Here is a 112628-nt window from a genome sequence, read left to right as displayed (position 1 = left end):
CCATCCTGGTGATCGCCATGGTGATCACTCCCGGTGCTACCGCCTATCTGCTGACCGACCGTTTTGGCCGGCTAGTGATTATCGCCATCGCGATCGGTGCCTTGACCAGCGGCTTGGGTGCCTACCTCAGCTTCTTCGTCGATGGGGCCACTGGCGGCGTGATCGTCACGTTGCAAACGCTGGTGTTCCTGGCGGCCTTCCTGTTCGCACCGAAGCACGGGCTGTTAGCCTCAAAACGTCGCGTAAACCGTAGCAATTCTCCGGAGGGCAACTGATGGAACTCCTGTTGCAATGGCTCTCTGAGCCGTTCGCCTATCCCTTTATGCAACGCGCCATCATCGCGGCTATCGTCACCGGTGTCGTCTGCGCCGTGTTGTCTTGCTATCTGGTATTGAAAGGCTGGTCACTGATGGGTGATGCCATTTCTCACGCCGTGCTCCCCGGCATTGTGCTGGCCTTTGTGTTCGGTATTCCGCTGGTGATTGGCGCATTTCTTTCCGGCATTTTCTGCGCGGTCGCGACGGGCTATCTGAAAGAACACAGCCGGGTAAAAGAAGACACGGTGATGGGGATCGTATTCTCCGGCATGTTTGCCTTTGGGCTGGTGCTGTTTGCCCGCATCGATACCGATCAACACCTCAGCCATATCCTGTTCGGCAATATGCTGGGGATCACCGACGGTGAGCTACGGCAAACGTTGTGGATCGCCGGGATCACGCTGGCGATCGTGCTGCTCAAGCGCCAGGACTTCATGCTCTACTGTTTCGATCCCAATCATGCGCGCGTTATCGGCCTGCCGGTGAAGTTACTGCACTACGGCTTACTGTGCCTGCTGGCGTTAACCATTGTGGCCTCGCTACAGGCGGTGGGGGTGATCCTGGTGATTGCGATGCTGATCGCACCGGGGATTATTGCGTTCACGCTGTGCCGCAGTTTCAACCGGATGTTGATTGTTGCCACCATCGCTTCGGTTTTTTCCTGTGTGCTGGGTACACTGATCAGCTTTCATATCGACGGCGCAACCGGGCCGTGCATCGTGATCGTACAGGCGCTGCTGTTTGTCATCGCCCTGCTCTATAGCCACTTCAAACCCGTGCAACGCAACGAAATCACCGTAGTTAAAAACCATTAAGCCGCCCTCACCCTAACCCTCTCCCCCAGGAGAGGGAACAGAATGTGCCACAGACTGACTCCTGCACCTACCCACGGCTCCGCACCCGCTCCCTGATGTGGTCTAGTATTATCGAACACCGATAACGGTTTTTACGCCACCCGCTCCCTGTGGGAAAGAGAACAAAACGTGCCACAGACTGACTCCTGCCCCTACCCGCGGCTCCGCTCCAGCCCCCTCTCCCTGTGGGAGAGGGTTGGGGTGAGGGGAAAATCCCTACTATGACGTTTCCCGTGTAACAAGGAACTCGGCAAGTTAGCCTGAACCAAGCAGCATTCAGCATAAGCGTACTTAAATTAATCAATAGCGTATATACTTTGACCAGACACGCGGCGATGATATTTTCGTCAATAGATGGCGCAGCTGTGCGCCACATCGTGTTTTCGCAGCAGGAAAGACGCTAACCTAATGAAATCGCAGGCAACACAGAAGGGGATTACTATGTGGCAAGCCGTTAGCCGTCTGTTGAGTGAACATCTTGGCAGCGCAGAAATCCGCGAAAGGACTGAACTGCCCGGGGGAGAAATCCACCCGGCGTGGCGCGTGAGTTACGGTGACAGCGAGGTGTTTGTTAAATGTGATACCCGCGAAATGCTGCCGATATTTACTGCGGAGGCCGATCAACTGGCCTTGCTGGCTCGCAGTAAGACCGTGCGCGTCCCCGAGGTGTATGGGGTTGGCAGCGATCGCGATTACAGTTTCCTGCTATTGGAGTATCAACCCCTTAAGCCGCTGGATGCGCACGGGGCGCACTGCCTCGGGCAACAACTGGCCCGCCTGCACCAGTGGAGCGAACAACCGCAGTTCGGCCTCGACTTCGATAACGACCTTTCCACCACACCGCAGCCCAATGCCTGGCAACGCCGCTGGGCGGAATTTTTTGCCGAGCAACGCATCGGCTGGCAGCTACAGCTGGCGGCGGAAAAGGGCATGACCTTCGGAGATATCGATGAAATTATTGACGTGGTGTATCTGCGGTTGCAACACCATCAGCCGCAGCCTTCCCTGCTGCACGGCGATCTGTGGCCAGCCAACTGTGCTCAGGCCGCGGATGGGCCTTTGCTGTTCGATCCAGCCTGCTACTGGGGCGACAGAGAGTGTGATTTGGCGATGCTGCCGCTTTATCCTGAATTGCCCGCCCAGATTTATGACGGCTATCAGAGCGTGTGGCCGCTAGAGGCCGGGTTTATCGAACGCCAGCCGCTGTATCAGCTTTATTACCTGCTCAACCGCAGCAACCTGTTTGGCGGCCAACATCTGGTCATGGCGCAGCGGGCCATCGACAAGCTGCTCCATCCAGAGACGCTGTAATGTCATGGGCGCCGCATAGGGCGCCCGTTCTTTGCAGATCTACGCCACTCCGGCCATTTGCCCTAGCAGCTTGAGCACAAAATAAGCCACCACGGCGATCACCACCGGCAAGATATACAGCGGGAAGTATTGCAGCAAAATGGTGTGGTGTGGCAACGTCACCCGCTCTTCCAATTGCTCACGCGTGTGCCCTTCGCTGCCCTTGGCCTGTTCCAGGATCATCTGATCTTCCAATCCTTCACGGATAAACTTCACCTGACGCGACATGCGCGCACCGGAAGTCTGCAATGCCAGGCCGACAAAAATCAGGAAATAGATAATGATAAACATCAGATTAGCGCCGCTAAACAGGCTCTTATCCACGTCCGGTACCGGTGAGTTGTACCAGAAAATATTCAGGAATGGCGTATTGAAGCGCACCATGTCGACCATGACGTGGACAAAATCCAGCATCACGGCGTTGATCCCTCTGGACTTCTCACTGTGTTGATAAACAAAACCCAGCAGTGAAACCAGCGTTGACAGTAACGCCGGGATGAAAACGACCCATCCGAAAATGCGTTTCAGTATGGCAACGCGCCCAGCCTGTTGATACGTCATGTGTTCCCCTTGTAAGCGACGCAATCGTTGTTGCGCTAAGTCTACCTGTAGTTAATGAAACTCGCCCACCGTTTTCTTTATCTTCCCCCCAGTTCCAGAGAGATCCTGTACTTTGGGAAAACACCCCGGGCCCGAAGGGTGCAGGTACCTGAACAAAAATGATAGAGTGGCGAAAACATTTTCTTTTACTGGTGCTGCAGGAGTTAATTGTTAATGGCTTATTCGCAACGCATAGCAACCGCAATTTTTGATATGGACGGTCTACTGATCGACTCTGAACCCCTGTGGTTACAGGCAGAAATGGATATTTTCAGCTCATTGGGCCTGGATCTGTCCGATCGTCACAACCTGCCGGATACGCTGGGTTTACGCATCGATCTGGTGGTACGAATGTGGTTCCAGGCCATGCCGTGGCAAGGGCCTTCTCAGGAGGAAGTGGCTGGCCGCATTATCGAGCGGGCCATCGAGTTGGTACGGGAAAAGCGCCCGTTGCTGCCTGGGGTGCAACAAGCGCTGGAACTGTGCCGTAGCCTGGATTTAAATATTGGGCTGGCCTCCGCCTCTCCGCTACATATGCAGCAGCAGGTGCTGAAGATGTTCGATCTGGAGAGCTATTTCGATCAGTTGGTTTCAGCCGAATACCTGCCGTACAGCAAACCGCACCCGGAAGTCTACCTGATCGCCGCCGAACGCCTGGGCAGCGATCCACAGCACTGCATTACTCTGGAAGACTCCTTCAACGGTATGATTGCCACCAAAGCAGCGCGTATGAAATCGATCGTGATCCCTGCGCACGAATACAGCCAGGATCCGCGCTGGGCCTTGGCCGACCTTAAGTTGCAAAGCCTAGAGCAGTTAACTGCCGCCCATCTGGCCTGATCTTGACGGCATCGGCCCCGCCGGTGCCCTTTTCCCTCCCCCTGCACTCGCAAAATAAATAAAACACCATTTCATTTTTATTGAATTAAGACACCATTCAAATTATGCTAGTCGCATAAAGAAAACACCGGGCCATTAGGTGACACTGTCACTGCCACGCAGTTGCCATCGAAAGCCCGGTGCTTTCTTCCCTCACGGCAAGAGAGCAAAGCTATGATTCTGAATTCCTTCGACTTAACCGGCAAAGTGGCGCTGATCACCGGCTGTAATACCGGCCTGGGGCAAGGCATTGCGATTGGGTTGGCGCAGGCCGGTTGCGACATTATCGGCGTGAACCGCAGTCAGCCCGTTGAGACCATGAGCAAAGTTACCCAGACTGGGCGTCGATTCCTGAATCTGAACGCCGATCTCGGCAATATCGACGCCATCCCTTCTCTGCTAGCCACCGCCGTTGAGGCGTTTGGCAGAATCGATATCCTGGTGAACAACGCAGGAATTATCCGCCGTGAAGATGCCCTGAATTTCAGTGAACAAGACTGGGATGCGGTGATGGACGTCAATATCAAGACCCTGTTCTTTATGGCACAGGCGGTGGCCAAACAGTTCATCAGCCAGGGCAGCGGCGGTAAAATTATCAATATTGCTTCGATGCTTTCTTTCCAGGGCGGCATTCGCGTACCGTCTTACACCGCGTCGAAAAGCGCGGTACTCGGCATCACCCGGCTATTGGCCAATGAATGGGCACAGTACCAGATTAACGTTAACGCCATTGCACCGGGCTATATGGCCACCAACAACACCCAGCAACTACGTACCGATGAAGACCGCAACCAGCAGATCCTCGAGCGCATCCCGGCAGGGCGCTGGGGAACGCCGGATGACTTGATGGGCCCGACCGTCTTCCTTGCCTCGGCAGCGTCCGACTACGTTAATGGCTACACGCTCGCGGTAGACGGTGGCTGGCTCGCTCGCTGATCTCCACTGCGAACATATCCTTCCTCCGAATTTGAGCGGGCGCAGCATTTGCAGCGCCCCTACATTACCAGTCTTCCTGTATACCTCGTCCGTCATAAACACCGTTTCAACCCTTTGTAAAACGGCGTTAAATTAACAACTCGTTACAGGGTAACCGCTTCCGTAACTGTAAAAATTCCCATATACTGGATAAATTAACAGTTTAGTGGCCGGAATTTAGCAACATGACCGCGGAAGGACATCTCATATTCTCTGTTGCCTGCGCGATCTTTGCCAAGAAAGCGGAGGTGACACCCGTGCTCGCCGCTGGCGATTGGTGGCACATCATTCCCGCCGCGCTACTGACGTCACTGCTACCCGATATCGATCACCCTAAATCCATCCTGGGCCAGCGCCTGCGCTGGATAGCCATCCCGATATCTCGCGCCTTTGGTCACCGCGGTTTCACCCATAGCCTGTTGGCGATCGTCGGCGGCATGTGGCTATTTCAGCTAGAGGTGCCGCGCGGTTGGCCCATCCCCGCAGACGTGCTGCACGCCATGATTATCGGTTATTTCAGCCACCTGCTGGCCGATATGCTCACCCCTGCCGGCGTGCCGTTGCTTTGGCCCTGCCGCTGGCGTTTCTGCCTGCCAATATTGAACTCACAAAAAGGCAACCAGCTGGAGCGGGTACTGTGTATAGTTTTGGTGGCTTTCGCCATCTTCTGGCAAGGGGATTACACCTTTCCCGTGCAGTCGTATTTTGAGCAAATAAAAAATATCCGGCTGTGATCACAAAAAACCGTCTATTTTCCCGCCTTTCCGCTCATTACATCGACGATTTCAAGCCAAAAGTTATATTAAATTCTTTTTAGATATAAGTGCGCTTCATCGCAAACTGTTACGATATTTACATCGCATTACATCGGTGCTTGGCACCTTTAATTATAAAAAAACAAGATTGGAGACATTGGGGATGAATCTACCGCTCGTATTAAACGTGCTGGTTTTTGCCGCCCTCCTTTTGCTGTTGGCGCAAACCCGCCATAAGCAATGGAGCCTGGCTAAAAAAGTGCTGGTCGGCCTGGTACTTGGTGTGGTGTTCGGTTTGGCACTGCAACTGGTTTACGGCGCGGACAACCCGGTACTGAAAGCGTCTATCGGCTGGTTTAACATCGTCGGTAACGGCTATGTACAGCTGCTGCAAATGATCGTGATGCCACTGGTTTTCGCCTCTATCCTGAGCGCGGTAGCCAAGTTGCACAACGCTTCCTCGCTGGGAAAAATCAGCTTCCTGACCATTGGTACCCTGCTGTTTACCACGCTGATTGCCGCACTGGTGGGCGTATTGGTCACCAACCTGTTCGGGCTGACTGCAGAAGGTCTGGTCCAGGGCACACAAGAAACGGCTCGTTTGTCGGCGATCGAAACCAACTACGCGGGTAAAGTGGCCGATCTGAGCGTACCGCAACTGATCCTGTCATTCGTGCCGAAAAACCCGTTTGCCGATCTGACCGGGGCTAACCCAACGTCAATCATCAGCGTGGTGATTTTCGCTGCCTTCCTGGGTGTGGCTTCGCTGCAACTGCTTAAAGATGACCAACCGAAGGGCCAGCGCGTGCTGGTAGCTATCGATACCCTGCAAGCCTGGGTGATGAAACTGGTCCGTCTGGTGATGAAGCTGACGCCTTACGGCGTACTGGCGTTGATGACCAAGGTAGTTGCAGGCTCCAATATTCACGACATTATCAAGCTGGGCAGCTTTGTGGTTGCCTCTTACCTTGGTCTGGCGATCATGTTCGTGGTTCACGGCCTGCTGCTGAGCTTCACCGGCGTTAATCCGCTGAAATTCTTCCGCAAAGCGTGGCCGGTGCTGACCTTTGCCTTCACCAGCCGTTCCAGCGCTGCCAGCATCCCGCTGAACGTCGAAGCACAGACTCGCCGTCTGGGTGTGCCGGAGTCGATTGCCAGCTTCTCGGCTTCATTTGGTGCCACTATTGGTCAGAACGGTTGTGCGGGTCTCTACCCGGCAATGCTGGCGGTGATGGTTGCGCCAACCGTAGGCATCAACCCTCTGGACCCACTGTGGATCGCAACGCTGGTCGGCATTGTTACCGTCAGTTCAGCCGGTGTTGCCGGTGTGGGCGGCGGCGCGACCTTTGCTGCGCTGATTGTACTGCCAGCGATGGGCCTGCCGGTGACCCTGGTCGCCCTGCTGATTTCGGTTGAGCCGTTGATCGACATGGGCCGTACCGCGCTGAACGTTAGTGGTTCGATGACCGCAGGTACCGTCACCAGCCAACTGATGAAGCAGACCGACAAAGCCATTATGGACAGCGAAGACGAAGCGGAACTGGCTCACCGGTAACCCTAGACTGATTTGCAACTGAACCGGCGCCCACCCAGGCGCCGGTTCAGTTTATTTAGCCTTGCGAAACGGAGGGTTGATGACATACGTTAATGCAGATTTGAGCCTTTTGCCCTCCCCCTCACACATTTAGCATAACGAACCAAACTCCATACTCTCCGGCTCAATGATTTCCAGAAAGGCATCACATACAGCTTGTCCCTGCCAGGATGCACAAATTGACTTTGCTCTTAGTTGACTATCGGCGAATACAAGATCGACAAATACCCCATTGCCCAGGCTGACCAGATGCTGGCTTTTCCACCCAGTTTGAAACGCAAGATAATTTCCTACCATTTGGTTATAAACTTTATGCATTTCACTCTCGTGAATACCCGGCTTCAGACGAAATCTCCCGATTTCGATGCCACACCCTACTTTCAGTGATGATGGCAGATTCTCTTGAGCGGTATAGTGCCCCATCTGGTGCAAACAACTGACAGAGGCTCGAAAAGATGAGAATTCAGGCTGGCTCTCGACAGCCTTTGCTGCGGCCAGTGCTTCTTCAGCACCACTCCAAACAACGAAATCGACACGTTCGCTAGAGCTATCAATTCCTGTAAATGCAATCCAGTCGATAAAGCCAGGAAAACCCTTTAAAAGCTGCTGTGCCGATGTTCTTGCTGAATCGGCTTGTGTCAAGTTTTCAACCCGATAGGTGACTATTTCGTAATAGGGTGCAGTCATTAGTAACTCCGTTATCATGTGATATGAATCGCCACGGGTTTAACAGACACCTCAGAGTCATTTAAAATGGCCTAAAGAGAGGTGCACATGAGCAGTAAGCGTTATCCTGAAGAGTTTAAAATTGAAGCGGTCAAACAGGTTGTTGATCGTGGCCATTCTGTTTCCAGCGTTGCAACACGTCTCGACATCACCACCCACAGCCTTTACGCCTGGATAAAGAAGTACGGGCCTGACTCTTCCACCAACAAAGAACAGTCAGATGCTCAGGCCGAGATCCGCCGACTCCAAAAAGAGCTGAAACGAGTTACTGACGAACGGGACATATTAAAAAAAGCCGCGGCGTACTTCGCAAAGCTGTCCGACTGAGGTACGCCTTTATCCGTGATAACACCTGTTGTTGGCCTGTTCGTCTGCTCTGTCGGGTGCTGGATGTTCATCCAAGTGGGTTTTACACCTGGCTTCAGCAGCCACATTCACCACGGCATCAGACAGATATGAGGCTGACAGGACAAATCAAACAGTTCTGGTTGGAGTCCGGTTGCGTTTATGGCTATCGTAAGATCCATCTCGACCTGCGAGATAGCGGGCAACAGTGCGGGATTAACCGGGTCTGGCGGCTGATGAAGCGTGCCGGGATAAAGGCTCAGGTCGGATACCGAAGCCCAAGAGCTCGTAAAGGGGAGGCCAGTATCGTGACACCCAACAGGCTCCAGCGGCAGTTCAACTCGGAAGCACCGGATGAACGTTGGGTAACGGACATAACTTACATCCGAACCCACGAGGGCTGGCTGTATCTGGCCGTGGTTGTTGACCTGTTTTCGCGCAAAGTTATCGGCTGGTCAATGCAACCCCGGATGACAAAAGATATTGTCCTGAATGCGCTTCTGATGGCCGTGTGGCGGCGTAATCCTCAAAAACAGGTGCTGGTTCATTCTGATCAAGGTAGTCAGTATACAAGCCATGAATGGCAGTCATTCCTGAAATCACATGGACTGGAGGGCAGTATGAGCCGTCGTGGTAACTGTCACGATAACGCAGTTGCAGAAAGTTTTTTCCAGCTACTGAAGCGTGAACGGATAAAGAAAAAGATCTACGGAACGCGGGAAGAAGCCCGCAGTGATATTTTTGATTACATCGAAATGTTTTATAACAGTAAGCGTCGGCATGGTTCGAGTGATCAGATGTCACCGACGGAATATGAAAATCAATATTATCAACGGCTCAGAAGTGTCTAGATTATCCGTGGCGATTCAATATGAAGTCTGAATCGTATTACACGCCCCTGACAGTTTCTGTCAGGGGCGTGTAATATCGACTAATGAAAACTATCCGACTGTTCGCTTTACTTGACCATCTTCGCGGTCGTGTACATCCAGTATCCGCTGAGGTGTTAGCACAATCTTTGAATGTTTCTGTGAGAACAATCTACAGGGATATGGCAACTCTGCAGGCCATAGGCGCCCCTATTCGCGGTGAATCAGGACTAGGTTACGTGCTTGAAAAAGATTATTTCCTTCCGCCGCTTAACTTTGACCCTGATGAGCTGGACGCTATTATGCTGGGAATACGGCTGATAGGGGCTCGGGGAGATGACATGCTTTCAGCAGCGGCAAAAAGAGTTTCAGCGAAGATCAGCGCTGTGATCGATGTCAAAAAGATAGACACCTACAAGCAACTCCCTTTTAGAGCGGCTTCTCGGCGCACAGAAGTAAGCGAGAAGGCAGCCAAACACTTAGCTTTTCTCCGTCTTGCTATTCGTAAAAGACTTCAACTGAATATTCATTATATTGACTTACAAGGAAGAGAGAGCAACCGAATCGCACGCCCGCTCGGCCTGACAATATTCGATGCTGTGTGGCTACTGACTATCTGGTGCGAAAATCGCTCAGGTTTTCGTAATCTGAGGGTCGACAACATAACTTCGGCGGTGAGCACTGGTCAGCAGTTTAGGGCAGAGAGCGGTAAATTATTTGAGGACTATCTCAAAACACTTTAGCAGTGTCGCTACGGCCAAGGGCCGTGATGCCATTCGTCCAGCCATTGCCGGTGTTCCACGTCACTTGTTCAAAGAGTGCAAGATAGGCGGATAGCAGAGTAGTTGGATTTTATAAACCGAGGAGAGATTTCGAAGGCTGGGCGAGAAAGCGTAGGGGCGAAGCTATGCTCAGCCCCCTACAACTACGGCAAGCTTAAAACGGATAGTCGTGATAACCCATTTGCGCTGAAATCAGACGAGCGGCGGTATGTAACTGCGCCACGTAGCCCTCTTTGCCTTCTTCAGAGAAGCGGATAGTCGGGAAGGAGATGCTCAAGCCCGCGATCACCACGCCAAAACGGTCAAACACGGGCACCGCGATGCAGCGCAAGCCTTCTTCCTGTTCTTCGATATCTTCGCCAAACCCCTGCTCACGTACCTTATCCAATAGCGGCAGTAACTCAGCAGCGCTGGCGATGGTGTGCGGAGTGCTGCGGGTAAACTCGACATGGGACAGGATTTCTTCCACTTCGCCGCGATCGCGCCAGGCTAGCAAGACTTTACCAATCGCGGTGCTGTGCAGCGGGTTACGGCGACCGATGCGTGAATACATACGCAGGTTATACATGGAGTCGATTTTGTGGATATAGACGATGCTGTCTTCATCCAGCGCCCCCAGGTGGATGGTCTCACGCGTCTGGTTAGACAGTTCACGCATCTGGATGTCTGCACTGCGGATCAAATCGACGTTTTGCAGCGATTTGGCACCCAGTTCAAACAGCTTGAGGGTCAGCGAATATTTCTCCGACTCCCCTTCCTGTGAGACATAGCCCAGCGACTTCATGGTTTGCAGGAAACGGTAAACGGTACTTTTGGACATCATTACCCGCTGTGAAAGCTCGGTAATGCCGATCTCACGCTCATCACCCAGTGCCTGCAGGATGCCAAACACTTTCAGCACTGATGAAACGGAATCCGGTTGTTTGTCTAGATCTGCGTTAGCCATGGTTAATACCTTAACTTAACTATTTTTGTTTTAGGAAATTTGAACAAGAGTTTCAGTATAATCGGAACATTTCACCCCATGCAATGGAAGTTGCGCAATATTCGCCATTATTGATGGGATTAGCGGCAGACATCCCACTACTTTTACATTTAGCACAGAAACGGCGGGTGCATTCGGCGGGAAATATGATTAGCATTGTAATATTCCCCCTGTTTAATAACTACCTCCATGACAACGCTTGCAAATTCCGACGGCTTACCGGTCCCGCAACGCTACGGAGCAATCCTGGCCATTGCGCTAGGCATTACCGTGTCAGTGCTTGACGGAGCGATCGCCAACGTGGCCTTGCCGACCATCGCCCGCGATCTTAACGCCAGCCCGGCCAGCTCGATCTGGGTGGTCAATGCCTATCAGTTGGCGATCACCATCTCGCTGCTATCGCTGGCTTCCTTGGGCGATCTGATTGGCTATCGCCGCATCTATCAGGCTGGTCTGCTGGTATTCAGCATTACTTCGTTATTCTGCGCCCTGTCCGATTCGCTATTCACCTTGACGATTGCCCGCGTGCTGCAGGGGTTTGGTGCCGCAGCGATTATGAGCGTCAATACCGCCCTGATCCGCATTATCTATCCGCAGCGCTTTCTTGGCCGTGGCATCGGCATAAACTCGTTGATCGTAGCCTTCTCTTCCGCCGCCGGGCCTACGGTCGCCGCCGCCATTTTATCGGTGGCCTCCTGGCAGTGGCTCTTTGCCATCAACCTGCCGATCGGCATCGTCGCACTGATGCTAGGGATGAAATTTTTGCCGGCCAACAGTCAGAAAAGCAGCAATCAGCGCTTTGACCCTACCAGCGCGGTGATGAATGCGCTGACGTTTGGCCTGCTGATCACCGCCATCAGCGGTTTTGCCCAAGGCCAAAGCCTGCTGCTGATTGCCGCTGAAATCGCGGCGTTGCTGGTGATTGGTTACTTCTTTGTGCGCCGTCAGTTGCGGCAGACATCCCCTTTACTGCCGGTGGATCTGCTGCGCATCCCTATTTTTGCGCTGTCGATGGGCACCTCGATTTGCTCTTTTGCCGCCCAGATGCTGGCCATGGTGTCGTTACCCTTCTTCCTGCAGGCCTCTCTGGGCCGTGACGAGGTGGCGACGGGTTTGCTGTTAACTCCCTGGCCGCTGGCCATTATCGTGATGGCGCCGATTGCAGGCCGCCTGGTGGAACGTGTTCATGCAGGGTTACTGGGAGGGATTGGTTTGGCGACCTTCGCGCTCGGCTTGTTCCTGCTGGCGCTGTTGCCACATAACCCGACGGATCTGGATATCATCTGGCGCATGGTGCTGTGCGGTGCGGGCTTTGGGTTATTCCAGTCGCCCAACAACCACACCATTATTTCTGCCGCCCCACGCCACCGCAGCGGCGGAGCCAGTGGCATGTTGGGCACTGCGCGATTATTGGGGCAAACCTCTGGCGCGGCGCTGGTGGCTCTGATGTTCAACCTGTTCCCCACCAGCGGCACACACGCTTCGTTGGTGTTGGCGGGGATCTTCGCCAGCGTCGCTGCCGTAGTGAGTTGCCTGCGTATCACTCAACCCCGTGCGAATCTCGCTGAACCTGGCAAATAGCTTATCGGACGCAGCATGCGTGTTATCTGCGGCGCCCGCTTGAATAGCAAAAACCCCGGCGAGCCGGGGTTTTCGTTTGATACAACGTTATTTCAGATACTGGCCGGAACGCAGCGCTTCGATACGCTTGTCCAACGGCGGGTGTGACATAAACAGCTCGCTGAACGACTTGGATTTGCCGTTGATGCAGAAAGCCATCAGGGTGCCCGCTTCCTGCGGTTCATAGCTGGTTTTCAAACGTTGCAGCGCAGCGATCATCTTCTCGCGGCCGACCAGTTTGGCTGAACCCGCATCGGCGTGAAATTCACGATGACGTGAGAACCACATGGTGATAATGCTGGCCAGAATACCAAATACCAGCTCCAACACCATCGAAACACCGAAGTAAATCATCGGGTTGCCGTTACCTTCGCCTTCCCCATCACGGTTGCCTAGGAAACCGGCGGCCACCTGGGCAATCAGGCGCGACACGAAGATCACGAAGGTGTTCACCACCCCTTGGATCAGCGTCATGGTCACCATGTCGCCATTGGCAACGTGGCTGATTTCGTGGGCGATCACCGCTTCCGCCTCATCACGGCTCATGCTTTGCAACAGGCCGGTACTGACCGCCACCAGCGATGCATCGCGGCGAGCGCCGGTCGCAAAGGCGTTGATGTCCGGTGCCTGGTAGATGGCCACCTGCGGCATGGCGATACCCGCCTGCTGCGATTGGCGGCGCACCGTGTCCAACAGCCAGCGTTCGGTTTCGTTACGCGGCTGCTCAATCACTTCCCCACCGACGGAGCGTAGCGCCATCCATTTGGACATCAGCAGTGAAACAAACGCACCGCCAAAACCGAACAGACCGGCCATGATCATCAGGCCCTGAACGCTACTGGATTGGATCCCTGTCAGGCTAAGCACCAGCCCGAAAACCAACATCACCGCCAGGTTGGTGAGCAGGAACAAAGCTATACGCATCATAAAATGTTTACTTCCTCGTTATTTGTTAACAAAACGCGACCTCAGATACCCAGATCTTATGGGCATTGGTCACAATTTCAAGATTGGCAGGCCATTAAGCCACTAAAAATACGTAACTTTACAAAGTCACGAAGAAACAAGGGTTTTACAAAGTGTAAACGATTTCTGAGCCCAGAGTGGAGACCTCAACAGAAATTTTAGTGCGGGTATGGCAAAAAAAAAAGCGCACCCGAAGGTGCGCTCGATAGCGTTAAACCCGCAAATAACTTACTTGGCGGCGGCCGTCTGTTGCGATGGCTGCTGCTTTTCGTTATTGGCCAGATCCAGTGCGATCTTGACCGTTTCATCCAGATACGGATCCGGTTCCTTGTAGTCCTTTGGCAGGTCTTCCAGGGACTTCAGCGGTTTCTTACCCTCACGCTCCAGACGCTCATTAATACGCTTCAGGCGCGTAGCATCATCGTCATGGTTCTCTTTCTCACGGGTAGCCAGATTGAGAGAAACGATGTTGCGCTTGTCTTTCAACGCCTTGTAATGGGCAATATCCTGCGCGATGTATTGGAACTCGGGATCCTTGGCGATACGCTGCGCATGGTCTTTCAGCAGTTGCGGTTCAAACGGCTTCAAATCACCGGTTTTGGTGTAGGCAGCTGCATTAATGCTATCCCACGGCATGGCGTTATCTTCGAAGCTCTCGCCGGTTTCTGCCGGATCGATCCCCGTTGGCATCAGAATATCTGGCGTAACGCCTTTACGCTGGGTACTGCCACCATCAACGCGATAGAACTTCTGGATGGTGTACTGGACAGAACCCAGTGCAGGCCATTCAGGACGCAGCATCTGATCGTAAATCCGGTTCAGTGAACGGTACTGCTGCACCGTGCCTTTACCAAAGGTAGGCTCGCCCACGATCAGCGCACGACCATAGTCTTGCATTGCCGCAGCAAAAATCTCGGAAGCGGAGGCGCTGAAGCGGTCAACCAGCACCACCAGCGGGCCTTTGTAGTAGACTACGCCGTCGTTATCCGCATCTTCGCGGATCTTGCCGTTGTTATCACGCACCTGAACAACCGGGCCACTTGGGATAAACAGACCAGAAAGCGATACCGCCTCGGTCAATGCCCCACCGCCGTTGCCACGCAGATCGATAATCAGACTGTCGACGTTCTGCTTGGCCATCTTTTGCAGCTGGACTTTGACGTCATCGGTCAGGCCGACGTAGAAGCCAGGGATGTCCATCACTGCGACCTTCTGCTTGCCGACGGTCTTGATAGTCATTTTAACTGCGCGATCTTCCAGGCGTATACGCTCACGAGTCAGCGTAACTATCCGGGTTTTGGTGCCTTTACCTGCCGGCAGGATCTCCAGGCGAACCTTGCTGCCCTTCGGCCCTTTGATCTGCGAGACGACGTCGTCAAGACGCCAGCCGATCACGTCCACCATCGGTTTGCCTGCCTGGCCAACGCCGACAATACGGTCGCCCACGGCGATCGCCTTGCTCTTGGCTGCCGGGCCGCCTGCCACCATGGAGTTGATCACGGTGTAATCATCATCCATCTGCAACACGGCACCAATCCCTTCAAGCGAGAGACTCATCTCGGTATTGAACTGTTCGGTATTGCGTGGAGACAGGTAGTTGGTGTGCGGATCGATTTCGTGGGCAAACGCGGTCATGATCAGCGAGAACACGTCTTCGCTGTTGCTTTGCGTCAGACGTTTGATCGCAAACTGATAACGCTTGGTCAGTGTGTCACGGATCTCTTTATCCGTTTTGCCGGTCAGCTTCAGGTTCAACTGATCGTATTTGACCTTGGCATCCCACAGGCGGTCCAATTCTGCCTTGTCTTTCGGCCACGGCGCTTTGCTGCGATCGACGTCAATGGTGTCGTTGCCGGTGAAGTTCATCGGCTTGTCGAGCAACGATAGCGCATACTGATAGCGCTCAAAGCGGCGTTTTTGCGCCAGATTGAACAGCGCATAAGGCGTAACCAGTTTGCCGGATTTCAGCTCTTCACCCAGCGTGCTGCGTTTGTGGGCAAATTGCGCGACGTCAGAGGCCAGCAGCACATTGTGGCTGTAGTCCAGCATATTCAGGTAGCGATCGAAGATCTTGCCTGAAAAATCCGCATCCAGAGCAAACTGGCGATAATGAGAGCGAGTGAAGCGCGAGGTTACGCGCTCACTCACGGTTGCATGTTCAGCTTCCTGCTCAAGCTTGGGCAGTTGATCGATGCGGATGTTGGCTGTATCCGCTCCGTAACTGACACCCGCCCACAGCAAAGCCACAACTGCGGTTAATCTGACAAATTTGTTCATGCCTTGGTTGGCCTCCGTATCAGAACTGCAAGTGTTCTGCGCGCACAATCATCGCCAGACCGGAGGAGAGCTGTACACGAACGCCATCTTTGGCGATTTCGAGTACGGTTGCGTCCATCGCGCTCTGACCTGCTCTGACTTTGATTTCCTGGCCAATTTGCAGTTTTGAGATGTCTGTGACTGGCACATGACGCGGCTGGCTGGCCTCTTTGGCTACACGAGGTTCACGAGCTTGCTGTGGGCGTGCTTGTTGTGGGCGCGGCTTGCGGTTCTCTGCTGCGGCTCCGCCTTCACGACGTACGGCTGGCTTTTTGCCGGCAGGACGCGGACGACGAGGCTCGGCAGTGGCAGACTCACCAGCAGCTTCACGTTTTTTGGCATTCTGTTCGGCACGCTGTGCCTGAACGCGCGCTTTGGCTTCTTCAAGCTGCTGGCGAGCATGATCAACATGCTGCTGTTCCAGCTCTCCGCACGGGTTACCGTCCAGGTCTACACGCTGGGCGCCAACTTTGACACCGTACAGGTAACGCCAGCTTGAGGTATACAGGCGCAAAGCTGAACGCAGCTGCGTTTTGCTGAGGTTCTCTTCCCCTTGTACACGTTCTACCAGATCCTGAAAAATACCGATTTTCAGCGGGCGTGCTTCGCCTTCGGCGCTAAAGCAGAGCGGGAAACGCTCGGCAAGAAAAGCAATGACTTCTTTAACTGTGTTCAACTTGTGTTGATTTTCCATGAAATTTCCTGATTACAACGGGTTGCCAACAAGCCGCAGGCATGAACAGGCGTCATTATAATGACGCCATCGCTAAATGCCACGTTAACCGTAGATCAACTTGCCGCTACAGTGACATATTTCGCAAAATTGCTCTGTGCCAGCCGTGCGCAAAGCCCCGCCACCACTGCTTTCAGGCCGATTTCGTCCTGTTCATCGAAGCGTTGATAAACTGTGCTGTCGATATCCAGAACACCGATGACCTGACCACTGACGTCTAACGGCAACACAATTTCCGCGTTGCTGGCGGCATCGCAGGCGATATGTCCAGGAAATGCATGAACATCGCCAACGCGCTGCACCTGATTCTGCGCCGCTGCCGTACCGCACACGCCCTTACCCAACGGGATCCGCACGCAGGCAATCTTGCCTTGGAACGGACCTAGCACCAGTTGATGGCCTTCCATCAGGTAAAAACCGACCCAGTTTACGTCATCAAGACGCTCATTGAGTAGCGCACTGGCGTTAGACAATGCGGCGATAAAATTATCTTCCCCATCCAGCAATGCGCTCAAATCGCGTTTTAATTCCGCGTAGAATGATTCTTTAGTCATGATTAACCGTTCAAATACTCAAATAGCCCCGACTTAACCCGTATAAAATAAGCATTAAATGCGTATAGCCACAAGGTTAATCATCTGTTGCTTCACAAAACACGGTACAACAGGGTATGTTTGCCGTCTAAAAATCATTTGTAACCTGCGATGCTAATCCCTTTTTACCGGTTGATAGCATTGACGGGTTGGTTTTCAAGCTACGCTAAGTAGACCTCAGGTCGCCAAACAGCATTCATGATGAAGATACTCGCCATTACCGGCCCGCTCTCCAAGGCTCGCCACCAACGCTGTTGTGAATGCGATTTGCTGTTCACGTTGCCGCCGTTAACCCGCATTCAGGCCGCCTACTGCCCACGTTGCAACGCCAAAGTGGTGAATGGCCGCGACTGGTCAATGACCCGCCTGACCGCGGTAGCCGTCACCATGCTGTTACTGATGCCCTTTGCCTTTAGCGAGCCGTTGATCAGCATCCGCCTGCTCGGCACGAAGATTAACGCTAGCCTGTTGGAAGGCATCTGGCAAATGAGCAGCCAGGGGGATCCGTTTACCGCCAGCATGGTCGCCTTCTGCACCATCGGCGCGCCGCTGACACTATCACTGTCATTGCTGTACCTGTGGTTTGGCCATGCGCTCGGCATGAACCTGCGGCCAGTGCTGCTGATGCTGGAACGCCTGAAAGAGTGGATCATGCTCGATATTTACCTGATCGGCATGGTGGTCGCGGCGATCAAGGTCAAGGAATATGCAGATATTGAACCTGGCAGCGCCCTGATTGCCTATCTGGCATTGACCCTGCTCAGCCTGCTGACGCTGATCCACATGAACCTGGAGCAGATGTGGGAACGCTACTATCCGCAGGAACAGCCAGAGGGCAAACCAGAGGCGTTACACGTCTGCCTGGCCTGCCATTTTACCGGTTTTCAGGATGAGCGTGGCCGCTGCCCCCGCTGTCATGTGCCGATGCGCCATCGCCAGCCTTACAGCCTGCAAAAAACCTGGGCCGCGCTGATTGCCGCCATCGTGCTGCTGATCCCCGCCAACCTGCTGCCGATCTCGGTGGTTTACGCCAATGGCGCGCGTATGGAAGATACCATTTTCAGCGGCGTCGTTTCGCTGGCCAACTCGGGCAACATGCCAATCGCCGCCATCGTATTTATCGCCAGCGTCCTGGTGCCCTTTACCAAGGTGATCGTACTGCTGGTGCTGCTGTTCAGCATTCATTTCAAAACGTCGCACAGCCTCAAAACCCGCATCCGGTTGCTCCGGCTGGTCACCTGGGTTGGCCGCTGGTCGATGCTCGATCTGTTCGTGATCTCGTTGATGATGTCGCTGATCAATCGCGACCAACTGTTTTCTTTTACTATGGGGCCAGCAGCTTTTTACTTTGGGTCTGCGGTTATTTTAACTATCCTTGCCGTACAGTGGCTGGACAGCCGATTGATTTGGGATGCACATGCAACAGGAAACGCCGAATACGCCGACTGAGGCGCGGGTCAAAAACAAGCGCCGAATCTCGCCATTCTGGTTACTGCCGTTTATCGCCCTGCTGATTGCCGGGTGGCTGGTCTATACCAATTACCAGGAGAGCGGCAATAGTGTCACCATAGACTTCCAGTCTGCGGCGGGTATTGTCGCTGGCCGTACGCCGGTACGTTACCAGGGTGTGGACGTGGGCACCGTGCAAAGCATTTCGCTGAGCAAGGATCTGCGGAGTATCGTGGTTGAAGCCAGCATCAAGAGCGATCTGGAAGACTCACTGCGGGAAGGCACACAATTCTGGCTGGTCACGCCCAAAGCCTCGTTGGCTGGGGTGTCCGGCCTGGATGCACTGGTCGGTGGTAACTACATCGGCATGATGCCGGGCCGTGGCAAACCGCAAACCCACTTCACCGCGCTGGATACGCAGCCGAAATACCGCCTGAATACCGGCGAGTTGATGATCCACCTGCAAGCAGACGACCTCGGTTCCCTGAACACTGGCTCGCTGGTCTATTATCGCAAGATCCCGGTCGGTAAAGTGTATGACTACACTATTTCGCCGGGTAACAAGGGCGTGATCATCGACGTGCTGATCGACCGCCGCTTTGCCAATCTGGTGAAGGACAACACCCGTTTCTGGAACGTTTCCGGTTTTAAAGGCGATTTCAGCCTGTCCGGCGCCAGCGTGCAGATGGAGAGCCTGGCCGCGCTGGTAAACGGTGCGATAGCCTTTGACTCCCCGCTAGACGGCAAGCAGGCCAAGGCCGATCAAAACTATACGCTGTATCCGGATCTGGCCCGTAGCCAGCGTGGGGTTAACATCTCACTGGACCTGCCCGACGGCAATAGCCTGAGCGAGGGCCGCACGCCGCTGATGTATCAAGGATTGCAGGTTGGCACGCTGACTCGCCTGGCCCTGCAACAGGATAGCAAGGTCACCGGCGAACTCACCATCGATCCTTCGGTGGTCGATCTGATGCGCAGCGGCACGCGCATTGAGATGAGTAGCCCAAAAGTCAGCCTTAACGACGCCAAGCTGAGTCAGCTGTTAACCGGTAACACCCTGGAATTGGTGCCGGGTGAAGGCGAACCCCAGCAGCATTTTACCGTGTTGGACAGTAGTAAAACGCTGCTGCAACAGCCTGGCGTGGTGACGGTCACCTTGAATGCCCCGCAAAGCTACGGCATCGACGTTGGGCAACCGTTAATCGTGCACGGTATCAAGGTCGGGCAAATCCTGACCCGTACCCTGACCGACGGCGGTGTGACCTTTACGGCTGCGATCGAAGCTCAGCACCGCAGCTTGCTGCATAAAGACAGTAAATTCGTGGTCAACAGCCGGGTGGATGTCAAATTCGGGTTGGACGGCGTGCAAGTGTTAGGTGCCAGCGCTCAGGAGTGGCTAGACGGTGGCGTACGCCTGATCCCTGGGGGTAAAGGCGAACCGGACGCGCAGTATCCGCTGTACAGCAACGTGGAAAAAGCCGCCGAGGGCATCGTCGGCAACAGCCCACTGCCCACCTTGACGCTTACCGCCACCAGCCTGCCAGATGTGCAAGCTGGCTCGGTGGTGTTATACCGCAAGTTCCAGGTGGGGGAGATTGTCAACGTACGGCCCAAGGCCAACGAGTTTGACGTTGAGGTTTATATCAGCCCGGAATACCGCAAGCTGTTAACCAGCGAAAGCATTTTCTGGGCGGAAGGCGGTGCCAAGGTGCAATTGAACGGCAGCGGCCTGACAGTGCAGGCTTCCCCGCTCAACCGCGCGCTGAAAGGCGCTATCAGCTTTGATAACCTGCAGGGCGTAACGCTGGATAAAGGGGCCAAACGCGTGCTGTACGCCTCAGAAACCGCCGCTCGCGCCGTGGGTAGCCAGATCACGTTACGCACCTATGATGCCAGCAAACTATCCCCTGGCATGCCAATACGCTATCTGGGCATTGATATCGGCCAGCTTGAATCACTGAAACTGGCACCGGAGCGTAACGAGGTGTTGGCCAAAGCAGTATTGTACCCAGAGTATGTGAAAACCTTTGCCCGTCTCGGCAGCCGTTTCGCCATCGTTTCACCGGAGATTTCTGCCGCTGGGGTCAATAATCTTGACTCCCTGTTGCAGCCCTATATCAACGTGGAACCCGGCCACGGCGGATCAATGCGTACTTTTGAGCTGCAGGAAGCCAGCATTACCGACTCCCGCTACCTGGATGGCCTGAGCGTGATCCTGGACGCCGCCGAGACCGGTTCGCTGCAAATCGGCACGCCGATCCTGTTCCGTGGCATTGAAGTGGGTACCGTGACCGGTTTCTATCTGGGGGCGATGTCAGATCGCGTGCACGTCTCGCTGCGAGTCAGCAAGAAATACCAGCATCTGGTACGTAACAACAGCGTCTTCTGGCTGGCCTCTGGCTATAACCTGCAGTTTGGCCTGACGGGCGGCGTGATCAAGAGCGGTACTTTCCAGCAGTTTATTCGCGGCGGTATTGCCTTTGCCACCCCACCTAGCATTCCGCTGGCCCCTAAAGCCACGCCGAACAAACACTTCCTGCTGAATGCAGAAGAGCCGAAAGATTGGCGCGAATGGGGCACCGCTATCCCTAGGGACAACTGATAGTTCTCGGCAGGGTTCAATGTTCTGAGCCCTGCCGCTCCCCCCAAGATAATCCATACCATTACTGCTTTGCCATCCATCCCATTGATCGAAACTTGCCGGTATTCTCAGGCAGGCAGTTTATGGTAAACTAGCCCCTTCGATTTTTTTCCGCCCTGAGAGCTCCCTGTGGCTAAACCTGCCCCTGCTTTTTTGCCTCCTGCTTTTCTCGACGCAACTCGCGCCATCATGCCTGACCATTTATCCATGGATGACTTCATCGCTATTTGCCAGCAACCCTTGCGGCGTAGCCTGCGGGTCAACACGCTGAAAATCAGCGTTGCGGACTTTCTGGTGCTGGTCAAAGACTACGACTGGCGGCTGGAACCCATCCCCTGGTGCCCCGAAGGCTTTTGGATCGAGCGCGATGACGATGCATTACGGCTGGGCAGCGCGGCGGAGCATCTAAGCGGCCTGTTCTACATTCAGGAAGCCAGTTCCATGCTGCCGGTGAGCGCCCTGTTTGCCGAGCGTGAAACCCCGCGCCGAGTGCTGGATGTCGCCGCAGCGCCGGGTTCCAAAACCACCCAGATCGCCGCGTTGATGGGCAATCAGGGCGGCATTGTCGCCAATGAATATTCGGCCAGCCGAGTCAAGGTGTTGCATGCCAACATCAGCCGCTGCGGCGTCAAAAATACGGCGCTGACCCATTTTGACGGCCGGGTGTTTGGCGCAGCCTTACCGGAAAGCTTTGATGCCATCCTGCTGGATGCGCCCTGCTCTGGTGAGGGCGTGGTGCGTAAAGATCCGGATGCCATGAGCAACTGGTCGCCAGAAAGCGTAGCCAGCATCGCGCAAACCCAGTGGGAACTGATCGACAGCGCCTTCCACGCCCTGGCCCCCGGCGGCGTGATGGTTTACTCCACCTGCACGCTGAATGCCCAGGAAAATCAACAGGTGATACATCAACTGTTGGCAACCTATGGCGACGCCGTCAGCATTGAGCCGCTGGGTGACCTGTTCCCACAAGCGCAACTGGCCCTCACTCCAGAAGGCTTCCTGCACGTATTCCCACAGATTTATGACAGTGAAGGCTTCTTCGTCGCCCGGCTACGCAAAAATCACAGCGTTCCGGCATTGGCCAAACCGAGCTATAAGCTGGGCAAGTTCCCTTTCGCCCCACTTTCGGCCCAGGAGTCCGCACTGGTGGCGCAGGCTGCCGCAGCCTCGGGTTTGGTCTGGGATGAAACCAGTAAATTATGGGCGCGGGATAAAGAAATCTGGCTGTTTCCAGCCGCGCTGGAGCCTTTGGTCAGCAAAGTGCGTTTTTCCCGCATTGGCGTAAAGTTGGCGGAACGCTTCCCAAAAGGGTTCCGCTGGCAGCATGAGGCGGTGATCGCCTTGGCGGCCAGTGACAACCCACAGACTTTTGAGCTCGATGCAGCACTGGCCCAGGAATGGTTCCATGGCCGCGATCTCTATCCCGCGCAACCCCCACAGAGCAATGAGTGTATCGTTACTTATCAGCATCAGCCGCTAGGGCTGGCCAAACTGATCGGCAGCCGGATTAAAAACAGCCTGCCCCGCGAACTGGTGCGCGACGGAGTACTGGATTTCCATCAATAACGTCTAATAGGCGACGGTAACCGTGACGGTGTCACTATAGCTCCCCGCTGGCTGGTTGTTTTGCGACAGGTTAACCGAGGCGGTATAGGGAAAGGATTGCGAGGTACCCGTGCCCGTCGCGTTGCTATTGGTGGCGGCGGTCCAAACGGTGCTATCCCCCTTGAACAGCTGATACTGAATATAGCTGGTGGTGCCGTTTACCGTAGACGCCATTTGCCGATATTGCCCCGAACTGGCGACGCTGCTGGTCAGGTTGACCGAGTAGCTGGCGTTGAGGGTGCAACGTACGCTGAGGGTATTGGACACAACCGTAGTGAGGCCAGACGGCAACGCCGCGCTACCGAACCCGACATTTGGCGCGCTGTCGATATAGCAAAAATTGGTGACAACCAGCGACAGGGTGATATTGGCGCCGGACGTTATACTCCCGGTGTCCGCGACACAAATGGGGCCAAGCGCAATCGAGCAGATGCTCCAGTCCCAAGCGATCGGAATGGTATCCGTATAAGTGCCAGCAGCCAGATTAGAGTTCATTTGTGGCCGGATAAAAATCGGCAGCGTGCTGTTTGGCCCGGTAAACAGGCCTAGTAAATCCAGTGCGGTAGTACTGGTCCAGGTAATGACGCTGCCCTGATTATACAGGGTGCTACAGCCACCATCCTTGCACAGACTGTATGGTAGATACTGGCCGGTTGCCGCACTGTATAAACGCGGCTGGTTGCCAACTGGATGTAAAGTCGCACCGATGGTGGCCTTAATGGTGTTAGTACCGCCAATATTAAGCAGCGAGCCGGTACATTTCAGCCCGCTACTGACAGAGGTGGTTAACGGAGTCGTGCTGACGTCAAAGGAATTTTGTGTGCCCAGGCTGCCCGCGGTTGCAGGGGCGGTGCAGCCCGCCCAACCGAATGGCATAACCCCCACGAACAGCAGCAATGCCAATCCTGCTCGCATCCATCGTAATAACATAATCATGATTTTTTCTCTTCGGCACTGCCTTGGCAGACCAGCGGCCCGACCTGTTCAATGCTGTGATAATTGGGGTTCAGGTCGAAATCCACACGGCACATTGAGCGGTCGTCCTGCTGAATACTTAACTGGCCGTGGGATTGTAAATGTGAGAAGTACACCAGCCCGTCATAGCCGACAACGGTGGTTTGTTGCGTGGTTTGTTCCGTGACCAACGTGCCCAATTTCAGCGGTTGCCCGGCGGTGTCATGCAACGTGATATTGGCCGAGAGGACTTTTTGTACCGGGAATTTCACCACCATCCCGCTGCCTTGCTTAACGGCAATGCGATTGTTGACCTGGTTAGCCACCACGTCCGCCGGTAACGGCAGTGTGTCGATCTCGACCTTGGCCGGATAGTACGAACTGATCGACGGGATCAACAGGTGCCCATTGCTGTCGGTGGTGCCCATCTTCTGATTCTCATACAGCACCGAAACCCCGGCATAATTATCGGTATCCACCACGATAAACGCGTCGTTGATCTTGTCCGACAGGAACCAGGAGTTAGCCATGAACACCACTGAGCCGCTCAGGTCTGCCCAGTTGGTATATTCTCCTTGTGGGCCGAAGATGCCGCCTTGCAGCGTGGCATAGCGGGTTTTCCAGGTGGCATCGGCCTGTTGATAGGCATCGCCACCACCGCTGTAAGCCAGGTTCCAGCCCATGCCGCCATCCGTGGGAGCCGCCTTGCTGGCCCCCACCTGATGCTGATAATGCCCATTATTGTTACGTGCTAACCCTGCATGGAGGCTGACATCACTACCCAGTGGAATAATGAATTGCAGCTGCGCACTGTAACCGTTATCCCCCAACGTTTTATTGAGTGAGACAAACATGCTGCTCTGGCCCCACAGGGCACGGCTGTAAGAGAAGTTCACCAGGCGGGTATGCGAGTTGTCATAGGCCTGCACGTCGTAATAGCCCAAGCCCAAGGTGCCATTACTCGAGCCAAACGGCGAAGCGCTGAAGGTGGCCTGATCGGATTGGCGGCTCAGGCGGGTATTGCTGGTGTAAGACGTGAGATCCTGATAACCCACGGTGCGCGAAGCACGTTGTGCCGAAAAGCTAAATAGCGTCGAATTATAGGAGTAGCCCAGTGTGTACTGGCTACCGTCTTTTTTGTCCGTCACGTTAGTGCCCAGCGGATTGTCTATATTCTGATTGGGGTGGGGCATACCTGGCGTATTCGGCCGGACAATCTGGTCGTTCACCACGTCGCTGGTCGCCACCGGCGGATGATTAGCCTTGCTCTGGCTGGCAGACAGGCTGAGCGTACCCCATGTTCCCACCGCGATATCGGCCCCCAACCCGCCGAGTGCCAGCCCTTGCGTGGCCTCGCTGTGCCCGGAAAGCGTCAGATAATTACTCAGCCCGTAGCGGTAAATCCCGCTGAAAGCCGCGTCGGAATAATCGCCGTTGGAGATGCCATAATCCTGGCGCACCGCGCCGAGTGACACATCAAAGTCGCTCAGGTTTTTACGCAACAGGGTGTTGGAAACATAAAACGGCACCGTGGTCGATACCTGGCGCCCGACCGCATCGGTGGTGACGATCGTCGCTTCACCAGCCCCGTTGATGTAAGGCACATTGGTAAGGGTAAACGGCCCGGAGTTCAGATTATTGCTGCTGGCCTTAAAGCCGTTGAGAAATAAATCCACGGTGCTGGGGACCGCTGCGGTACCGCTATATTGCAGCAGCGGATAGGTCACCAGATCCGGGCGCAGGGCAAAATTGCGGCTGATGCGTAATCCCCCCATGCGGGCCGAATTACTCCAGGTTAGCGAGTTGCTGACAAAATCCCCAAGCTGGTAGCTGATCAAATCTTGTTCATCGCTATAACGCCAGAACGTATCGTAGCGCAGATAGCGGTCTTGTACGGCACTGCCGCCCTCGCCCGATGCGGTGTCGATATTGTAGCGATAGGTCCCAGTGTTACTGATAAACCCCAGGTTGCTAAACAAACGCTGCTCCATCCAGGTGGCAACCGATCTGGAGCCTTCGTGGGGGTCGGTATAATAGGAGTCGTAGTTTAGCAACAGACCGGTGCTGCTTTGGGCCATCGTGTAATTCATCAGCTCGCCGCCGCCGACGTCCTGTTTTGGCAGCCAGGCATCCGGTACCTGAAAAATCAGCTGCTGGGCGGCAGAATCATATTTCACCTTCACCCTAGGCAACTCCTCGACCTTAATCAACCCTTGCTGACCCTTGGTCTGCACATGGTTCTTTGCCAGCACGCCGGCCTCCACGTAATACGCATTGTCCCGATAGGTCACAGGAACCACCTGCCCGTCGCTCTGACCATTGACGACCAGGGTCAGGTAGAACATCGCATTGGTGATCACCGGTGCCGCACGCGGGGCATCGGGCAATGATGAGTATTCCTGCGCCTGAACGCAGAAGGTACTCAGGCAAAGCAGGCACAGACCGCCCCGGCAATTCAGCGGATACTGATGACCGGAACGAGTAATGGCTCGGATCGGCATTAGTCGCGCTTCCTGCCGCTATTCGCCGCGTGGAATGACGATGGGTTTGGTGTTATCGGCAATTTGCGCATTGAGTTGCGCACCAGGGCTAACCCCGGCAGGAACCGGCCAGCGCATCGACTGCCCAGGCAAGACGTAGCCCATAAAACCCGCGATCATGGTTTTCACGCCCTGCTGTTGGTTGCCTTTCTCTGACCAGAACACATTACTCAGCCGCGCATGCACAATGCCGCTATTACGCACCTGCAAATAGGTTTTTCCGCCGTCATTGACCGTATGCCATTGCAACACTGGGCGCGTCGCCGTGGCGGCATCACGTTTGATATCGCTACGTTCGTTGGTCCATAAGCCGCCACCATCCATAAACAGCGGCAGCAGATAGCGCATCTGTAACTGCAGCCCGACCACCGCCTTACTTTGCCCCCCGGCAGCGCCGTTGATCGGCGACGGGATTTCATCAACGATGATGCGGTAGGCCTGCTCGGTATTGGCCGGTACCGGCGTATTGCGGATCAGCCTGATCAGTTGGCGTTGCCCCGGTGGTACGGTGGCAAAAGGTGGGCTGGCGACCACGTTATTCTGATCGGCATAGCGCTCGTTAAAATTTTCCTGTTTCCACGCCAGCACCCGCACCTGTAGAGAAACGGGTTCTGCCCCGCGATTTTCCAGCCATAAGGCGGAACCGTTCTGATCGGACTCAATGATTTGATACACCGGCCAGACCAGCACCGAGCTGGCGGCTTGTGCCGTGATTGAAGCACACAGGGTGTAACTCAGTACTACAGCGCTGATCATACGGGTAAACAAGGTAGACATGGCTCATATCCTGATGATTCAATAAGTTAATGTTACGGTGACCGTATCGGTATAAGTGCCTGCCGAAGGCAGTGTGGTCACGGCGTATAACCGGGCATAAACCGGGTAAGTTTGTGTGGTGCTGGGAAAACTGGGGATAGACATCACCAATGCGCCATTGCCCCAGACCTGACTACGGTTGGCATCGCGAAACAGCTGATAACCCAGCGTGTCGCTATTGGCGCTGTTTTGCATAAAACGCCGGGTAGCGCTGCCCCCGTGGATGCCGTAATCCATGGCTATGCTGACAGTCGCTCCCGGCGTACAGGTCACCACCACCGAACCGGCACCGGCGGTGCTCACGGTATCGACATTACTGGCAAGGGTCGTCATGGTGCCAAAATTGATGGTGCCGAGGTTGGATGTGGGGCTGGAAAACGAGCTGCCAAAAGCACAGCCGTTGGTCAGGGTTGCCGTCACGGTAAAGGTGGTGGTAGTTGGCGTGGCAGCACGTAGCGCACCGCACATCATCAACGGCAGCATGAGCAAGGAGACATGGCGCATCAATGCCCCCGCTACCAGGACACGGTGACATTCACCGTATCCAGATAAATACCGGCTGCCGGTGTGGTTTGCGCCGGAACACGGCCATAGACGGTGTGCCATTGATCGGCTCCGTTGCCAGTGTCACTCAACCCGGTGGTGTTATCCCAAATCGTTCCCCCAGGTTGGTTGGTGTAAAGGTTGTACAACACGCTAGCCGAGCTATTGGTGGTATTTACCATTTTGCGATTCGTAACCACGCCGCTGCTGCCCCCATCCAGCAAGATTTTATAACTCAGACCACTGACGCATTTGACACGGATTGAGCCGGCCAACTGGGCGCTGGTCGCGTTGATCACTGTGTTCACAGCGGCAAAATTGCCGAAATTCATCGTGCCAAAACTGGTATTGCCAGACGTCGTTGTTCCCGCTTCACAGGCGGGCAGCAACGTAGCCGCAATACCGATCGTCGCCGCCTGGCCTAAGGAAATGTTGAGCAGCAAAGACTGCGACAAGATCGCTGGCAACAGCAGCAATACCCTGATCCCCATGCTCATTCCTTCCCGTATAGAAAACCAGCCAGGGGCTGATTCGCCCCCGGCGGAATAACAGCCTTACCAGGAAAGCGTGGCGACTACGGTATCGTTGTAAGTCCCTGCGGTTGGTGTGGTGCTGAGTTGGTCGCCAGGTAATACGCGGCCATAAATCGGGATGTTTTGCGCCGTGGTGCCCGTCGTTAAAGCAATCGGCGTATTAATGGCGATTTCCGTGGTACGTGCACTATCAGAATAGAGGCGATAAGGAATGGTGTCGCCGCCGGAACTCATGGCGCGCAGCCCGCCCGTTGCCGCCAGACCGCCATTGAGCGACAGCGTCGGGCTAAGGCCGTTGCTGCAGGTGATGGTGACCGCGCTGGAGCCATTGGCACCAAACACCGTACCGTTGATTACGCTGGTCAGATCGGAGTAACTGCCAAAGTTCAAGGTCCCCCATTGGTTGGTGCCGCCAGTCGCGCCGCCATTACCCACGGTACAGCCGCTACCGATCGTCAACTGAATACCGACTTGCCCTGTCAAGGTCCCCGCCGCCTGCACACCAGAAGCCAACGTCAAGGTTGCAGCAGCCAACAAGGCCAGTAATAAACGTTTTTTTTCGCCCATGATAACTCCCAATAACAACTTACACCGATGTGTATTCATGCAACCAGGTTGCGTATGGAAATTCTCTGGTGGACTCACGCACTGCCAAAAACTGCCAAAGGACGACGCTCAAGCCGGGTTCTGTTTTTTTTGCAAGGGAACCCTGACGGTAACAACCTGATGAAATAGGCTATCGTGGTTAAATATAGATTAATAAATTTAGCTTAAGCGGAATTTATCTGCCTTGAATGAAATAAGAATAAAAAACCATTTTCCATGTTATTAACAAACTTTACTCCAGAAAAGCGCGCTATAGCTCGACTTTAAAATGGTTAAGGAGTGCGATAGTGAGGAACGTTAATATTTATCGTGACTATTAAGTAAGCATTGATGGTTGGGTCTAGTGCCACGGCAGCGTCCCGCGGACCAATGGCTACTTTTTTTGTGACTTCTTCGCCTGTTTGTCTATGCTTATTGGGTGGTCACAACTGGTCACACCTCATACCACTACTTTCAGCAAGGAGTTCCAATGGGCAAAACCGTCGTGAAAATAGGCAGCTTCGAGGTTGATGACGCGCATTTAACGCCAGCATCTGAACACGCCGAAGGGAAAAGCACCCTGGCGATCCCCTGCAAATCGGACCCCGACCTGTGCATGCAGCTAGACGGTTGGGACGAGCACACCAGTATTCCGGCTATGCTGGATGGCCAACAGTCGCTGCTGTACAAACAGCATTACGATCGACATGCGGATGCCTGGGTGATGCGGCTGGAGTAGAGAGGTTCAGGAGAAAAGACGCGCCGTGTTCCCATTGGGCACGGCACGTTGTTTTATGCGATGGCGATACCGCGCCCGGCAAAGAAACGGCCAAAATCTGCCAGTGACATTGTCACCTTCTGGCGACTGACAAGGCTATCACCGGAAGGATTATGAAAGGTAACGCTATGCCGATCTGCAGCGAACACCAACACTAGATGCCCACCCCGCGCTGGCGGCTGTGCCGCTGGCTGCCGGATACTCGGATGCACCGAGGCGATAAAATAGCGGTGTTGCTCCAGCAACTGCGGCAACTGACTTTCATCGAGATTGACTCGCACCTCTGCCGTTAGCGCAAACTGTTCACGCACAAACACCACAAAGGGCGCATAAATCAGCCCCTTGATCCGTTCGCCGTCGCGCACATAGGCCCCGTAAGGCATGCTGCGGCGTGCCAGCTCCAGCAAGGGCGGCGCCGTGCCATCCCGGTGCGTCAGCACCATTTTCAGACAGGCCATGCCGCACACGTGGTTGGCCCACTCAACATATTCCGCCTGGCTGGCCGCCCCGCTCTGCACCCAATTGGCATCATCCGCCAACGTGGCACGCCCGGCAATCAGATCGGCAGCCAGCTCTGGCGTCGCCCATTGGCACACGTAGGGCACTTCAGGCTGAGACATCACTCAGAACTTTTCGATAACCTTGAAATGCATCAACACCAGCGTCATATCCGGTGAGAACAGTTCATACTCTTCGAAGAAGCGTTTGTGCTCTTTGCGCCAGTAATCCAGCGAGCGATCGCCTTCCCCCTCAGCCAGAGCATGAGCAGCATCCACTTGCTCATAGGTGCTCATATCCACCTTCGTCAGCTCAATGGCGCACACCGGCTCATTCTTGCCGTCCACCACCACAAAGACATCGCCAGGCTGCGGAATACCTTCGCCATCCAGATTGGAGCAGGTGGCGGTCTTGACGCCATCCAGCACCAGTTTCACCAACTCATCCGCCTGCTGTTCGGTATCACCAAACGCCCAACGTTCTACATTTTCATACTTTTCAGGAATGGCCATTGCTTTACCTTTATTGATTGAGTCACAGGTGCTCAGGCAATATTACACCGTATTCCCTCACGTCTGCATCCATCACGTTGCCGCACCGGCTCGCAGCCCCTGCTTTTTACCTGACTTTACGGTAAAGTTCTGTGCGTATCGCAGTGCAGCATTCATACTGTGCATCAACACGTCCTCAATGGCAGCCAACCTGCCAGGGCAATAAAATGAACCAGGCAGAGCAAGATCCCGATGACACCTTCAGTGATTTACTGAAAGTCATCACAGTTATAGCCATCATCCTCATCGCTCTGGGTAGTTGGTATCTCTGCGTCTAAAGAAAAATAAGGAACCCCGAATTGCCAACCAAGCGTATGCGTACCAAACACTGGAAAATGTTTGTGATCCTGGTGCTGATCTGTCTGGCCCTGCTGCTATTGCGCTGGGCAGCTATCGTCTTCGGCTAATCCTGCATTTTGTTAACCGCCTCTCCCGTTCGGGTAGGAGACGCTTTGGCCACTGGCTCCAACAGCTCACGCAAATAGGCGATGCGGGCCTCCCCCTGTGGTAGCCACCAACGACACCAGCGGTTTTTCACTTCGGCATCTCGGCTAAGTTGATAATAAGCCGCTAATTGTTCGACCAGTTTCATGGTTGCGCCCCTCTCGTTGATTTGACCAATCCAGTATTGAATATAAAAACCAGAAGAAACACTGATGGGATGATTTTTATACTTCCGGTTTTATTTTCTCTATGGCCTGACGGCTGGCGTAGCCGGTTGGCAACTGCTACATTGAGCAAAAATCACCCAGCCGAGGTTGGCGATGAAGTTCTCGGAACAGGAGATCAAACCAGTATGGGATGAGGTTGCCCGATTGATTGGCGACAGCGTGATGCAGTTGCGTCATCGAGGCGAGGAATTGTCGGTGGAGAGCCTGTCCAGGCAGTTGGCGCAGCATCTGGCGGAAAGCCACGATATCGAGCAGCGCATCCTGATCGGTGCAGCGATCAACATGCTGAAAAAGGGAAAGTGAATCGCCAACCGAAATGGTTGGCGATCCTGTAAGAGCCCAAGGTATGCAAGCCCGGCCTCTCTTGGTGTTATATTCTCACGTCAGCCCTGGCAGAGTAATCGGAATAGTCCAGATTGGTGACAAAGAATGCGCAGGCTCGGCCTACAGCCCCCTATAACAGCGTGGCAGGCACGATATCGGCCCATAAGGCCCGCGCATCATTGCCCTGAGCCACCAGCCTTAGCGGGCCATCCCCTGGTAGCCACCAGCAACCCTGTCGTGCGGCCAGCAACTTGCCGTCTGGCAACTGCCATTGCCCTCGCAGCACATACAACACACCGGCATGCTGTAGCGATAGCCCGATGGTTTCAGCAATGCGTTGCACCTGCGCCTGGTAGTGACCACGCCGCGTCATGATGTTGAAGTCCTGGCTGCTGCCGCCTAATAATCTGGCCTCTAGCGCCACATCCCCAGAGAAAGCAAACGGCTCACCGATGCGCTGCAACCGGTGATCGATCAGGCCTTCGCTGAACAAATGTACGCCATCGCCTTCCAGCAAAGTGATGGACCGGTCAATGCCGTTAAAGGCCGAGAAAGGCCCATTCTGCGCGATGGTAGCAATGCTGGCACGCCAGCCGAATTCGGTGTTGCCCGGCGGTTGGCAGGTAATTTCGCGAGTTTCTCCGCCGCCATTACGCCAAGGGCTCACCGGCAGCTCGGCAAAATCGAAACGGTTCAGTTTCATCACGCCTCCTGTTGGAACGTTTTCAGCACCTGTAGGAACTCAGCGCTGCTTTGCTGTTGCAACGCGTGACGTCCCTGCTCAATCACCTGCCGGCCAGCAACAAATACGTCGCGGATCTGCTCTTTGCCCCCGGCAAACAGCCAGCGGTTGAGGATAGAGGCATCAGGCGCAGATGCCAGATACGGGTCGTCACCATCCAGCACCAACCAGTCCGCACGATAGCCTACCGCCAGCTTGCCAATTGCCGTACCACAGGCCTGAGCACCGCCCCGTAATGCCTGTTGATAAAGCACGTCTGCCACAGCGGGTTGCTCTGGCGTGGTCAGGCGGTTACGGCGCTGATCGCGCAGCCGCTGCCCATACTCAAACCAGCGTAACTCTTCCACCACGTTTAGGGAAACGTGGCTGTCCGAACCGATCCCCCAGCGCCCCTGGTGGTGCAAATAACTGTCACCTGGGAAAATGCCGTCACCCAGATTCGCCTCAGTAGTCGGGCATAATCCGGCCACTGCTTTGCTGCGAGCCAGTTGCTCAAGCTCCTCACGATCCAGATGAGTGGCATGCACCAGACACCAGCGGCTATCCACCGGCAAATGTTCATACAGCCAGGCCACCGGGCGTTGACCGCTCCAGGCCAGGCAGTCGTTGACCTCTTTTTGCTGCTCGGCGATATGAATATGTACCGGCAAGGCCTGGTCAGAGGCCGCCAGGATCTGCTGCATCTGCCCCAGTTCAACCGCCCTCAGCGAATGGAAACATAACCCCTGATTCTGCAATGGCTGGCCTGCCAGTTGGCGGGCTATCACCTGTTGCTGTTCGAGGTAGCTCTCCGCACTCTGAATAAAGCGCCGTTGCCCCGCTTGCGCAGGCTGAGCACCAAACCCGGCGTAGCTGTAAAGCACCGGCAACAGGGTCATGCCAATGCCTGCCTGAAGCGCTGCCTCACTGAGGCGACCTGTCATCTCGCCCCGGTCGGCGTAAGCTTTTCCTTCCGGTGTGTGATGCAGATAATGGAACTCGGCAACCTGGGTGTAGCCGCCCTTGAGCATTTCGATATACAGTTGACGGGCGATAACCCCAACCTGCTCCGGGGTTAAGCGCTGAACCAGGCGATACATCAGATCGCGCCAGGTCCAGAAGCTGTCTTGTGGGTTGCCCGCGACTTCCGCCAGCCCCGCCATCGCGCGCTGGAAGGCATGAGAGTGCAGGTTCGGCATGCCCGGCACCACGTCGCCGTGCAGACGCAGGCAGCCGTCTGAGTCAGTATTGGGGGTCACTTGGGCCAATTGGCCGTGAGCATCGACTTCAAGCCGTACGTTATGGGCCCAACCGGTCGGAAGCAGTGCGCGAGAGGCAAAATAAGCAGGCATAGCAGTATTCCAAAGTAGGTGTAACGGCTAAGAACGCACGACTGTCACGCCGCGCAGGTAAAAAATTTGTAAACCAGTTTCATTCATCTGGTGAACGGACGCTTACTTGTATATACATATACATATCTTCAACATCAACAGTAAACTGGTGTTATTATTTTTTTATTTGACGAGGTTAACGTCGTGGTAGATCAACAGACCGTGTTGCAGCTGGCTGCAGCAATGAGCGAAACCCCCGCCCCGATCTATCAACGGGTCAAACAGGCCATCGTAAGCCAAATCCGTGCGGGCCACTGGCAGCCGCACCAACGCGTTCCCTCGGAAAGTGAACTGGTCAGCGAGCTGGGCGTCAGCCGCATGACCATCAACCGGGCCTTGCGTGAATTGACCAGCGAGGGCTTTTTGATCCGCATGCAGGGCGTTGGCACCTTCGTGGCCGAGGCCAAGGCACACACCGCGTTGCTGGAAGTACATAATATTGCCGATGAGATCGCCGCCCGAGGGCACCGCCACAGCAGTAAAATTTTGCAGCTGACCGCCCGCCCGGCCAGCGCAGAGGAGGCGACGGCATTGGGGATCCCGCCGGGCCAGCAGCTGTTTTACTCGCAGATTGTGCATTATGAAAATGACGTGCCGGTGCAGGTGGAAGATCGCTGCGTCAACCCGCTGGCGGCCCCAGATTATATGAAGCAGGATTTCGATCGGGTTACGCCCTATATTTACCTGACCCAGTCCGCTCCGCTGACTGCAGGTGAACATATTGTCGAAGCCGTGGTGCCAACCAAGCAGGAGCGCGAACTGCTGCAATTGGAAGACCACGAGCCGGGCCTGCTGATCCATCGTCGCACCTGGTCTGGCAAAATGGTGGTGACTTCTGCGCGCCTGCTCTATCCAGGCAGCCGCTATCAGCTGTTTGGCCGTTTTATCAATCAGGTTTAAGTTGGACAGAGCGTGCTACCCAGGGGGCGCAGTTCATGTGCAGCGCCCCTAGTGCCGTTTCCGGTACCGCTAAACCCTGCCTTTTTCGCGTTTCATCACATCTCGGTAACAAATATTTATCCCCTCTCTTGTCGCAGCCCGGCGAATGCGCTAGGTTGTTTTTAATTGTATATACAACCATGTGGGAGCGGGAACACCATGACGTCTGAGATCCACTGCGACAGCCTGTGGCACGGGGCCGATATCGTCACCATGCGTGACGGCAAGTATCACATCATCAGCAAAGGGGCGATCGCCGTACGCGCAGGCAAGATTGTCTGGATGGGTGAACAGGCCGCCATGCCAGCCTTGGCCGCGACCAAAACGGTGAAGCTTGACGGTGGCATCATCACCCCTGGCCTGGTGGATTGCCACACGCACCTGGTGTTTGGCGGTAACCGCAGTGGTGAGTTTGAACAACGACTAAACGGGGTAAGCTACGCAGAGATTGCCGCTCAGGGCGGAGGGATTATCTCCACGGTCAAGGCCACGCGCGATGCACAAGAAGAGTTGTTGCTGGAACAAGCCTTGTTCCGCCTGCGGCCATTGCTGGCAGAGGGTGTCACCTGCGTAGAAATCAAATCCGGCTACGGCTTAACGCTGGCAAGCGAATTGAAAATGCTACGTGTCGCACGTCGTCTGGCAGAAATATTACCTGTCGAAGTGAAAACCACCTGCCTGGCCGCTCATGCCCTGCCACCGGAATATGCCGGACGCAGCGACGACTATATCGATCTGGTGTGCAATACCATCATCCCTGAAGCCGCAGCAGCAGGTCTGGCAGATGCAGTAGACGCGTTTTGCGAACATCTGGCCTTCTCCCCTGAGCAGGTTGAGAGGGTTTTCGCAGCCGCAGAACAAGCTGGCCTGCCGGTGAAACTGCACGCGGAGCAGCTTTCGGCTCTGGGTGGCAGCACATTGGCGGCACGGCATCATGCCCTTTCCGCCGATCACCTGGAATATGCCACCGAACAAGATGCAATGGCGATGGCAGCGGCCGGAACCGTGGCGGTACTGTTACCGGGGGCCTACTACTTGTTACGAGAAACGCAGTGCCCACCGGTTGAGCTGTTCCGCAAACACGGCGTCAAGATGGCCATTGCCAGTGATGCCAACCCTGGCACCTCACCCGCACTATCGCTGCGTCTGATGATTAATATGGCCTGCACCCTGTTCCGCCTAACGCCGGAAGAAGCGCTGGCAGGCGTCACGCTGCATGCCGCCAAGGCTTTGGGCCTGCAGGAAACCCACGGCTCGCTGGAAGTGGGCAAAGTGGCCGATTTTGTTCACTGGCCGCTGGCACGCCCGGCAGAGCTGGCTTACTGGTTGGGCGGCCAACTGCCCTGCACGGTGATTTTCCGAGGAGAAGTCCGTTAATGATTTGCGATCCTTTCGAGTTCCAGAGCGGCCAACTGCCGCTGTTGATCAGTATTCCCCATGCTGGCACCCGCTTGACGCCAGCGGTTGAGAAAGGGCTCACCGATGAGGCCCGCCCCCTGCAAGACACCGACTGGCATATTCCACGGCTTTACGATTTTGCCCGTGCCATGGGTGCCAGCATCCTGGTGGGTAACTATTCGCGCCTGGTGATTGACCTCAACCGGCCGGCAGATGACAAACCGCTCTACACTACCGCCACCACCGGTCTGTTTCCGGATGTGTTGTTCGATGGCCGCCCCAGTTTTCTGCCAGACGCCGCCCCTTCGGACGAAGAACGGGCCGGATACCTGCAGAACATCTGGCAGCCCTACCATCAGCAACTACAGAATGAGCTGACACGGCTAAAAGCCCAACACGGTTACGCCTTACTGTTTGACGCCCACTCGATCGCCTCCGTGATACCGCGCCTGTTCGACGGCAAGCTACCCGATCTCAACCTGGGCACCAACGGGGGAGAAAGCTGCCCTTCCTCACTGAGTGACAGGCTGGTCACCTGTTGTCAGCAACAACAGCAGTTCAGCCACGTGCTCAACGGGCGCTTTAAAGGGGGCTACATTACCCGTGCCTATGGTCAACCGCAGGAAAACCAGCACGCGGTGCAACTGGAGCTGGCGCAGGTGAACTATATGTCCGAGCAGACATTTGAGTTTGATGCCGCCCGTGCCGCACCTTTACAACGCCTGTTGCAGCAGATGATAGAAAGCATGCTGGCCTGGGGCGAGCAACAACGCTAATCCGCCACAACTCCGGTGCCGCTATCGCGCCGGAGTCAACCTTGCCCTCACCGATATCCCCTCCTGTCTTTCATACCCTTCCATGACGATTTGAGCACTGCATCCCAATTTTGATGGAAAGGTTGCCCACTGGTCTGAACAGCGCACAAAACAGCGGCCCGTGACTTTTGCCTTGCGCCACAATTGGGCCTCTTTCATCCCATGCCCACCCGTTGCTGGCCAGAGATCAGGGATTGAAAGACCACCCTTGCCTTACCCGCCATCCACGTCTCTATCGTGGCTGTGGTAGACACTCGTGTGTAGTCGGCCACGGTGATGTGTGGCGTTCGTTATCTCAGGAGGAAACTATGTCTGACACCCCGCTAAACTGGCGCGCCGCACAGGCAACCGCCGCTCAACTGTTGGCAGGCTGGCAAACCGCAGGCCAACCCGGTGGGGCTATCACCCTGTTTGACACTGATAACACCCAGGCAGTGGTGTGTGCTGGGCTGGCCGATCTGGCACGCCGCGATCCTTTCACTGCTGATACCGTGGTGCGCTATGCCTCCATCACCAAACATATTTTTGCCGCGCTGGCGCTTAATGCCACCGATAACGCTCTGCAGCTTGACGATCGCCTTGGCAGTCTACTGCCCGAATTGCAGGGACAATTGGCGGAGGTGACGGTTGGCCAGGCTTTGGACATGACCAGCGGGCTACCCGATATTCGGCAAACGCTGGGGCTGCTTGGCGTCTCGGTCAACACCGTCAGTGAGGCCCAGCCAGTAATGGAGTTTATCCATGGTTTAACCCGGCTCAACTACCCGGTAGGCAGTGAGATCACCTACACCAATACCGGCTACCGCCTGGTAGAAGCGGCGCTGAAGACTAAAGGGTACGCTTTTGATGATCTGGTTCAGCAGCATCTGGCCCGCCCTCTGGACGTACAGCTACAAGCCCCCGAAAGCTGGTTTGATGTGGTGTCTGGGCTAGCTCCCGGCTATTGGCATACGGCCAATGGTTGGCAACAGACCAGCGCCGGCTTGCATCTCTCCGCCTCTGGCAGCCTGACAGGGAGCGCCAACGCCCTCACCCGCTGGTTGCAATGCCTGCTGGCCAATAACGGCCCTGGCAAAGGGGTCCTGACGCAGCTAAGTGCCCCGCGTCGGCTCAGCCAGGGCCAAGTCAGCCGTTACGGACTAGGGCTGGCGCAAACGCCGCTTGGCAGCCAGATATTGCTCGGCCATGGCGGTTCTCATGCCGGTTATAAGACCTATTTTCTGCTAGCGCCTGACCGGCAAGCAGGTGCCCTGCTGGTCGCCAACCGTGAAGATTGTGACAGCTTTGCCATCATTTTACAGGTGATGGCGGCGCTGTTGAACGAACCGCTGCCCCAACGTAGCACGGCGATCCCAGATGGCATCTACGCCACCCGGGCGGAACCCTATTGGTTGGAAGTTAAAGGGGGCAACGTGGCCTATCTGGGCTCCAACGAACCGCTGTATCAAAGTGAAGACGGTTATGCAGTATCGCTCTCGGCCCATCAGCCAATGCGCCTTAAGTGGACAGGTGAAGCCATAGAAGGTGAAGTTGGCCACGTTGCACGCCGCTTTCTGCCGGTCGCTAGCGAAACGGTTTGTCTCAAGCAGGTTCAAGGGCACTGGTATCATCCACAATACCGCACCGCGTTTGAAATTTGCGGCAACCAGATCCACATTGGGGTCGGCCCGGCGGTGCAAACCGGCACCCTAAGTTCGCTGGGGGATGGGAGGATATTGGTTGAAAGCAACGATGGGCCCAACCTGAATCGGTTTTGTCTGTATTTCCGCGGTTACCAGGTCGATCTGATCGCCAGCCGCAGCCGTGTACTCACGTTCAAAAAGAACATCTGCGCCCGAGCGTAAAGGCTCGCCGTGCCATGACGGGGCGCTGCATGCTGCGCCCGCCTATCAGCCCGACATATCATTCACACCAATTATTAAAAAACAGGTCGTGGCTATCAGGCAAAAAATTGTTCACGCGCAAAACTACTCATGATATCCGAGTAAATGCCGTAGATTTTTCTTGCGGCAAAATAAGCCATCCAGTAATTTTAGTCGGCCACAGAAATGAGTAAACCTGCTCTTTTTCGTTGCACCTCAAAACCCATCTTATGTCATCGATAAATGATACTACTCAATTTCCCGCCGTCCCGTGCGGGATTTCTTTTACTACTTTTCACTACTATAACGCCACTTTTTAGTCTTTTTTGTTGCTGTTTTGTTGCGAATAATTTACCTTTAGGCCTTGAAAAGCTCAACCACTCAGCGTGGCGAAACCGCTATTTCTGGGCGTTTAGGAGTTATAACCATGCACATGACGTTGATGGAGTACATCCAGCTGCACTTCAATGGTGATATTTATCGCTATGCGCAATTTGAAGGTGTCAGCCGTGAGCAAATCCTCAAGTGGATCGACAATGAGTGCTACGTTATCAAGGGTAAATTGGTTATGCCGGTTAAACATTTACCCGCGGAAAGTTAGCCATAATGATGAAAAAAAACCCCGCCAACGCGGGGTTTCCTGTTTCTGATACCACGAAAAATCAGAAGTTATAACCGGCAACCAGGTAGTAACCCCAGCCGGTAGACTTGATTGGCCCCTGCGGCGTACCGATGTCCACCCCATCATTCCATTGACCACCGTTATGGAAGTAACGTGCCACGAAGGAGTAATGCCAGTGATCGTAGTTCAGCGCCAAAATGTGGCTGGAGGCGATAGAGTTGCTGGTACGTGCCTGACGGCCATCCACCACGAAGTTGTCGCTGCCCAGATCGGAATCAAAGTCAAAGTTGGTGAAACCGATATAGCTCAGGTTGCCGCCCCACATTTCGGTCAACGGCACAAAATATTTCACCTTGAAGCGATAGCCGTCCCAGCTGTTCTCGTTGGATGCACCATAGTTCTGCCATTGGTATTTGGCATAAATGTTCATCGACAGGCTCATCGGCAGACCGGTTTCGATATCGGTGCCTAGGCCCATATACCAGGTGCTTTGACGGGAGGCGTTGTTACGCCCCATGTCGTAAATGTAGTTGTTGGCAAAATACCACTCTTTGAACGGCCCAAAGCCCAGGTTGGTGCCGGTCAGTTTGTCGATGGAGAAGCGCGGTTCGATCTCCATAAACAGCGGTGAACCTTTATCCCAGATACCACGGTTTGGCGTGTTACCAGTGCCGAAGAACTTTGGCACATCCACGTAGCCATAGAAATCCAGCCAGTCTTTCTTGGCAAAGGCTTCATACTCCAGATACACGTCATTGTTCAGCTGCGGCCCGAAGCGGGTATGGTAGCTGCCTACTACGTTGACACTCTGATGCCACCAGTCTGAAAGATACTGGCTGTCTTTGCTTTCTGCCGCCATGGAAGCGGGGCTGAAAGACGCGGAAAGAAGCACACCTGCTGCGAGAGCTATTTTCTTCATTTTATTACCACATGCTGAGTGGGCCAATTCCCTGCCCGTTGGAATGATATGTGTCTGGCGACGCCTGCTGTAAACGAACGGTTACCTATTGCCGTTAGCCGTGCGCATTATAGAAAGCTCTCACTGTAATAATCTGTGATCCAGTCAGGCATTTTACCATCGCGTAATCGATTGCGTTCTCATTTTTTAAAATAAATTGCAGTACAAAACATTTTTGATGTGATTTTCATCATGTCGATAAGTTTCAAATGACGATTTTTGGTGTCTTGGTGTACAACACCAAATTTTAACCTGGGGTTAAAAAGCGCGTAAAAAAGCCGACGCTTATGTCGGCTTAGTGGCAGGCGGGCGCAGGATACGGCCCCCCTTTATAGGGCGAACAGGTTGGTTTTTTCAGCGGGCTCCGGGTACGGCCTTGGCAATGTTCTCTTGCCGGAATACCACCTCATCCCCCGTGGCAATTTCCCATTGGCTGACCGGGATATCGACTTTCGGCGAGGCCACGACTACCGAGCCGTAGATCAGCTTATCGTCACGGCGCAGGATCATCACATCCAACTGGTATTCATGCGGCAGGTTAGCGGTGGTTAGACGAACGATATCGCCGGTGCTGAAACTATGGCCATTTAGCGCTGGCTGCTGAATAAATTGAATATCTTTTCTCATTTTCCCGTTCCTTCTGGCAGAACACTTACCTTGAGATTAGCTCGAAATTCATTATTCTGCCGCCTGCGCAGGTAAAAAATAGGCCTCAGTCGGCGCGGGTGGCCCGCCAGCAAATCAGCGATCCTAGCGTGACCATCATCACCCCTTGCCAGAAGTTGAGGGTCAGCGCGGTGCTAAGTACCACGGCGGCAAACACCGATGACAATACCGGGGTAAAGTAAGATACGGTCGCCAGCAGCGTCATATTGCCATGCAGGATCCCGACGTTCCAAGCGGCATAGCCAGCCCCCATCGCCGTCCCCACGCACAGCAACGCCACCACAACCGGCAGGCTAAAGTGCATGCCGCTTTCATTACTGAAAGGATAAATCAGCCACAGCGCCAGCGCGGTCAGCGAGATAAACAGCACTACCGCGTTTTTGCCCTGGGCGATCCTCTTGGTCACGTTGCAATAGATGGCCCAAATCACCGCACCGCTGAATGCCAGCCCGTAACTCAACGGATTACTGCGCACGTTGGCCAGCATTTGTGCCGGTGACCAACCGCCGCTGCCACTCATGATCCAGCCAATCCCGAACAGGGAAAGTAACAAACCAGGCACCACCCACCATTTGGCCTTTTGCCCATTGAACAGAATGGCCATCAACACGGTAAAACAGGGCCAAAGGTAGTTGATCATCCCCAGCTCAATGGCCTGCATACGGTTGTTGGCATAGCCCAGCGACAGCGAGAGGCAAATCTCATACAGCACAAACAGCAGACTGCCGAGGATCAGATAGGAACGGCGGAACTCGCGCAGCTTGGGAATGCCCATCACCCCCAGCAGAAACAGCGTGCCCACGCTATAGATCATCGCCGCCCCGCCGACCGCCCCCAACCCTTCGCTGACGCTGCGGATCAGGCCAACCACGCTGCTCCATAACACAATGGCCAGCAGGCCGAGCAAGGTAGCTTTATGGGAAGCAGACAACGGAGGCATTAGCGTAGGATCCAATTGGTTATTTTTATACGATTTTTTACTCTACTGCCCTACCAGGGAAAAAGAAAGGGCGCAACGCTGCGCCCATGCCTTTACTGCTGAGGTTGGCGCTCCAACTGCGGCGGCGGCTGGCGGAAACGACGGGTAAGATAGGCTAGATAGCCAAACCCGAGCGCCGCCCACAGCAGCCCCATGGTCAGGGAGCTTTTTTCCAGGTTCAGCCACAAGATCCCTACCGTCAACGCACCCACCAGCGGCAGGATCAGGTAATGGAAGCGGTCTTTCCAGCTCTTGTTGCGCCCTTGTCGAATATAGAAGTGGCTGATCACCGAAAGGTTGACGAAGGTAAAGGCCACCAGCGCGCCAAAGTTGATCAGGGCGGTCGCCGTCACCAAGTCGAAGGATAATGCCGATAACGCCACCAGACCAACCAGCAGCACGTTAAGCGCTGGCGTGCGCCATTTAGGATGCACGTAACCAAAGAATTTTTCCGGGAACACATTGTCGCGCCCCATCACATACAGCAGCCTGGACACGCTGGCATGGGAAGCCAGGCCAGAAGCCAGGGTGTTGATAAAGGTGATGCACAGGAAGATCGACTGGAACAGCTTGCCGCCCACATACAGCGCGATTTCCGGCAGTGCCGCATCAGGCTGTTTGAAACGCTCCAGCGTCGGGAAGAACAGCTGAATAAAGAACGACACGGTGATAAAGATCACCCCACCATAGAGTGCAGTAAGGAAGATAGCGCGCGGGATCACACGGGCGGCATCGGGCGTTTCTTCACACAGCGTAGTGACGGCGTCAAAACCCAGAAACGAAAAGCACAGGATGGTGGCGCCGGTAATAATCGGCAATAAATGGGCGTTTTCACTGATAAAGGGTTGCAGACTCCACACCTGGCCAACCCCTTCGCCATTGTGCAACCCCCGTACCACCAGGAAGAGAAACACCACGATAATCGCCACCTGCGCCACCACAAACAGGGTGTTGAAGTTTGCCACCAGACTGACGCTTTTCAGATTGATCGCGGTGATCAGGATCACAAAGCCTACCACCCAGACCCACGGCGGAACCTCTGGGAACAGGGCCGTAAGATAAATTTTGGCCAATAGCGTATTGATCATCGGCAAAAACAGGTAATCCAGCAGCGATGACCAGCCAACGAGGAACCCCACGTGCGGGTTGATAGCCTTTTGCGCGTAGGTGTAAGCCGAGCCCGAAGTCGGGAACTGGCGCACCAGCTTGCCATAGCTGATGGCGGTAAACAGCACCCCGGCCAATGCCAACAGGTAGGACGCCGGAACGTGCCCGTCTGTCACGCCAGAAACGATACCGAAGGTGTCAAACACCGTCATTGGCGTCAGATAGGCCAGGCCCATCATCACCACTTGCCACAGTTTCAATGTCTTGCGCAGTTGCGGTTTGCCCGCGCCATTATCGTCGATGGCACTTATCGTCATTGGGTTATTCCTCACCGGCGTCCTGTACGCCAAGTTGGAAGAAGTCATCACCGTCGCGCACGGCTTCGCCAGGCCACAGGTAGCCCGCGGGAATGCGCCGGCGCGCGGTAGGATCGGGCTGAGGACGTCAGGCGTTTTTCAGCATCCACTCGATTTCGGTTTCGGTGATCAGCCGCTCAAACTGCTGCAGCTCATCGGTCTTACAGGCCAGATAGACGTGGCTGAAACGTTCGCCCAGCAGCGCATTGAGCACCGGCTGGTGTTCGAACTCATACAGCGCATCGCTCTGGCGGATCGGGAAAGGTAACCCCTCTTGCTCCAGCCCGTTGCCGGTGACTGGCTCAAGCAGCGGTAACTGAGTGTCGAGGCCGTAGACAATCCCGGCCAGAATGGTTGCCATCACCAGATAAGGGTTGGCATCGGCACCCGCCACGCGATACTCCACGCGGTGGCTGTCGCGATCGCCACAGGGAATACGTAACGCTACGGTGCGGTTGTTATGGCCCCAGGATGCCTGGGTAGGAACGTACATCCCCGCCTGGAAGCGGCGGTAAGCATTAACGTTAGGAGCCAGCAGCGCCATAGAGGCAGGCATCAAGGCGATCATGCCAGCCAGCGCCTGCTTCAACAACGCGGAGTCTTCGCCATCCGCATCGGCAAAGACGTTGTTACCCTGCTTGTCCAGCATGCTGATATGCACATGCATACCGCTGCCCGCATGTTCCTCGTAAGGCTTAGCCATGAAGGTTGCATGCATATGGTGTTTCTCTGCCACCATGCGTACCAGCCGCTTTAACGCCAGGGCATGGTCACAGGCCTGCAATACATCATTGGTGTGATGTAGATTAACCTCAAACTGGCCCGGTGACGCTTCCGCTACCGCACCGTCGGCCGGGAGCCCTTGCAGGCGAGCCAGTTCGTCGATTTCGCTCAGCACGTCGGCAAAGTGGTTGAGGTTATCTACCGAATAGACCTGGCTCTGGGTGTTACGCTCCTGGGTGCCGGGGGCGCAAGGGGGTTGCAAATAACCTTCCGGATCGCGTTGGCGATCGATGAGATAGAACTCCAACTCTACCGCTACTACGGGGAATAACCCGCGCTGACGCAAACGCTGCCACACTCGGTTCAGCACATTGCGCGGTTCAACGTCAAAGGGAGTACCATCTTCATCCAGCATGGTGAGCAGTACCTGGCCCAGATATTGCGGATCGGCCGCCGATGGCGTCAGGGTTCCGGCTACCGGCACACAAATATGGTCCGGCTCACCCATGTCCTGCCCCAAACCCGCCTCTTCCACCACGTTGCCAAGAATATCCATCGCGAACACCGAGGCTGGGAAGTAACAGCCCTTCTCCAGTTTACCCAACCCGCTCACCGGAATGCGCTTGCCGCGGAAGCTGCCGTTGAGATCGGTCAGCAGCACGTCGATATGCTGGGTTAACGGATAACGTTCCAGATACTTCTTCACTTCGCGCTGGAACGTGCTACTTCGCCTTTCTTCATTATGTTGCACAAAGTTTTCGACTTCTACGATGTTGGTTTGCATGTTTCACCCGCCGTTATGTTTGGTCTGTGGTTCTCACACTTACTGGCTTCGATGTTTTGACCATCTTGCTCAATATAATGTCCACCAATGAAACATAGATGCAACAAAAATGTTTTGCAAGTGTTAATTTTGGTTTGAATATTGGCCATTCGACTGCTAGATTTAGTGAATATTGAACAAAAAAGGCGATTAAACGGCTTATCGGTCATAATTTCGAACAACCTGTAGGGGATAGCATGGGCAATATATTTAACAGACCAATCGTCGGCGTCGTGATGTGCAGGTATAGGTTAAACCAGCACCTCACCCAGACCTTGCAAGAAAAGTACCTAAATGCAGTGTTAGCTGCCGGAGGATTACCGATCGCCCTGCCGCACGCGCTGGCAGAGCCGGAAATGCTGGCAGAGTTGCTGCCCCACCTCGACGGCATCCTGCTGCCGGGTAGCCCCAGTAATGTGCAGCCGCACCTTTATGGTGAAAACGGCGATGAGCCTGACGCCGATCCTGGGCGCGATGAATTGAGCCTGGCGCTGATCGGCCAGGCACTGAGCAGGCGCATCCCCCTTTTCGCCATTTGCCGCGGTATGCAAGAGCTGGTGGTCGCGACGCAAGGTACGCTACACCGTCGTTTATATGAACAACCCGAGCTACTCGAGCACCGTGAAGATCACGATCTGCCGCTGGAGCAGCAATATGCCCCGGCTCATGAAGTTACCGTGCAAGACGGAGGATTGCTGGCGCAGTTGCTGCCGGATTGCCACCGATTCTGGGTGAATTCCCTGCACGGCCAAGGAGCCAAAACCCTCGGCCCAAGCGTGCGTGTTGAAGCCTATGCCGCCGACGGCCTGGTGGAAGCCCTCAGCATTCGCGATCAGCCCTTTGCCTTAGGGGTGCAGTGGCATCCTGAATGGAACAGCGATGAATACGCCCTGTCCCGTCTGCTGTTCGAAGGATTTATTAACGCCTGTCAGCACTATCAGAAGGAAAAACGCCTATGAGCGACGTCAGCTTGGCTCCGGGGAAACGCTTGTCGCAGATCCGCCAGCAGTTAGGGCTATCACAGCGCCGGGTAGCCGAACTGTCTGGCTTGACGCACAGCGCCATCAGCACCATTGAACAGGACAAGGTCAGCCCGGCCATCAGTACGCTGCAAAAGCTGCTGACTGTATATGGGCTGTCGCTATCGGCTTTCTTTACCGAACCGGAACAGCCGAATGAGCCGCAGATCGTGATCGACCATGACCATCTGATCGAAATCGGCAGCCAGGGGGTTTCGATGAAGCTGATCCACAACGGCGATCCCAACCGCACCCTGGCAATGATGATCGAAACCTACGATCCGGGCACCACCACCGGTGAACGGCTCAAACATCAGGGGGAAGAGATTGGCACCCTGCTGGAAGGCGAAGTGATGCTGCAGGTCAACGGGCAAAGCTTTCACCTACAGGCAGGCCAGAGCTACGCCATCAACACCGCGATCCCCCATAGTTTCAGCAACACCTCGGCGCGCATTTGCCGAATTATCAGCGCACATACGCCGACGACATTCTGATTAACGGAGCAAGGTATGGACTTCCACCACCTGGAATATTGGCAACAACGGGCACAGGCCCTGAAGATTGAAAACCGGCTGTTTATCAATGGCCGCTACCTCCCGGCGGCAGAAGGGGAAACCTTTAGCATTCAGGATCCTGCCGGGGCTCGTGAACTGGTACAGATGGCCCGTGGCAGCCACATTGATATCGATTTGGCCGTCAAGGCGGCTCGCGAGGTGTTTGAACGCGGCGACTGGTCACAAGCCTCCCCCGCCAAACGCAAAGCGACGTTGTTCAAACTCGCCAGCTTGATGGAACAACACAGTGAAGAGCTGGCGCTGCTGGAAACGCTGGATACCGGCAAGCCTATCCGCCACAGCCTGCGCGACGATATTCCAGGGGCGATCCGCTGTATCCGCTGGTACGCCGAAGCCATCGACAAGGTGTATGGCGAAATAGCCCCAACCGGCAATGATGCGCTCGCCCTGATCCAGCGGGAACCCATCGGCGTGGTGGGTGCCATCGTGCCGTGGAACTTTCCGCTGCTGTTAGCCTGCTGGAAGTTAGGCCCGGCGCTGGTGGCCGGTAACAGCGTAGTGCTTAAACCCTCGGAAAAATCACCGCTCACCGCGGTTTATCTAGGCGCTTTGGCACAGCAGGCAGGATTACCCGATGGCGTCCTGAACATTATTCCTGGTTTCGGCCACGATGCGGGCAAGGCGTTGGCTCTGCATAACGACGTTGATGCCCTCGCCTTTACCGGCTCCACCCAGGTGGCCAAGCAGTTGATGACGTACGCCGGTGAATCCAACATGAAACGCGTGTGGCTGGAGGCCGGTGGCAAGAGCGCCAACATTATCTTCGCCGACTGCCCGGACCTGGATAAGGCGGCACAAGGCGCGGCGGCCGGGATCTTCTATAACCAGGGCCAGGTGTGCATTGCCGGTACGCGCCTGCTGGTAGAGGAAAGTATTCAGCAGGCCTTTTTACAAGCATTGCAGCGGCATGCAGCGGCCTTCGCACCGGGCAACCCGCTCGATCCCCAAACGCTGATGGGTACGCTGATCGACCAACAGCACTGTGAAAAAGTCACCAGCTATATCGAACAGGGTTTGAGCCAGGGAGCCTCGCTGTTCCTTGATGGGCGAGCTCATCCGCAAGGCGGTCATCAAGGCTATCTCGGCCCTACCATCCTCACTCAGGTGGATAACGCGATGCACGTCGCGCGGGAGGAGATTTTTGGCCCTGTCTTGGCCGTCACGACCTTCAACGGTGAGCAACAGGCACTCGCATTGGCCAACGATAGTGAATATGGGTTGGGTGCAGCCGTCTGGACTCGCGATCTGTCACGGGCACACCGCATGGCTCGCCGGTTGAAAGCGGGCACCGTGTTCGTCAACAACTACAACGACGGCGATATGACCGTACCGTTCGGCGGCTACAAGCAAAGCGGTAACGGCCGCGATAAATCGCTGCATGCGCTGGATAAATTTACCGAACTGAAAACCACCTGGATTTCACTGGAATAAGGAATTGATGATGACTGAACACGTAAAAAGCTACTATGCGGCAACGGCCAATGACCATCAGCCTTATCCGCAGTTGAATGAATCGATCGACTGTGACGTCTGTATCGTGGGGGGCGGCTACACCGGCCTGTCATCGGCGCTGTTTCTGGTCGAAGCCGGTTATAACGTGGTGCTGCTGGAGTCAGCCCGCATCGGCTTTGGTGCCAGCGGCCGCAACGGTGGCCAACTGGTCAACTCCTACAGCCGCGACATCGACGTGATCGAAAGCCGTTACGGTGCAGAAAGCGCCAAGTTGCTGGGTAGCATGATGTTTGAAGGCGCAGAGATTATCCGCAGCCGTATCAAGCGCTATGCCATTGACTGTGACTATCGCCCCGGCGGGATCTTCGCCGCGCTGAACAATAAACAGTACCACGCGCTGATCGAACAAAAACAGCACTGGGAGCGTTACGGCAATACGCAACTTGAACTGCTGGATGCCGACCGTATCCGCCAGGAGGTCAGCAGCGATCGTTATGTTGGCGCGTTACTCGATCACAGCGGCGGCCATATCCATCCGCTCAACCTGGCGTTAGGCGAGGCCGAGGCCATTCGCCTGCAAGGAGGACGGATATTCGAACAATCCGCAGTCACCAATATCCGTCATGGAGAACCTGCGGTGGTCAGCACCGCCAACGGCCAAGTCACCGCTCGTTACGTGATCGTGGCCGGGAACGCCTATCTAGGCGATAAACTGGAGCCAAGGCTGGCCAAACGTAGTATGCCGTGCGGGACTCAAGTGGTCACCACCGAGCCCTTGGCTCCAGAAGTGGCAGCCTCACTGATCCCACAAAACTATTGCGTGGAAGATTGCAATTACCTGTTGGATTATTACCGTTTAACCGGCGATAACCGGCTGCTGTACGGCGGTGGTGTGGTCTATGGCGCCCGCGATCCTGATGATATCGATAACCTGATCCGCCCCAAGCTGCTGAAAACTTTCCCGCAGCTGAAAGGCGTACGTATTGATTACCGCTGGACCGGCAATTTCTTGCTGACGCTGTCGCGCATGCCGCAGTTTGGTCGGTTGGAAAACAATGTCTACTACATGCAAGGCTACAGCGGGCACGGCGTGACCTGCACCCATCTGGCGGGCAAGCTGATAGCAGAGCTGATGCGTGGCGATGCCGAACGTTTTGACGCCTTTGCCAAACTGCCGCACCTGCCGTTCTTTGGCGGCCGTAACCTGCAAATCCCCTTCACCGCCATTGGTGCTGCCTACTACACTCTGCGCGATCGAATTGGGGTTTAATTCATCGCTGCCTCCGCACAAATCTGTTACTTAAATTGATACATTTTTCTAACTAGGCTGATTCTTAGAGGTCGGACTAGTTAGAACCTTTGTTTAGCAAAATTATCAGTAAGTTAGCGATCTAAATTTTTATTAAATACCGGTTAATATTTTACAGGCCATTTACTTAATATTAATAACTGCCGTTACGAAATAGAGCGGATTTTAAACTGAAATTTGCTGGTTACACTATATTTTATATTGCTTCTTTGTTGCTCTACCGACAAAAAAACAATATTATAAGACTTAGGATTAACGTTAATTAAGTTAATTACACTGTCTGACATGGAGTGAATCAGCATGACAAAGCCTCAATATCTCATCGAAGGAGATGTCCTTTTCTGCCCGAATAGCGTCGGTTTTTATCATCAGGAACTTCAGGAAGAAATCGTCACCATTTCCTCATCTGCAGCTCGACTTTTCTCCTTTCTTATTAAAAATAAAGGAGAAATTGTTGAGAGAGAAGTGCTTCTGCAAAAAGTGTGGGATGATTACGGTCTACAGGCCAGCAATAATAATCTCAATCAATGCCTGAGCACGCTACGGCGGATCATCAAGAGCATGGGTATTGATAAAAACATCATAGAAACCATACCAAAAGTAGGGTTAAGAATAGCTAGTGATGTCGCCATTGAAGAGATCGCAATTAATCAGGGCGAGCCTGAATTACCTCGTAAAGAGAAAAAGAATTTTCTGAGCAAAATTAAAATCACTTACGTTTTAATTGCGCTGGTGATTATATTAACGGTGACTACCGTGGTGCATATATTTCATATCTACCAGCACTACTACCAATCAGATGCGAACTATACCGCTATGACGTGGAACAGTCCGGGCTGCGAGTTAACTGCAGATCCGTCAGTAGGTCATATGCCTAAGCTGTCCTCTTTTGCTAACACAGGCAGTCACCTATTAAAAAGGGAGCTGGTAAGCTCCCTGAAACTCTAGACATTCTCGCCAAGTAGCGGCGCAGTATGCTGCGCCCGCTGATTTAACCGATAGGCTCTAGCTCACATCGCTACGCCGATAAAGCGCAACACCTACGGCCAATACGCCAAGCATGCCAGCACAGCTACGGTTTACCCAGCGCATCACGTTCGCCGAGAATTTACGCATCGCATGGCGGCCGCCGTAGGCATAGATCGTCATCATCACGCAGTCGATCATCGCGCTGACCAATGCCAGGATCAGGTATTGCATAGCGATCGGCTTTTCTGGCTGAATAAACTGCGGCAGAAAGGCCGAGAAAAACAGCAGACCCTTAGGGTTGGACAAACCGACCATCAGGGAACGCAGGAATGCCGTTTTCCCGGTCGCAGCGGCGGCGCTAGCGTTTACCGCCAACGCCTTTACCGGCGCTCGCCACAGCACCCAGGCCAGGTAGACCAGATATAACGCACCACCCCATTTCACCACGGCAAACAACTGCTCAGAGGCCTGCAACAACGCCCCAAGTCCGCAACCGACGGCGCCGATCAGCAACAGATCGGCCAATACCGCCCCCAGGAAACCGTAACTGGCAATACGCATACCGTGGATTGCACCATTGTTTAGCGCCAACAGCATGGACGGGCCAGGCGTCACCATCACCGCACTGACGGCAATCACGTAAAGCAAAAGCGTAGTTAACTCCATCAACAACTCCGGACAAATGTAAAACTCTCTGCGCCGCTGCATCGCAGCACGACAACTTCGTTATGGGTGGGGAATATAGGGGATCTGCCCGATGTGATTCAAGTCACATTCTGTCCGGAACGGAGTGATGGAGCAAGAAACCATCCCCCAAGCCATCAATTCAACAAAAAACAACCAGCATGCGGACTTATTGCTCACAAATAGCGAACAAATTCACAAAACGTATGAATAAAGCCAAATGCATACAAATTAATTAACTATAATGTTGCAATAATGCAGCAATTTATTGATGAACTCTCGTCTCAAAAAACATATAGTAATAGCAGATTAATCATCAATGATTTCCCTGGTGTTGTTGTGTTTGCCCCTCATTTTTTGCGGGGCTTTTTTCTTCCCCCTCGCCCCTTCACCCCACTTGTTACTCCCTTTTTAGCGCGCGGCTAGCTACGTCTCTACCAGTGGTTTACCAATCTATGTGGAGCTATCACCGAGCGATAAAGGTACACTGAACTCCTCCTACCTCTACCCGGTGAAAAAGATGTCTTTCTTTGATGCTTTTAAGCTATTCGGTGACGCCCCCGTTGATGTCACCTGCCCTGAATGCGCAAAAAGTTCGCCGCAAAATCGCAGCAAGGTGAAAAAAAACGTCACGCTGATCTGCCCCCACTGCGGACATTATTTCCGTAAACGCGAAGATTGAGAGTGCCAGGAACGAACTGCGTCGGCTGAGATAGGCGGGAGTGGCTGCAAAAAACCGCTATCAATGGGCTCGATCGCGGCAAAGACCACATGGGACTTCGGAACGTTGTTTGAATGGATATGGCAAACACGGCCATTATATCCATGTATAGTGAGTGGGTAATGCCCACCCTCTTCATTTAGGAATTTATCCCGAGATTTCCAGTGTGGCTTACACCGTGAGTATGAACTCCCAGCCTCTGACGCTCAACTCGGTTGGAATAAAAGCACTGCTTGTTTGAATTGCTGGTAAGTTTCGTCGTCATACGGCGCAGGAATGTCAGCATTTTTGATGGCTTTTATCGCAGCTTCACAGAGCGCAGGATAGCCATTGCCCTGTACGCCATATACCTTCCCATCTTTAGACATCTTGATGTTGATTTCACAGGTTTTACCGCGATAGTCATCCTCGATAAAAAACTTTCTTTGAATGGCTGCCTGAATCTCACGTACGTATCTGGTCGGTTTATCAACGAACGGTGCCACCTCTGCTGGCTTTAGCTCGATGGGTTTTGTGCTGGTGCTTTTGTGAGGGCTACAGGCCGAGGCAAACAACAGGCTGAGTAGACAAACAGAGGCAAGTTTTTTCATGTCTAAATTCCTTTTTAATGTTTGCATTAAATGTAGCAGAAAGGATCTTTCGCGATAACAATCGAGGTTGATTTCTGTGCTGGCTGCATTGCAATGAATATTGGTAGACACAAGGGATTGAAACTGAATCGCCACGGGTTTAACAGACACCTCAGAGTCATTTAAAATGGCCTAAAGAGAGGTGCACATGAGCAGTAAGCGTTATCCTGAAGAGTTTAAAATTGAAGCGGTCAAACAGGTTGTTGATCGTGGCCATTCTGTTTCCAGCGTTGCAACACGTCTCGACATCACCACCCACAGCCTTTACGCCTGGATAAAGAAGTACGGGCCTGACTCTTCCACCAACAAAGAACAGTCAGATGCTCAGGCCGAGATCCGCCGACTCCAAAAAGAGCTGAAACGAGTTACTGACGAACGGGACATATTAAAAAAAGCCGCGGCGTACTTCGCAAAGCTGTCCGACTGAGGTACGCCTTTATCCGTGATAACACCTGTTGTTGGCCTGTTCGTCTGCTCTGTCGGGTGCTGGATGTTCATCCAAGTGGGTTTTACACCTGGCTTCAGCAGCCACATTCACCACGGCATCAGACAGATATGAGGCTGACAGGACAAATCAAACAGTTCTGGTTGGAGTCCGGTTGCGTTTATGGCTATCGTAAGATCCATCTCGACCTGCGAGATAGCGGGCAACAGTGCGGGATTAACCGGGTCTGGCGGCTGATGAAGCGTGCCGGGATAAAGGCTCAGGTCGGATACCGAAGCCCAAGAGCTCGTAAAGGGGAGGCCAGTATCGTGACACCCAACAGGCTCCAGCGGCAGTTCAACTCGGAAGCACCGGATGAACGTTGGGTAACGGACATAACTTACATCCGAACCCACGAGGGCTGGCTGTATCTGGCCGTGGTTGTTGACCTGTTTTCGCGCAAAGTTATCGGCTGGTCAATGCAACCCCGGATGACAAAAGATATTGTCCTGAATGCGCTTCTGATGGCCGTGTGGCGGCGTAATCCTCAAAAACAGGTGCTGGTTCATTCTGATCAAGGTAGTCAGTATACAAGCCATGAATGGCAGTCATTCCTGAAATCACATGGACTGGAGGGCAGTATGAGCCGTCGTGGTAACTGTCACGATAACGCAGTTGCAGAAAGTTTTTTCCAGCTACTGAAGCGTGAACGGATAAAGAAAAAGATCTACGGAACGCGGGAAGAAGCCCGCAGTGATATTTTTGATTACATCGAAATGTTTTATAACAGTAAGCGTCGGCATGGTTCGAGTGATCAGATGTCACCGACGGAATATGAAAATCAATATTATCAACGGCTCAGAAGTGTCTAGATTATCCGTGGCGATTCATTGATAGCGACGTGATGGAGCTTTTTCTAAGCTGCCTGTACGGCAGTGAACCCACGCATGCGTAAGCTAACCATCATGGGGCATTTCTAAGCTGCCTGTACGGCAGTGAACTTCATGGTTTCGATGATGAGAGGCGCGGTTACTTTCTAAGCTGCCTGTACGGCAGTGAACACTTTACTGTTAGTCGCCATATCACACCTTATTTTCTAAGCTGCCTGTACGGCAGTGAACCAATCCATCATTATTGCGCCCCTTTGCTACCATTTCTAAGCTGCCTGTACGGCAGTGAACAAAGATTGATGGTCCGTACCTGGCTACGTGATTTTCTAAGCTGCCTGTACGGCAGTGAACAGACTGACAACAAGACTATCGGTATTGCACTCTTTCTAAGCTGCCTGTACGGCAGTGAACTATCCATGTATTCTGCTTGCGTCAGGCCGTCTTTTCTAAGCTGCCTGTACGGCAGTGAACCTCCCGGCGCTGAGTAACGATGCGCGGGTGACTTTCTAAGCTGCCTGTACGGCAGTGAACAAAAATGGCACTGGCGCGGCATGGGTAGACATTTTTCTAAGCTGCCTGTACGGCAGTGAACGTAGGCATCCTTGAACAGCTCATATTTGAACTTTTCTAAGCTGCCTGTACGGCAGTGAACGTAGCCTGCTGCAAATGCAACGGGCGCGGCGATTTCTAAGCTGCCTGTACGGCAGTGAACAGGTTGTGCCAATTACAGGTGCAAACGTCGATTTTCTAAGCTGCCTGTACGGCAGTGAACATTAGCTGGGAAATGTAGCTTACTTCCCGCTTTTTCTAAGCTGCCTGTACGGCAGTGAACTGTCCACTGGCTGCGAACCTCGCTGGGGGAAATTTCTAAGCTGCCTGTACGGCAGTGAACGCTATGGTTGCTATTTTCGACGGTTCCACCAGTTTCTAAGCTGCCTGTACGGCAGTGAACTCAACGCACCAAAAAACCAGCGCAACACGTTCGTTTCTAAGCTGCCTGTACGGCAGTGAACTCGGTTTATCCCTCGCGTTGATATTGCGTCAATTTCTAAGCTGCCTGTACGGCAGTGAACAAATCAACTCCGCCAGCTTCTTCACATCGTGCTTTCTAAGCTGCCTGTACGGCAGTGAACGCTCATCGACAATTTGTAGAGCATAACGCTCATTTCTAAGCTGCCTGTACGGCAGTGAACTGTTACATCCTAGCGCTAATTCTCTGTTACTTAAACAATAACCTTGGAACCCTCCGGAAAACCCTTTTTTCATCCACTCACTATCCTTAATTTAAAATCAATGGGTTATGAATGGCTTCAAAATTAGGGTCTAGAGGGACATTGCGAGTATCAGGGATAGATACAGGTTCGCGGGATGATTACAGAGCTACCAAGGGATGAATGCAGCTCGTTTTACCACCGTGCGGAAGAGTTTCAGTGAGGGAAAAGGAGATGAGAGCCATAGCTCCCGTCAGATTGATGGCTAAGACTACGGTTCTCTATTGGCAAACTGAATCAAAGACCTGGATCGCCGAAACGGGACTGTTTTTTGCCTGCGGCATCAGCATATACCCCACAGTACATTGCATTTCACTACCGGCGCCCCATTTCACAATCAGCTCTCCTTTGTCTTCCGCTACACGAGCATACATTTGCCCACCTTGCCCCACTGAACCCACATTGTTGCCTTTACTATCAAAGATATCGGCGCCGAACGGTACCGGTTCCCCCTGATAGGTCGCATTCACCAGAATCGCCGTCCCTTGTTTAGTGTTGTATTTCAATTTCACCACCGCCCCGGAATACGGTGCAACTTTCTGGCTGGTGTTATCCAACTCAACATCCGCTGCGGTGCCTTTCGGATCAATACTGATTTCGTTCATCTGGTAGGGATTCAGGTAAGGCACCATTGCATAGCCGCGGGAGTTAACGTTCACCCCAGGATACGACGACACGCTCGCCCCTTCTGCTCCCTTGGCCTCTACCAGGGCAAAGGTGTCTGAGGTGTAGGGAGTAAAGGTGATCCCTCCTGCGTGGGCGATCACCGTCCCTGTCATACCGGCAGAGCCGCTCTGGTAGCCTTTCCCGGTGCTGTAGGTTCCACTCAGTGCGCTGACGCGGCTGCGGTAGTTGCCATTCACCGAACCGCTGGTCCCCATCCCCTGGTTGGCGTTCATCGCGGTTATGCCATAACTGAACTGATTCTCCACGCCGGAGGTACCAGATACCGTGGCCTGCTGGCCATAACGCCCACTGCTGTCATGAGACAGGTCTATTCTCAGCTGTGGCGTGTGGAGTTCGTCATTCCGGCCCAGTGGCAAGCTGAAGCTTAGCAGGTAGTTGGTTTGCATCTGCCCGATGCTTGAGTGACTGCGGTTGGCACTGATGCCGTATGACAGGCTCTTATAGCGGTTGTTATACCCCACCTGATACTGTATGTCGCTGCCATCCTGATTCCAGTAATCCTGCACTGAGCCACTGACATACAGTTGCCCCCAGTTATCCGGCAAGCCTTGCCCGGCGGTCAGCGTCAGGCGGTTTTTGACTCGTGATATGGAGTCCAGAAAATTCCCCTGCTCTGCCGCATCACGGGTTTGCGCGGCGGTCAGAAAATCCAGGTAGTTTTGGGAAGAAGAGCGATGGAAGACCGCCGAAAGGTTGCTGTTGGTTTCGCTGATAAGCTTGCTGTAGCTCAGTTGGTAACGCTGCCCGCTTAGGGTGCCGCCTGGCTGGCTCCGCCCGTTCGCATCGGTGCTATCACCCAGTTTCGTGCCGGCCTGAGTGATGTCAAAGGCCAGAGCCCCTATCGGGATCCCCAATGCCGCCCCTACCTGCACCGCATAGTAATCCTGGCTGATTTGCAAGCCACCATAGCCGGTAATGGCATTGGTCAGGCCATATTGATAAGTACTCTGGAATAGAGCCGGCTCATCACGCAGGTTTTCGCTACGCAATTGACCCGCAGTGACGGAATAGCGCGATGACCCCGGGCGCAGCAGTTGTGCCACCGAAGCATAAGGCACACTGAAAGTCTGTTCGGTGCCATCGGACTCACGCACGGTAACCACAAGATCGCCACCGTAACCGGTCGGGTAAAGGTCATTAATCAGGAACTCCCCCGGCGTCACTGTGGTTTCATATAAAACCTGGCCCCCCTGAGTCACGGTCACCCGAGCATTGGTGCGGGCGATCCCCCGGATTTCCGGCGCATAGCCACGCAGGGATTCCGGTAACATCCGCTCGTCGCTGGCCAGTTGAGCCCCGGTAAAAGGCAAGGTATCAAACAATTGCCCGGTAGTATTCGATTCCCCCAGCAACATTCGCCCTTTCAGTAGCGGAATGTCGCGCTGTAAATAGGTATTAATACTGCTGTATTGGCTGGGCCCGTCACTCATCTGGCTATAAGAGCCGTTGTGACGCAAATACCAAGCCCCCACGTTCAGCCCGGCGTTCACCCCGGCGAACAGCGAGTTAAAGGTGTTGCCGTGCGATTCGCTGGTGTAACCATTAACGTTGTAACCAAGCAGGAACGCCGGGATACCGCTGTCCCATAATTCCGGGCTCACTGTGCCCCGGGCAATATTGAGCATGTAAATCTGAGGGATAATGATATCCAGGCGTTGTTCATTACTGTCGAAATTCACCTGGGCTTCAGGAAGCTTATTTTGCAGATCCATACATAGGGCGCCGCTAGACTGCTGTTTTAAAAAGTCGGCGGGCAGTTTTTCGTAGTTGAACGCAATATTTCTAATAATGTCGCTGGTCAAGCAGGGATAGACCGACTTATCGGCCCGAGACTTGAATTCAATATCGGTATTACTGATCAGTTGATCGTTAACATACAGCGCGGTTTTGTAAATTCCGGGCAACCCTGAGGCGCCTTCAGCGAAACGGCTGAGATCGACCGACTGAACGTCATCAACGTTCAAAAAAGACGAGTCGAACTCCAAGCTCTTGGCACTGGTTTGCGGTGCGTTTTCAGTTGCCGCGTTGACACTTCCCGCCACAAAAATCGATAACGCCGCTACCGCCAAAGAGGCGAACGGCTCACGAATAGCGTAGCGCAAAAATTTTGACATCCCGCCCCCTCAAGAGCTTGATACCGGGTCTATCACTAAGACTTAAATATAAAAATAGTGATAGATATTATTATGTTACTTTATTACAGCATCGAAGGGGTTGACCGCACCATAGTCATTAACAACACTCCCACTGATTTTGTTGCCCCCATTGCCAGCCAGATTCAACACCATGCTTGAGCGCGGTGCCACCATGGCGTTATCGAGTTTTTTGCCGTTGACTGACAGGTTCACAAAGTTGACATAAAACGGCGTGGGATTGGTTGCCTGTACTTTGCCGCCTTGCGTGTTCCAAGTTACCGCTTTAGAAGCATCATTGGCATTGCCTTGCAGGCCCGCCGGACGATAGAACAGCTTGATCCGGGTACGGAAAGCCATTTGCAGACGGTTTTCGTTCGTTTTGGCTTCGCTCTTGGCCGGAACTTCCAGCACATTCAGCCAGAACACCGATTCCTTATCCATTGGCAAGCTTCCGCCAGCATAGCTGATACGTAGTGTCTGGCCCTTACCCTGCTCAACCCGGTTCATAGGTGGAGTCAGTACAAAGGGAACTTTGATTGCCGCAGGTTTGGCATTGGGATCGCCATTATCTATCCAGCTCTGCAGCAGTACCGGCGAGGGACCGACATTATTGATTTTGACGCTGACTTCTTTGGCGTCCGACGGATAAATCACACGAGTGCCGCTGAGTACCACGCTGGCCAGACTGCTGCCACTGAAAAGGGCAATCGCGGCAAGAGTGCAAACCTGACGCGCAGTATTTAGAGGAAAAAGTTTCATAAAAAACTCCTAACCCTACGGGAGATAAAGGGGGATGACTCCCCCCTTCTAAAACTGCTTATTGATACTGAATAGAATAGACTACATTGCTGATCACAGTGCCAGCAGTAGTGGCTCCTTCAGCATAATAACGCACTGCATAAGGCAGGGTAGCGCTACCGCTGGTAACATCTTGATAAGTGGTGTTGGTCACCTGGTTCGCGTTACCGGCCTCGATCACTGCCCGAGACGTGCTGGACGCATCCAGCAGTTGCAGACTGACGTTTGAAGCTGTGCCTGTCAGATTTTTCAGGCGCCCAGTAACGGAATCTACCGAAGCACCCGCTTCAAAGAAGGCTGAGGCAGTCTGCAGTGTGCCTGAACAGTTGTTCAGTGCCATCACGAAACCTGTTTCACCTGCGGTTTGGGTCGCGCCGTTCAACTGGCTGGTGCCGACGGTTGGCAGCACAACAGTGGCGTCTGCCGTCTGACCATCGACTACGACATCACAGGTGTTGGCGGTCAGTTCACCGTTGAAGGTAATGGTACCGGTAGAAGCGGCCTGAGCCAGACCCACTGAACCAAATACCGCAACCAGGGAAGCTACAACTGTTAATTTTTTCATATTTATTCCTAGTGACCTTACGTCATTAAACTAATAGGTTACCCACAAAATGTGGGTATATTTATGCAATACATAACTCTATAAATATGACGAGTACATATCGTCAATAACACAGCATTGAAAATGCAGGACAATAACTGGTGCAATAAAATCAAATAGAAATACATTCACAAGATATCAATGAATGGTAGTTCCGTGTTGAAAGCCTTTTCAGCGAACCTTTATCCCTTACCCCATCACGAATCATTCGTTCGGTGTTGCATACTGCCTTGCTGTTGGGATAAATATTATCGCCAAGAACAGAATATTCTTAGTGAAGTAGTATAAAATGCAGAGTAAAACATTTATTACCATTAAAATCAATAGATTAAACAACGTTCTTATATGAAAGACCGGATTTCTCTATTGTTCTAACAGCACTGCAATTCCATATAAGAAAACCATGCAACAAATTGATATATAACAAAAAACCAATAAAATGGATTTTGGCAGCGATACGCAGATAGCTTCGCTTACCCATAAGTTACTTACTGCTCTGCAGCAAAGGTAAAGCTCATCGGCGTTTGGCTGCTGATCTGTTTTTGAGGAAAACAAACGGGAGCCATAAGGCTCCCGATACTCAATAGTGAATTTTTAGTTATTGGAATTTCAGCATGAAACCAGCCATAGCCTGATAATCACCCGCTTGAATATTTCCCGGCACACCATCTCCCTGAAGGTAAACGGTAAAAGGAAGGGTGTTATTACCATTCTGGAGCGAAAAGTTTTTGCTGGGTTTTCCCAGCTCAAGCACATTTCCTGAACCATCGGTCAAAGCAACACTGGCACCGCTAGCCGTACCTGTAATGCCAAGACGACCATCCTTTCCCTCCGCGCCAACGCTTTTTTGCTGGAATTTATCCAGCTCACTGTTTCCTCTCTGCAAGTTGCTGGTATCGACACGCAGAGCAATACTTACAATGTCACTCATGCTTTTCTCCAGGCGTAAAAAAACCACCCGAAGGTGGTTATAGACAGGATTTTATTCCTTCTGTTCGTTTTTTTACTCCTCGCCACGGGTCCAGTGAACCTCTCAGCGAGTAGAAATCAATCTTGGTTATGCCGCCATCACTATAGACATCTGCATTATCCGCTATCGAAATAATGCTGTAGTACTTCCCTGTTTTCTGTGATGTAACAGCTCCTCCCCCAGTCATATTACTTTGCCACGCAACCAAGATACATTCCTGCGTCTCCTGAACTCCGTTAGATGTCGTAAAAGAGGCGACAATCTCTTGATCTTCTCTATAAGTGTAGGGGTTAACGCACCCCGTGAGAGTTATCACTCCTAACGTCAGAAGTAGCCTTTTCATGTCCCTATCCCTTCAATATTTTAGGCTAAAGAGTAACAGGATATCATTGCTAACAAAACCAACAAGTAGACTACTGAGGAGGTAAAAATAATGCCATATCCTTGTAAGAATTAGCTTTCCTATAACTTTCCCCTTCATTTCTCATGAATAACCGAAAGCGCCGTCGCTTCAATCACCAAGATATCTAAGAATGCGGTTACCTCATCCTCTACGCCATGCAGTTTCATCAACCAGGGCAAACTGTGCAATCAAGCCCGCTTATACCGCTCATACCTGCACGCCATTGCTTGGCCATAATCCAATGTTAGCTCAACATCTGCACTCAATAATAACGATGCAAAGACTGGCAATAGCAAATGGGTATGGTTGGAATAGATTCGTCAAAATGGTAGATCAAGTATTGCCAAGAAAAAGCGGAACATTCGAACTGCAGTTAACTGATCCAACATCGAGTTTTGGCTTTTTTTCATACAGTTTTGCAGAAGAGTTTTTGAAGGGGAAAAAACAAACGGGAGCCATAAGCTCCCGTTATCATCAAACGCTAAAACACACTTACATGTGTTTAACGATGGCGTCACCAAACTCGCTACATTTCAGCAGCTTAGCGCCTTCCATCAGGCGTTCGAAATCGTAGGTCACGGTCTTGGCAGCGATAGCACCTTCCATGCCCTTAACGATCAGGTCAGCAGCTTCGAACCAGCCCATGTGACGCAGCAGCATATAGCTGGGTAATCATAACCCATTGATTATTATATCGTACATTCCAATTCACGTCGGTAAAAATCGGCCTTAGTGAGCCTTGATTGGTGCTGGTTTGAGTTGAGTTTTGCAGAAAGAAATTTATGCATTGATCGCATTTTATTATGACCGGTCACCGTTATTTCTAACAAGTGCCGCAGCATCTCGGCATACCCCTTTATGAAGTCTGTTCCCTACAGCCCTACGTTTCGATTCCAAAGCATTAACGATAGCCATTCTGTCGACAAGCTGTCCAGCATGGACCAGTTCAACAACCACCGCCCCGATTTCTGCGACTATCATCCCGCATCTTTCCTCATCCAGTTCCATAGATACCTCCGGTTATTTTTCACCCAGATTAGCATGGTGATATCTGGCTGGATAGTTTGCCGGAATTTTTCCCGGCGTTGTAAATCACTCCTTGATTTTTTCGATAGGTACAGGCGTTTCACCTGGAACCTATTCTTTAAAACCTTCCTACTCGAAAAATTTTCCGCTTTGCAAAAATCCATATTGAACAAAGAATAATTTAGCTGTACAAATAAACAGTTAAATCGTGGAGGGCTAAATCATGCTGCATATTGAAGTGACTATCGATAAGAAAAAGAAACTGCCAGCATGTGCTGCGTCTGCTCTGGCCATTGAACTGAACAAGCGCCTACAGCGTAAGTTTCCTGATGCTGTGGCCACCGTTCGGATGGCTGGCATGGATGGGCTATCAGTTGGCAGGGCGACACCGGCAGATAGAGAGGCGATCGAGGAAATACTGCAGGAGACGTGGGAAAGTGCTGATGACTGGTTTCAGTCGTGAAAATTGCAAATTAATGTGTAGCAGCTATATTTGCTAAATTAATCCTATCAAAGAGCTTTAGCGTGAAAAAAGGACTCGACAAAGATGCGTTATTCACAATTATCCTGCTCGTTTCAGCGGTATCCTTTTTTGTCTTAACGTTCCTAGTATGGCGTTGACAATTCATATTATGGCCGAACTACACATAACCGCTTGCGGAACTGACAGATAGCTATCGAGTACAGAATACTGCCCCAGTATCGTTATTGAAAATTCAGCACGCATTGCCAAAATGATACAGGGGCAGCACTATTAAAATTTACTTCTTGGCACTTTCTGCATCAGCAGCCATGGTTTTTTCATGAGCAACTTTAGAGCGTTCCATTGCTGAAGCTGATTCTTTCTTGGCTTCTTCGTGCTTTCCTTCTTTATGATGCTTAGCAGCCTTCTTGTGGTGCTTCGCGGCGGTTTTATGCTTAACCGCTGCGTCTTCATGTTCCATAGTTGTAGCATCGGCAGCAATCGAAGCGAAAGAAGGTAGACCCAGAGCAAACATGGAAATAATTAAGCCTTTATTAGTCATAACAATTCCTTTGATTTAAATCATAACCAGACTGCGCCAGTAAACCTAGTCGATAACTCAGAAATTGCAAACCGGTATTTACCCTAGCCTAGTTTTCACTTCCTGGGTTCTTAGATAGGGACTGGCGTTTCACCCTGTGAAAACTCCGAATACAGCTCATCTACGGCGGCATCTCGACACGCAGATCAATCCAGCGACAGCCTGGGATATCCATTGACTAGCCTGACTTTTTAGTCAGTTAGTGCTGACTCTGGTATGGGGATTGAATCATCCGGAACATATTCGGCGAATTGACTGTTTGGAACGTTTAGGCGAACCATTAAAAACTTACCTTCAGGGATGTCGATGCTGTCACCATTGGCGTAACCGTCAATGTTATTCTGCAACGCAGAAATGGGACAATCATTTGTCCTGTGGTACGTCTTGAATATAATTGAGCCGTCCTTTTTCACTTCATAGTCCACCCACAATAATGCACTGCCGTTTTCGTCCTTGGGTACTTCGAATTTCCAACCATTATCGTTATAAAAACCCAAACACCCATCAACGTGATAAATGCCTACATCAAGCCGCTTGCAGGTAACCCCTTCCGACTCCATATTGTTTTTGCAGGTGCCATCCCGATAAATACTCGTTATTGGCGAGGCTTTCTTAATAAATCCATTACCATCAACAACTGTATTAAAACTATGCCAAATGACTTTGTGCATTACCCAGCCTTCGCGAAGGTTGCCACATGATACTGATAGATGGTTTGCTGTTGATGCCATGTTAAACGCAGCATAAACGTCTTCTGTTCGGCACCATATCGACGGTCCCCAAGCAGGAGTATACCATCCGTCACCGTTGTCATTTATTGGCGCATTGTTTCTAAAGGCTGTAAGGCCACGCTCGCCAAGTTCATTAAGTAGGTAATTAACATTATTGCTATTAATGGTTTTAAATCCTTTATAGCTCCCCCCCAGCCCCCATGCGCCATTTAACATGATTTGATTACTATTGGCACCTACGTTAGCCGTTGCTGCTGTTCCCAGGCCAAGGCTAGTACGAGCGGCGACTTTATCGCTTAAGTCAGATAGATTTTTATCTTTTGCTAACTTACCTGCGGTTGTCTCCGCTACTGTATTAATATCATTTCTTAGAATAGATAATTGTCCTGCGTAACCTCGCCATGCTGGCCCGGTGAACGTGCTGCCATCGGGCAACTTGACCGTTACATTACCCGTGCCGCTGAATACCTGCTGCCAATTGTCCTTGTCATAGTTTAGCCCGCGTATCGCTCTTGATGCTTCAGCGACGAGCTGTGCGGTGATTGAGTTCTGTGTTTCACGCGGCACGGCTGACCATGCTGCTCCGGCTTGCGTAGGGCCATCGTAGACGCGGATTAGCGTCACCTGTATCGCGTTATCGACGGTTTTCACCGGCAGCGTATACGTAACACCACCGACAACCGCTACAACAAAATCGCCGGGCTTCAGTTCTGTTATGAACGCCGTACCCGCGCCTTTAACGATCGCCGAGTTGGTCGTGAGCGTGATAGTTCCTGCTGGCATAGCCTGCCCCTTATTTAAAGACTAAAATAATCTGCGGCGTCCAGTACGGGCAGATTGATTGTTGTCAGCCGATACTGAATATTGATTTTGCTATGGTCGTAACTGTTGATGTATCTCGTGCGCCAGGCAGTAACGCCACCGCCAGCCATTCGCATTCCAGCATGGCGATAATCAAGATAGTTATTCGATAGATTCATACCATCATGAATACCAAGGCGGCAGAGTGGGACCAGCGGCTTTGCTGTCGCCATGAGGGGGTATGCATAGTTACCCGGTATGCGCTGCGTGTTTAATGAATTACCGCGATAGAGCATGGGAGCATTATCAGAGGAGAATGTGCATTGCCCTGCGGCATTCCAGATTGCCAACCCGTAACGCGGAGGAACCGGATAAGAGCCGTTCGAAAAGATGCATATCCACATCTGGCAATCTGCACTGCCGTCGCTGATGATATCTCTACCTGCCTCTCTATAGACATTCACAGTCATGCTTTCACGGTCAAAATCCACAGCGCGATCACCACGATCCCAGTAAGCAAAAACAATCGCATTGGCACGATCAGGAATATCGGGGATTGCCCAGGCACCGCGCACGGTAACAACACCACGCCAGACGCATTTCCCCGCAACAGCCAGATCGTTAAATTCACTGTAGTCTGTCGCGTCGATAAGCTGGAGTCCATAGCGAGGTACACCTCCAGCGCCTGATACCTGAAAGGCATCAAACTCGATGGGTCGCCTGCCTTTGTCCTGCCTGGAATTAAATCCATCAAACCAGGCATGCACTGTACCTCCCGATATTTGTACACCACTGCATGATATTACTCTGGGAGCCGCGCCTGTTTGAATAATGGCAACCGTTCTTCTTGGGACAATAAATAATGAGGCTCCAGGCGAGAGGTCGGGGTATGACCATGTTTCTCCGTTTTGGTCAAACTCTGGGTTAAAAAAGCCACGATAGGCGCAGGCTTTAGAACCGTTGCTGATATCAACACCCGCACCACCGTCTTTGGGATAAACTACAAGTCCGTATCGGCTCAATATATCCTCCCGAGCTTTGTTCTTATTTGCCCTGCACCGTCGTAAACTGCCACACCATCGTTATTGACAACAGTCCTTCCAAGACCAGGCACTGAACCATTGATTTCAACATATCCATCCCTGAACCCCAGTTTCATACCAACGCCCCCCGGAGAGTAATTATCTGACTGGAGATAATCCGTAATTTGAGCGCCACCGATTGAGGCGTTTTTTATTTTTGCTGAGGTAATAGAACCATTCTGAATAAAGGCATCACTGATAAATACCTGCCCATTAACCACAGCAAAAGGCGAATATTGTTTATCCCCGCTACCGCTCATCAGTACGAACTGATTGGCGTTAAATCCGATGCGAGTTACTACTGGCTGGCCAGCTTGCGCCAATACCGCAATAGACATCCCGGCGCTGTAATACACGCCATTAATACGCACACCGGCTTTCAACGTATGCACCGCTGTTGCGCCAGTAGCATCAACAGTAGCTGTTAGCTTGTCTTCCAAAGCCGCGGTAACGTCACCGATCTGCGCCTGCACTTGCGTGGACATTTCAGCAAACGCTTTATCAACCTCGGCTATCGTGGTTTTTACAACCAGAATATCGGCTCGTACTTCGCCGTATTGCGCCCACTGATGGTCAACCGTCGCGTTATTGGCCAGGGCGTTCTGCAGGATGGCGTCGATGTTGGTATCGATCTGGCCAGAAAGCCGATCACCATCAGCAGACGACATAAAACCATCGCCAATCACATGAAGATAGTCATCAGCATCGCCGTTAGACTGCCCGCGCACCCAATCAATCCAGTCACCCTGATTGCCAGTGCGATCGACGAGCCGCGCACGATACCAGAACTCTTGCCCCGCCTGTAATCCGCTCTGCGTATAGCTACGTTGCGGGTAAGGCACATCTGAAAGCAACATGGCGTTATTGCCTGCGGCATTATCAGCATATTGAATTTCGGTTTTCAGTGTGTCCCCGGCTCCGGCAGGAAAATTCCATGAAAGCCCTATTCCCCACAATAAGGGCGTTGCTGCGAACCCTACTGGCTTAGGTGGTTTCCCTTCCTTGCCATTTAGCCGAGTTTCCTTTGATGTTCCCCAGATAGAGGAAACATCACTGGCATTTATGGCCCGGACCCGCACCAGATATCGCCCGGCAAAAATATTCTGCACTTCGAATCCCAGGGCCGATGTGCGCGCCATAGAAACCCAGTTGCTATCGTCTCGCCGCCATTCGGCTTCATACGCCACAGCATTATCAACAGCATCCCAGTTGGCTCGCATCGTAGTGATTGCAATCCCTTGGTTAATCTGCGTAAAACTGCTGACCTGTATATTGGTTGGAGGCGCTTGCACACCAGGCGGGATCACTGATATCGGCCGCTCATCCAGTCGGGCACCAGTATCGATCGCATCGTATTTGCCCGGACTATGCCAAACAGCAGAAATGGTAAACGTGCCGTCATCATTATCAGTAACGTTTGAAACCCGATACTGTTGGACTGCCAGATCGCCAGCATCGACAGACCACACGGCCTCCGGTTCTGGATTTGGGTTATAAGCAGTGCTGACCGTGACGTTGGTACCACTGACGACGGAAACAGTGCGTGCCTGGGAGCTGCCGTTCGGTAAATTGATAATCAGCCGATCACCCGGCGATACATCGGCAACCCGATCCAATTTAATCACCCGGCCATTAACTGCCGATATGCGGCCGCCTAATACACGCCCAGCCAACATCTGATCTGCAACGCCAATGATGCGCCCAGGCAATGGAATGTAACCATCCAGCCCAGTTGAGAACGATATTGTGCGGTCGTTGCTATTCGTGAGTAGCGCCCAGCGCCCGCGCCTGTTTGCCTCCGTTTGCCGCGTGCAACCTATGGCGGAAATTTCCGTCTGATTGATGCCGTAACGCTCAACCAGTGCATTTTCCATAACCGCTTCGACTTCATCTTGATAATGATTGTCAGGGTTTGACCAACTCACCATCGCGCTTGAATAGCGGTTTCGATAACTGCCGCCTTGGTAGTGAAATTTTCCATCAATGACGTTTGCTCGAGTGTATGTAAAATCCATATCCCTCGGCATATCAGCCAACACGCAAACTTGGTTATTGGCCCAATACGTCATGCCACGAAAAATCGAAGCCAGATCGCGCAGTACGGTAAAAGCTTCATTCTGAGCCTGAATATAAACGTCACACACAAATCGTGGTTCTGTACCGGAGCCGCCACGCCCATCGGGTACACGTTGATCACAGTATTGTGCTATACGATACAGTTCTACCTCATCAACTTGGGTTGCATCCAAGCGATCACCAAGGCCAAACCGCTTATTCAGCAAAATATCGTAGAATACCCATGCTGGATTGTTGGAGTAGGCCCATTTAAAACTGCCGTCCCATGTGCCGCTGTATGTCCGGCTTTCCGGGTCATATGTTGTCGGAACGCGAATAACCCGCCCTTTCGGCTTACAACTGATCTGCGGAATGTTTGGGAACTGTTTCGCATCGAACGAAACGAATAACAACGCCGTGTTGGGATAACGAAGCTTGGCATCGATCACTTCAGTGATCGCCATCACACGCGTAAGATCCACGACATTGCTGGATGTTGAGTCAGGGGTAATCCTGCGCAGGCGGATTTGCCAGCCTGTTGTTGCTGCCGGCAGATTCACACGGTGACTACGCTCAAAAAGTGACGTAGTTTTGTCGTTTATCACACTGTTTAAAACGGTCTGATATGCGCCGCCATCAGTAGAGAGATCGATCGCATAATCAACCCGAGTACCCACGCGATCCCCGTTATCCTCTTGCCTTACCAGCGTCTGCCAGCCAAGGCGAACTCTGACAGCAGATAACTGAGTATTATTTATCGCTCTCACCCAAGGCTGCGTAGCTTTCAGATCGACACCAACACTAGCTTCGTATTCAGCACCTGGCATTCCCTGAATATAATTCTGCATCTGGGTGCCCGGACGGAAATCCCACTCAAAGCCGGGATAGTTCAGGGTTCCATCTGGCGAAAAAACCGGGGTGCCATCGAGGAAAATATTTTGCCCATCCAACCCGCCAGCAAATTCCCCCTCACCCAGCGCCAGTAAAATCTTCGCCCTCGCTATCGACTGGATGCTGTCCGGGGACTCTGTCGGGGTATGGCTACTGCCACCGCCACCTTTGCGACCTTGGATCACGTCTGTCATAGTTTCGCCCATAAAAAAAGCTCGCCTGAGCGAGCCTGATTGAACACTGATATTTTTACTGCTGATCTTCTGCGTAGATCCCCGCCGATATCACTGCACCGCCGATTTCTCGACTGCCGTATAGGACACCAACTGGATTGCCCTGGGTCGTCGAGTTAACCGGGCCACCAAACGCGTATGAAGGTTTGTTCTCAGCGTTCTGACCGACCGACAAGCCACCTGGCTGCGGTGATAACATTTGCACTACTCCACCAAACATCATCGATGCACCGGCCATCCGAAGATAGGGAGATATCGGAGCCAAAAACGGGATAAAAGAAGCTGCGATAAGGGCGGCACCAAGGACAGTTTGAAAAACACCACCACGCTTACTACCAATAATGACCGGGATAATCCGTATATCGCCATTGCCCTTAGTCATGTCGATCTCTTCTTCACTGACATTCTTACGGCCGACAAAAACAGCAAAAGTCAGCCCCTGGATTTGAGCCTCGTTCATAAAACGTTCGAAACCGGGAAACTGCCCCTTAAGCGCCCTGATCGCGTGAGGTATATCTCTGGCACGATAAGTAAATTCCTTGACGAATTTCTTTCCGAGAATGCCGCCAAGCCTGATTGTTCTGATTGGAATGTCACTCATTTGAAAAAGTCCTTAAAGCGCAGGATTTTTATCATTCTTTCCTGAAAATAACCGCCGTATGGGATCCGCTGGCTCAGTTGCCCATAAGGATGGTGCAGTAGCATGTTGCCTTCCAACAGGATCCCCGCGTGATTGGGTACCGAAGCCGAGATCTGCATAATGACCATATCGCCCGGTTGTGGTGACCCGTAGAACTCCCGAAAGCCGCATTCATACCAGTTGTCCATATACAGGTTTTCACCTTCATCCCACCAGTGGCGCTCCACACTGTAATTAGGCAGAGTAATGCCGTGCTGTTGCCGGTAATAATCCATAATCAACGACCAGCAATCGGCATGCCCAAATACGAACTGACGACCTTCCAACGGGCGATCACCGCGTGGGTTAATCGTCCTGATATCACCCTCAGGCCACGAAGCGATCACCCACGGCAATTCCGTAACGTCACACTGCAGCATGTCCAGTTCGCTGGGCTGCGTCGTGGCCCCATCGCCAGTGTGGCTATGTACGATAGCTGCTACGGTTCCCCACTCTTCGGCTTCCGCATAGTCCAACGGGGCCAACTCAAAATGTTCTGTAGGCTTGGGGGAAAGATTGGCACAGGGAAAATAACGCTCTACGCGCCCTTTCTGGGCGATGACGCCGCAGCATTCAGCCGGGTGGCAACTCTCAGCATGAGCCAAGATTGCATCGATAGTTTTTTGTCGCATGGTTACCTCCGAACCAACGCAGAGCCTGGGAAGCCACCGAAATCAAGTTCGTTATTTTCGCCAAAGCGTTTTTTGCAATCCGTCAGCAGCCCCCCACACTCATCTTGCGAAGGATCTGCAGTAGGATTCCCTTTCTTATCAAACCAGCCGTTTTGCCCCGCATAGGCGCATCCGTCACCGGTTTTATAAAGCCCACGCATACACCAAGTGCAAAGTGCCGTAATTTGCCGCGTTGGGATCTGCCGCCCTTGCAATGACATTGGATCGGACAGCGTAAACTCAATAACCTCGTTGTCTTCCGCGCTTTTGCTGTCGATGTAGAAAACCTGCTTAAATTCTTGGGCTGGGTCTGCTTTGGGGTTTCCACCGGCAAAGTTTTTGGCATCGAGGTAATGTGCGAAAGTATCGTGGATGGTTACCTTGGCCTGAAGCATATCGTCAAAACGCAAACACAGCGCGGTGATCAGGCTGTCGATATTTGACACCGCCAATTTCGGTGTTGCACTGGCCCCATCGCTGGATGATTCTAGCCCCTTTAACTCATACGGAAATGCGCCGTATTCTTTCCCCTGCCACCAAACGCTTTTTGGCTTTAACTTGGCTTCATCGCCACCAGACGCGGCGATCTCCGTTGGAGTATGAGGTATGGTTTCGTTGTGAAAGCGCAGGATATCGGCACCGAACTTTGTACCGTCGACTTCGATTAACCGGATCCGGTTACCGGGTTCCAGTTTTTGCACGTCATTTGTGATTGCCACATGGTCTCCTTATGGCGCGAACGCTTGTTCAAATGTCGCAGATACCGTCATAACAGGGCCGCCAACCGGAGTCGCCTTGATGGAGTCAGCAACCACGCGATATAGGCCCTTTACCCCGTAGGGTGGTGTCCAGAAGAATGATTTAGTGGTGTGGGACCGGACGAACTCTAACAGCGGGAGCATCTGAGCTTTTTGGCCGGTGAATGACAGCGGCCAGGTCTGGGTTTCAATGTTGAGGCCATTACCGGCTACCTGCTTATAGCCATCACCGAACTGTGCCGTTCTCACCCGCTGGGCATAGCTGCCCTCTGGCTGCCCCTGAATGCGCCAGGTGAATGTGTCGATTGCCATGTTTTCTCCGTGCATAAAATCCGGTGCAATGCCCACAGAAATGTCGGGCATTAAAAACCCGCAGTTAAACGGGTTAGCTGACGTCCACAAATTAAAAAGCCACCCGAAATAGGTGGCTGAATAAAATCAATCCAGTTATCTATTTACAGTCAATGACAGCCCTTTCAATTTTATTGCTGGTCATAGATGGCATACGCTCAAATAAGACGTAATTAGTTTTTCCTGCATGCTCTCTTACATCAAGAACAGCATCAGCACCTGCACCACTGCTGCTCAGTATTTGGATGGAAAAACCATCAGCTAATGGAACTGATGTTGCATTATAATAAGTCTGGTTCCATTTCTCCGCAACGCACGCAGACATGACCTGTGCCGTTTTTTGTGACTGCCCAGTTGATACAGGTTCCCCTTCCAGTAATTCTTGTACAGTAGCACAACCTGCCAACGCAACCATTATCACGAAAAACCCCAGTGCTTTCATTTGATTATTCCTTTTAAAAAAAGTAGCAATATCCAATTATCACGCTTCATTGTTTTTTAAGGATTCGGAGCATTCCCTCAAGTTCTGCTTCAAAGTTTTTCCTGAGGTTTTCCGGGAGACTATCTCTAAGTCGGCGAATCACTGGCTCGTGTGTCACCATTACCGAAAGAGCTGAGTTTTTCGGCATTTCATTATGTAGTTGGTTCGCAAAAGCTTTAATGCCATCATAATTAAGAACAACATCACCGTCCTGGTCTTCAGTAACAAAATCACTGGCAACAAGCACTTTCGCACTTCCAACAACCCTGCCTGCGCTAAGAGCACTAACGTCACTCCCACAATGTTTACATTTGATTGCTTCAGCTCTAATTAACTCAGCACAAAGTGGACACCGTACCATCCCTTGGTTTAGTTGTATATTTTCAATATCCTGCTTGCTGCCACTAAGGCAAAGAGAGTGGATTAAAGCGACAATGAACAGCAAGAAACCATACAACCACCACGCCCCGAATGACCTACCCTTGCTTTGTGCAATAAAAGCAGGTATTAGACCAAGAAAGGCCGCAATTATCAGAATCTCCACACCGACTTCTCCGTAAATTACAAGTGGCAACATCCTATCACCACTTACAGTCATCAGGCATATCAAGACATCACATTTTCTGATGATTACCTTGAATTCTGTGCATACCAAATCTGTCCTCCCGGCCTCAACTCCCTCGCGATCCCCTCCCTAACGGATACGTCGATCACCTGCTGATAGGCCTTAGCCACGGCATCACCATTCCCTGATTGGCTTTGCTGCTGCCCTTGCTGATTGATGGTTACAGGAGCATTGATTGTTAGCTGAGAACCTTCGGAACTGCGTAGCCCATGCATCGGCGCAGAACCAGAAACCGTATTTCCGACCAACCCGCCGTTGGCATAACCGCGCATCATGGCATACAAATTATCAACACCAATGCGATCCGTGGCTTCTTTGGTCATGACAAACTCACCACGATGCACGACACCGGCTGGCTCGTACTTCCCACCATCACCGGTATAACCGCCCGTATCAAAGCTGAAAATTTTCCCTAAAGCTGAAGTAATCGAACCACCACCCTCGCTTTCTCCTAACATGCTCTTGACCGCGTATGCCACCAATAGCTTGTTGATGATATCAATGATCATCTTGAGGATTGACGTCGTGAAGTCGCGAAATGATGCTTTGCCGGTGGTGACCAAGTCAGTCATCATATTGGAGATGCCACTCAACGCACTCATAGCCACGTTTGACACCGAGCTATAAACATCAGTGGCTTTCTCCAGATACTCATTCAGCCCATTGAGCGCACCAGCTTTCCAGTCTTGTTCTAACCTATCCCGCTCCGCATAAGTTTCATCAAGGGATGACAATACCTGCTTTTGTGCACCCGGGTTATCCGCATATTCAGTGGTGAGCCGGTCCCTTTCGGATTGTCTTTGGGAATCCCTGGCTGTAGCCCCCGTTGCAAGAAAGGCGATCTCAGCACGTTTTGCCTGCTGCTGCCGATCAAACTTTTGAGCAGCATCCAGCAATTTGTTGAGCCGTTCCTGCTGTACGACTTCATCACCGAGAACCGCCAGTCTTTCCTTATGTGCCAGAATGCTGTCTTTACTATTGAGAAGTGATTTTTCTTGAACCTTTAATTTGCGATCTTTTGCCGCCTGCTCCAAAACAGTAAAATCGGCTTGGGCCTTCCAAAGATCCTTTCGCTGTTGGCTGATTTTATCGTTTAAGCCGGTATGCTGACGCAATACATCCAACTGGGATTGAAGCGCCAAGAGATCGGCTTGCGCTGACTCATCGGCACTATCTCCTGCTGGCGGTTGATACTTTGGTCCTTTAGGAATCACAGGGTCTTTGTGCTTCCTTAATATTTCTGCCCGATATTCTTTATATTGGGCATCCGTTAAAGCCCATCGATCTGCATCAAGTTTGGCTAATTCCTCTTTTCTTTGTGTAGCCTTACTAGCGTATTGCTGATTGTATTTTTCGCCAATTTTTATCCTGTTTTTGAGCCGCTCTTGCTCGTCTCGCTCCTGCTTTGCCCGCCCGGCAGCAAGCCCCTCATCAGTCAGCGACTTTTGAAGTTTCTCGTATTCTTTGGTCAGGTTGCCAACCAGAGTCCTTTGATTTACCAGCGCCTGGCTCTGTTCTCTAGACGAAAACGAATCATTTTGCCGACCGTAGCCATAGCCAGTAGTGTTTACAGCCGGTGTAGCCTCCAGGCGCTCAAGATTCTTACGTGCAACCTCAAGTTGTTTTCTTACCCCCTCAACCTTGCTGCTAAGACTCCTTTCTCTCCCAACATCAAGCATGGCATCCCATGCACCAGAGGCTGCATCCTTCACATACTCCCATGCTGTTTCCAGTGTGCCGAGATTATTTTTAACCCCGATAGACCGACTGCTCATTGAAGATGCGTAAGATTCCATCGCGATTTTTGCTAAATCGGCGGTGCGTCCCTGTTTTTCGAGGGAAATCATTTGCTCAAGTTGGGTGGCAGTAAGAAAATGGAGGGTTCGATCCAACTCCATTACGGCCTTTACTGGCTCGTCCTGTAGGCGCTTGAAATGCTGGATCGTTGTATCAATTGATTGCCCGGTAGCGTCTTCAATTTCTGCGGCAACCCGCGAGACCATGCTGATCGCACCAGAAGAGAATTCCCCGCTACCGACCACTTTCGCAATCGAACTCGCGAATGCACGTTGTGTCAGTCCATTTTGTGACAGTGAGCGAGCCAAATCCTGCAACTGAGAGGCTGTTTTTCCAGCATATCCGCCTGTCAGTATAAGCTGCTTGTTATACTCCACGGCTTCTTGCGAGCCTTTGTGCCATGCGGTGACAAGTAGGCCAGCCACACCAACCAGCCCTGTAATGGCAAGACTTGTTGGCGATAGTATTCCGGCAAGCCCCTTCGCATGTTCAGCATTTTCGGCCAACGCATTGGCATTTTCTGAAAGCGACCCTGATGATTCGTCAGTTGCCTCTTTCAAGCCAAGGATCTCCTCCTTTATGTAGCGTAAGATCCCACCCAGCCCACCGAACGAGTCACTGATCTGGCCGCCCTGTTGAAACAGAACCAGCCACAGCGGCATTCCACCTGCAATAGATGTGAAAATATCGGTGAATTGAGCAGGCAACATCCTCAACGCTTGTCTGTACCGAGTGGCGGAGATCGTGCCAATCTTCCACTGATTATCTTGCTCACGCAGTTTGGCAATAAGCGGTGCTGACTCAGCCGACACCCCCAGCTTTGCCGCTTTCAGCTCCAGCAACTGGGTACGCGTTTTACCAATAGCGTTTACCTGGTCCTGCAGCGAATCGATGAATGATTTACGTGTGGACTCAGCACGCTTGGTTTCCGCTGCGGCTGACCGCTCTGCGGCCTCCTGCTCTTTCAGGGCTTCCTTCAAGCCCCTGGAAGCGATCGCTGCGGCCCGTTTCTGATCGGCCTCGCGTCTTACCGCCTCCTCTTGCTGGCGCATTGCAGCAATCAGCGGTGCGGCCTCCTGGCTTATACCTAACTGCGCTGCTCTGTATGCAGCGGCATCAGAGGCCGATGCCTTATAAAGTGCGCTCTGTGCTTGGAGTTTTGATAAAAATGCCTCTTTGGCTGCGGTGGCGGCTCGTTCCTGTTGCGCAGCTGCGGCAGCGGCTTTTCCTTCCTCCGTTCGGGCTGTGGCCGCACGTTCCAATTGAATGCGGGTCTGCTGGATGGTACGGGAAGCCTCGGCAAATGACTCAGGATCAATAATCCCTTTTGCGTTGAATTTCGATAACTGGCTTTCCATGTTATCGAGTCGTTCGAACGCCGCTGTAACCGGGTTAATTTGCGTCAGTAAATCGCGCAATTCTTGCCGTTGCTGCGCTGTCGCCTGCGAATGGTTTTTTGCTTCCGTCTGCGACTTATTCAACGCTGCAGCATATTCAGCAACACGGCGATGGGTATCTTCAATCTCTTGCGCGATCTCCTTCGATACCTTCGCCGTATTCTTCCCGGAAGCATTGAAACCATCGGCGGCACCGGCCGCTCCGGTAGCTTTCTGCTGGAATTTATCCAGCTCTTGGTTACCCCGCTGCAAATCGCCGGTATCGACGCGCAGGGAAAGTGATGCAATGTCTGACATGCTGTATCTCCATGCAAAAAAGCCAGCACAAGGCCAGCATGATCAAATATCAGGGTGTTGTTGGCGAAAACTAAAGGTTATCTTGAGTGTTCAGCTCGCCCATGTAGGAGCATGGGCGTCTAAATCAGAGGGATAGCTGATTAACTCTGGATGAGGTAAAAATATGCAACGTATGGGACCTGGAATTCCTAGAGAATTACAGCCGCTTGATGATAAGGCTCAAGGTGGAGTGGATGCTGTAACTGCAATTATCGCATTCCTTATTGAAGAATCGGCAAATGCTGAGGAAACAAAGGAAAAATTAAACCGTTTTACTCAGTAAATATGGTTCATCATCAACGCTAGTGCACCTTGGGAAGCGCGTAGCCAATCTACTTAAGTAACAAACTGCGGCGTGCTTATTGTACGCCGCATTGCAATTGTTTAATGATTTTTTTCGAGTGTGCTATCGCCCGCTGCTCATACTCAGCAAACGTTGATGATTCGTCATAATCTTCAACGTAATTGATTGTTAAAATTACCTTACCCTCAACTAAAGCATATATATCACCTCCAATCTGAGATACAGCCTTGGCGCTGAGCTTCCTAATTGCAGATCCATTTTCATGCGCCACATCGCTAAATCTAAGCCCTTTAGCCTGAGGAAAATTTACATTGAATTCCATTTTTAACTCCTGCCTTTCGGCCTCATTTTTTGTGAATGATGGTCAGCGCAGACGCTTCCATCACCCTGATATCAGTTAATGCGGTTGCCTCATCCTCTACGCCGTGCAGCTTCATGACCCAGGGCAAGCAGTTGTAATCCAAACCAGTGACGCCACTCATGCCCGTGCGCCACTGTGTGGCCATAGCGCGGAACACTTCAAAAGACGGCCACACATCGGGCAGGATTTCCACTGGGTCAGAATCTATATCGTCCAGAGTCAACCCGAACGCGGCCAGTTCTTCCGGTGAGGGTTCAGGCGTATAGAATGCCGAGGCAACCGCTGTTAGTTTTTTTCACGCAACGCCATCAGTTCGCGGGTATATGCCAACGCGATCGAGTCAAAGGCCCGCGGGTAGTTTTCCAGCAGTACCATAACGTTTTCTTTCGTGAATTTTTCCGGCAACGCCCAGCCAATGGCAATTTCGCAGACAAAATCTACCATCGGTGCATTGGTGTGCTTGCCCGTTTCGCCAAGCTTCTCGGACTCTTCACGCAAGTTTTTTTCCAACGCTTCCAGATCGGCACGAGTTTTATGCTTGAACGTGAATGTCAGAACGCCATCCTCGGCCCCGGCACGGGGAATGGTCACATCAATTTTAAAAGTAGGGTTAGGGATAAGAGTAAATTTCATGTCGACACCTTTGATTAGTAGGGCGCAGCTGCCGCCCCAGTGAATTATTTGTCTTTGTAGAACGTCATGGTGCGGGATTGCACAGCGATAGATACCTGGACGGTTTCTACCTGGTTTACCGCTGTGGCCGGTTGCGGATCGAACGATGCCACACCAGACCAATAACGTTTCTCTTTGGCTTTAGGCACATACATGTAAAATGGCAACGTATCGCCGGAGCGATCACCAGCAAGTAGAACGTTATAAATCGCCAGCGATGAATCATGCGCAAAGGTAAATGTCTGGTTTTTTGCGGCACGGAACGTGGCAAGGTTACGCTGGCGATCATCCTCCAGAAATTGCACCTGAACATATTGCTGATCACCACCGGAGGCACCCACTTCAGTAATTTGCGGGATCTGCATCCAATCAGTGATTTTCATTAATGACCCTACGCCCGCACCAGCAGGGAAAAAGTTTGTATCTGACGTGTCGAGGGAACCAATCGTAATTGCCGTTGCGGTCGCAATGGTCACCTTAGCAACCAGATTATCAACCAATCCCCAGCCGGATTTGATTAAAACAATGTCGTCAACAGCCAGTGTGCTGCCAGTAACAGTAAACACAGCCCCCTTTGCGTTGCTGACTGCTGTTGCAGGCAACGCGGCGGCCATTTTGGACCCCACAAATACCGTGGCGCCGTTAGGCAATGCAAATCCCATAGGATTCTCCAATTCAGGACATAAAAAAACCGCCGAAGCGGTCAGTGAGTGATGATGTCAGCTCGGTAATTCATGCTGACGGGGATTGTGTAGCGCGTATCCGTTGTTATGCCGCGGTAAACCGTGGGCGGCGTGCTGATGTAGCAGGTTAAGCCACCTTCAGTCAGCATCATCCCCAAAGGGAACAATGCGGAGATCTGGTCGGCCAAGTCCCTTGCAGGGCCGATGCCATCACCAGCAGGCACAACAACGTTGATTTGCCAAACACCCGGCAAAACATGCAGCTTTTCCGCAAGGTCGATTGCTGTTGTGGTTGCGGGCATGGCGTAGGCTTGCAGATACAGGCCATCGGGCGGATCCATTGGGGTGTTTTCCCAGGCAACAGGAATATCATGCGCGTCAGCCCATTCGCCCAGACAGGACTCAAGCAACGCAGCTATGCGGGTGTGGCTCACGGTTCAATCTCCGATACGGCGGCGCTGAAATGCCGCTGGAAGTCTGCGGCAGTGATACGGACCATGCCGCCTGGCGCTTGGGTGGAATGTCCAAATTCCAGTGGATAGGCATAAGGGACGTTATTCACGAAATAAATGGCCTGCATGCCAATGCGGAATTGCTCTATCACCAGGTTTCCCGCAGCCAGCGTCGCACCGCCTGATTTATCGATCCGACCTGTTTCACCATCAGCCGGCGAATCAAAAGACACCTGCCAATTGCCGCGAAACCGGCCCCCGCTATAACCTGGTGGCGCCCGGATCCCCATACTGTCAGAAACCCGAGCGCGCTTTTTCAATTTCCCGGTGGGGGTGAGGTTGGCAGAGTCTTGTCGCAGGGCCTCATTGTGATCAAAAACAGCCTGGTTGTAAGCTACCGCCGTGTTATTCACTTCCCATAACTCAGGATTGCCAACAGGCGACATCTGCACAAGTTGCGCCAGTATCCGGATACTGGTCGCACGCACCACCTGCGCTTGATTGGCCTTTGCCTTATCGACAAACGCCGTTATCGTCTGCATAAAGGCATCATTTTCGGACATATTACGCCCTCAGTTGTGCCCGGTAACAAATCAGGATGGAACCAGGCTTTATCGGATGAGGATGCACTACCCGATATTTTTTACCGTCAACCTCGATCTGGTCATCTATACGGATTTCCGTTTCATGTGTGGCCACTAGTTGCACATCACCGCCCTGAATCAAAGTGCCGTCGATCTCGTTCGGTTTGTACTCGGTTTTTACACCGATTACCGTGCCGTTAACCTCCGGCTCCCTCACTTCCTTACCAGCTATGCGGCTGACTGTACCGCCGCGGGTATGCGGGTATTCAGATCCGTTCTCGGTCAATGTGTGAGTTGCCCTTTTCTGGGCGCCCAGATAATCGATAGCCATCCTTTCCCCCGAATCAAGATCTCGTTGCGATCGCGTTAATGGCAAACCCACCACCGACAACAAAGCCGTTTAATACCGCCATTACCGCCGGATAGGTCTGCTTGAAAGTTTCACCATCAGCAATAGCAAAAACAGTGGTGATCGCTCCTTCGACACGCTCAGACTTTATTGAAGCCGATCTGCCGGCAGCCAACAGATCCCCCTCTTGAGCCTCAATTGCCAGCATGCATTGCGCTGTAACGACCTGTGGAGGGATCACGTCATTCGGATAACTAAAGCCATCGAATATCACACCAGAACGCGGCCATGCCAACGGCTGAACGGCTTTAGCCCTTCGCCCCTGCCAATTTATGCCACTCAGAAAATCCATTGCCTTGATCAGCAACGGCTCGGGGCTTTCTGGGGGCGTAATGCCCCGACCAACAACAAATGCTTCAAGATCTGCCACCGATGCGTAGCTGTTGAATTCCGGCGCTTTCGGATTGGTAGACAACATAGTGCCTCCAAAAAATTAGGGGCCTAAGCCCCTTGGATTACTTAGCCTTGGCCGCCGGAGCGGAGTCGGTAAGCTTGATCATCACACCGGCCGTTACCTTGTTGCTGGTAGCGTGTTTTTTCCAGTTTGTCGGTGTCCCAATCTTGGTTAGATCCGGATTTGCGCCGCCCTTTGACTCATCCCAGCTATAGCCGAGCATATCAATATTTACCGTACCTTCAGCGCGGTAACCAATTGCAAGGTTTTCTTTATTGTTCACATCGAAAGAACGGAACCCCGGCGCTTGCGATTCAGTGATCGCAATAGCATTTGGCAGAAGCCCCAGAATAACGTCGATTGGCGCTGTATCCGTAACCAGCACAGGCTTACCCAATGTGCCAGGCAATCCGCCATACACCACCACGCCCGCTTCTTCATAAATTTTGTTGGCGATAGCTTCATCGACAATGTCGAAATAGCTGGCAGAGTGCATAACGAACAGGCTGATACGGCCAAACTTATCGCCATATTTGCGCATTCCTTTGGTGAGCGTCTTTTTGCCATCGGTCGCAATATTGGCACTGACAACCATTTCGTCATTGGCACCAATAGCCGCTGTGAGCGCCTTAATTGCATATTTTACAAAACCTTCCAAGGTGGCATCAGCAACATCAATACCCACGATTTCCGAAAACTCAGAAACGTCGCGGCCACGGCGTTTAAATGCTTCCTCAGTGGTTTCGTAAGGGCCATATTTCCATGGTGCCTTAACACCCACGGACTCTCCGGCACCAATTTTTTTGCTATCTACCGGGTCGTTAGAATTCACGTCACGATGTTCGATGCTGCCCGACAGGTTATAAAAAGCACGCTTCTTGAAGTCACCTTCGATCAGCGCGTTATCCAGAACGATCGCCCCATTTGATGAAGCATTGAATACATCCAAATTATCCTGACGGCGCTCCAGGTATGCAGTTTGAGCCAGATCGTTATAAATGATCAGGTCGGTGTTAACAGTTGCTGCCATGTTCGGTGATCCTTATTCTTTTGGAAGTCTTAAAAATGCCTGCTGGCCATGAGCGCGGATGTAATCCGATTTTTGCTTGGAAGACATCTGAGAGCGCTTCAGTGATCCGCCACCAGGCTTATGCCCACCCGCGCCCGAACCTTCGGCTGCTGGCCAAAGATGAGGGGCTGTGTCTTTGAGGGATTCGGCCCACTCGGCAGGTGATAGCGGCGTTTTACCGTCCTTCCCCATAACCGGGTTGCCGTCCTTGTCGATTGCAACGGCCTCGCCGTCTTCGTTAAGTGTGAAAACTCCCTGGGAGCGTAAAATGATGTCGTCCGCCGCAGTGGCCAGAACACCAGTTTTTAATGCCGCCGAACGGATCACATCACCCAGCACTCGCTTAGTGAATTTGTTCGCTAGCGCCTCGGCTTTTTCAGCGCGATCTACGGCAGCTTTGATTTTCTTATCCGAATCACCACGCATTCGTTCGGTACGCTTCTCCAGCACCTCATCAATTTTCCCTGCGGCGATCAGTTCTGCCTCTTCGCCATCGGAAAAACGCTTGAGAATGCCACGCACAGCGTCGGGATCGATGCCATCAAAACGCTTCAAGTTGTCGCCTTGCTCTTTGAGCTTGCCGAGCAACTCGCTGTTTTTGGTTTTCAGGCCCGAAACAGACTCGTTAATGCGGGAATCAATAATGGCTTGGATTTCCGGGGTGATCTCGACCCCAGCACTGCCGCCGCCACCTTCCCCGCCTTCACCTGCTGCCGCATAATATTTACGTGCAATATTTCGGAATAACATGCTTTCCCCTTGGGATTTATTGCCGGGCTTTGCCCAATAAAAAACCCGCGCTATGGCGGGCTCGTTGAAAATCTAATTTTTACATTCCGGCCTGGCTAAATGCCTGCCCGTCAATCTCTCGCAGTTGCGCGAGTGTGAGCCACTCCCCTTTATCGGTGAAGAATTCAGAAGTCTTCATGCCACCATCTCGCATCAGCCGTGCGCGGGCCTCGCCCAATACCTGCACTTGCCGCTGATAGGATTGTCTCTGGAGCCAATCGCGATAATTCGTGTCTGCCGGCACTTGCCCATCCATACTGGCCCGAGTGCCTTCCAGCATGTCATTGGCATCGATCCCTAGGTCTTGCCATGACTTGACCACCAACGTTTCGGTAGAACGGCAGCAAAAATGAATGCGGCCAGGTCCTGCCCCATAAGGCACCTTATGCCCGATAGGTTTGTTTTCCATCGTGTACCGCAGGCGATCACGAATAATGCAGGCAGGCGTGGTTTTGTTGTCCAACGTGCTTAGCCACTGCTTGCAATCAACTATGTCGGCGTTTGCCTGAGCAAATTCAGTGCGGGCTACTGCTGACATGTGATTGACCGCAGTCTTTATGACGCTTGTTGCGTTGGCTCGGCCTGTTTGCAAAACGCCATCCTGATAATTCCGCGCCTTCGTGCCACGTATGCGCCGGTATATCTGGTCTGTCGTTTCTCCCTGCAAATAGCCCTGGCTAACCGCATTGCTGATACGCTGCATACGGTCGCCTTCAAGCTTTCCGGCCCATTCACTCAACAACCGGCCCTGAAATGGCAGTGCGGTAGCTGCTGCATAGGCTTGCTGGGGTGTGATCGTCATGAGTGGCCAGCGCTGCTTAACCGCCCCAGGCAGCAGCGAATCGAATAGGCTCAACTGGTAGCCAACCTCATGCCCTATAAAATCGCTCAACTCGTCACTGAGTGAATGATAGAGCTGCTGATGAGCCTGCTGGTTGATATCGCGCACGCCGCCAAGCAGCGTTTCCAAGCGGCGAACGGTGAAACTGGTAGGATCCAAATCCTCCAGGGCAACAATCAACCGGGCGGATAAGTCAGCGTCAGCCTGGTTTAATACCGTCACCATTCTTTTTGCTGTGCCGGTCGAGTACCGGCTTACAAAAATTGTGTGCGCCACCGCCTCATCACTAAGCCGCTGATTGACCGTCGCCATTGGCTCCACCCACAAAGTTAGGCCCGGAAGTGCTCAGGACATCCAAAATAGTCGCCGGGTCTGCCGCTGGATCGATGATGTCCATTTTTTGCAGTGAGCGGATCATGTCGAGCGTCGGAACAGCTCCGCTTTGCCACGCTGCCACAATGGCATTAAGGACATTGGCGTCTGCCCCTTTCGGCAGGAACTCCTTGGTTACCGCATAACTGATAGCATCAAACTCGTTGATACCCAGATAACGTGCGCACCACATCACCGCCACGGTATATGCCTCGGAAACGTTACTGCAGCAGATGCCCAGAATGGAGGTGCCGGACGCCTGCTCGCCGCTTGCCTGCGTTGCCGTCTTGATTGCACCATTTTGCTCAATAAGCCGAGCGCCGAGTGCAATCATGTAGGCTTTTTTGTCGTCCATCGCCTCTTTGGCAATCATGTTTGGCTGGCCTTGCGCCATCCCCATCGCCCCATCAGCCGGTAACAGCATAGGGTTTCGGGATCCAAACTTAACGCCGTTTTTTTCCAGCCAGTCGCGCCAGTCTTCGGATAAACCACTAATCCACGGCTGGATCTGGCCACAAAAATGCACGCTATCCTCATAGTCTGCACTGTTGCGGTAATGGCCCAGGTTAATGGAGATCAGCGCCTCTAGCGGGGATTTGTCTATATCCGGGTTGTTATCCTGTGCGCCGAGGAAAATGAATGGTATTTCGTCCCAATGATCAGCTCCGAATGGCTTCGGATAATAAGGTTCACCCGCAACATATTTTTGCGACTTACCATCACCCGAAGGCCGCCATACACGCACCATGAACTTGTCCCCCTCCATCGCCAGTTCACGATATTGGATCACATCCTTGAAGCCGTAACCGTCCTCTTCTTCAACGCATTCACGCAATACCACGAGGATTAACTTGTTGCGTCCATTGATACGCTTTGTTCGCCAGTTGATTATATTTTCGGTCAGGTAACGCAAGATAATGGCTTGCTTCCCTTCCTCTGCGTAATCGACATAAAGCCCGTCACGGGCCACCTCAAGGACTGATTCAAGGCTTTGCTGCGACTGCTGGTAAATGCTGGTCCCGGCTCCGTCAGCATTCGTTTTCAGGTATTCCAATTTGTTACTTTCGGGAAGGGAAAGCGTCGGATCCCGGCGAAATGCCATCCCCTGTAATCCCTGCTTAGTATTTGCAGCGATTGCATAGAAAACCGCACGTGCCAGATAGCTGGCGTTGCGCTGCTCATTGGCTTCGGATATATCCAGCGGGTTTAACTTTGGCAGATGCTCATGGCCTGCGGCTTTAACTGCATCCGGGCCGCTACACACGTCCCGGTTTCGCTTCCACGTAGGTAAAGCCTCGTCGTACTCTGGCCGAGTAAACGTTATGTCATTATTTTTACTCATCCTAAAGTGGATCCCATGTTAGTGCTGAATGCTTCTTTAATTTTCAGGGCGAAGAGATAGAAGATCGGATAGCCACCAGCGTCGTTACCGTGGTCAAACCCACCTTTTTTATCTGGTTCACCGCTATCCGCATAAACCTGACGCTCTAGGCACTGAGTAAACTTAGGGCATTTTTTCGTATTCACTTTCATCCGACGATCGCCATATGTGTTGCACAGCATGGCATTCACGGAGTTAACACGATCTTTAACTGCCGGGTTTGAGTCCTTGGCCTTAACCGTGAATCCAGCGTCTTTTAGCAGCGATATATCGGACTCACTGGCATTACTTGAACCACGATTTTTGCCGGAGGCATCTGGATAAATGAGGATTTTGTGGCCGAGAAAATGTTTCGTTATTTCCTCAATCATTGCCCTCGTATCAAATTTATTCATTAACTCATCAACGGCGTGCGGCAAGCCCTCACGCATTACGTAAACCACTGCCGCCATTTTTCCGACGTTGAAGTCCATCCCTATATGCAACTCATCACCAGGCTGGATGGTGTCGTCAGTGTGGTTCTCCTTCCGGTCAAAGCAGTAATAAACAACGCCTTGGTAATTCTCGAACGATGCCAAATACTCTTGGCGAAATGTCCGGGGATCCATCGTGCGTCTAGCTGTCTCGATTTCTTCTGGCGGTACGTTGCCACCGTCAACCGACGTATAAAGCCAACTGCGATGATCCGGCTCTCTACCATCCTGCCCTGCGCAATACGTGTCGTAACAATGGTTAAACCCTTTCGGCGTTCCAATACGCAATGCATGCCCACCCACGTACTCCACACCATCAACCGTGTATTTGCATGTCGAGAGCATCGGGCGAATAACTTCTTCCCACGCTTCATACGGACAGTCGGCCCATTCGTCTATCAGCACGAAAAAAAGGCCGGAACCACGCAGGTCATCGTAATTATTCAATCCCACGCAGCGGATAATGTGACCGCTGTTGAGAGTGATCGATAATTCCGTTTCGTTTGGCTTTGATGCTCGCCAATGCGGCGGTATAGCCTGCTTTAATCTGCGCCAGAAAACGCGCTTGGCTTGCTTTAATGTCGGTGCGCAATACCAGATTTCATCCTCAACGCTGACGTTCCAACGATCGGCCAATCGGGCTGCTCGGCGCATTTCTGCCTTGCCAAGAAAGGTTTTACCAAATCGACGACCACAAACTGCATCACGAAAACGAGCCTTTGGTTGCCAGCCCCAAACATAAATATTTGCCTGCTTTGGCGTTAACTGTACGGGACCGTCAAAGGATTGGATTGTCCGGCGTAGGTTCATCAGGAGTTAATGCCTGTAGTTGATAATCGCCCTCAAGGCCTTCGCGTTTGCCGGCCTGATTCAGTTCCTTACGCAGTTGATCAATCTCCAACTGCCGTCTTTCAATTTCCAGTTGATGAAGTTTCTCTGTGCGTCGGAATGTCAGGAGTTGCAGCAGTTGCGCACGTGCCGCTTTTTTATCTTCTGTAAGGATCTCAATGCCGAATTTGCTTTCCTTTACCCCAGCAAAATACTGAAGCGCATGGCCTTGAAGATCCCGCACATCAGCAAAGAAAGTTTCCCCAACGCCCTCGCCGTTGCAGCGTGGGCAATCAGGGTTAGGATCCGCGTTCTCAACAAACCCCACACCGCCATATTGAGGTTTAGGTTTGTTTTCTGCCGTTGCCTTAGCATCAGCAGTGTCGTACTCATTAATATCGATCCATTGGTAAAAAAAGTTCTCTCCCCAACAGTGACGACAGTTAACTCGGCGGAAATGAGATAGCTCTCTTGGGTCGGCATTGATGATGGAAACCAGTTGATCAACCAGTTCATCGAGATCAGCCTGATACCGTTTCGAAGCTTTTGCCTCAAGGTCGCGAATTGCTTTGGCAACCTTAATATTTCTGTATACCTGCGATGCACCAAAGTAAGCGTTCTTTCCTTCGCATCGATACCCAGCACGTCTGTATGCTTCGACTCTGCTTTTGGTGATAACGAACCAGTGGGCAAACCATGCCTGTTGCAGCGTTATTCCATAATCATCAGGGTCTATCGATAAATCCGTGTCGCTATTTTCTTGATCCGACCTCATCCGCTTTTCCGACCGTGAAGCCTTTGGTTCGACCGTCCGACCATTTTTGTTTTGGTCGGTTTTTTTGGTCGGAGTTTTGGACGGTTTTTTTTTACGTTCCCATCCGTACTTCTTCGCCATGTCGATTAACGTGGTTTTCGCTATACCGTGCTTTTTTGCCACATCTTGAATTGAGAGCAGACCAGCACAATAATCACGTTTCAGTTCGCCCCCATCCAATTTGCTCATGCGGCTTACTCACTTCGGTTTTAAATGCTCCAACAAGAAAATCATGGCTCGCGTGTCGCCTTTCTTGGCCTTGATGTAAAGTGCGTTCGACAAGTCTGCAATCCCCTTGGCCTTCCCCCTGCGTATTGCCTGCCGGTAAGTGGCGATCGCCTTCATGTCTGTCCGCGTCTTTTCAATGTCGATATCCAATGCGTCGGCTATTTGCTGCTCCGACAATCCACGCCCGGCCAATGCCTCGATTTTGTCGAGCGTCGGCTTATCCATAGCTACACCCTCTTGGGATATGGCTTATGGCGAACGATGAGGATTTTTTTCATTTTCTTGTCGAGGGGCATCAGGTATTTGTGTTTCCCTGACGTCTTAAATTCTTGCGCGTTGTGATCCAGGTGCTGACGAACGGCATCAATACTCTGTTTCACGCCCTTTGCCGCCACGCTGCGCGGATGGACTTTTTTACCTTTGACGATGAATGCACCCAGCGTTCCTGCACCGACCAGACCTTCATAAATCCAGTTGGTCGCCTGGTAGATGCCACCGTGGTGATTTTGGTCTTTGTCCGCGTAGGAGACGATCAGCCGCAGGCCCGGACAAACCGCAGCCAGGAATTTAATCGCCTTTGCCAAAATCTGGCTTACTGGCGATTGGTGTTCCCTCAGGGCTACGCGTGTCAATTCGCATACTTGGTCTTGCTTCAGGCTGTAGGGTTGGCCGATGTGATTGTTGGCGCCGCGGCTAAATATCACCACACCAATAAACTGGCCATCTTCCCATGCGCCGACCTTTACCAACTTTCCGACCGGTACAGCTTTTGCGTAATGCCAATTCAGGCAAGCATGTGCAGCTGCTTTGTGGGTTGCCCAATCCACGATGAGAGCAGTCATAAGACACCCCCGCAGTGTGGACACAGCTTTTCTTCCAGTTGGTCGAGCTTTCCTTGGTCGCTTTCATCACCCGGTGAGAAATCGACGTTCAGCATGTTGTCGATCTCTTCTGCGCTGAATCCGGTCAGGGTAAGGTCGAATCCTTCCGTCAGCAGATCACTCAATTCCATAGTCAGCAGGTCGATATCCCAACCGGCATCAAGAGGTAATTTGTTATCCGCCAGGCGGTAAGCTTTTTTCTCTGCATCCGTCAGGCCAAATAGCGTGATCGTGGGTACCTGGTCAAAACCGATTTTTTCCGCAGCCAGTAATCTACCGTGGCCGGCGATCACCTCCCCATACTCATCGATCAAGATCGGATTAGTCCATCCGTACTTTTTAATGCTCCCGATTATTTTTTCTACCTGCTCCGTCGAGTGAGTTCTCGCGTTTCTCGCATAAGCCATCATCGAATTGAGTGATTTATAAACGATTGCAAGTTTTTGCTGATTTTTTACTGTGGTCATTTCAGAGGATCCAATAAGATGACCCTGCTCTCGAGAGCAAGTGGGTCTTGGTTCGTACTCATCATGACGATCTTGTGGGTATGAATGGCCGCCGGTAGCTCTAACTACCGGTGGCCGCCCACCTTCCTTTAGAATTTTCTGCTGACTTCTGGATTACCCACTCGGGAAATCCGCCAACAACCATCTACGAATACAGATCGTTTGTGCTAATTTTCTTTGTGGCCAACGCAAAAATTCAGAACAAAATAAAAACCACCAGCAGATAACGGTCAGGGTGACCAGGCAGGAGCTACCGGAGATTTTTCGTGCCTTAATCAGTGCCCGAGCAGACGCTTTTTAATACAAATAATCAATTTAAATTCACCATTATTGTTCATTTTTACACAAATATTTTTATTTACATGCAAAGCTAAATCCATATACTCAATCCGAGTTATAAGTTTGCGCTGTTTTCCCACTAGTACTTCATATCCCTATGTAACACTTGCCCCTTATCAGGAGGGGCTTTTTTTACTTCCAAAACGTAAAATATCGAGTTAACTTAAGATGCTATTAAATAATTCATCCCGTCATGATCGTTCATACCTTGCAGCGGGTAGTGTTGTAGTCGTACATTGTTCACACCCTTCAATCATTATGTTGATGTCTGATGACCAATATGGAAAATATCTCATGGGCACGGCAGTTTTCTTTTATGGGGGATATTATTCAGAATTTCCAGCTAACATAGCCGTACCGGACTCGTGTTACTGGAATGTCATTATCAAACCCGTACAAAATTGTAATGAGCACATAGAGCACTCTATTTTATTTACAGATCAGAAAAAAACGCCCTAGAATTTATAAGCAAATATATTATTTAAATTAACCGCGATGTTCAGTTGCTGCATAACATGCTCAACCTACAATTAGCTCATTAACAACCTGAAAATAAAAACCCCGGACTATGCCGAGGCTATTGGTTACATGAAAATAGCTAATGGCAACCTTATTAATCCAATTTATTTCTATGATCTTGGCATTTGATACGCAAATAACCATCAAATGTTGGTGGCATATTTACTTTTACAGACCTCATATCCCCAACTCCATACTCATGCATATATGTACTTCTATTTAATTCAAACTCATCGACCTGGATAATAACCTTAGGCTCAGCTATTCCTTTTTGCTGTTCATCAAACACTTTAACTAAGTATGCATCATCATGTTTTTTAATGACATCATAACGAACAAATCGCCCGTCTTTGTGATCTGATATGTAATGACTGTCAAAGTCGTAAATCATGTCGAATGCCTCTCTTTAGTATCGAATTCTTAATCTCCTCCAAATAGAAGAAAGATACAACTCATTTAAAGAGTCATAAAAAACTATCCACTACTGCCTACACTACTCCGGTGCCACTTAATCAATCCCCTAATCCTTGATGAGCACACATCAAGCTGAGTTTGGCTCACTTGCAACGCTATGACAGCATCACCAAACGTCGAGCCGGTGAACGGTGTCTGTTCGCATTGTTGTAATAGCACTTCTGGCGGGTACACGTAGATCAGCTTAGGGGCTGGTGCGGGTGGCATCCTTACCCCGCAAGATGTCGATAACATCATCAGGCAAAGGCTGATTGCCAAAGTCGCTATGTTCCAGAGCCTCGCGTAACGTTCTGTTTTCAGCATCGGCCTTGGCCCTCTTCTGCCGCTCAGTCTTAAGTTGTTCCTCGTTAGCGCGCCGGTCAGCGTCAGCGGCACCTTTTAGCGCCCTGATCGTTTCATCGCGACCTTCCACCATGGCTACCAGCGCTTTGTTGTCCTTTTCAGCTGCTTCCAAATCGTCTGATAACAAGGATGCATACCAGCCCAGACAGATAGCCAACAGCAACACACCTATCGTTCCGAACTTATCCATCATTGCTTCCAACGTGACGGGCTGGTGCGAACGTCAATATGGGTAAACGTGGCATAGCGCCCCACACCGTAGCGGCCCGGATACTTACCTTCAAAATACGCGGCCACTGCGGCTGGCTGAATGCCTTTTACCTGAATGTCGGCGGCGGTACCCAACAGATGCTGGCTGGACTTTGCCCCGCCAACTTTTGCATTATGTGCCGGGCAACGACGACCACTGACGATGGTGATGGGCACAGCAAAGTGTGTGCGGGCGTCTTCCAGAACCTTGATCAGTTCTGCCGATACCTGGTTCGCACCGCAGCCGCAACGGCATGCAAATTCGTTACTGCTGAAATGCTCTGACAATTTAGAGTTACTGGTCATTTTTCCTGTCCTTTTCATCCAGCGGTGTATTGGTCTTCATGCTGGCAAATATGCGGAGGATAGAGATGCATCTCTCTACCCCCATGCCACCAATGACCACACCGACGATCAGTGCGTTATCCTGACTCATACCAAACAGCTCGAGGGAATTGATAACGCCTAGCGTTATTAACAAACAGATAAGGCCAGCATAAAGCGCGTCAAGCCACGATTTACCATCGCGCAGCGTTAATAGCGTCGCCATGCCGAACGCGGCAAAAGAGCCGTATACCGCAGGGGCGTTAAGTTTTATCCACATAAGAAACGCCTCGATAAAGCCCGGCGGCAGGTTGTGATTGTCCATTACCAGTGCTCCGGCGTAAGAAATAAAAAAAGCCCACCTGAGTGAGCCTTGCGAGCCTGGTTATTTTTTATCTCAGGCAGTGGTGGTATCTTGGTAGTGCTTAAATCAACTAAAAGGGAAACTTAATGAGCTCGATTCACAATTTATGGCATGCCATCAAATCAAGGGTTTGTCATAACCATGGCGTTAGCCTTTTAGATTTTAACAATGGTAACCTTGAGGGCAATCGAGCCAGAAACCGAACTGCGCAACTGTTCGTATTAGAGATGATCCTCTACAAACACCGCCTGCAGTACGCAACGATATTTCAACCTCTAGATGGCAAGGATGCTCTACATCACCTTATTCTCACAAAAACAAAATGGAAACTCGCTGATATAAGATCACTTTCCCTTGAAGACTGCTTGTTTGTGATCCAGGATGAGTTGAGGCTCAGTAGAGTGCCAGAAGAAGCAAAGCATTTACTCAATGCAGCTAACCTTCCAGAAGCAGCCTTTATTTTTGAAGAGCTTCCAGAAGAGGATTGGGCTCCCAAGGAAAACTCAACTTTTCTGGCTTCAATGTAGGTGCGTATTGCCCTCAATCGTTGTCCACTTCCGTGAGTCGCTTGATCAAGGCGGCTCTTTCTGAAATCAAACGATTGTAATGGCTCAGGTGCAATTTTTGCTGACCGAGCCAATCTTCAAGCTGTTCCGGCGTCACGCCAAGATTGTAGAAATACGGTTCGTTCTGCATGTGCATTTCCTCAAGCAGTGATCCGGTCAAAGAAAAGGCCACGCATTAGCGCAGCCCTATGTTTTGTTGATTTTTACCTATTTAACCATGCGTAATATATTGCTTTTATTTATGAAATCATTAATTATACTTACCACTGCCATGATGAAACAGATACTCCATCTGACGTGGTGCCGATTCCCTAGTGTTGGTCATATTGACGCCCACCACCCTAGACGGAGGGTGGTGTTTTTTTGCATTCAAATCGGCAGCAGTGTAATTATAGATGCCCATCCTGAAGTTGGTGGCATGCCAACCAACAATAACAACATGCCTTTCTGAACGCCTAGCCCTGAACAACCCTAGTTGCTTAGGGCATTTTTTTATCTTTAACAATGTGATAGATAGCACTAGGAAAAATCATGCGTGAATGGCTCCCATTACTACTTTTAGTTTCCACTCTGGCGATTTTGTCAGCATTTTTGTTTTTCAATATGGTTTGGTTCAATTAGCAAAAAGCCCCAGCGGTTAGGCCAGGGCTTGAATGGGTGCCAGTCTTTCCCGGCTGTCACTTCACATCGAGGGGCACATTCACAAACCCGACAAAGGGATCGACTGTGCGTGTCAAAACATAAATGCGCCCCTCTGTTGCGCCAGAATAAGCGGTTGAGCACTCACCGCTAAGATGACCCGACATCATTCCTTTTACAAGCCAGCAAGTGCTCATTCGATTGTTCTGGAGCGGTCAGCGGGAGTCGAACCCGCGTCATCAGCTTGGAAGGCTGAGGTAATAGCCATTATACGATGACCGCTTTGGTGGCCCTTGCTGGACTTGAACCAGCGACCAATCAGTTATGAGCCGACTGCTCTAACCAACTGAGCTAAAGGGCCGAGGCCAGGATACTAATGCAGTCAGGATAATCACACAAGACCCATCAAAAAATCTTTACAATCTTCGGTGTTTCTCCGCTTCGAATTTCTCGCTCAACACAATGCTGTCTGGTAGTAAGGCCAAGGCGACGTAGAAATCATGCGGGACCATTTCATCCATCATGAAAGTGTAAATACCGACGTGATAAACCTCAGCGTCTTCCTCCCAAGCCCGAATATGCCCCTCATGCCAGCCATCACAGGGGTTGAGAATTAACACGTTCTCCCCGTCAAGGTCCTCGGTTGGTCTTTCGCTGGCGGGTCTAAATGTGAGTTGTTCGATATTGGCTGTCTCCATAAATGCAAAAACCCACACAGGGCGGGTTTCTCAACGTCAGGCAGAAAAAACCCATCGTTAGAGAGAAATTACCACACTTTCGGGAAATGTAAATAGCCCGCAATAAAATCACTCACTATTTTGTCAACCTGTCGTTGCCCTTAACGCCATATTGGCTCTCTCCTCTTCAATATCCAACTGGGTGATCATCTCGTCATAAAATGGCTTCACCGATTTTTTCCATGTATCTAACGAAATACTTTCAGTGATACAAGCGATCGCCCTATAAGCCTGAGTCGAAGGGATTCTTTCATAGCCGCGCCCTGAGCAGCGTTTGCAGGGTTTCTTCACCGGTACGCCTTGGCGCTCTGACTCATCTTTGTCGATGGCTACACCACGACCGCGGCAGTCATTGCAGCCGGATTTTATCACTGTTCTGCCGTTGCATTTTGGGCACACCTTGCGCGTGGTTTCATAGAAAGTATGCTTCACCCGCATTTCCCGACCTTCCAACTGCGTAATCGACGCTGGCAAATCTCCTCGCGCAAAGCTGTCGACAGTGTCGTGGGCCTTCGCCAGCTTGTTCATGACAAATTTCCGCTCTTCGATAAAGCCACTATCACATGCGTCGCATGGTACCTCGCTGGCAGCGCTCCGGGAGAAATCCAAGAATGCGAATGCCGCCAGGGTAAGGATCACTCGGGCTTTGGTTTCGCCCGGGAGTTTGCGAATTGCTGCAACGCTGTCAGAGCGCGCCATACTGTGCTTGGCAAGCAACACTACCGCCTTAACCTTGTCAGCATCACTAATGCCCACCTTACCCAAGAACGCCGACAAGCCCAATTCCGCCTGAGCCTGACACATTCCCAAAGCCCCCATTACGTCACTGATCGTCAAAGAATCCGAAGCCGTCGCAGGAACCGAGTACCCCAGCATTGGAGATTTCGGTGAGAAATATTTTACTACCGACTCGAGATTCATAATTTTCCTTCCTTTCTCAGAATTGCTTGCGTGCGAAATACGCCCTCGGCGTGGTACAGGCGCAGGGTTTCACGGTCATATTCGGTTTTAATGCGGCCATCGATCGCATCGTGACAGTTGCTACAGGCCCAGGCACCCTGCGCATCATCGGGTTTTATGCCGGTGCCGCAGCTTCCGGCCATGCGGTAATGTGCAAGCACGGTGGTGTAAGGATTAAAATTACAGACGCCAGGAATGCGGATCTGGCAGTCACGTCCTTTGGCCTCCTTTTTAAGATTGGCCATTATTCGAACTCCAGCAACTGCAAAGCCACGTTCTCAGCTTCTTGCCTACTGCGGAAACTCCGTGACAGGATGAAATTCCATAGAACGTTGAAAACGGACTTATACAGGCCTTGGAATGTGTCTTCATCCATTTTGGAAAACGAGATCGATTTAGGTACCCGTTGGCGTAGTCCATTGGGCAGGATCACCTCATCGTAATAGCCAGCTTCAACCGTGGCCCATGCTCGGTAGGGCTCAAAGGACTTGATCACCGCAATTTCTTTGGCGCGCAACTTTCCTACATTAAACAGGTAGTCATCAGCAACTGAGCTGATGATTGCTCCATGCTGGCCGGACATATCAATGAGATATTCGACAAACCCATCAATGAGTTGCCGTTCGGGCAGCGTCAATGTGCCGCCGGTTGGTGTCCAGTAATCAAATCCAAACTGCAGGAGTTTGAAAAAACGCTTGTGAAATTGATAGTTACGGACACGACGGAACTCGGCCTGGATCCATTCTCCAAGCTTTACACGTTGCAAAAAATCGCTGGCCTCGATCGTTGCCGGGGTCAGGATAGTTGGTGCGGATTTTACTAACTGTAGTAACTGCGCCATTGGTTGCTCTCCAGTAGCGCAGCAGGTGATCAGCTGTTCAGGCTGATGGGCTATTATACATTACTTTCGTTTGACGATGTAACCAGCCATCCTCAGTATCATTACCATCATATCCATATCAACGACAACCTGATCAGGTTGAAGTGGCATTACTGCCTTTATCTTCCCCTCTTCCGTATAAATAATTGATCGCCCTAAAAATGGTAGCTCAACTGGAAGTTCATATAAAAAATGACCATTCACGGGTTACATCTCCCTAAATTATGGGAGATTAGAAAAAATGCAACTTCCAATTTTTTTAACATACAAATCACCCAGAAATATTAATGGAGTATTGACTGTGCATTCCTATGCGGCGGCAATACATTAAAATCCCTGGTGAAAAAAATTTTAATCTTAACCGCTTTATTTTGTGTGGATATGTTGCGGCTTTAGATTAATTTGCACCAGTCAACTATTATTATCAATACCACTAAAAGTGGTGGGTCATTGAGTGACCCTGCGGGAAAGTAGCCGCAAATAACATGGATAATGCAGACCATTGATAATTAATGGTTATATTATGCAAGAGATTGAGCTGGAACTTAAGAACACCATCAGGAAATTACTTATAAAACAGAAGTATAGTAGAAAATGGTTGGCCGGAGCTACAGGTATAGATTATGAGCGTGTAAAGCGGTTACTCAATGACCGAAGCAATCAGAGGTTATCTGTGGCTGACGCTGATTTAATGCTAACTGCGCTCGGGAGTGACCTGCGCCGGGCACTAATAAGCCCACTATTGAAAAAACTTCGCGCTGAAATTGATGAGTATGAGTAATGAAAAGGGGGTTGCCCCCCTTTTTTTTATCTTGACTTTCGACTGATGCAGTCCTTGAACATTACTTCTCCCATAGCATCACTAACTCTCGATCTTGATATGAAATCGAGGTTCGCAGTCTTTCGGCTCCGGCCACTTCCGTGCTTTAAGGATTGGCAGCTTTCTCTCCATCGCTTCAATCATCTGCTCATCTGTGATACCGGCACGGCGTTGGGCATCCCACAGCAAGAATTGCATATCAGCCCAATCTAAGAGATCGTCAGGCGCAGCAGCTGCTTCGCATGCCTCTTTCGCAAGGTGCTTTAACGGACCGACAGGCCCAACATTCCCGAACGTGGCATTCGACCATTCAGCGTGTTGCTGACGTATGCCTTTCACCCCATCAACACGGGCTTCTATCGCTTTCCAAAGAGGCTCATATTCCGGCCAATCTGACTCAACAACTACGCATTCCAACGGCGCTTTTCCCTTAATTGATCGGCCGCGCTCTATGCTGTCAGCAATCGTATGCAGGAGCTTGTAGTTAAGAGGGCCAAGGATATTTTTTGCGTCAGCCTCTTTAATGACGATATAGCGGTTTTCTCTTTGCATTATTCCCCCTTGACCTTAGCTCCTGGCGATAACTTGCGTACTTTGATTAAGTGCGGATTCTTCATCTTGCAAAGCTGCGTCGTCGCCTCATCTATTGTGCTGAACGTATGAGCATTTTTGATATCTTTCGTCCAGTATTTAGCTTTGTATTCGCCAAGGTCGCACTCAAAATACAGACGTCCAACGCCAACCCATTTCGGTTTTCCGTTCATCATCACGATACCGCGTTCATCATAAAGAATATCATCACCCTCGAACGTCATTAAAACGAATGGGCCATCTGGTTTTATTGCGCTAATCATTACTCCCCCTTATGGTGACAATAATGTGCGCCGTCTGGTCTACTCGTTAAATCAAGCAGCCGATTGCAACGTGGGCATGGGGAACGCACTTCTACCCTTGCATCGACAAGAACCTTGACCACGTCATCAAGTGATAACCACTCCCCGCAGGGGTCACAAACCACGCCGCAATCGACGGAATAACGATCCGGCAACGTGATAGGTTTCTGTTGTCGCTGTTCTGCTGCATCGGCACGTTTGCTTTCAGATTCGGCCAAGCCGTGGAAATCCCACATGTGCCGCTCGTAGTATGCTGATTGCTCTTGCTCCAGCTTTAGCGCTGCCAACAGCTTCTTAATGAGTACCGCCGTTTCAGCGGCCACGTTGGTAATCACATACTCTTCCGTGACCTCCTGGCCGTTTTCGCTATTACTGACAACAGCGAAATAGTCAGAGTCAATATCGTTATCAGCTAGGCTTTCAAGTCGCCCGATTGCCTCTATTGCGCAATCCGTCAATTTATCACTCATGCTTTTTGCTCCCTGGCTAAAGGAACTGCCAGATCGACAGTCCATGAAATGATTGATGCCTCACTGTCTGTTTTGGGCTCACCGAAAACGTAATATTTGCTCCCCGGCCTGCCCATTACAGGATCGAGAAAAACGGGTTTATCCCCTTCAACCAAGATGGCGATAACCTGATGTAAGCCGCCAACAATATTCAGGGATGCGACAGAGAGAAAATAAACGAATCCATTGCGAAGTGTTCCTTGCTTAGGATGCCCGTAAAAATAAGGTATGCCGTAGTGATCCAATGCATCGTCAAGCCAGTCTGTTTTTGCATGGAATTTTTCATGCCAAAGCTCGACAACTTCATCCACCGGCCGTGACGCGACCATTGCAATGCAAGCTGACATGCATGTGTTGAAGGTTGGTTGCTGTTGATGTTCGATCATGCTGCCTGCTCCTCTATGGCAATACACATTTCCGGTAAGTTGGCCCGAACCAGCGCTTCGGCGAAAGGCGGCGGCACCGCGTTGCCGCACCTGGCCACTTGCGCCTCTTTCGAGTATTTTTTCCCACGATAATCGCGTTCGATGATGTACCAGTCAGGGAACCCCTGCGCTCGATACAATTCTCTCGGCGCCAGCATCCGCATGCAGATATCAACGATGATGTAATCGCCGACGCGTATGTAGTTGGGGCGTTCTGCGGGAAATAAGTGGCTTTCGTCTGGCTCGTCGCTGAATTTCTCCAGTAACCGGGCGCACCACCACGCCCCATAACGCTGTTCATCCGTCAGTGGTTCCTGGCCGCAGTGCGCTTCATTGATCGCCATACGGTCTTTTGTGGTGACCGAATGCACTGGTGCCGCAACGTCGACAGCTGTCGCTGTGCCATAGTATTTGGTCAGGAAAGCTTGGACGTGCCCGTTATGCTGGCCACTGGCGGTTATCGTCGGTACCGGATCTGTAATTTGCCTGCCGTCTTTGCACGTGCCGCGCAGGTGTACCAAATGCGATGTACAAAGCCCGTGGTGGTCAACTTGGGTAATCGTATGCAATGGTTCATCCACACCCAGGCCTGCGCCGGTATAGTTGCCGCCGTAGTGCTTCACTATGTTGGTAGCGACTAAAGCATGGTGCCCACCAGTGGTTACTGTACGCAGTGGTTCGTCAGCTTTTCCGCCCGGATGCCCTGTGGTGTTAACCATTAAATGAACAGATGCCAGCGCGGTATGTGCAGTTGCTGGGATGGTGATCGTCGGTACGTCAACAGCTCTCGGTTTGCCCGAGTATTTCGGTCCGCCAGCACCAACGAGAACAGCACTGACCATGTTCATGCGCGAAACTCTGGTGATCGTCTGGTATGGTTTTCTAACTGGCTTAGGCTGCATTTGCCCTTCGTTGCCACCGGTACCGACAAGAACAGCCGCAGCTATTTGGGTTTTCCCGCCACCACCAGGCATGACCGTTCCCACCGGAGTATCAACCGGTTGGCCGGTACTGTTTCCGAACTGGCGTACTACCACCGGGGCGGCAACCCCAAAGCCGTGGGTTTGCGTTATCGTCTGCAGCGGAAGCCTGCCAGATTGCCCCCGGAAGCAATGGTATTTGGTTTTGTTCGATGTGTGATTGCTTTTCACGACATACGGCTCGATCAAAAGGTGTTCTGCTTTGCTTGTGATCGTGGTCAGCGGTTGCCCTGCTGCGTACTGCCGCCCATCACCACCAAAACCGGTTTGCCCAATTTGAACAATGTAGGGATCTGGATTATTTATAACGAACCGTTGCAAGCCTTTAACGATGCGGCGCAGAGTGTTATCTGCCAGATCCTTCTTTCTGCCAAAAATGCTTTTGGTTGGAAGTGACCAATCGATAATTTCGGCAGCCGTACGCCAGGGTTTGAGTTTTCCGCTCTTAACCTCTTTAGATTTCGGATCCCCGTGGGTGGGTTCGGGCCAAACTATTGGATTACCATCACAGCGGGCCATCATGAAAAAGCGCTTACGGATAGTTGGAGCGCCATAGTCACAAGCTCTCAACTCACGGTACTCAACCGCATAGCCCAGTCCAGCTATCAGACGACGGTGATCGTCGCTGCCCTCAGCTATACCCAAAATTTCGCAGCACTCAGCTAACGCAGGGTGTTCTGCATCAATGCCGGTGGTTAGCATTGCTATAAACCCGAGAAAAGTTTCCCCAACACGATCTGGGCATGGGTAGTCATTGCCGTTCTGGTCTGTCACGAGCGGCCCCCACGTTTTAAATTCCTCCACGTTCTCCATTGCGGTAACCCGCGGGCGAACCTTCAAGATCCATCTGATTTTGATCCAGGCCAGCCCCCTGATTTCTTTTTTAACCGGTGCTCCGCCCTTCGCTTTCGAAAAATGCCTGCAGTCGGGGCTAAACCACGCCAAGCACACAGGCTTGCCAGCTGTGGCAACCACCGGATCGATATCGAACACGGATTCACAGTAATGCAACGTGTCCGGATGATTGGTTTCATGCATAGCGATCGCATGCGGGTCGTGATTAATCGCAATATCAACGCTGCGGCCGGTGGCCAACTCGATACCCGTTGACGCACCACCACCACCGGCAAAGTTATCAACAATAATTTCTCTCATTGGTATTGCCCCAAGGTATCGGCCAGCACTTTGGCAACGGAAGTAACAGTGGGCATAGGGATCCCTTCTAACCACATGCGATTGATATGGTGCCGTAGCCGTTTTTGATGGCACTCCGGCAAGTTTTCCGCGCTGTCGATTTGGGTGATCACCATCTCGACCTCTTTAGGCCAAACTGTATTTTCAACCGGGATCAGCAGCATGGTTTCAAGTTCGATGATCCGATTAATGGCGTTTTTCAGAATTATTTCGTCCATAGCACCGCCACCATTGTGATCAGCAATATCCAAAACGTGCCGCTGGCGATGCATATCATTTTCCAGGGATTTCGTAACATCCATTTTTTGATCTCACTCTTCATGATAGGCCTCGCTGAATACCGCGTGCGATGGCGACCAATCGCAATACGTGTCCGTTTCGACGTGGCCGAAAATCGCTTTGCAACGGCGTATGTGCGCACAGTCCCCACAAGTTTTGCCCACAGGAAGCTTCATTTTGTCCGGGTCGGATGGGTCAAAATTGAGTTCGCTCATCACCTGTACTCCCAAGACACGCCAGCTTTTACCAACTGTCGACAATGCCGAATGATGACAGAGCGGGTTATTTCCCCGCCCAGCCGCCACGGTGAGTAGAATGGAGATTCATCAACTTTCTCTCTTTCATCGCCCACCCAACCCGCCGCATCAAGTGCATTCCCCATCCCTGCCCAATCTGTGGTTTGGTCTATCAGTGAACGATGCAGCAAGTAAAACGCATCGTAGCTATCAGCCTCACCCCAATAATCCACGGTGGTCACTGTCCATTCGTCATTGCTATAGCCCCACTCCAATTCGAAAGCGTCAGCGGGGTATTGGCGAGGCATGAGAGCTATCAGCAGACGCATTGCCTCTGTGCTGAATTTCTTTTCAATGCGGGCTTTGCGATTGTCATAACGGCGCTTGCTCATATCCGGCCCTCCCTCAGCTCGACCAGATACCCGCGAACATATTTTGAAAACGCCTCTCTCCGCTCTATTTGGCCGTAGAAGAATGGCCCTTCCATGATTTTTGCTGTTTCGGCGTCCCAGGCATCGGCGAGCTTCTCAACGCCTATAGCCTCGATGCGGGTCAGTGCGGCATAGGTGGCGGGAAAGCTCAATTCCTCAGCACACGGGATTACCTCGCCGTAGATACGTTCCATTGCCTGCTCCCAGCCGTATTGCATGGCATCGTAGCGATCAGTGATACCGCGGTCTTCTAAGCCACACCCCATACTTTCAGGGTGATACTGGGGCTCGTTATCCAAGTTAGTAACGGAGTCGATGATGGCTTTCGTCGCCGCATTCTCTGCAGTTAGTGCCAGGTTATCGTCCATGAGGCTCTTTACCGTCGCCTCTACAGGATCGGTGTAACCTGATAGTGCATCGCTGGCCCATTGCTGCATACGTTCGCCTTCGGTCGCCGGGTCCATTTTTCTGATGCCTGCCAGCGTTTGAACGTGATTTGCGTTTATTGCAACAACAGCATCAAGTTGCCGCTTGAGCTGCTCGTAATCTTCAAACTTTATGTAGCTACCAGCCGTATTTACGTACATTTCTGGCGAGCCAGTAACGAAGCCGACATCAGGTTCAAAACGTGTTGGTGAATTAGTCATGACCTTGATCCTTTGTCTGGATATCGTCGCCTTCAAAGCAATCAAAAATGATGCATAAGACCCATGCGATAACGATGGCTGTGATAGCCCAAATAGCGCCGCCAGGTTCTTTTATCAGTTCCCAAAACTCAGCCATTGGTTACCTCCAACAAACGATGAACCCGGTTCAGGTGTTTGAGTAATTGCTCATCACGCCGTGCACCGGCTTTCTGTTGCTTAATGCGTTCGCGCAGATGGGTGATCGTTGGAATAACCAGCGTCTCGGTATTTGATTCAACTGCTGGCGTTCGGGGTGCAACTGGCGCTGCGCGGAAAACAGCTTTCAGCGTTGGAACATCCACCGTTTTAACCGCGGGCGCCGGTGCTGCAATTTTTTCAGGTTCAGCCCTTGCAGGCGTCACTTCAGCGCCGGGCATCATGTAACGGAATTTACCGCTGGCTGACTTGCGCACAACCTTCCCGCGACTGGTGGCCATTGCCAGGGAAGATGCAACGCGACGTGCCGTAACACCCGCAACGGCAGCGAGCTCCTCGGCCGTCATTGGTCCCTTTTCTGCGATGATATTGATCAGGTCCTCAGCTTTGATGCTTACTGGCTTAGTTTCGGTTTTCCCCACATGTCCTGAGGCATTTCCGGTCACCAGCTCCCAACAATTGCCATCTTTCTTTACCACCTCGGCCTCTTTGAGTTCCCAGAGCTGATCAATAACTTCCTGTCGTTCCATACCCAACCGCGCAGCGATTTCGATGGACGAGGCTTTACCCATCGCTTTCAGTGCATCAATGATCGTTTCCATCATGCGTTACCCCGCACAGCGGCCAGCGCCTGATCGAACATTTTGTGCAAATGGCAGAACCGCAGTTCAACTGGGTTGAAGTGCCAGAGCCTTTTATCACTGGTGGTGTTTTGAGAATTAGAACGATAATTTACCTCCCCTCGCGTAATAAAACTTTCGCTGGCACTGATCAGTGTGTAACGCGCCTTATTCCCCTGGCTTTTGACAACAATTTCAGCGTGGGGAGATCGAACCATATTCCTCAGTCGAGTGAGGATTGACATGCGAGTGAGGTCACCATCGGGATAAGCATGGTGTGCCAGCTCGTATATTTCGCTGGTACTCAGTTCCTTGCCCAAGATCAGATCGACGAATTGCCTAGTTGTAATTCTGGTTTTTTTGGTCATTGGTTTATGCTCCGGCTTATTTCTTGTCTTTGACGCTTGAACGTATCCTGGCCAACATTTCATCCCCGCGCTGACGGTATCGGCCATCGGGATCGGCCTGTTGGGAATAACCTGGGGGCGGTGGCCCTTTTATTTCAGCCCGGCGAACGGGGGGAATTGAATACCCCTGCTCAACTTTCTTGGCCCATTTTTCCAACTGGCGAACAGCCAAGTTTTTCAGCTCGACCTCAGAAAGTTTTCGGCCTACACCCTGGCGACGCATTTCAATGCAAATGTGGTACAACACGTCGCTTTTCCAATTGAAATCCTCGGAACTGTTGTACCGCCAAGCCCCGTTGCGCCATCGCCAGTATTCATCCACAACGTCAGCAGCACTGAAGCCCAAAATGCTTGGCGTTGTCTCACCGACGATTGCCACGAACTCGGCAAGGTCAGGCGGCCAATGGTGACCTGCGTTGCAACGCTCGATACAGCGCGCTGTTGCTGCACTTAGTTGGCTATTCGAGAGCTTTGAAATCATTTGGACCCAGGCCGTCGAGGGTGTGGTGCCGTTCTTCCGGAGCCACCGTTGGGAATAAATCTTCGCCATTGTCTCCCAAAGGCTCCAAGCCACATCTGGCACGTTCGGCATTCCGGGCGGCCCGGACTTGTTGTAATGGGTCGGTGGTTTGTACATTTGCATTTGAACCTCGTGATTGCTTGATGGTGTTTTGCTGCAAGAACTGAGCGAGAGAACGCTCAAATTTTTGCTCCCATTGCGATTGCTGCAGTTCGCTACGTTCGGCTTGCCAGAACACGACAAAGTCAGCCAAAGCAGCGGCGAAAATATCCGGTGGCACTTCCGGCCATTGGGTTATTGCCGGTCGCCAGTTTTGAAACATGGGGAACGGTCGATCATCAGGTAAAATCTCTCCCTCACACGCATGCGCGTTGTGTGGGGTTTTATCTTTTAGATCTTTATCTTTATCTTTATCTTTATCTGGTGTGACATTGCGTGACGCGTTGTGACGGGCTTCTTTCTCCTTGGCTAGTCGCTGCCGTTCACGCTGAGCATTTTTACGTTCTGCGGCAGACTTGGCGCCGGTTTCAGGGTTGCCAGAGTCTTCACGTTTAACCTGCCGTTTCTTCCAACCAGTGAGATCTTTCCCGTCCAAAACTCTGCCTTGCATAGCTTCTAAAATCTGCCCAATGTCACGCTCGGTCACGTCGAGCGCACTTGCTAAATCTTCGTGCGTGACATCTGCGTGACCTCGCGTGACACTCTGTGATGCGCTGACTAACAGGTGCAAATATGTCGCCTGTACTAGTGCCACAGGCTGCCCCGACAATCTGGCTATAGTTCGCCATTTGGGGTCATTCGGCATGTCGTGCCAGAGCCGCAACCATGAATTAGCCATCTGAACTACCTTTGTTTTTGCTGATGCTGCTGCACTGCTTTCACCGACGCCCCATGCGACGCCCTGGTACATGCGGACGGTCTGGCTTGCCCTTCACCCGCTTTAGCGGCTTTGCGTACGTCTTTGCGACCGCAAGGCTGCTAGCGATGGTCGCATTTGGGTATGCCAGGTAATGATTGGCGCCGTGGACTGCGGCAGAACGCGCGACTTCAACAGAAAATCCATTACTTACCAGTTGATCGCGGATCTGCGCTTCAACTTGTTCTCTTGAAAAATTAGCCATTGGTTTATGCTCCGATCGTTAAAAACAGCCGCTGAATACTGCGGCAGCGCTGGCCATAACTGCAGCCCACCGATCCGGCGGTGCCAGCCTTACCAGCGATTCAATGCCCTCGCGGATTTCTTTCTCCAGCTCACGCAACGGTGCGCCGAGTAATGCCGCTTGTTTGGCATCCGCGCATTCTTTGATGGCGTCGGCCACCAGTTCAAGCTTGGTTTTCCCCTGCTTCAATCCGTATTTTCTGGCTATCTCTATCGGCATCACGTCGGCAATTACCGGCGCCAGCTGCAGGACGTAACCGGCGTACTTCTCAGTACGGTGCGGGTTGTCCAACCAGCGGAAAATGTTCTGTCTGTTGTTACGGTCAGAATTCCCCAATTGGAGGCATTTACCGTCACGTCGAAACCATTCATCGGTGATCAACTTTGCGATAGTTTCCTGTGCCCGGCCCGGCAGCGTGCTCTGCCAATCCTCGACGGCCAGCCGCACCGCCTCGGGTTTGACGCTGGCACGGCGGCGCATGGAAGATTGATTTTCTGAACTCAGGCGCTGGCCACTCGCCCTGATAGCATTTGCAAATGACATGGTTAACCCTCAACAATCGGCCAGTCTTCCTGTGGTTGGACAGGTATTCCATCGGTTGGGTTTGGATAAAGATCCGGACGCAACTCATGGGGAGTTACGCCTGTTACTTGGAAAATGGAAAGCACCCTGTCGGAAGGCACACCATTTTTTTTCCACAGGCAAACAGCCATTCGGCTTACGCCTAATGCCTTGCCTAACGTATTTGCGTTTCCGTGTTTGCGGATTGCGTTGTTGATACCAGTCATTACGACCTCCGTATTAGTTACGGTGGAAGTAAAGCATTTATTTACCAAATGATCAAGCAAGTCAATCATTGCAGATGTAAAGCAATGATTTACAATAGAGCCTATGACTACGAACACAGAACAACCTGACCTGATAAGCAGACTCACTGAGATAAACCAAAAAGGCATATCCAAAGCTGATATGGCGCGCATTGCCGGGGTTAGTAAGCAAGCAGTAAGCGGTTGGTTTAGGACAGGTACAATTAGCAAAAAATCTGCTCTTGCTATTGCTGAAGCGGCAGGCGTTTCTGTTGCATGGTTATATGGTGAGAGTGTCGAAAAAAAGAGCGGACTCGGTGCTGATGAGATGGAGTTGCTTAGGCTCTATCGCCAGCTCCCAGAACCTGAACAAAGAAATATGATCGCCGTTTTTGGCGCTCGACTGAAAGAATTGGATGAGTATGTAGAAAAGTACGCTCGCAAAAGGATCAAGGGTGTTGAGTAGTATCGAGGCAGGCAAGAAAAGCCCCACAAATCCCCGATAAAATAATCTGAGACGTACCGAAGGCCAGAGGGCTGACATAAACCCTCTGGCCTTTAACATTTTCGGCCACACTCCAACCGCCCTCCCGAGGCGGTTTTTTTACAACCAAAAAACCTCACATAAAAATTTACTTGATCAAATAGTAAAGATATTGTTTACTTGTTCCATCAGGCAGCCGCTGCGGCGACTGTAGAAGTGAAATCAGCAGCAGGTGAAAACGTTCTGACAGCCAGGAAAGACTGGCGAGCATAAACCAATGTTCAACCAATCAGCAGAGGGGTAGCCAATGATCAGCACTACCGTTCCACACAGTGGTAAAGCAACCAACTACCGCAACAAGCGCACCGGCGCTGCATGGGTGGCACATTACGATATCCATTGCCAAGTGTATCGGTTCGAGCCTACCGGCAACCTTCGGGCGATCAAGTCGCCGTTTGAATCTCGCAGTATTCCGCCATATTTCGAACCGGCTGGCACCCACTGAAAGTGCAACACCAGGGAACGGTCGTATATTCCCGCGCGCAGATGTAGGTAATACGACGCCGGAAACGTAACCGGCAACCTAATTATTTTTAATTCAGCTTATTAATTAAGCCATGGATCCCCATTACCTAAAACCGGAGTATGACCAATGAGCAAGACTGTTATTTTTAAATTAGAGCAGGTCAGCAATAACATCGCCAAAGTAGTTTCAAACAGCGAAACTGCTGGTTACATCGCACTACCTGATAACGAACATCAAAACCAGCAACCTTTCGCCATCACCCACAATGGCAAAGATATTGGCTATGAGCATTGTGAGGTATGTGCGATCGAAGCCGTTATCCGCCGCTTTGAACGCATTCCCCTTTCGGTAGAAATCAACCTCATTACGCCTAAAGAGGTCGCCCGTTCTGTAAGCATCAACGTGGTATCCATTCACTGATTGCTGTGTGTGGTCTTCCCCCGCCGTCGTTGGCGGGGCTTTTTGAAGCTATTGAAATACGTCCTGCGTTTCCTATCTGGGGGCGTAAATTCGCAGGGCGTATTTCAATATCAACCTGATGATCAATGGAGAGTAGATATATGGCTATCGACATTACCATAAAAGTAGAAAGCATTGGCTCAATTGAAAAAACCGGATTTCGCTCAAATTTAGAAGTAGAACTTAACTCCGCTGAATTAACAGAGGCTGTTGATGCGAAAGCCATTGTCGGTGAATACGACAAAGACGAATTGCTTGAAGCAATTGGTGAAGAGTATATCCAGGAATGGTTAGAGGAACAGGGATTCACAGTTACCAATGGTGACCAATTATGATGTTTTCACCATCTGCTGCAATCGATGCACAAAAGAAGTATTGCGCTGAAAATCGCCTACCTTTATTTGCACCTCGTGACGGCATTTGCAATCGCTGCACAAATAATATTTACCGGCAAAAAGTTTCACATGGGTACAAAACGGGCATCTCAGTTGAAGCCGCTGGCACTACGCATGTTCTCGACTGCCCGCATTGCAGCCTCAGTTACTGCAATTAGAAGTAAAAGGCCCGCCAAGGCGGGCCAGTGCCGGTTTAACGTCCCGGCGACGGGTTACCGGGGAACCACCCCCAGCAACCGGAGCATAAACCAATGACCACTATCGCAGTCAATGATCGACTGCATTCTACCTAAATTCAGGAGAACTGCATAATGCAAAATGTTGCCGCCTATCTATACCGGGCAAAACAAAAGTCAGGTAAGCCTCATCTCTATGTTCATTTCGAAGCAAAGTCAGACGACCATGCCGAAACGAAGCGTGATTATCTTTTTATGGAAGCTGGGTATTCCAAAGCCGATTATTTTACCCCACTACGCATTAACTTCCCTGTTGTTGACGGTCTGCCAGTAGATGGCGCATTCAGTGAGTCATTCTGGTTATCTTGGGCACTTGAAGGAGATTCTGGGCGTACTTGTTTTCCGCGCGACAAAGTTGATCCTTCTGTCGCGATCCCTAAGCTTTACCCCTACATGCTCAAGGCCGACACGGATACACCGGCAAAAACACCTGAGCCGCCAGCCAAGGAAGAAACCACATTTTCCGCAATAGACCTCGACAAGCATACTGTGATTGCCGCCGCATGGCTGTTTGGCCGTGACTGCATGAAAATGACAGGGGAGCAGTTGAAAGCAGCAACCAGGCTTATGATGGATGACTCGCAGCGTTACCCGCAAAACGTCATCATGGCCCTCTCCAATCTTAAGGGGTTCGATTACGTTTACCCGGACATGCCGATAGTGGCCATTGCAGCCATAAAGACTATCTGGCCACCATTCGATAAAGCGCCAGAACTGGGTAAACTTAGTCAGTTCGCAACCGAATACCTGAATGCGAAAGTAGATGATCGCCAGTCTGTCATTTCCAAGTGGCAGACGTCGCCCAGCGCCGCAAATAACTCACAAGTAGAATTGCCGCGCACGTCGTCCGGCGCACTGGCCGGCACAGGCAAGAATCCAGTCTACGGCACGCCAATAGCGTCCTTTAGCGAACTTGAAACAGTCACCTACCTTGCGCACTACCCATCCGATTTTGATATCAGCAGGCCGCCAATCGGCATTGTTAATGCAGTAAAAGAGATGAAAACGCGCAAAGAAAAGTCCCCATTAGCATGGTATGGACAGTTGTCCGAAACCCCCGGCATTCTGGACTTTTCCCGTGAGGCCGTTGGTACGCTTATCCGCAATGCGCCGGAAACCCTCCACCTAACACCTGGCCCACTACGCGACTATATCAATGCGAACCTGATCGAGATTGACGCCAAAACAGCGAAGGTAAAAAACCATGCTCAAACCCAATCGCTGCCGCAGGGCGAGGCAGACTCACTGGTTGATGAACAGCTTGCGAATGAAACGCTGGCAGGCGCAGCAACAAGTGCTGGCAGCGCGTCGCTGGCGGGCGAACTGACAGCAAGTAATGCCTCAAATGATGGCGAAAAAGAAGAGGTGGACGCCGCTAAGGATCTTGACCCAACAACTCGCAGCGCGTGGCTGCGGCGTGAAATCATGACAGCCCTTGACGGCAAAACGTCAGTGATGAGCGTGGATGATGTCAAAGAGTTGATGGTAAACGTGGGCGATCTTAACCACGTATACCTTGCCAGGCTGTTAACAAAAGAAATAGAGCCCTGCGATCCTTTCAAGCAGTTGGCCAAGGACGATATTTATCACCTCACCTGCGATGTGCTTGAGGGTTGGGCCGACGATAAAGAAGAACGCTGCCAACTTATCGATGAACGCGTTGAGTTCTGTCTGAAAGAAGCGCGCCAAACGTTGGAACAGGCAGACGTCGCTGGTCAGCATAAAAACGCTGAACTGGCGCGCCATGATGCCTCAAATGGGGGAGAAAAAACGGAAGTCGCCCAGCAGCAGCCTGCTGGCGAATTGCACGCCATGGGCAGCGGCAAGTTTGATGTATCTGAATTGTTCGCGACATCACCACTGGCCAACGTTGATAACGCAGCATCAACCGATTTGCGGGAAAATGAGGATCTGACAACCAAGGATGTTCGGGAATTCCTGGATTCGTCAACCAAACCAGCAGATTTGTCAGGCGAATGCGCGCCAGCCGCACAGGAAGTACCTGTCGCCACGGCACCAGCATATTTCGAACCTGGCCGGTACCACGATATCCCGAACGACGTTTACCACGCTGCTAACGGTATCAGCAGCACTATGCTGAAAGATGCCCGCGTTTCATTGATGTATTTCAACGCTCGTCACGTCGCAAAAACCATCAAGAAAGTGCACTCAAAAGTTCTCGACTTGGGCAACCTGGTGCACACCATGGCGCTGGAGCCTGAAAAGCTGGAACAAGAATTCAGCATCGAACCAATTATCCCCAAAGGTGCGTTTACCACCACCGCATCGATGCGCGAATTTATCGATAAGCACAATGCCAGTCTGCCAAAAATGACAGATTCTGACACGCTGCGCTCGATCATTGATGCACATAACGCCACGCTGCAGACACCTTATGCCTTGGGCGGAAATGCTGACGAAATCGGGCAGTTCTATACCCTGCTACCGGCCGAGTTTCAGCGGATTGGGGAGGATCAAAAGCCAACTGCAACAGCGATGAAAGCTTGCATCAAGGAATACAACGCCACGCTGCGGACTCCACTGAAAACAAGCGGCGGCCGCGAAGCATTGCTTGAACAATTGGCAATCATCGATCCTGAATTCGTAAAACTTGAACTGGCCATTCCTTCCCCGCTAGCGGTCAGCGGCAGCAAAGAGGATATGGCCGCCCGCATTAAGACAATTTTACCGAACGCTGTTTTTGCCGACGAACTAATCGAGCAGTGGCGCAACACTGACGACGATCGCGTACTCGTGACCCAGCAGCAAATGCAGGAGGCCAAGGCCATTCAACACGCCTTATTCAACCATCCATCATCCGGGCCAATGCTGCAACACTCTCAGCGCACCGTTGAAGCCAGCTATTTCGGGTATGACGAGGATACCGGTATGGAGATCCGCGTGCGCCCTGACCTTGAAATTGACCTTGATGGCGTCCGCATTGGGTTTGACCTTAAGACTATCAGCATGTGGAGTGTCAAGCAGGGAGCCGTTAGAGCGAGGCTGCACAGAGAAATCATTGAACGCGACTACCACCTTAGCGCAGCGATGTATTCCGATGTCGCGGCTTTCGATCAGTTCTTTTGGATTTTCGTGAACAAGGACGAGGGCTACAACTGGGTGGCGATCGTTGAAGCATCACCCGACCTGCTAGAACTTGGCCGCCTTGAGTACAAAGAGGTGTTGCGCGACATCAAACAAGCGTACGACACCAACATATGGCCAGCGCCGATCACTGAAGAAATTGTGGACGACCTGAACGATTTTGACCGCCGCCGCCTTGAAGCGCTGCGCGTAGCTTAAGGAGCATGCCAATGACCAACCAACTCGCATTGATTCAGAAAGATTTAGCAGCAGAGCTAGCACCGGCCAAGGAAATTTTGCCGAGCCATGTCAGCTTTGAAAAATTCACCACCGCCGCGGCGGTGGCACTAGCCAACAATAGCGATTTATTGGGTGCCGACCGCCAAAGCGTTATTAATGCCCTTTCATCTTGTGCAAAAGACGGCTTGATCCCTGATAACCGTGAAGCCGCGCTAATCGTGTACAAGACGAAAAACGCTAACGGCCAATGGATACCTAAAGCGCAGTACCTGCCGATGATCGACGGCGTGATGAAACGGGCTCGCCAGTCCGGCGAAGTCTCAGTGATCGCCACACGAGCCTGGTACAAGAACGATCAATTCCGCGTCTGGATGGACGAAAACGGTGAGCACATTTTTTACGAGCCGAACCTACTGGATCGCGGCGAACTTGTCGGCGCGTTCGCCTATGCCAAGATGAAATCCGGCGAGCTGCAATTTGAAGTGATGAATTTGGATGATATTGAAAAGGTCCGCGCAGCCAGCAAAAACAGCGACAAAGGGCCATGGGTCGACTGGTATGAGTCAATGGCGCGAAAATCGGTGATGCACCGCCTCTGCCGCCGCCTGCCGAACAACTCCGAGATGATGGAAATGCTCGAACGCGGGCAAGAAATGGTTTGGCAGAAAGAAAAAGACGTCACTCCGGATACACGCGTAACCGCCGGACAGTTGATTGGGGCGGCAGATAAGGCACCAGAGCCTATTACTGAAAATTCAGCACCTGAAAAGATTGCTAATGACATTCGCGGCAGCATCGACAAGATAACTACCCCGGCACAGGCAACTGACCTTCGCGCATCGGTTGAAGAATTGAAAGCACAGTTGGGGATCACTCTCTACACCGAGCTGAAAAACAAAATCGTGAGGCAGCACCACCGTCTGAACGCGATTGCAGCCCTGGGTGCGTCGATCGATACGGCTGGCAAGAACGGCGGCACAACGAACCAGGAGCGCGCCGAACTGGGAGCACTGTTGCATCGCTCCGAGCGCTTTCTTAGCGCTGATGAGGTTCAGCGCTATCAACAGGCGATCGATGACCTGTCGCCGTCGCAGGAGGCGGCATGCTGACGCTCATTGGCTTTGTCCTGCTGGTCAGCCCATGCGGCCAGGATGCATGCGACGCGCTGCCAGTATCCGAGCGGGTGTACTCGATCAAAGCTGAATGCGAGCAGGTGAAAGAAGCAATCCAGTTTCGTCGGCCACACGCCGTATTGTTTTGCAGCGAAGTATATAGATCTGAAAATTGATTTTTGAAAATCAAAACACAACCCTGACCACGATTAATATCGTGGTCGGTTGTGTGTAGGAGCATAACCAATGGCACGCACTCAAATATTAATGGAGTGGGCAATAGATGAGTTTGGGAAAGAAAATTGCCCTAGTTATTCAACGCTTCTTTTGTATGCAAAAAATAAAATGATATACCCGCCTCCTCAAAAAGCTGGGCGCTATTGGCGCGTAGAGAAAGGGGCAAGATTTACCGGGTTAGTCTGCCAGCCAGAGATAAAAAAAAGCGACGACCCCCGCCTATTGAGGATTTTATCTGATGGCAAGACCACGTAAATACAACGTCGATGTTCCTGGTCTTTCCTGCTATACGGACGCCAGAACAAAAAAAGTGTACTGGCGTTACAAACACCCTATTACTAAAAAATTTCATGGGTTAGGTGATAACGAAGAAGAGGCAGCAGCAATAGCAAAAGACGCCAACACCAGGTTATCCGAGCAGTTGCTGCGTAACACACTCGCCGTTCGTGACAAGTTGAGCCGCGCCGTTGGCGGCAGTATAAGCGTTTCAACGTGGCTCGATCGTTACCTTAAAATCCAAGAAGAGAGGATGCAGGCAAACGAAATCACAAAAAATACCGTTAAGCAGAAGCTTGCCCCAGTCAAAGCAATGCGGGCAGCATTGGCAACAAAACCGATCCGGGAAGTTGATACACGAGATATTGCTGACATTCTGGACGATTACAAAAATCGGGGCCATTCAAGAATGGCTCAGGTAGTACGCACGACACTGATCGATGTATTCAAGGAGGCTCAGCACGCTGGCGAAGTCCCGCCAGGCTACAACCCTGCAGAAGCCACAAAGAACCCATATAACAGGATAGATCGGGAACGGATGATCCTAGAGGAGTTCAACGCAATGCTAGCAGTGATCGCGCCACCATTTGAGTACATGAAAAACGCAATGCTGCTGGCCCTCGTTACTGGGCAGCGTGAGGGTGACATCAGCAAGATGCAGTTTTCCGACATCTGGGATGATCATTTGCACGTTGAGCAGATAAAAACCGGCGCGAAGGTGGCGATCCCGCTATCTCTCCACTGCACCGCCATTGGCATGACGCTGGGGCAGGTGATCGCGCAATGCCGCGATAATATCGTCAGCCCGCATCTGGTTCACTACACACACAATACGGCGATGGCTCGCCGTGGTGGAATGGTCACGGCCAATACAATAAGTAGCAGCTTCAAAAAAATACGGGATCTGTCTGGCTTGGTTTGGGATAAGGGCACCCCACCCAGTTTTCACGAAATCCGCTCGCTTGCGGAACGTCTGTACAGGGAACAAAAAGTGAATACCAAGGATTTGTTGGGGCATAAATCCCAACGTCAAACCGACCGTTACAATGATGATCGAGGGAAGGAATGGAGGGTTGTGAATATTTAAGCTGTAGTCTAAAAATCAAAACAATAAAAATTTTGCCAGGGATGGCAGATTCCAAGTTGCAAAAAACAAAGCTGCATAAACTAATACCATGATACCAAATGAAATATAAAGAGTGGTTTTTCTGGTATTTATAGGTTTGAGAAAGTTAGCGCCATTCTCTTCCCTAGATGTGTAACGCTGAAGAACCTTAAGCCAACGCTCGCTCTCTCTTGAGCTTAAAACAGAATCCCTCCAATGCGCGGATATTTGAAGAACACAAGACAAGAGCAAATATCCCGCTAGAAACTTCACTAGAATGGCGAGTTCATGGC

General features: G+C 51.8%; 124 protein-coding genes, 2 tRNA genes, 3 pseudogenes and 1 CRISPR repeat array (2 of these 130 cut by a window edge). Of the genes and pseudogenes, 42 read left to right on the top strand and 87 right to left on the bottom strand.

Annotation, left to right across the window (positions count from 1 at the left end; translation table 11 throughout):
- The 3 genes from yfeC to KGP16_RS11975 form a co-directional block, all read left to right on the top strand.
- Positions 1-275 carry the 3' portion of an iron/manganese ABC transporter permease subunit YfeC gene (yfeC, locus tag KGP16_RS11985; protein ID WP_179247387.1) on the top strand. Its footprint begins 589 nt before the window's first position, so the window shows 275 of its 864 coding nt (coding positions 590-864); its start codon lies off the left edge, out of view; the stop codon is at positions 273-275.
- A complete protein-coding gene (locus KGP16_RS11980; RefSeq protein WP_021804610.1) occupies positions 275-1132 on the top strand; it encodes a metal ABC transporter permease in 858 nt (285 codons plus the stop codon). The genes yfeC and KGP16_RS11980 overlap by 1 nt, the downstream gene beginning before the upstream one ends.
- A 480-nt stretch (positions 1133-1612) precedes the next feature.
- On the top strand, positions 1613-2482 hold the full coding sequence (locus KGP16_RS11975; RefSeq protein WP_021804611.1) for a fructosamine kinase family protein: 870 nt from the start codon (positions 1613-1615) through the stop codon (positions 2480-2482).
- Between the two features lie 39 nt (positions 2483-2521).
- On the opposite strand, the gene KGP16_RS11970 is transcribed toward KGP16_RS11975, so the two are convergent.
- A complete protein-coding gene (locus KGP16_RS11970; protein ID WP_021178205.1) occupies positions 2522-3082 on the bottom strand; it encodes a YniB family protein in 561 nt (186 codons plus the stop codon).
- A gap of 213 nt (positions 3083-3295) precedes the next feature.
- On the opposite strand from KGP16_RS11970, the gene hxpB reads away from it, so the two are divergent.
- From hxpB to KGP16_RS11950, 4 genes are all read left to right on the top strand, one after another.
- Positions 3296-3961 carry a hexitol phosphatase HxpB gene (hxpB, locus tag KGP16_RS11965; RefSeq protein ID WP_021804612.1) on the top strand — a complete coding sequence of 222 codons (666 nt, stop codon included), beginning with the start codon at positions 3296-3298 and terminating at the stop codon, positions 3959-3961.
- 213 nt (positions 3962-4174) lie between these two features.
- Positions 4175-4936: a 2-dehydro-3-deoxy-D-gluconate 5-dehydrogenase KduD gene (kduD, locus tag KGP16_RS11960; protein WP_223501378.1), complete on the top strand. Its 762-nt coding sequence runs from the start codon at positions 4175-4177 to the stop codon at positions 4934-4936.
- A 224-nt stretch (positions 4937-5160) separates the two neighbouring features.
- Complete coding sequence (locus KGP16_RS11955) at positions 5161-5709, top strand: metal-dependent hydrolase (RefSeq protein WP_071680439.1); 549 nt, start codon at positions 5161-5163, stop codon at positions 5707-5709.
- A 184-nt stretch (positions 5710-5893) separates the two neighbouring features.
- Positions 5894-7285 carry an L-cystine transporter gene (locus KGP16_RS11950; RefSeq protein WP_021804615.1) on the top strand — a complete coding sequence of 464 codons (1392 nt, stop codon included), beginning with the start codon at positions 5894-5896 and terminating at the stop codon, positions 7283-7285.
- A gap of 129 nt (positions 7286-7414) precedes the next feature.
- On the opposite strand, the gene KGP16_RS11945 is transcribed toward KGP16_RS11950, so the two are convergent.
- Positions 7415-8011: a hypothetical protein gene (locus KGP16_RS11945; protein WP_094981813.1), complete on the bottom strand. Its 597-nt coding sequence runs from the start codon at positions 8009-8011 to the stop codon at positions 7415-7417.
- 87 nt (positions 8012-8098) lie between these two features.
- Here KGP16_RS11945 and KGP16_RS11940 point away from each other — a divergent pair.
- Positions 8099-9246 (top strand): IS3 family transposase gene (locus tag KGP16_RS11940; protein ID WP_223500153.1). Its coding sequence is split into 2 segments (ribosomal slippage): positions 8099-8336 and positions 8336-9246, totalling 1149 coding nucleotides; the frame shifts between segments, so codons are not numbered across the junction.
- 83 nt (positions 9247-9329) lie between these two features.
- The gene (locus KGP16_RS11935; RefSeq protein ID WP_094981814.1) at positions 9330-10007 is read left to right on the top strand and encodes a YafY family protein; all 678 of its coding nucleotides are present in this window, start codon (positions 9330-9332) and stop codon (positions 10005-10007) included.
- A 193-nt stretch (positions 10008-10200) separates the two neighbouring features.
- On the opposite strand, the gene kdgR is transcribed toward KGP16_RS11935, so the two are convergent.
- Positions 10201-10992 carry a DNA-binding transcriptional regulator KdgR gene (gene kdgR / locus KGP16_RS11930; protein WP_021178210.1) on the bottom strand — a complete coding sequence of 264 codons (792 nt, stop codon included), beginning with the start codon at positions 10990-10992 and terminating at the stop codon, positions 10201-10203.
- 228 nt (positions 10993-11220) lie between these two features.
- On the opposite strand from kdgR, the gene KGP16_RS11925 reads away from it, so the two are divergent.
- Complete coding sequence (locus tag KGP16_RS11925; RefSeq protein WP_071680444.1) at positions 11221-12612, top strand: MFS transporter; 1392 nt, start codon at positions 11221-11223, stop codon at positions 12610-12612.
- Between the two features lie 87 nt (positions 12613-12699).
- Here KGP16_RS11925 and htpX read toward each other — a convergent pair whose 3' ends face one another.
- From htpX to KGP16_RS11905, 4 genes are all read right to left on the bottom strand, one after another.
- Positions 12700-13578, bottom strand: a complete 879-nt coding sequence (htpX, locus tag KGP16_RS11920; protein ID WP_021178212.1) for a protease HtpX — start codon at positions 13576-13578, stop codon at positions 12700-12702.
- A 267-nt stretch (positions 13579-13845) separates the two neighbouring features.
- Complete coding sequence (gene prc / locus KGP16_RS11915; protein WP_223501376.1) at positions 13846-15894, bottom strand: carboxy terminal-processing peptidase; 2049 nt, start codon at positions 15892-15894, stop codon at positions 13846-13848.
- 19 nt (positions 15895-15913) lie between these two features.
- Positions 15914-16627 carry an RNA chaperone ProQ gene (gene proQ, locus KGP16_RS11910; protein WP_021804621.1) on the bottom strand — a complete coding sequence of 238 codons (714 nt, stop codon included), beginning with the start codon at positions 16625-16627 and terminating at the stop codon, positions 15914-15916.
- 95 nt (positions 16628-16722) lie between these two features.
- The gene (locus KGP16_RS11905; RefSeq protein ID WP_021178215.1) at positions 16723-17220 is read right to left on the bottom strand and encodes a GAF domain-containing protein; all 498 of its coding nucleotides are present in this window, start codon (positions 17218-17220) and stop codon (positions 16723-16725) included.
- 240 nt (positions 17221-17460) lie between these two features.
- Between KGP16_RS11905 and yebS the strand changes: the two genes are divergently transcribed.
- The 3 genes from yebS (at position 17461) to rsmF (ending at position 22915) form a co-directional block, all read left to right on the top strand.
- Complete coding sequence (yebS, locus tag KGP16_RS11900; RefSeq protein WP_223501531.1) at positions 17461-18708, top strand: membrane integrity lipid transport subunit YebS; 1248 nt, start codon at positions 17461-17463, stop codon at positions 18706-18708.
- Positions 18677-21310 carry a PqiB family protein gene (locus KGP16_RS11895; protein WP_223501374.1) on the top strand — a complete coding sequence of 878 codons (2634 nt, stop codon included), beginning with the start codon at positions 18677-18679 and terminating at the stop codon, positions 21308-21310. The genes yebS and KGP16_RS11895 overlap by 32 nt, the downstream gene beginning before the upstream one ends.
- Positions 21311-21478: 168 nt before the next feature.
- Positions 21479-22915: a 16S rRNA (cytosine(1407)-C(5))-methyltransferase RsmF gene (gene rsmF / locus KGP16_RS11890; RefSeq protein ID WP_094981817.1), complete on the top strand. Its 1437-nt coding sequence runs from the start codon at positions 21479-21481 to the stop codon at positions 22913-22915.
- A 3-nt stretch (positions 22916-22918) separates the two neighbouring features.
- Here rsmF and KGP16_RS11885 read toward each other — a convergent pair whose 3' ends face one another.
- From KGP16_RS11885 to KGP16_RS11860, 6 genes are all read right to left on the bottom strand, one after another.
- Positions 22919-23890: a spore coat protein U domain-containing protein gene (locus tag KGP16_RS11885; protein WP_223501365.1), complete on the bottom strand. Its 972-nt coding sequence runs from the start codon at positions 23888-23890 to the stop codon at positions 22919-22921.
- A complete protein-coding gene (locus KGP16_RS11880; protein ID WP_223501363.1) occupies positions 23887-26409 on the bottom strand; it encodes a fimbria/pilus outer membrane usher protein in 2523 nt (840 codons plus the stop codon). Before KGP16_RS11880 ends, KGP16_RS11885 begins: the two co-directional genes overlap by 4 nt.
- An 18-nt stretch (positions 26410-26427) precedes the next feature.
- On the bottom strand, positions 26428-27225 hold the full coding sequence (locus tag KGP16_RS11875) for a molecular chaperone (RefSeq protein WP_094981819.1): 798 nt from the start codon (positions 27223-27225) through the stop codon (positions 26428-26430).
- An 18-nt stretch (positions 27226-27243) separates the two neighbouring features.
- The gene (locus KGP16_RS11870) at positions 27244-27768 is read right to left on the bottom strand and encodes a spore coat U domain-containing protein (protein WP_059200598.1); all 525 of its coding nucleotides are present in this window, start codon (positions 27766-27768) and stop codon (positions 27244-27246) included.
- A gap of 11 nt (positions 27769-27779) precedes the next feature.
- The gene (locus tag KGP16_RS11865) at positions 27780-28298 is read right to left on the bottom strand and encodes a spore coat U domain-containing protein (RefSeq protein ID WP_021804629.1); all 519 of its coding nucleotides are present in this window, start codon (positions 28296-28298) and stop codon (positions 27780-27782) included.
- A 63-nt stretch (positions 28299-28361) separates the two neighbouring features.
- Positions 28362-28907: a spore coat U domain-containing protein gene (locus KGP16_RS11860; protein ID WP_021804630.1), complete on the bottom strand. Its 546-nt coding sequence runs from the start codon at positions 28905-28907 to the stop codon at positions 28362-28364.
- Positions 28908-29415: 508 nt separating this feature from the next.
- Here KGP16_RS11860 and KGP16_RS11855 point away from each other — a divergent pair.
- Positions 29416-29664: a DUF1480 family protein gene (locus tag KGP16_RS11855; protein ID WP_021178226.1), complete on the top strand. Its 249-nt coding sequence runs from the start codon at positions 29416-29418 to the stop codon at positions 29662-29664.
- 53 nt (positions 29665-29717) lie between these two features.
- On the opposite strand, the gene KGP16_RS11850 is transcribed toward KGP16_RS11855, so the two are convergent.
- Entirely contained in the window at positions 29718-30323 is a 606-nt protein-coding gene (locus tag KGP16_RS11850) for a hypothetical protein (protein ID WP_223501362.1), read from the bottom strand.
- A 3-nt stretch (positions 30324-30326) separates the two neighbouring features.
- A complete protein-coding gene (locus KGP16_RS11845) occupies positions 30327-30713 on the bottom strand; it encodes an ASCH domain-containing protein (protein ID WP_021804633.1) in 387 nt (128 codons plus the stop codon).
- A gap of 338 nt (positions 30714-31051) precedes the next feature.
- On the opposite strand from KGP16_RS11845, the gene yniD reads away from it, so the two are divergent.
- Positions 31052-31159, top strand: coding sequence for a small membrane protein YniD (gene yniD, locus KGP16_RS11840; protein ID WP_223499378.1), 108 nt, complete (start codon positions 31052-31054; stop codon positions 31157-31159).
- Here the strand turns inward: yniD and KGP16_RS11835 are convergent.
- On the bottom strand, positions 31156-31344 hold the full coding sequence (locus KGP16_RS11835) for a hypothetical protein (RefSeq protein WP_223501361.1): 189 nt from the start codon (positions 31342-31344) through the stop codon (positions 31156-31158). The genes yniD and KGP16_RS11835 overlap by 4 nt on opposite strands.
- 172 nt (positions 31345-31516) lie before the next feature.
- Here KGP16_RS11835 and KGP16_RS11830 point away from each other — a divergent pair, with 172 nt between their 5' ends.
- On the top strand, positions 31517-31726 hold the full coding sequence (locus KGP16_RS11830; protein WP_223501360.1) for a hypothetical protein: 210 nt from the start codon (positions 31517-31519) through the stop codon (positions 31724-31726).
- Between the two features lie 151 nt (positions 31727-31877).
- On the opposite strand, the gene KGP16_RS11825 is transcribed toward KGP16_RS11830, so the two are convergent.
- Together KGP16_RS11825 and KGP16_RS11820 are read right to left on the bottom strand one after the other, a co-directional pair.
- Complete coding sequence (locus KGP16_RS11825) at positions 31878-32450, bottom strand: HutD family protein (protein WP_021804637.1); 573 nt, start codon at positions 32448-32450, stop codon at positions 31878-31880.
- A complete protein-coding gene (locus KGP16_RS11820) occupies positions 32450-33820 on the bottom strand; it encodes a formimidoylglutamate deiminase (protein WP_223501359.1) in 1371 nt (456 codons plus the stop codon). Before KGP16_RS11820 ends, KGP16_RS11825 begins: the two co-directional genes overlap by 1 nt.
- Positions 33821-34003: 183 nt before the next feature.
- On the opposite strand from KGP16_RS11820, the gene hutC reads away from it, so the two are divergent.
- The 5 genes from hutC (at position 34004) to KGP16_RS11795 (ending at position 39474) form a co-directional block, all read left to right on the top strand.
- Positions 34004-34759 carry a histidine utilization repressor gene (gene hutC / locus KGP16_RS11815; protein ID WP_021804639.1) on the top strand — a complete coding sequence of 252 codons (756 nt, stop codon included), beginning with the start codon at positions 34004-34006 and terminating at the stop codon, positions 34757-34759.
- A 198-nt stretch (positions 34760-34957) separates the two neighbouring features.
- Entirely contained in the window at positions 34958-36175 is a 1218-nt protein-coding gene (gene hutI / locus KGP16_RS11810) for an imidazolonepropionase (RefSeq protein ID WP_223501355.1), read from the top strand.
- Positions 36175-36972, top strand: coding sequence for an N-formylglutamate deformylase (gene hutG / locus KGP16_RS11805; protein WP_021804641.1), 798 nt, complete (start codon positions 36175-36177; stop codon positions 36970-36972). Before hutI ends, hutG begins: the two co-directional genes overlap by 1 nt.
- A gap of 347 nt (positions 36973-37319) precedes the next feature.
- Positions 37320-38855 carry a serine hydrolase gene (locus tag KGP16_RS11800; protein WP_218519425.1) on the top strand — a complete coding sequence of 512 codons (1536 nt, stop codon included), beginning with the start codon at positions 37320-37322 and terminating at the stop codon, positions 38853-38855.
- Positions 38856-39300: 445 nt separating this feature from the next.
- The gene (locus tag KGP16_RS11795) at positions 39301-39474 is read left to right on the top strand and encodes a hypothetical protein (RefSeq protein ID WP_021178238.1); all 174 of its coding nucleotides are present in this window, start codon (positions 39301-39303) and stop codon (positions 39472-39474) included.
- Between the two features lie 61 nt (positions 39475-39535).
- On the opposite strand, the gene KGP16_RS11790 is transcribed toward KGP16_RS11795, so the two are convergent.
- From KGP16_RS11790 to KGP16_RS11770, 5 genes are all read right to left on the bottom strand, one after another.
- Entirely contained in the window at positions 39536-40414 is an 879-nt protein-coding gene (locus tag KGP16_RS11790; protein WP_021804643.1) for a nucleoside-specific channel-forming protein Tsx, read from the bottom strand.
- 393 nt (positions 40415-40807) lie between these two features.
- A complete protein-coding gene (locus KGP16_RS11785; protein WP_209554532.1) occupies positions 40808-41080 on the bottom strand; it encodes a hypothetical protein in 273 nt (90 codons plus the stop codon).
- Positions 41081-41165: 85 nt separating this feature from the next.
- Positions 41166-42059 carry an aromatic amino acid DMT transporter YddG gene (yddG, locus tag KGP16_RS11780; RefSeq protein WP_021804645.1) on the bottom strand — a complete coding sequence of 298 codons (894 nt, stop codon included), beginning with the start codon at positions 42057-42059 and terminating at the stop codon, positions 41166-41168.
- 92 nt (positions 42060-42151) lie between these two features.
- Entirely contained in the window at positions 42152-43522 is a 1371-nt protein-coding gene (locus tag KGP16_RS11775; protein WP_223501353.1) for an APC family permease, read from the bottom strand.
- A gap of 127 nt (positions 43523-43649) precedes the next feature.
- The gene (locus KGP16_RS11770; RefSeq protein ID WP_021804647.1) at positions 43650-45068 is read right to left on the bottom strand and encodes a glutamine synthetase family protein; all 1419 of its coding nucleotides are present in this window, start codon (positions 45066-45068) and stop codon (positions 43650-43652) included.
- Between the two features lie 236 nt (positions 45069-45304).
- Between KGP16_RS11770 and puuD the strand changes: the two genes are divergently transcribed.
- From puuD to KGP16_RS11745, 5 genes are all read left to right on the top strand, one after another.
- The gene (gene puuD / locus KGP16_RS11765; protein WP_021178244.1) at positions 45305-46066 is read left to right on the top strand and encodes a gamma-glutamyl-gamma-aminobutyrate hydrolase; all 762 of its coding nucleotides are present in this window, start codon (positions 45305-45307) and stop codon (positions 46064-46066) included.
- Complete coding sequence (gene puuR, locus KGP16_RS11760) at positions 46063-46620, top strand: HTH-type transcriptional regulator PuuR (protein ID WP_223501351.1); 558 nt, start codon at positions 46063-46065, stop codon at positions 46618-46620. The genes puuD and puuR overlap by 4 nt, the downstream gene beginning before the upstream one ends.
- Before the next feature lie 15 nt (positions 46621-46635).
- Entirely contained in the window at positions 46636-48132 is a 1497-nt protein-coding gene (puuC, locus tag KGP16_RS11755) for an aldehyde dehydrogenase PuuC (RefSeq protein WP_223501350.1), read from the top strand.
- 10 nt (positions 48133-48142) lie between these two features.
- A complete protein-coding gene (locus tag KGP16_RS11750) occupies positions 48143-49423 on the top strand; it encodes an FAD-binding oxidoreductase (protein WP_223501530.1) in 1281 nt (426 codons plus the stop codon).
- 339 nt (positions 49424-49762) lie between these two features.
- A complete protein-coding gene (locus tag KGP16_RS11745; protein WP_223501349.1) occupies positions 49763-50410 on the top strand; it encodes a winged helix-turn-helix domain-containing protein in 648 nt (215 codons plus the stop codon).
- Between the two features lie 57 nt (positions 50411-50467).
- Here KGP16_RS11745 and KGP16_RS11740 read toward each other — a convergent pair whose 3' ends face one another.
- Entirely contained in the window at positions 50468-51097 is a 630-nt protein-coding gene (locus KGP16_RS11740; protein WP_021804652.1) for a LysE family translocator, read from the bottom strand.
- A 538-nt stretch (positions 51098-51635) separates the two neighbouring features.
- Between KGP16_RS11740 and KGP16_RS11735 the strand changes: the two genes are divergently transcribed.
- Positions 51636-51797, top strand: coding sequence for a YnfU family zinc-binding protein (locus KGP16_RS11735; protein ID WP_021178250.1), 162 nt, complete (start codon positions 51636-51638; stop codon positions 51795-51797).
- Positions 51798-52042: 245 nt separating this feature from the next.
- On the opposite strand, the gene tolA is transcribed toward KGP16_RS11735, so the two are convergent.
- Positions 52043-52426 (bottom strand): cell envelope integrity protein TolA, encoded by a 384-nt coding sequence (gene tolA, locus KGP16_RS11730; RefSeq protein ID WP_021804654.1) that lies wholly within the window; start codon positions 52424-52426, stop codon positions 52043-52045.
- Positions 52427-52613: 187 nt separating this feature from the next.
- Between tolA and KGP16_RS11725 the strand changes: the two genes are divergently transcribed.
- Positions 52614-53761 (top strand): IS3 family transposase gene (locus tag KGP16_RS11725; RefSeq protein ID WP_223500153.1). Its coding sequence is split into 2 segments (ribosomal slippage): positions 52614-52851 and positions 52851-53761, totalling 1149 coding nucleotides; the frame shifts between segments, so codons are not numbered across the junction.
- 41 nt (positions 53762-53802) lie between these two features.
- A CRISPR array of direct repeats spans positions 53803-54972; the repeat unit is 28 nt; unit sequence TTTCTAAGCTGCCTGTACGGCAGTGAAC.
- 299 nt (positions 54973-55271) lie between these two features.
- On the opposite strand, the gene KGP16_RS11720 is transcribed toward KGP16_RS11725, so the two are convergent.
- The 5 genes and pseudogenes from KGP16_RS11720 to KGP16_RS11700 form a co-directional block, all read right to left on the bottom strand.
- Positions 55272-57851, bottom strand: a complete 2580-nt coding sequence (locus KGP16_RS11720; protein WP_223501348.1) for a fimbria/pilus outer membrane usher protein — start codon at positions 57849-57851, stop codon at positions 55272-55274.
- 75 nt (positions 57852-57926) lie between these two features.
- Positions 57927-58631: a fimbria/pilus periplasmic chaperone gene (locus KGP16_RS11715; RefSeq protein ID WP_223499368.1), complete on the bottom strand. Its 705-nt coding sequence runs from the start codon at positions 58629-58631 to the stop codon at positions 57927-57929.
- A 58-nt stretch (positions 58632-58689) separates the two neighbouring features.
- A complete protein-coding gene (locus tag KGP16_RS11710) occupies positions 58690-59235 on the bottom strand; it encodes a fimbrial protein (protein ID WP_021804664.1) in 546 nt (181 codons plus the stop codon).
- Positions 59236-59872: 637 nt separating this feature from the next.
- Positions 59873-60205, bottom strand: coding sequence for a fimbrial protein (locus KGP16_RS11705; RefSeq protein ID WP_021804665.1), 333 nt, complete (start codon positions 60203-60205; stop codon positions 59873-59875).
- Positions 60206-61139: 934 nt separating this feature from the next.
- Positions 61140-61319 (bottom strand): annotated as a pseudogene (locus tag KGP16_RS11700) (isocitrate/isopropylmalate family dehydrogenase); the annotation flags it as partial.
- A gap of 580 nt (positions 61320-61899) precedes the next feature.
- On the opposite strand from KGP16_RS11700, the gene KGP16_RS11690 reads away from it, so the two are divergent.
- Positions 61900-62136, top strand: a complete 237-nt coding sequence (locus tag KGP16_RS11690; protein ID WP_223499638.1) for a DinI-like family protein — start codon at positions 61900-61902, stop codon at positions 62134-62136.
- A 298-nt stretch (positions 62137-62434) separates the two neighbouring features.
- Here the strand turns inward: KGP16_RS11690 and KGP16_RS11685 are convergent, their stop codons facing one another.
- From KGP16_RS11685 to KGP16_RS11635, 11 genes are all read right to left on the bottom strand, one after another.
- On the bottom strand, positions 62435-62698 hold the full coding sequence (locus tag KGP16_RS11685; protein WP_223499363.1) for a hypothetical protein: 264 nt from the start codon (positions 62696-62698) through the stop codon (positions 62435-62437).
- A gap of 230 nt (positions 62699-62928) precedes the next feature.
- The gene (locus tag KGP16_RS11680) at positions 62929-64251 is read right to left on the bottom strand and encodes a phage tail protein (RefSeq protein WP_223499361.1); all 1323 of its coding nucleotides are present in this window, start codon (positions 64249-64251) and stop codon (positions 62929-62931) included.
- Between the two features lie 14 nt (positions 64252-64265).
- Positions 64266-65291 carry a DUF6453 family protein gene (locus KGP16_RS11675; protein WP_223499359.1) on the bottom strand — a complete coding sequence of 342 codons (1026 nt, stop codon included), beginning with the start codon at positions 65289-65291 and terminating at the stop codon, positions 64266-64268.
- Complete coding sequence (locus KGP16_RS11670; protein WP_223499358.1) at positions 65288-68491, bottom strand: host specificity protein J; 3204 nt, start codon at positions 68489-68491, stop codon at positions 65288-65290. The genes KGP16_RS11675 and KGP16_RS11670 overlap by 4 nt, the downstream gene beginning before the upstream one ends.
- 55 nt (positions 68492-68546) lie before the next feature.
- Complete coding sequence (locus KGP16_RS11665) at positions 68547-69131, bottom strand: tail assembly protein (protein ID WP_223499356.1); 585 nt, start codon at positions 69129-69131, stop codon at positions 68547-68549.
- Positions 69128-69841: a C40 family peptidase gene (locus tag KGP16_RS11660; protein ID WP_223499354.1), complete on the bottom strand. Its 714-nt coding sequence runs from the start codon at positions 69839-69841 to the stop codon at positions 69128-69130. Before KGP16_RS11660 ends, KGP16_RS11665 begins: the two co-directional genes overlap by 4 nt.
- A gap of 2 nt (positions 69842-69843) precedes the next feature.
- Complete coding sequence (locus KGP16_RS11655) at positions 69844-70599, bottom strand: phage minor tail protein L (RefSeq protein WP_223499353.1); 756 nt, start codon at positions 70597-70599, stop codon at positions 69844-69846.
- A 9-nt stretch (positions 70600-70608) separates the two neighbouring features.
- Complete coding sequence (locus KGP16_RS11650) at positions 70609-70950, bottom strand: phage tail protein (protein ID WP_223499351.1); 342 nt, start codon at positions 70948-70950, stop codon at positions 70609-70611.
- Between the two features lie 139 nt (positions 70951-71089).
- A complete protein-coding gene (locus KGP16_RS11645; protein ID WP_223499349.1) occupies positions 71090-71431 on the bottom strand; it encodes a hypothetical protein in 342 nt (113 codons plus the stop codon).
- Between the two features lie 46 nt (positions 71432-71477).
- Positions 71478-72047, bottom strand: coding sequence for a zinc ribbon domain-containing protein (locus KGP16_RS11640; RefSeq protein WP_223499348.1), 570 nt, complete (start codon positions 72045-72047; stop codon positions 71478-71480).
- A gap of 53 nt (positions 72048-72100) precedes the next feature.
- Positions 72101-75586 carry a phage tail tape measure protein gene (locus KGP16_RS11635; RefSeq protein ID WP_223499347.1) on the bottom strand — a complete coding sequence of 1162 codons (3486 nt, stop codon included), beginning with the start codon at positions 75584-75586 and terminating at the stop codon, positions 72101-72103.
- A gap of 163 nt (positions 75587-75749) precedes the next feature.
- Between KGP16_RS11635 and KGP16_RS11630 the strand changes: the two genes are divergently transcribed.
- On the top strand, positions 75750-75908 hold the full coding sequence (locus KGP16_RS11630; RefSeq protein ID WP_223499346.1) for a hypothetical protein: 159 nt from the start codon (positions 75750-75752) through the stop codon (positions 75906-75908).
- Positions 75909-75984: 76 nt separating this feature from the next.
- On the opposite strand, the gene KGP16_RS11625 is transcribed toward KGP16_RS11630, so the two are convergent.
- From KGP16_RS11625 to KGP16_RS11545, 17 genes and pseudogenes are all read right to left on the bottom strand, one after another.
- Positions 75985-76251: a hypothetical protein gene (locus KGP16_RS11625; protein ID WP_223499345.1), complete on the bottom strand. Its 267-nt coding sequence runs from the start codon at positions 76249-76251 to the stop codon at positions 75985-75987.
- 22 nt (positions 76252-76273) lie between these two features.
- Positions 76274-76483 carry a DUF1799 domain-containing protein gene (locus KGP16_RS11620; protein ID WP_371822694.1) on the bottom strand — a complete coding sequence of 70 codons (210 nt, stop codon included), beginning with the start codon at positions 76481-76483 and terminating at the stop codon, positions 76274-76276.
- Between the two features lie 92 nt (positions 76484-76575).
- Complete coding sequence (locus KGP16_RS11615; RefSeq protein WP_223499344.1) at positions 76576-76923, bottom strand: phage tail assembly chaperone; 348 nt, start codon at positions 76921-76923, stop codon at positions 76576-76578.
- Between the two features lie 44 nt (positions 76924-76967).
- Positions 76968-77624: a phage tail protein gene (locus KGP16_RS11610; RefSeq protein ID WP_223497858.1), complete on the bottom strand. Its 657-nt coding sequence runs from the start codon at positions 77622-77624 to the stop codon at positions 76968-76970.
- Between the two features lie 41 nt (positions 77625-77665).
- Complete coding sequence (locus KGP16_RS11605; RefSeq protein ID WP_223499343.1) at positions 77666-78079, bottom strand: DUF4128 domain-containing protein; 414 nt, start codon at positions 78077-78079, stop codon at positions 77666-77668.
- Positions 78076-78660 carry a hypothetical protein gene (locus KGP16_RS11600; RefSeq protein ID WP_223499342.1) on the bottom strand — a complete coding sequence of 195 codons (585 nt, stop codon included), beginning with the start codon at positions 78658-78660 and terminating at the stop codon, positions 78076-78078. The genes KGP16_RS11605 and KGP16_RS11600 overlap by 4 nt, the downstream gene beginning before the upstream one ends.
- Position 78661: 1 nt before the next feature.
- Positions 78662-79012, bottom strand: a complete 351-nt coding sequence (locus tag KGP16_RS11595) for a hypothetical protein (protein ID WP_223499341.1) — start codon at positions 79010-79012, stop codon at positions 78662-78664.
- 13 nt (positions 79013-79025) lie between these two features.
- On the bottom strand, positions 79026-79508 hold the full coding sequence (locus tag KGP16_RS11590; RefSeq protein ID WP_223499340.1) for a DnaT-like ssDNA-binding protein: 483 nt from the start codon (positions 79506-79508) through the stop codon (positions 79026-79028).
- Between the two features lie 37 nt (positions 79509-79545).
- Complete coding sequence (locus KGP16_RS11585; RefSeq protein ID WP_223499339.1) at positions 79546-80514, bottom strand: major capsid protein; 969 nt, start codon at positions 80512-80514, stop codon at positions 79546-79548.
- A 12-nt stretch (positions 80515-80526) separates the two neighbouring features.
- The gene (locus tag KGP16_RS11580; RefSeq protein ID WP_223499338.1) at positions 80527-81303 is read right to left on the bottom strand and encodes a hypothetical protein; all 777 of its coding nucleotides are present in this window, start codon (positions 81301-81303) and stop codon (positions 80527-80529) included.
- A gap of 79 nt (positions 81304-81382) precedes the next feature.
- Positions 81383-82495: a hypothetical protein gene (locus tag KGP16_RS11575; protein WP_223499337.1), complete on the bottom strand. Its 1113-nt coding sequence runs from the start codon at positions 82493-82495 to the stop codon at positions 81383-81385.
- Positions 82470-83897: a DUF4055 domain-containing protein gene (locus KGP16_RS11570; protein ID WP_223499336.1), complete on the bottom strand. Its 1428-nt coding sequence runs from the start codon at positions 83895-83897 to the stop codon at positions 82470-82472. The genes KGP16_RS11575 and KGP16_RS11570 overlap by 26 nt, the downstream gene beginning before the upstream one ends.
- Positions 83894-85219 carry a terminase large subunit domain-containing protein gene (locus KGP16_RS11565; protein WP_223499335.1) on the bottom strand — a complete coding sequence of 442 codons (1326 nt, stop codon included), beginning with the start codon at positions 85217-85219 and terminating at the stop codon, positions 83894-83896. Before KGP16_RS11565 ends, KGP16_RS11570 begins: the two co-directional genes overlap by 4 nt.
- Complete coding sequence (locus KGP16_RS11560) at positions 85188-86240, bottom strand: terminase small subunit (protein ID WP_223499334.1); 1053 nt, start codon at positions 86238-86240, stop codon at positions 85188-85190. The genes KGP16_RS11565 and KGP16_RS11560 overlap by 32 nt, the downstream gene beginning before the upstream one ends.
- Before the next feature lie 9 nt (positions 86241-86249).
- Complete coding sequence (locus KGP16_RS11555; RefSeq protein ID WP_179250216.1) at positions 86250-86504, bottom strand: hypothetical protein; 255 nt, start codon at positions 86502-86504, stop codon at positions 86250-86252.
- 2 nt (positions 86505-86506) lie between these two features.
- The gene (locus tag KGP16_RS11550; RefSeq protein WP_223499333.1) at positions 86507-87121 is read right to left on the bottom strand and encodes a protein Mom; all 615 of its coding nucleotides are present in this window, start codon (positions 87119-87121) and stop codon (positions 86507-86509) included.
- 53 nt (positions 87122-87174) lie between these two features.
- A pseudogene (locus KGP16_RS11545) lies at positions 87175-87627 on the bottom strand (ParB/Srx family N-terminal domain-containing protein); the annotation flags it as partial.
- A gap of 546 nt (positions 87628-88173) precedes the next feature.
- Between KGP16_RS11545 and KGP16_RS27675 the strand changes: the two are divergent.
- Positions 88174-88464 (top strand): DUF1883 domain-containing protein, encoded by a 291-nt coding sequence (locus KGP16_RS27675; protein WP_223499331.1) that lies wholly within the window; start codon positions 88174-88176, stop codon positions 88462-88464.
- A 154-nt stretch (positions 88465-88618) separates the two neighbouring features.
- Here the strand turns inward: KGP16_RS27675 and KGP16_RS11535 are convergent, their stop codons facing one another.
- The 4 genes from KGP16_RS11535 to KGP16_RS11520 all read right to left on the bottom strand — a co-directional run bounded on the left by KGP16_RS11535 (position 88619) and on the right by KGP16_RS11520 (position 90238).
- On the bottom strand, positions 88619-88915 hold the full coding sequence (locus KGP16_RS11535; protein ID WP_223499330.1) for a hypothetical protein: 297 nt from the start codon (positions 88913-88915) through the stop codon (positions 88619-88621).
- Between the two features lie 267 nt (positions 88916-89182).
- Positions 89183-89533, bottom strand: a complete 351-nt coding sequence (locus KGP16_RS11530) for a DUF2570 family protein (protein WP_223499329.1) — start codon at positions 89531-89533, stop codon at positions 89183-89185.
- Positions 89530-89895 (bottom strand): D-Ala-D-Ala carboxypeptidase family metallohydrolase, encoded by a 366-nt coding sequence (locus KGP16_RS11525; protein WP_223499328.1) that lies wholly within the window; start codon positions 89893-89895, stop codon positions 89530-89532. The genes KGP16_RS11530 and KGP16_RS11525 overlap by 4 nt, the downstream gene beginning before the upstream one ends.
- On the bottom strand, positions 89885-90238 hold the full coding sequence (locus tag KGP16_RS11520) for a phage holin family protein (RefSeq protein WP_223499327.1): 354 nt from the start codon (positions 90236-90238) through the stop codon (positions 89885-89887). Before KGP16_RS11520 ends, KGP16_RS11525 begins: the two co-directional genes overlap by 11 nt.
- A gap of 125 nt (positions 90239-90363) precedes the next feature.
- Here KGP16_RS11520 and KGP16_RS11515 point away from each other — a divergent pair, with 125 nt between their 5' ends.
- The gene (locus tag KGP16_RS11515) at positions 90364-90804 is read left to right on the top strand and encodes a hypothetical protein (RefSeq protein WP_223499326.1); all 441 of its coding nucleotides are present in this window, start codon (positions 90364-90366) and stop codon (positions 90802-90804) included.
- A gap of 13 nt (positions 90805-90817) precedes the next feature.
- Here KGP16_RS11515 and KGP16_RS11510 read toward each other — a convergent pair whose 3' ends face one another.
- The 8 genes from KGP16_RS11510 to KGP16_RS11475 all read right to left on the bottom strand — a co-directional run bounded on the left by KGP16_RS11510 (position 90818) and on the right by KGP16_RS11475 (position 94263).
- Complete coding sequence (locus KGP16_RS11510; protein WP_223499325.1) at positions 90818-90973, bottom strand: hypothetical protein; 156 nt, start codon at positions 90971-90973, stop codon at positions 90818-90820.
- Positions 90974-91689: 716 nt separating this feature from the next.
- Positions 91690-91764, bottom strand: a tRNA-Gly gene (locus KGP16_RS11505).
- A gap of 2 nt (positions 91765-91766) precedes the next feature.
- Positions 91767-91843, bottom strand: a tRNA-Ile gene (locus tag KGP16_RS11500).
- Between the two features lie 55 nt (positions 91844-91898).
- Complete coding sequence (locus KGP16_RS11495; RefSeq protein WP_223499324.1) at positions 91899-92102, bottom strand: hypothetical protein; 204 nt, start codon at positions 92100-92102, stop codon at positions 91899-91901.
- A 201-nt stretch (positions 92103-92303) separates the two neighbouring features.
- Positions 92304-93140: an antitermination protein gene (locus KGP16_RS11490; protein ID WP_223499323.1), complete on the bottom strand. Its 837-nt coding sequence runs from the start codon at positions 93138-93140 to the stop codon at positions 92304-92306.
- Positions 93137-93424 carry a DUF1364 domain-containing protein gene (locus KGP16_RS11485; RefSeq protein ID WP_223499322.1) on the bottom strand — a complete coding sequence of 96 codons (288 nt, stop codon included), beginning with the start codon at positions 93422-93424 and terminating at the stop codon, positions 93137-93139. Before KGP16_RS11485 ends, KGP16_RS11490 begins: the two co-directional genes overlap by 4 nt.
- Positions 93424-94020, bottom strand: coding sequence for a DUF1367 family protein (locus tag KGP16_RS11480; RefSeq protein WP_223499321.1), 597 nt, complete (start codon positions 94018-94020; stop codon positions 93424-93426). The genes KGP16_RS11485 and KGP16_RS11480 overlap by 1 nt, the downstream gene beginning before the upstream one ends.
- Positions 94021-94080: 60 nt before the next feature.
- Positions 94081-94263, bottom strand: coding sequence for a hypothetical protein (locus KGP16_RS11475; protein ID WP_223499320.1), 183 nt, complete (start codon positions 94261-94263; stop codon positions 94081-94083).
- A gap of 319 nt (positions 94264-94582) precedes the next feature.
- On the opposite strand from KGP16_RS11475, the gene KGP16_RS11470 reads away from it, so the two are divergent.
- Positions 94583-94840, top strand: a complete 258-nt coding sequence (locus KGP16_RS11470; protein ID WP_074032435.1) for a hypothetical protein — start codon at positions 94583-94585, stop codon at positions 94838-94840.
- A gap of 93 nt (positions 94841-94933) precedes the next feature.
- Here KGP16_RS11470 and KGP16_RS11465 read toward each other — a convergent pair.
- The 16 genes and pseudogenes from KGP16_RS11465 to KGP16_RS11390 form a co-directional block, all read right to left on the bottom strand.
- Positions 94934-95206 (bottom strand): annotated as a pseudogene (locus KGP16_RS11465) (dATP/dGTP pyrophosphohydrolase domain-containing protein); the annotation flags it as partial.
- A 224-nt stretch (positions 95207-95430) separates the two neighbouring features.
- Positions 95431-95733 (bottom strand): hypothetical protein, encoded by a 303-nt coding sequence (locus KGP16_RS11460; RefSeq protein WP_223499319.1) that lies wholly within the window; start codon positions 95731-95733, stop codon positions 95431-95433.
- Positions 95733-96242, bottom strand: coding sequence for a hypothetical protein (locus tag KGP16_RS11455; protein ID WP_223499318.1), 510 nt, complete (start codon positions 96240-96242; stop codon positions 95733-95735). The genes KGP16_RS11460 and KGP16_RS11455 overlap by 1 nt, the downstream gene beginning before the upstream one ends.
- The gene (locus KGP16_RS11450; RefSeq protein WP_223499317.1) at positions 96239-96667 is read right to left on the bottom strand and encodes a hypothetical protein; all 429 of its coding nucleotides are present in this window, start codon (positions 96665-96667) and stop codon (positions 96239-96241) included. The genes KGP16_RS11455 and KGP16_RS11450 overlap by 4 nt, the downstream gene beginning before the upstream one ends.
- A complete protein-coding gene (locus KGP16_RS11445; protein WP_223499316.1) occupies positions 96664-98841 on the bottom strand; it encodes a DNA cytosine methyltransferase in 2178 nt (725 codons plus the stop codon). Before KGP16_RS11445 ends, KGP16_RS11450 begins: the two co-directional genes overlap by 4 nt.
- Positions 98838-99182 carry a hypothetical protein gene (locus KGP16_RS11440; protein WP_371822139.1) on the bottom strand — a complete coding sequence of 115 codons (345 nt, stop codon included), beginning with the start codon at positions 99180-99182 and terminating at the stop codon, positions 98838-98840. Before KGP16_RS11440 ends, KGP16_RS11445 begins: the two co-directional genes overlap by 4 nt.
- Before the next feature lie 9 nt (positions 99183-99191).
- Positions 99192-99374 carry a hypothetical protein gene (locus KGP16_RS11435; RefSeq protein WP_223499315.1) on the bottom strand — a complete coding sequence of 61 codons (183 nt, stop codon included), beginning with the start codon at positions 99372-99374 and terminating at the stop codon, positions 99192-99194.
- Complete coding sequence (locus tag KGP16_RS11430; RefSeq protein ID WP_223499314.1) at positions 99374-99787, bottom strand: hypothetical protein; 414 nt, start codon at positions 99785-99787, stop codon at positions 99374-99376. The genes KGP16_RS11435 and KGP16_RS11430 overlap by 1 nt, the downstream gene beginning before the upstream one ends.
- Complete coding sequence (locus tag KGP16_RS11425; RefSeq protein ID WP_223499313.1) at positions 99784-100473, bottom strand: hypothetical protein; 690 nt, start codon at positions 100471-100473, stop codon at positions 99784-99786. The genes KGP16_RS11430 and KGP16_RS11425 overlap by 4 nt, the downstream gene beginning before the upstream one ends.
- Positions 100466-100609 (bottom strand): hypothetical protein, encoded by a 144-nt coding sequence (locus KGP16_RS11420; protein WP_223499312.1) that lies wholly within the window; start codon positions 100607-100609, stop codon positions 100466-100468. The genes KGP16_RS11425 and KGP16_RS11420 overlap by 8 nt, the downstream gene beginning before the upstream one ends.
- A complete protein-coding gene (locus KGP16_RS11415) occupies positions 100602-101273 on the bottom strand; it encodes a DUF1627 domain-containing protein (RefSeq protein WP_223499311.1) in 672 nt (223 codons plus the stop codon). The genes KGP16_RS11420 and KGP16_RS11415 overlap by 8 nt, the downstream gene beginning before the upstream one ends.
- A complete protein-coding gene (locus tag KGP16_RS11410) occupies positions 101270-101656 on the bottom strand; it encodes a hypothetical protein (protein ID WP_223499310.1) in 387 nt (128 codons plus the stop codon). The genes KGP16_RS11415 and KGP16_RS11410 overlap by 4 nt, the downstream gene beginning before the upstream one ends.
- 16 nt (positions 101657-101672) lie before the next feature.
- Positions 101673-102176 carry a replication protein P gene (locus KGP16_RS11405; protein ID WP_223499309.1) on the bottom strand — a complete coding sequence of 168 codons (504 nt, stop codon included), beginning with the start codon at positions 102174-102176 and terminating at the stop codon, positions 101673-101675.
- Positions 102154-103053 (bottom strand): DnaT-like ssDNA-binding domain-containing protein, encoded by a 900-nt coding sequence (locus KGP16_RS11400; protein ID WP_223499308.1) that lies wholly within the window; start codon positions 103051-103053, stop codon positions 102154-102156. The genes KGP16_RS11405 and KGP16_RS11400 overlap by 23 nt, the downstream gene beginning before the upstream one ends.
- 301 nt (positions 103054-103354) lie before the next feature.
- On the bottom strand, positions 103355-103918 hold the full coding sequence (locus KGP16_RS11395; protein WP_209527538.1) for a toxin YdaT family protein: 564 nt from the start codon (positions 103916-103918) through the stop codon (positions 103355-103357).
- A 2-nt stretch (positions 103919-103920) separates the two neighbouring features.
- Positions 103921-104163 (bottom strand): YdaS family helix-turn-helix protein, encoded by a 243-nt coding sequence (locus KGP16_RS11390; RefSeq protein ID WP_074032479.1) that lies wholly within the window; start codon positions 104161-104163, stop codon positions 103921-103923.
- Between the two features lie 103 nt (positions 104164-104266).
- Here KGP16_RS11390 and KGP16_RS11385 point away from each other — a divergent pair, with 103 nt between their 5' ends.
- The 9 genes from KGP16_RS11385 (at position 104267) to KGP16_RS11345 (ending at position 112317) form a co-directional block, all read left to right on the top strand.
- Entirely contained in the window at positions 104267-104647 is a 381-nt protein-coding gene (locus KGP16_RS11385; RefSeq protein ID WP_074032478.1) for a helix-turn-helix domain-containing protein, read from the top strand.
- 325 nt (positions 104648-104972) lie between these two features.
- Positions 104973-105170 (top strand): hypothetical protein, encoded by a 198-nt coding sequence (locus KGP16_RS11380; RefSeq protein ID WP_081375925.1) that lies wholly within the window; start codon positions 104973-104975, stop codon positions 105168-105170.
- A gap of 147 nt (positions 105171-105317) precedes the next feature.
- Positions 105318-105611, top strand: coding sequence for a hypothetical protein (locus KGP16_RS11375; RefSeq protein WP_209527544.1), 294 nt, complete (start codon positions 105318-105320; stop codon positions 105609-105611).
- A gap of 140 nt (positions 105612-105751) precedes the next feature.
- Entirely contained in the window at positions 105752-105985 is a 234-nt protein-coding gene (locus KGP16_RS11370) for a hypothetical protein (protein ID WP_223499307.1), read from the top strand.
- 371 nt (positions 105986-106356) lie between these two features.
- Positions 106357-109584: a PD-(D/E)XK nuclease-like domain-containing protein gene (locus KGP16_RS11365; protein ID WP_223499306.1), complete on the top strand. Its 3228-nt coding sequence runs from the start codon at positions 106357-106359 to the stop codon at positions 109582-109584.
- A gap of 11 nt (positions 109585-109595) precedes the next feature.
- Positions 109596-110714 (top strand): recombinase RecT, encoded by a 1119-nt coding sequence (locus tag KGP16_RS11360; protein WP_223499305.1) that lies wholly within the window; start codon positions 109596-109598, stop codon positions 110712-110714.
- The gene (locus KGP16_RS11355) at positions 110708-110893 is read left to right on the top strand and encodes a hypothetical protein (RefSeq protein ID WP_223499304.1); all 186 of its coding nucleotides are present in this window, start codon (positions 110708-110710) and stop codon (positions 110891-110893) included. Before KGP16_RS11360 ends, KGP16_RS11355 begins: the two co-directional genes overlap by 7 nt.
- 70 nt (positions 110894-110963) lie before the next feature.
- Positions 110964-111209 carry an excisionase gene (locus KGP16_RS11350; protein WP_223499303.1) on the top strand — a complete coding sequence of 82 codons (246 nt, stop codon included), beginning with the start codon at positions 110964-110966 and terminating at the stop codon, positions 111207-111209.
- Entirely contained in the window at positions 111190-112317 is a 1128-nt protein-coding gene (locus tag KGP16_RS11345) for a phage integrase Arm DNA-binding domain-containing protein (protein ID WP_223499636.1), read from the top strand. Before KGP16_RS11350 ends, KGP16_RS11345 begins: the two co-directional genes overlap by 20 nt.
- Before the next feature lie 15 nt (positions 112318-112332).
- Here the strand turns inward: KGP16_RS11345 and KGP16_RS11340 are convergent, their stop codons facing one another.
- Positions 112333-112628 carry the end of a hypothetical protein gene (locus tag KGP16_RS11340; RefSeq protein ID WP_223499302.1) on the bottom strand. The gene runs 1168 nt beyond the window's last position, so only the last 296 of its 1464 coding nucleotides appear in the window; its start codon lies off the right edge, out of view; its stop codon occupies positions 112333-112335.

Origin of the sequence: Serratia sp. JSRIV006, from assembly GCF_019968685.1 — a bacterium.
GTDB lineage: Bacteria > Pseudomonadota > Gammaproteobacteria > Enterobacterales > Enterobacteriaceae > Chania > Chania fonticola_B.
The sequence above is the reverse complement of the archived record's forward strand: the minus strand, read 5'-3'. Positions and strand labels throughout refer to the sequence as shown.

What these genes read in the sequence shown, in the direction of transcription:
- KGP16_RS11400 (WP_223499308.1), bottom strand. Translation starts at nt 103,053, where the DNA reads ATGGCTAATTCATGGTTGCGGCTCTGGCACGACATGCCGAATGACCCC.
- KGP16_RS11770 (WP_021804647.1), bottom strand. Translation starts at nt 45,068, where the DNA reads ATGCAAACCAACATCGTAGAAGTCGAAAACTTTGTGCAACATAATGAA.
- KGP16_RS11575 (WP_223499337.1), bottom strand. Translation starts at nt 82,495, where the DNA reads ATGGCGACGGTCAATCAGCGGCTTAGTGATGAGGCGGTGGCGCACACA.
- KGP16_RS11510 (WP_223499325.1), bottom strand. Translation starts at nt 90,973, where the DNA reads ATGCAGAACGAACCGTATTTCTACAATCTTGGCGTGACGCCGGAACAG.
- KGP16_RS11905 (WP_021178215.1), bottom strand. Translation starts at nt 17,220, where the DNA reads ATGACTAAAGAATCATTCTACGCGGAATTAAAACGCGATTTGAGCGCA.
- KGP16_RS11440 (WP_371822139.1), bottom strand. Translation starts at nt 99,182, where the DNA reads ATGGATGTTACGAAATCCCTGGAAAATGATATGCATCGCCAGCGGCAC.
- KGP16_RS11720 (WP_223501348.1), bottom strand. Translation starts at nt 57,851, where the DNA reads ATGTCAAAATTTTTGCGCTACGCTATTCGTGAGCCGTTCGCCTCTTTG.
- KGP16_RS11635 (WP_223499347.1), bottom strand. Translation starts at nt 75,586, where the DNA reads ATGTCAGACATTGCATCACTTTCCCTGCGCGTCGATACCGGCGATTTG.
- KGP16_RS11645 (WP_223499349.1), bottom strand. Translation starts at nt 71,431, where the DNA reads ATGAAAGCACTGGGGTTTTTCGTGATAATGGTTGCGTTGGCAGGTTGT.
- proQ (WP_021804621.1), bottom strand. Translation starts at nt 16,627, where the DNA reads ATGGAAAATCAACACAAGTTGAACACAGTTAAAGAAGTCATTGCTTTT.
- KGP16_RS11860 (WP_021804630.1), bottom strand. Translation starts at nt 28,907, where the DNA reads ATGGGCGAAAAAAAACGTTTATTACTGGCCTTGTTGGCTGCTGCAACC.
- KGP16_RS11380 (WP_081375925.1), top strand. Translation starts at nt 104,973, where the DNA reads ATGATCAGCACTACCGTTCCACACAGTGGTAAAGCAACCAACTACCGC.
- KGP16_RS11385 (WP_074032478.1), top strand. Translation starts at nt 104,267, where the DNA reads ATGACTACGAACACAGAACAACCTGACCTGATAAGCAGACTCACTGAG.
- KGP16_RS11735 (WP_021178250.1), top strand. Translation starts at nt 51,636, where the DNA reads ATGTCTTTCTTTGATGCTTTTAAGCTATTCGGTGACGCCCCCGTTGAT.
- KGP16_RS11530 (WP_223499329.1), bottom strand. Translation starts at nt 89,533, where the DNA reads ATGATGGATAAGTTCGGAACGATAGGTGTGTTGCTGTTGGCTATCTGT.
- KGP16_RS11520 (WP_223499327.1), bottom strand. Translation starts at nt 90,238, where the DNA reads ATGGACAATCACAACCTGCCGCCGGGCTTTATCGAGGCGTTTCTTATG.
- KGP16_RS11445 (WP_223499316.1), bottom strand. Translation starts at nt 98,841, where the DNA reads ATGAGAGAAATTATTGTTGATAACTTTGCCGGTGGTGGTGGTGCGTCA.
- KGP16_RS11395 (WP_209527538.1), bottom strand. Translation starts at nt 103,918, where the DNA reads ATGTCATTTGCAAATGCTATCAGGGCGAGTGGCCAGCGCCTGAGTTCA.
- KGP16_RS11595 (WP_223499341.1), bottom strand. Translation starts at nt 79,012, where the DNA reads ATGGCTATCGATTATCTGGGCGCCCAGAAAAGGGCAACTCACACATTG.
- kduD (WP_223501378.1), top strand. Translation starts at nt 4,175, where the DNA reads ATGATTCTGAATTCCTTCGACTTAACCGGCAAAGTGGCGCTGATCACC.
- KGP16_RS11350 (WP_223499303.1), top strand. Translation starts at nt 110,964, where the DNA reads ATGGCACGCACTCAAATATTAATGGAGTGGGCAATAGATGAGTTTGGG.
- KGP16_RS11360 (WP_223499305.1), top strand. Translation starts at nt 109,596, where the DNA reads ATGACCAACCAACTCGCATTGATTCAGAAAGATTTAGCAGCAGAGCTA.
- KGP16_RS11615 (WP_223499344.1), bottom strand. Translation starts at nt 76,923, where the DNA reads ATGAAATTTACTCTTATCCCTAACCCTACTTTTAAAATTGATGTGACC.
- KGP16_RS11585 (WP_223499339.1), bottom strand. Translation starts at nt 80,514, where the DNA reads ATGGCAGCAACTGTTAACACCGACCTGATCATTTATAACGATCTGGCT.
- KGP16_RS11580 (WP_223499338.1), bottom strand. Translation starts at nt 81,303, where the DNA reads ATGTTATTCCGAAATATTGCACGTAAATATTATGCGGCAGCAGGTGAA.
- KGP16_RS11390 (WP_074032479.1), bottom strand. Translation starts at nt 104,163, where the DNA reads ATGACTGGTATCAACAACGCAATCCGCAAACACGGAAACGCAAATACG.
- KGP16_RS11590 (WP_223499340.1), bottom strand. Translation starts at nt 79,508, where the DNA reads ATGTTGTCTACCAATCCGAAAGCGCCGGAATTCAACAGCTACGCATCG.
- hutI (WP_223501355.1), top strand. Translation starts at nt 34,958, where the DNA reads ATGACGTCTGAGATCCACTGCGACAGCCTGTGGCACGGGGCCGATATC.
- KGP16_RS11740 (WP_021804652.1), bottom strand. Translation starts at nt 51,097, where the DNA reads ATGGAGTTAACTACGCTTTTGCTTTACGTGATTGCCGTCAGTGCGGTG.
- puuC (WP_223501350.1), top strand. Translation starts at nt 46,636, where the DNA reads ATGGACTTCCACCACCTGGAATATTGGCAACAACGGGCACAGGCCCTG.
- puuR (WP_223501351.1), top strand. Translation starts at nt 46,063, where the DNA reads ATGAGCGACGTCAGCTTGGCTCCGGGGAAACGCTTGTCGCAGATCCGC.
- KGP16_RS11430 (WP_223499314.1), bottom strand. Translation starts at nt 99,787, where the DNA reads ATGAGCAAGCGCCGTTATGACAATCGCAAAGCCCGCATTGAAAAGAAA.
- KGP16_RS11480 (WP_223499321.1), bottom strand. Translation starts at nt 94,020, where the DNA reads ATGGCGCAGTTACTACAGTTAGTAAAATCCGCACCAACTATCCTGACC.
- kdgR (WP_021178210.1), bottom strand. Translation starts at nt 10,992, where the DNA reads ATGGCTAACGCAGATCTAGACAAACAACCGGATTCCGTTTCATCAGTG.
- hutG (WP_021804641.1), top strand. Translation starts at nt 36,175, where the DNA reads ATGATTTGCGATCCTTTCGAGTTCCAGAGCGGCCAACTGCCGCTGTTG.
- tolA (WP_021804654.1), bottom strand. Translation starts at nt 52,426, where the DNA reads ATGAAAAAACTTGCCTCTGTTTGTCTACTCAGCCTGTTGTTTGCCTCG.
- KGP16_RS11685 (WP_223499363.1), bottom strand. Translation starts at nt 62,698, where the DNA reads ATGACTAATAAAGGCTTAATTATTTCCATGTTTGCTCTGGGTCTACCT.
- KGP16_RS11625 (WP_223499345.1), bottom strand. Translation starts at nt 76,251, where the DNA reads ATGGAATTCAATGTAAATTTTCCTCAGGCTAAAGGGCTTAGATTTAGC.
- htpX (WP_021178212.1), bottom strand. Translation starts at nt 13,578, where the DNA reads ATGATGCGTATAGCTTTGTTCCTGCTCACCAACCTGGCGGTGATGTTG.
- KGP16_RS11870 (WP_059200598.1), bottom strand. Translation starts at nt 27,768, where the DNA reads ATGCGCCATGTCTCCTTGCTCATGCTGCCGTTGATGATGTGCGGTGCG.
- KGP16_RS11515 (WP_223499326.1), top strand. Translation starts at nt 90,364, where the DNA reads ATGAGCTCGATTCACAATTTATGGCATGCCATCAAATCAAGGGTTTGT.
- KGP16_RS11875 (WP_094981819.1), bottom strand. Translation starts at nt 27,225, where the DNA reads ATGTCTACCTTGTTTACCCGTATGATCAGCGCTGTAGTACTGAGTTAC.
- KGP16_RS11420 (WP_223499312.1), bottom strand. Translation starts at nt 100,609, where the DNA reads ATGGCTGAGTTTTGGGAACTGATAAAAGAACCTGGCGGCGCTATTTGG.
- KGP16_RS11865 (WP_021804629.1), bottom strand. Translation starts at nt 28,298, where the DNA reads ATGGGGATCAGGGTATTGCTGCTGTTGCCAGCGATCTTGTCGCAGTCT.
- KGP16_RS11665 (WP_223499356.1), bottom strand. Translation starts at nt 69,131, where the DNA reads ATGAGTGACATTCCAATCAGAACAATCAGGCTTGGCGGCATTCTCGGA.
- KGP16_RS27675 (WP_223499331.1), top strand. Translation starts at nt 88,174, where the DNA reads ATGCTATTAAATAATTCATCCCGTCATGATCGTTCATACCTTGCAGCG.
- KGP16_RS11925 (WP_071680444.1), top strand. Translation starts at nt 11,221, where the DNA reads ATGACAACGCTTGCAAATTCCGACGGCTTACCGGTCCCGCAACGCTAC.
- KGP16_RS11785 (WP_209554532.1), bottom strand. Translation starts at nt 41,080, where the DNA reads ATGAGAAAAGATATTCAATTTATTCAGCAGCCAGCGCTAAATGGCCAT.
- KGP16_RS11555 (WP_179250216.1), bottom strand. Translation starts at nt 86,504, where the DNA reads ATGGATAAGCCGACGCTCGACAAAATCGAGGCATTGGCCGGGCGTGGA.
- yebS (WP_223501531.1), top strand. Translation starts at nt 17,461, where the DNA reads ATGAAGATACTCGCCATTACCGGCCCGCTCTCCAAGGCTCGCCACCAA.
- KGP16_RS11640 (WP_223499348.1), bottom strand. Translation starts at nt 72,047, where the DNA reads ATGTTGCCACTTGTAATTTACGGAGAAGTCGGTGTGGAGATTCTGATA.
- KGP16_RS11750 (WP_223501530.1), top strand. Translation starts at nt 48,143, where the DNA reads ATGACTGAACACGTAAAAAGCTACTATGCGGCAACGGCCAATGACCAT.
- KGP16_RS11795 (WP_021178238.1), top strand. Translation starts at nt 39,301, where the DNA reads ATGCACATGACGTTGATGGAGTACATCCAGCTGCACTTCAATGGTGAT.
- KGP16_RS11650 (WP_223499351.1), bottom strand. Translation starts at nt 70,950, where the DNA reads ATGGCAATCGACACATTCACCTGGCGCATTCAGGGGCAGCCAGAGGGC.
- KGP16_RS11525 (WP_223499328.1), bottom strand. Translation starts at nt 89,895, where the DNA reads ATGACCAGTAACTCTAAATTGTCAGAGCATTTCAGCAGTAACGAATTT.
- KGP16_RS11710 (WP_021804664.1), bottom strand. Translation starts at nt 59,235, where the DNA reads ATGAAAAAATTAACAGTTGTAGCTTCCCTGGTTGCGGTATTTGGTTCA.
- KGP16_RS11855 (WP_021178226.1), top strand. Translation starts at nt 29,416, where the DNA reads ATGGGCAAAACCGTCGTGAAAATAGGCAGCTTCGAGGTTGATGACGCG.
- KGP16_RS11490 (WP_223499323.1), bottom strand. Translation starts at nt 93,140, where the DNA reads ATGAATCTCGAGTCGGTAGTAAAATATTTCTCACCGAAATCTCCAATG.
- KGP16_RS11660 (WP_223499354.1), bottom strand. Translation starts at nt 69,841, where the DNA reads ATGCGACAAAAAACTATCGATGCAATCTTGGCTCATGCTGAGAGTTGC.
- KGP16_RS11820 (WP_223501359.1), bottom strand. Translation starts at nt 33,820, where the DNA reads ATGCCTGCTTATTTTGCCTCTCGCGCACTGCTTCCGACCGGTTGGGCC.
- KGP16_RS11980 (WP_021804610.1), top strand. Translation starts at nt 275, where the DNA reads ATGGAACTCCTGTTGCAATGGCTCTCTGAGCCGTTCGCCTATCCCTTT.
- KGP16_RS11455 (WP_223499318.1), bottom strand. Translation starts at nt 96,242, where the DNA reads ATGAGTGATAAATTGACGGATTGCGCAATAGAGGCAATCGGGCGACTT.
- KGP16_RS11945 (WP_094981813.1), bottom strand. Translation starts at nt 8,011, where the DNA reads ATGACTGCACCCTATTACGAAATAGTCACCTATCGGGTTGAAAACTTG.
- KGP16_RS11950 (WP_021804615.1), top strand. Translation starts at nt 5,894, where the DNA reads ATGAATCTACCGCTCGTATTAAACGTGCTGGTTTTTGCCGCCCTCCTT.
- KGP16_RS11565 (WP_223499335.1), bottom strand. Translation starts at nt 85,219, where the DNA reads ATGAACCTACGCCGGACAATCCAATCCTTTGACGGTCCCGTACAGTTA.
- KGP16_RS11955 (WP_071680439.1), top strand. Translation starts at nt 5,161, where the DNA reads ATGACCGCGGAAGGACATCTCATATTCTCTGTTGCCTGCGCGATCTTT.
- KGP16_RS11435 (WP_223499315.1), bottom strand. Translation starts at nt 99,374, where the DNA reads ATGAGCGAACTCAATTTTGACCCATCCGACCCGGACAAAATGAAGCTT.
- KGP16_RS11470 (WP_074032435.1), top strand. Translation starts at nt 94,583, where the DNA reads ATGCAAGAGATTGAGCTGGAACTTAAGAACACCATCAGGAAATTACTT.
- KGP16_RS11600 (WP_223499342.1), bottom strand. Translation starts at nt 78,660, where the DNA reads ATGTCCGAAAATGATGCCTTTATGCAGACGATAACGGCGTTTGTCGAT.
- KGP16_RS11825 (WP_021804637.1), bottom strand. Translation starts at nt 32,450, where the DNA reads ATGAAACTGAACCGTTTCGATTTTGCCGAGCTGCCGGTGAGCCCTTGG.
- KGP16_RS11975 (WP_021804611.1), top strand. Translation starts at nt 1,613, where the DNA reads ATGTGGCAAGCCGTTAGCCGTCTGTTGAGTGAACATCTTGGCAGCGCA.
- prc (WP_223501376.1), bottom strand. Translation starts at nt 15,894, where the DNA reads ATGAACAAATTTGTCAGATTAACCGCAGTTGTGGCTTTGCTGTGGGCG.
- KGP16_RS11935 (WP_094981814.1), top strand. Translation starts at nt 9,330, where the DNA reads ATGAAAACTATCCGACTGTTCGCTTTACTTGACCATCTTCGCGGTCGT.
- KGP16_RS11535 (WP_223499330.1), bottom strand. Translation starts at nt 88,915, where the DNA reads ATGATTTACGACTTTGACAGTCATTACATATCAGATCACAAAGACGGG.
- KGP16_RS11895 (WP_223501374.1), top strand. Translation starts at nt 18,677, where the DNA reads ATGCAACAGGAAACGCCGAATACGCCGACTGAGGCGCGGGTCAAAAAC.
- KGP16_RS11845 (WP_021804633.1), bottom strand. Translation starts at nt 30,713, where the DNA reads ATGGCCATTCCTGAAAAGTATGAAAATGTAGAACGTTGGGCGTTTGGT.
- KGP16_RS11850 (WP_223501362.1), bottom strand. Translation starts at nt 30,323, where the DNA reads ATGTCTCAGCCTGAAGTGCCCTACGTGTGCCAATGGGCGACGCCAGAG.
- KGP16_RS11570 (WP_223499336.1), bottom strand. Translation starts at nt 83,897, where the DNA reads ATGAGTAAAAATAATGACATAACGTTTACTCGGCCAGAGTACGACGAG.
- KGP16_RS11365 (WP_223499306.1), top strand. Translation starts at nt 106,357, where the DNA reads ATGCAAAATGTTGCCGCCTATCTATACCGGGCAAAACAAAAGTCAGGT.
- hxpB (WP_021804612.1), top strand. Translation starts at nt 3,296, where the DNA reads ATGGCTTATTCGCAACGCATAGCAACCGCAATTTTTGATATGGACGGT.
- KGP16_RS11705 (WP_021804665.1), bottom strand. Translation starts at nt 60,205, where the DNA reads ATGAGTGACATTGTAAGTATTGCTCTGCGTGTCGATACCAGCAACTTG.
- KGP16_RS11745 (WP_223501349.1), top strand. Translation starts at nt 49,763, where the DNA reads ATGACAAAGCCTCAATATCTCATCGAAGGAGATGTCCTTTTCTGCCCG.
- KGP16_RS11355 (WP_223499304.1), top strand. Translation starts at nt 110,708, where the DNA reads ATGCTGACGCTCATTGGCTTTGTCCTGCTGGTCAGCCCATGCGGCCAG.
- KGP16_RS11450 (WP_223499317.1), bottom strand. Translation starts at nt 96,667, where the DNA reads ATGATCGAACATCAACAGCAACCAACCTTCAACACATGCATGTCAGCT.
- KGP16_RS11425 (WP_223499313.1), bottom strand. Translation starts at nt 100,473, where the DNA reads ATGACTAATTCACCAACACGTTTTGAACCTGATGTCGGCTTCGTTACT.
- KGP16_RS11715 (WP_223499368.1), bottom strand. Translation starts at nt 58,631, where the DNA reads ATGAAACTTTTTCCTCTAAATACTGCGCGTCAGGTTTGCACTCTTGCC.
- KGP16_RS11485 (WP_223499322.1), bottom strand. Translation starts at nt 93,424, where the DNA reads ATGGCCAATCTTAAAAAGGAGGCCAAAGGACGTGACTGCCAGATCCGC.
- KGP16_RS11370 (WP_223499307.1), top strand. Translation starts at nt 105,752, where the DNA reads ATGGCTATCGACATTACCATAAAAGTAGAAAGCATTGGCTCAATTGAA.
- KGP16_RS11880 (WP_223501363.1), bottom strand. Translation starts at nt 26,409, where the DNA reads ATGCCGATCCGAGCCATTACTCGTTCCGGTCATCAGTATCCGCTGAAT.
- KGP16_RS11560 (WP_223499334.1), bottom strand. Translation starts at nt 86,240, where the DNA reads ATGAGCAAATTGGATGGGGGCGAACTGAAACGTGATTATTGTGCTGGT.
- KGP16_RS11375 (WP_209527544.1), top strand. Translation starts at nt 105,318, where the DNA reads ATGAGCAAGACTGTTATTTTTAAATTAGAGCAGGTCAGCAATAACATC.
- yddG (WP_021804645.1), bottom strand. Translation starts at nt 42,059, where the DNA reads ATGCCTCCGTTGTCTGCTTCCCATAAAGCTACCTTGCTCGGCCTGCTG.
- KGP16_RS11790 (WP_021804643.1), bottom strand. Translation starts at nt 40,414, where the DNA reads ATGAAGAAAATAGCTCTCGCAGCAGGTGTGCTTCTTTCCGCGTCTTTC.
- KGP16_RS11670 (WP_223499358.1), bottom strand. Translation starts at nt 68,491, where the DNA reads ATGACAGACGTGATCCAAGGTCGCAAAGGTGGCGGTGGCAGTAGCCAT.
- KGP16_RS11800 (WP_218519425.1), top strand. Translation starts at nt 37,320, where the DNA reads ATGTCTGACACCCCGCTAAACTGGCGCGCCGCACAGGCAACCGCCGCT.
- KGP16_RS11970 (WP_021178205.1), bottom strand. Translation starts at nt 3,082, where the DNA reads ATGACGTATCAACAGGCTGGGCGCGTTGCCATACTGAAACGCATTTTC.
- KGP16_RS11835 (WP_223501361.1), bottom strand. Translation starts at nt 31,344, where the DNA reads ATGAAACTGGTCGAACAATTAGCGGCTTATTATCAACTTAGCCGAGAT.
- KGP16_RS11680 (WP_223499361.1), bottom strand. Translation starts at nt 64,251, where the DNA reads ATGCCAGCAGGAACTATCACGCTCACGACCAACTCGGCGATCGTTAAA.
- KGP16_RS11610 (WP_223497858.1), bottom strand. Translation starts at nt 77,624, where the DNA reads ATGGGATTTGCATTGCCTAACGGCGCCACGGTATTTGTGGGGTCCAAA.
- KGP16_RS11405 (WP_223499309.1), bottom strand. Translation starts at nt 102,176, where the DNA reads ATGATTTCAAAGCTCTCGAATAGCCAACTAAGTGCAGCAACAGCGCGC.
- KGP16_RS11630 (WP_223499346.1), top strand. Translation starts at nt 75,750, where the DNA reads ATGCAACGTATGGGACCTGGAATTCCTAGAGAATTACAGCCGCTTGAT.
- KGP16_RS11415 (WP_223499311.1), bottom strand. Translation starts at nt 101,273, where the DNA reads ATGATGGAAACGATCATTGATGCACTGAAAGCGATGGGTAAAGCCTCG.
- KGP16_RS11775 (WP_223501353.1), bottom strand. Translation starts at nt 43,522, where the DNA reads ATGACGATAAGTGCCATCGACGATAATGGCGCGGGCAAACCGCAACTG.
- KGP16_RS11460 (WP_223499319.1), bottom strand. Translation starts at nt 95,733, where the DNA reads ATGATTAGCGCAATAAAACCAGATGGCCCATTCGTTTTAATGACGTTC.
- puuD (WP_021178244.1), top strand. Translation starts at nt 45,305, where the DNA reads ATGGGCAATATATTTAACAGACCAATCGTCGGCGTCGTGATGTGCAGG.
- KGP16_RS11885 (WP_223501365.1), bottom strand. Translation starts at nt 23,890, where the DNA reads ATGATTATGTTATTACGATGGATGCGAGCAGGATTGGCATTGCTGCTG.
- KGP16_RS11830 (WP_223501360.1), top strand. Translation starts at nt 31,517, where the DNA reads ATGAAGTTCTCGGAACAGGAGATCAAACCAGTATGGGATGAGGTTGCC.
- KGP16_RS11410 (WP_223499310.1), bottom strand. Translation starts at nt 101,656, where the DNA reads ATGACCAAAAAAACCAGAATTACAACTAGGCAATTCGTCGATCTGATC.
- KGP16_RS11550 (WP_223499333.1), bottom strand. Translation starts at nt 87,121, where the DNA reads ATGACTGCTCTCATCGTGGATTGGGCAACCCACAAAGCAGCTGCACAT.